91 protein-coding genes, 6 tRNA genes, 1 other RNA gene and 2 pseudogenes (2 of these 100 running past the window's edge) are annotated in these 115,343 nt (G+C 44.2%); 64 read left to right on the top strand and 36 right to left on the bottom strand.

The genetic code is table 11. From position 1 onward, the window contains the following. A protein-coding gene (gene ppiD / locus J4N44_RS04550; protein WP_252044886.1) for a peptidylprolyl isomerase crosses the window boundary here: on the top strand, nucleotides 1–135 show its 3' end. Its footprint begins 1,725 nt before the window's first position; only the last 135 of its 1,860 coding nucleotides appear in the window; the start codon falls outside the window, past its left edge; its stop codon occupies nucleotides 133–135. Nucleotides 136–280: 145 nt separating this feature from the next. Beyond that, nucleotides 281–580 carry a ComEA family DNA-binding protein gene (locus J4N44_RS04555; protein ID WP_005446580.1) on the top strand — a complete coding sequence of 100 codons (300 nt, stop codon included), beginning with the start codon at nucleotides 281–283 and terminating at the stop codon, nucleotides 578–580. A 152-nt stretch (nucleotides 581–732) separates the two neighbouring features. Here J4N44_RS04555 and rrtA read toward each other — a convergent pair whose 3' ends face one another. Beyond that, entirely contained in the window at nucleotides 733–1,284 is a 552-nt protein-coding gene (gene rrtA, locus J4N44_RS04560) for a rhombosortase (RefSeq protein ID WP_017818999.1), read from the bottom strand. Nucleotides 1,285–1,287: 3 nt separating this feature from the next. On the opposite strand from rrtA, the gene J4N44_RS04565 reads away from it, so the two are divergent. After that, nucleotides 1,288–1,905 (top strand): tRNA-uridine aminocarboxypropyltransferase, encoded by a 618-nt coding sequence (locus tag J4N44_RS04565; RefSeq protein ID WP_005446584.1) that lies wholly within the window; start codon nucleotides 1,288–1,290, stop codon nucleotides 1,903–1,905. Nucleotides 1,906–1,955: 50 nt separating this feature from the next. On the opposite strand, the gene J4N44_RS04570 is transcribed toward J4N44_RS04565, so the two are convergent. The 3 genes from J4N44_RS04570 to J4N44_RS04580 form a co-directional block, all read right to left on the bottom strand. Next, nucleotides 1,956–3,290, bottom strand: a complete 1,335-nt coding sequence (locus tag J4N44_RS04570; protein WP_252045079.1) for an anti-phage deoxyguanosine triphosphatase — start codon at nucleotides 3,288–3,290, stop codon at nucleotides 1,956–1,958. Nucleotides 3,291–3,293: 3 nt separating this feature from the next. Further along, nucleotides 3,294–3,878 (bottom strand): 5'-deoxynucleotidase, encoded by a 585-nt coding sequence (yfbR, locus tag J4N44_RS04575; RefSeq protein WP_005425568.1) that lies wholly within the window; start codon nucleotides 3,876–3,878, stop codon nucleotides 3,294–3,296. An 83-nt stretch (nucleotides 3,879–3,961) separates the two neighbouring features. Continuing rightward, complete coding sequence (locus J4N44_RS04580; RefSeq protein ID WP_252044887.1) at nucleotides 3,962–5,176, bottom strand: pyridoxal phosphate-dependent aminotransferase; 1,215 nt, start codon at nucleotides 5,174–5,176, stop codon at nucleotides 3,962–3,964. A gap of 217 nt (nucleotides 5,177–5,393) precedes the next feature. On the opposite strand from J4N44_RS04580, the gene J4N44_RS04585 reads away from it, so the two are divergent. The 6 genes from J4N44_RS04585 (at nucleotide 5,394) to menE (ending at nucleotide 12,626) form a co-directional block, all read left to right on the top strand. Further along, entirely contained in the window at nucleotides 5,394–6,701 is a 1,308-nt protein-coding gene (locus J4N44_RS04585; protein WP_017188355.1) for an isochorismate synthase, read from the top strand. Beyond that, entirely contained in the window at nucleotides 6,698–8,416 is a 1,719-nt protein-coding gene (gene menD / locus J4N44_RS04590; RefSeq protein ID WP_252044888.1) for a 2-succinyl-5-enolpyruvyl-6-hydroxy-3-cyclohexene-1-carboxylic-acid synthase, read from the top strand. The genes J4N44_RS04585 and menD overlap by 4 nt, the downstream gene beginning before the upstream one ends. Continuing rightward, nucleotides 8,403–9,197 carry a 2-succinyl-6-hydroxy-2,4-cyclohexadiene-1-carboxylate synthase gene (menH, locus tag J4N44_RS04595; protein WP_252044889.1) on the top strand — a complete coding sequence of 265 codons (795 nt, stop codon included), beginning with the start codon at nucleotides 8,403–8,405 and terminating at the stop codon, nucleotides 9,195–9,197. Before menD ends, menH begins: the two co-directional genes overlap by 14 nt. A gap of 26 nt (nucleotides 9,198–9,223) precedes the next feature. Then, entirely contained in the window at nucleotides 9,224–10,090 is an 867-nt protein-coding gene (menB, locus tag J4N44_RS04600; protein WP_005446595.1) for a 1,4-dihydroxy-2-naphthoyl-CoA synthase, read from the top strand. Nucleotides 10,091–10,218: 128 nt separating this feature from the next. Beyond that, complete coding sequence (gene menC, locus J4N44_RS04605; RefSeq protein WP_005446597.1) at nucleotides 10,219–11,208, top strand: o-succinylbenzoate synthase; 990 nt, start codon at nucleotides 10,219–10,221, stop codon at nucleotides 11,206–11,208. Further along, nucleotides 11,193–12,626 (top strand): o-succinylbenzoate--CoA ligase, encoded by a 1,434-nt coding sequence (gene menE, locus J4N44_RS04610; protein WP_252044890.1) that lies wholly within the window; start codon nucleotides 11,193–11,195, stop codon nucleotides 12,624–12,626. Before menC ends, menE begins: the two co-directional genes overlap by 16 nt. Before the next feature lie 50 nt (nucleotides 12,627–12,676). Here the strand turns inward: menE and nagE are convergent, their stop codons facing one another. Next, a complete protein-coding gene (gene nagE / locus J4N44_RS04615; protein ID WP_009700394.1) occupies nucleotides 12,677–14,131 on the bottom strand; it encodes an N-acetylglucosamine-specific PTS transporter subunit IIBC in 1,455 nt (484 codons plus the stop codon). Nucleotides 14,132–14,287: 156 nt separating this feature from the next. Here nagE and J4N44_RS04620 point away from each other — a divergent pair, with 156 nt between their 5' ends. Both J4N44_RS04620 and J4N44_RS04625 read left to right on the top strand, forming a co-directional pair. Next, nucleotides 14,288–15,172, top strand: a complete 885-nt coding sequence (locus J4N44_RS04620) for a LysR substrate-binding domain-containing protein (RefSeq protein WP_005446602.1) — start codon at nucleotides 14,288–14,290, stop codon at nucleotides 15,170–15,172. Between the two features lie 355 nt (nucleotides 15,173–15,527). Beyond that, nucleotides 15,528–15,728: a hypothetical protein gene (locus J4N44_RS04625; protein ID WP_005446604.1), complete on the top strand. Its 201-nt coding sequence runs from the start codon at nucleotides 15,528–15,530 to the stop codon at nucleotides 15,726–15,728. Here the strand turns inward: J4N44_RS04625 and J4N44_RS04630 are convergent. The 3 genes from J4N44_RS04630 to J4N44_RS04640 all read right to left on the bottom strand — a co-directional run bounded on the left by J4N44_RS04630 (nucleotide 15,714) and on the right by J4N44_RS04640 (nucleotide 19,258). Continuing rightward, nucleotides 15,714–16,646 (bottom strand): YeiH family protein, encoded by a 933-nt coding sequence (locus tag J4N44_RS04630; protein ID WP_503064193.1) that lies wholly within the window; start codon nucleotides 16,644–16,646, stop codon nucleotides 15,714–15,716. The genes J4N44_RS04625 and J4N44_RS04630 overlap by 15 nt on opposite strands. 133 nt (nucleotides 16,647–16,779) lie before the next feature. Next, nucleotides 16,780–18,654, bottom strand: a complete 1,875-nt coding sequence (locus tag J4N44_RS04635; RefSeq protein ID WP_252044891.1) for an MFS transporter — start codon at nucleotides 18,652–18,654, stop codon at nucleotides 16,780–16,782. 13 nt (nucleotides 18,655–18,667) lie between these two features. Next, nucleotides 18,668–19,258, bottom strand: a complete 591-nt coding sequence (locus J4N44_RS04640; protein ID WP_005446609.1) for a TetR/AcrR family transcriptional regulator — start codon at nucleotides 19,256–19,258, stop codon at nucleotides 18,668–18,670. 256 nt (nucleotides 19,259–19,514) lie between these two features. Between J4N44_RS04640 and J4N44_RS04645 the strand changes: the two genes are divergently transcribed. Beyond that, nucleotides 19,515–20,387: a Tim44 domain-containing protein gene (locus tag J4N44_RS04645; protein WP_005446611.1), complete on the top strand. Its 873-nt coding sequence runs from the start codon at nucleotides 19,515–19,517 to the stop codon at nucleotides 20,385–20,387. 408 nt (nucleotides 20,388–20,795) lie between these two features. Here J4N44_RS04645 and J4N44_RS04650 read toward each other — a convergent pair. The 6 genes from J4N44_RS04650 to J4N44_RS04675 form a co-directional block, all read right to left on the bottom strand. After that, a tRNA-Tyr gene (locus J4N44_RS04650) sits at nucleotides 20,796–20,880 on the bottom strand. 100 nt (nucleotides 20,881–20,980) lie between these two features. Continuing rightward, a tRNA-Tyr gene (locus J4N44_RS04655) sits at nucleotides 20,981–21,065 on the bottom strand. 99 nt (nucleotides 21,066–21,164) lie between these two features. Further along, nucleotides 21,165–21,249 (bottom strand) — tRNA-Tyr (locus J4N44_RS04660). 99 nt (nucleotides 21,250–21,348) lie between these two features. Beyond that, a tRNA-Tyr gene (locus J4N44_RS04665) sits at nucleotides 21,349–21,433 on the bottom strand. Nucleotides 21,434–21,533: 100 nt separating this feature from the next. Next, nucleotides 21,534–21,618 (bottom strand) — tRNA-Tyr (locus J4N44_RS04670). Nucleotides 21,619–21,717: 99 nt separating this feature from the next. Then, nucleotides 21,718–21,802 (bottom strand) — tRNA-Tyr (locus J4N44_RS04675). A 282-nt stretch (nucleotides 21,803–22,084) separates the two neighbouring features. Here J4N44_RS04675 and J4N44_RS04680 point away from each other — a divergent pair. The 3 genes from J4N44_RS04680 (at nucleotide 22,085) to J4N44_RS04690 (ending at nucleotide 26,720) form a co-directional block, all read left to right on the top strand. Beyond that, nucleotides 22,085–23,182, top strand: coding sequence for an efflux RND transporter periplasmic adaptor subunit (locus J4N44_RS04680; RefSeq protein ID WP_252044892.1), 1,098 nt, complete (start codon nucleotides 22,085–22,087; stop codon nucleotides 23,180–23,182). Next, on the top strand, nucleotides 23,182–26,295 hold the full coding sequence (gene vmeF / locus J4N44_RS04685) for a multidrug efflux RND transporter permease subunit VmeF (RefSeq protein ID WP_029789978.1): 3,114 nt from the start codon (nucleotides 23,182–23,184) through the stop codon (nucleotides 26,293–26,295). The genes J4N44_RS04680 and vmeF overlap by 1 nt, the downstream gene beginning before the upstream one ends. Before the next feature lie 227 nt (nucleotides 26,296–26,522). Then, nucleotides 26,523–26,720 carry a type II secretion system protein gene (locus tag J4N44_RS04690; RefSeq protein ID WP_009698330.1) on the top strand — a complete coding sequence of 66 codons (198 nt, stop codon included), beginning with the start codon at nucleotides 26,523–26,525 and terminating at the stop codon, nucleotides 26,718–26,720. 102 nt (nucleotides 26,721–26,822) lie between these two features. On the opposite strand, the gene J4N44_RS04695 is transcribed toward J4N44_RS04690, so the two are convergent. Then, the gene (locus J4N44_RS04695) at nucleotides 26,823–27,398 is read right to left on the bottom strand and encodes a porin family protein (protein ID WP_029789979.1); all 576 of its coding nucleotides are present in this window, start codon (nucleotides 27,396–27,398) and stop codon (nucleotides 26,823–26,825) included. Between the two features lie 202 nt (nucleotides 27,399–27,600). Between J4N44_RS04695 and J4N44_RS04700 the strand changes: the two genes are divergently transcribed. Next, entirely contained in the window at nucleotides 27,601–27,918 is a 318-nt protein-coding gene (locus J4N44_RS04700) for a DUF1244 domain-containing protein (protein ID WP_005446621.1), read from the top strand. Between the two features lie 73 nt (nucleotides 27,919–27,991). Here the strand turns inward: J4N44_RS04700 and J4N44_RS04705 are convergent, their stop codons facing one another. After that, complete coding sequence (locus J4N44_RS04705) at nucleotides 27,992–29,086, bottom strand: PLP-dependent cysteine synthase family protein (RefSeq protein ID WP_029789980.1); 1,095 nt, start codon at nucleotides 29,084–29,086, stop codon at nucleotides 27,992–27,994. Between the two features lie 145 nt (nucleotides 29,087–29,231). Here J4N44_RS04705 and J4N44_RS04710 point away from each other — a divergent pair, with 145 nt between their 5' ends. Further along, complete coding sequence (locus J4N44_RS04710) at nucleotides 29,232–29,699, top strand: Lrp/AsnC family transcriptional regulator (protein WP_252044893.1); 468 nt, start codon at nucleotides 29,232–29,234, stop codon at nucleotides 29,697–29,699. Between the two features lie 330 nt (nucleotides 29,700–30,029). Next, entirely contained in the window at nucleotides 30,030–33,080 is a 3,051-nt protein-coding gene (locus J4N44_RS04715; protein ID WP_252044894.1) for a cadherin repeat domain-containing protein, read from the top strand. A 56-nt stretch (nucleotides 33,081–33,136) separates the two neighbouring features. Here the strand turns inward: J4N44_RS04715 and tesB are convergent, their stop codons facing one another. Then, on the bottom strand, nucleotides 33,137–33,997 hold the full coding sequence (tesB, locus tag J4N44_RS04720) for an acyl-CoA thioesterase II (protein ID WP_005446627.1): 861 nt from the start codon (nucleotides 33,995–33,997) through the stop codon (nucleotides 33,137–33,139). 167 nt (nucleotides 33,998–34,164) lie between these two features. Between tesB and J4N44_RS04725 the strand changes: the two genes are divergently transcribed. Next, nucleotides 34,165–34,599 carry a YbaY family lipoprotein gene (locus tag J4N44_RS04725; RefSeq protein WP_005446628.1) on the top strand — a complete coding sequence of 145 codons (435 nt, stop codon included), beginning with the start codon at nucleotides 34,165–34,167 and terminating at the stop codon, nucleotides 34,597–34,599. 34 nt (nucleotides 34,600–34,633) lie between these two features. Here the strand turns inward: J4N44_RS04725 and J4N44_RS04730 are convergent, their stop codons facing one another. Then, nucleotides 34,634–34,936, bottom strand: a complete 303-nt coding sequence (locus tag J4N44_RS04730) for a DNA base-flipping protein (RefSeq protein ID WP_005446629.1) — start codon at nucleotides 34,934–34,936, stop codon at nucleotides 34,634–34,636. 273 nt (nucleotides 34,937–35,209) lie between these two features. On the opposite strand from J4N44_RS04730, the gene J4N44_RS04735 reads away from it, so the two are divergent. The 6 genes from J4N44_RS04735 to J4N44_RS04760 all read left to right on the top strand — a co-directional run bounded on the left by J4N44_RS04735 (nucleotide 35,210) and on the right by J4N44_RS04760 (nucleotide 42,018). Beyond that, nucleotides 35,210–35,953: a VP0952 family biofilm-associated protein gene (locus tag J4N44_RS04735; protein WP_050925875.1), complete on the top strand. Its 744-nt coding sequence runs from the start codon at nucleotides 35,210–35,212 to the stop codon at nucleotides 35,951–35,953. Between the two features lie 174 nt (nucleotides 35,954–36,127). Continuing rightward, on the top strand, nucleotides 36,128–38,125 hold the full coding sequence (locus tag J4N44_RS04740) for a GGDEF domain-containing protein (protein WP_009698326.1): 1,998 nt from the start codon (nucleotides 36,128–36,130) through the stop codon (nucleotides 38,123–38,125). 143 nt (nucleotides 38,126–38,268) lie between these two features. Next, an RNA gene (gene ffs, locus J4N44_RS04745) (signal recognition particle sRNA small type) lies at nucleotides 38,269–38,365 on the top strand. Between the two features lie 122 nt (nucleotides 38,366–38,487). After that, nucleotides 38,488–39,114: a TnsA endonuclease N-terminal domain-containing protein gene (locus tag J4N44_RS04750; protein ID WP_228174930.1), complete on the top strand. Its 627-nt coding sequence runs from the start codon at nucleotides 38,488–38,490 to the stop codon at nucleotides 39,112–39,114. A 1-nt stretch (nucleotide 39,115) separates the two neighbouring features. After that, on the top strand, nucleotides 39,116–41,032 hold the full coding sequence (locus tag J4N44_RS04755) for an integrase catalytic domain-containing protein (protein WP_252044895.1): 1,917 nt from the start codon (nucleotides 39,116–39,118) through the stop codon (nucleotides 41,030–41,032). 2 nt (nucleotides 41,033–41,034) lie between these two features. Beyond that, complete coding sequence (locus tag J4N44_RS04760; RefSeq protein WP_038875871.1) at nucleotides 41,035–42,018, top strand: TniB family NTP-binding protein; 984 nt, start codon at nucleotides 41,035–41,037, stop codon at nucleotides 42,016–42,018. A 19-nt stretch (nucleotides 42,019–42,037) separates the two neighbouring features. Here the strand turns inward: J4N44_RS04760 and J4N44_RS04765 are convergent, their stop codons facing one another. After that, complete coding sequence (locus J4N44_RS04765) at nucleotides 42,038–42,346, bottom strand: helix-turn-helix domain-containing protein (protein ID WP_045419487.1); 309 nt, start codon at nucleotides 42,344–42,346, stop codon at nucleotides 42,038–42,040. Between the two features lie 101 nt (nucleotides 42,347–42,447). Between J4N44_RS04765 and J4N44_RS04770 the strand changes: the two genes are divergently transcribed. From J4N44_RS04770 to J4N44_RS04860, 19 genes and pseudogenes are all read left to right on the top strand, one after another. Beyond that, nucleotides 42,448–42,993, top strand: coding sequence for a VspR family transcription factor (locus J4N44_RS04770; RefSeq protein ID WP_049535808.1), 546 nt, complete (start codon nucleotides 42,448–42,450; stop codon nucleotides 42,991–42,993). Then, nucleotides 42,987–44,372, top strand: coding sequence for a DEAD/DEAH box helicase (locus tag J4N44_RS04775; protein ID WP_252044896.1), 1,386 nt, complete (start codon nucleotides 42,987–42,989; stop codon nucleotides 44,370–44,372). Before J4N44_RS04770 ends, J4N44_RS04775 begins: the two co-directional genes overlap by 7 nt. A 123-nt stretch (nucleotides 44,373–44,495) precedes the next feature. Continuing rightward, nucleotides 44,496–46,943 carry an EcoAI/FtnUII family type I restriction enzme subunit R gene (gene hsdR, locus J4N44_RS04780; protein ID WP_252044897.1) on the top strand — a complete coding sequence of 816 codons (2,448 nt, stop codon included), beginning with the start codon at nucleotides 44,496–44,498 and terminating at the stop codon, nucleotides 46,941–46,943. A 124-nt stretch (nucleotides 46,944–47,067) separates the two neighbouring features. Beyond that, nucleotides 47,068–48,546: an N-6 DNA methylase gene (locus J4N44_RS04785; RefSeq protein WP_252044898.1), complete on the top strand. Its 1,479-nt coding sequence runs from the start codon at nucleotides 47,068–47,070 to the stop codon at nucleotides 48,544–48,546. Then, a complete protein-coding gene (locus J4N44_RS04790) occupies nucleotides 48,546–50,336 on the top strand; it encodes a restriction endonuclease subunit S (RefSeq protein ID WP_252045082.1) in 1,791 nt (596 codons plus the stop codon). Before J4N44_RS04785 ends, J4N44_RS04790 begins: the two co-directional genes overlap by 1 nt. A 15-nt stretch (nucleotides 50,337–50,351) precedes the next feature. After that, nucleotides 50,352–51,629 (top strand): DUF3696 domain-containing protein, encoded by a 1,278-nt coding sequence (locus J4N44_RS04795; RefSeq protein ID WP_252044899.1) that lies wholly within the window; start codon nucleotides 50,352–50,354, stop codon nucleotides 51,627–51,629. Beyond that, on the top strand, nucleotides 51,626–52,168 hold the full coding sequence (locus J4N44_RS04800; protein ID WP_252044900.1) for a hypothetical protein: 543 nt from the start codon (nucleotides 51,626–51,628) through the stop codon (nucleotides 52,166–52,168). Before J4N44_RS04795 ends, J4N44_RS04800 begins: the two co-directional genes overlap by 4 nt. Then, the gene (locus tag J4N44_RS04805) at nucleotides 52,129–52,845 is read left to right on the top strand and encodes an RNA ligase family protein (protein WP_252044901.1); all 717 of its coding nucleotides are present in this window, start codon (nucleotides 52,129–52,131) and stop codon (nucleotides 52,843–52,845) included. The genes J4N44_RS04800 and J4N44_RS04805 overlap by 40 nt, the downstream gene beginning before the upstream one ends. 23 nt (nucleotides 52,846–52,868) lie before the next feature. Next, complete coding sequence (locus tag J4N44_RS04810) at nucleotides 52,869–53,825, top strand: toll/interleukin-1 receptor domain-containing protein (protein WP_252044902.1); 957 nt, start codon at nucleotides 52,869–52,871, stop codon at nucleotides 53,823–53,825. Between the two features lie 91 nt (nucleotides 53,826–53,916). Next, nucleotides 53,917–55,128, top strand: a pseudogene (locus tag J4N44_RS04815) (TniQ family protein). Nucleotides 55,129–55,130: 2 nt separating this feature from the next. Continuing rightward, nucleotides 55,131–57,216 (top strand): annotated as a pseudogene (locus tag J4N44_RS04820) (type I-F CRISPR-associated protein Csy2). 6 nt (nucleotides 57,217–57,222) lie between these two features. Continuing rightward, nucleotides 57,223–58,254, top strand: a complete 1,032-nt coding sequence (gene csy3 / locus J4N44_RS04825) for a type I-F CRISPR-associated protein Csy3 (protein WP_208443904.1) — start codon at nucleotides 57,223–57,225, stop codon at nucleotides 58,252–58,254. 8 nt (nucleotides 58,255–58,262) lie between these two features. Continuing rightward, the gene (gene cas6f / locus J4N44_RS04830; protein ID WP_252044903.1) at nucleotides 58,263–58,868 is read left to right on the top strand and encodes a type I-F CRISPR-associated endoribonuclease Cas6/Csy4; all 606 of its coding nucleotides are present in this window, start codon (nucleotides 58,263–58,265) and stop codon (nucleotides 58,866–58,868) included. A 943-nt stretch (nucleotides 58,869–59,811) separates the two neighbouring features. Then, nucleotides 59,812–60,276 carry a hypothetical protein gene (locus J4N44_RS04835; protein ID WP_199483324.1) on the top strand — a complete coding sequence of 155 codons (465 nt, stop codon included), beginning with the start codon at nucleotides 59,812–59,814 and terminating at the stop codon, nucleotides 60,274–60,276. Nucleotides 60,277–60,303: 27 nt separating this feature from the next. Then, a complete protein-coding gene (locus J4N44_RS04840; protein ID WP_252044904.1) occupies nucleotides 60,304–63,132 on the top strand; it encodes a DUF4150 domain-containing protein in 2,829 nt (942 codons plus the stop codon). Between the two features lies 1 nt (nucleotide 63,133). Further along, a complete protein-coding gene (locus tag J4N44_RS04845; protein ID WP_208443907.1) occupies nucleotides 63,134–63,868 on the top strand; it encodes an AHH domain-containing protein in 735 nt (244 codons plus the stop codon). Then, nucleotides 63,865–64,473: an imm11 family protein gene (locus J4N44_RS04850; protein WP_104040164.1), complete on the top strand. Its 609-nt coding sequence runs from the start codon at nucleotides 63,865–63,867 to the stop codon at nucleotides 64,471–64,473. Before J4N44_RS04845 ends, J4N44_RS04850 begins: the two co-directional genes overlap by 4 nt. Nucleotides 64,474–65,685: 1,212 nt before the next feature. Next, nucleotides 65,686–68,439, top strand: a complete 2,754-nt coding sequence (locus J4N44_RS04855; protein WP_047513164.1) for a cation-translocating P-type ATPase — start codon at nucleotides 65,686–65,688, stop codon at nucleotides 68,437–68,439. 183 nt (nucleotides 68,440–68,622) lie between these two features. After that, nucleotides 68,623–69,357, top strand: a complete 735-nt coding sequence (locus J4N44_RS04860; protein WP_005446638.1) for an RNA methyltransferase — start codon at nucleotides 68,623–68,625, stop codon at nucleotides 69,355–69,357. Nucleotides 69,358–69,447: 90 nt separating this feature from the next. On the opposite strand, the gene fdxA is transcribed toward J4N44_RS04860, so the two are convergent. After that, the gene (gene fdxA, locus J4N44_RS04865) at nucleotides 69,448–69,771 is read right to left on the bottom strand and encodes a ferredoxin FdxA (protein WP_252044905.1); all 324 of its coding nucleotides are present in this window, start codon (nucleotides 69,769–69,771) and stop codon (nucleotides 69,448–69,450) included. Nucleotides 69,772–70,003: 232 nt separating this feature from the next. Here fdxA and J4N44_RS04870 point away from each other — a divergent pair, with 232 nt between their 5' ends. The 5 genes from J4N44_RS04870 to udp all read left to right on the top strand — a co-directional run bounded on the left by J4N44_RS04870 (nucleotide 70,004) and on the right by udp (nucleotide 77,372). Beyond that, a complete protein-coding gene (locus tag J4N44_RS04870; protein WP_252044906.1) occupies nucleotides 70,004–71,623 on the top strand; it encodes an NAD(P)/FAD-dependent oxidoreductase in 1,620 nt (539 codons plus the stop codon). A 344-nt stretch (nucleotides 71,624–71,967) separates the two neighbouring features. Then, on the top strand, nucleotides 71,968–72,387 hold the full coding sequence (locus tag J4N44_RS04875) for a CBS domain-containing protein (RefSeq protein WP_005446643.1): 420 nt from the start codon (nucleotides 71,968–71,970) through the stop codon (nucleotides 72,385–72,387). Nucleotides 72,388–72,450: 63 nt separating this feature from the next. Beyond that, nucleotides 72,451–73,902: an MATE family efflux transporter gene (locus tag J4N44_RS04880; RefSeq protein WP_005446645.1), complete on the top strand. Its 1,452-nt coding sequence runs from the start codon at nucleotides 72,451–72,453 to the stop codon at nucleotides 73,900–73,902. 99 nt (nucleotides 73,903–74,001) lie between these two features. Then, nucleotides 74,002–76,308 carry a zinc/cadmium/mercury/lead-transporting ATPase gene (locus tag J4N44_RS04885; protein WP_252044907.1) on the top strand — a complete coding sequence of 769 codons (2,307 nt, stop codon included), beginning with the start codon at nucleotides 74,002–74,004 and terminating at the stop codon, nucleotides 76,306–76,308. A 305-nt stretch (nucleotides 76,309–76,613) separates the two neighbouring features. Then, on the top strand, nucleotides 76,614–77,372 hold the full coding sequence (gene udp / locus J4N44_RS04890; RefSeq protein ID WP_005437517.1) for a uridine phosphorylase: 759 nt from the start codon (nucleotides 76,614–76,616) through the stop codon (nucleotides 77,370–77,372). A gap of 163 nt (nucleotides 77,373–77,535) precedes the next feature. On the opposite strand, the gene J4N44_RS04895 is transcribed toward udp, so the two are convergent. Both J4N44_RS04895 and J4N44_RS04900 read right to left on the bottom strand, forming a co-directional pair. Next, on the bottom strand, nucleotides 77,536–78,696 hold the full coding sequence (locus tag J4N44_RS04895; RefSeq protein WP_005437515.1) for a DUF1887 family protein: 1,161 nt from the start codon (nucleotides 78,694–78,696) through the stop codon (nucleotides 77,536–77,538). A 165-nt stretch (nucleotides 78,697–78,861) separates the two neighbouring features. Further along, complete coding sequence (locus tag J4N44_RS04900) at nucleotides 78,862–80,853, bottom strand: methyl-accepting chemotaxis protein (protein WP_005446660.1); 1,992 nt, start codon at nucleotides 80,851–80,853, stop codon at nucleotides 78,862–78,864. A 235-nt stretch (nucleotides 80,854–81,088) separates the two neighbouring features. On the opposite strand from J4N44_RS04900, the gene hinT reads away from it, so the two are divergent. The 7 genes from hinT (at nucleotide 81,089) to J4N44_RS04935 (ending at nucleotide 87,391) form a co-directional block, all read left to right on the top strand. Then, nucleotides 81,089–81,439, top strand: coding sequence for a purine nucleoside phosphoramidase (gene hinT / locus J4N44_RS04905; protein ID WP_005446662.1), 351 nt, complete (start codon nucleotides 81,089–81,091; stop codon nucleotides 81,437–81,439). A gap of 128 nt (nucleotides 81,440–81,567) precedes the next feature. Continuing rightward, complete coding sequence (locus J4N44_RS04910; protein ID WP_009698321.1) at nucleotides 81,568–82,965, top strand: COG3014 family protein; 1,398 nt, start codon at nucleotides 81,568–81,570, stop codon at nucleotides 82,963–82,965. Then, complete coding sequence (locus tag J4N44_RS04915; protein WP_005446667.1) at nucleotides 82,965–83,357, top strand: YcfL family putative periplasmic lipoprotein; 393 nt, start codon at nucleotides 82,965–82,967, stop codon at nucleotides 83,355–83,357. The genes J4N44_RS04910 and J4N44_RS04915 overlap by 1 nt, the downstream gene beginning before the upstream one ends. Before the next feature lie 87 nt (nucleotides 83,358–83,444). Then, the gene (gene lpoB, locus J4N44_RS04920) at nucleotides 83,445–84,035 is read left to right on the top strand and encodes a penicillin-binding protein activator LpoB (RefSeq protein ID WP_005431666.1); all 591 of its coding nucleotides are present in this window, start codon (nucleotides 83,445–83,447) and stop codon (nucleotides 84,033–84,035) included. Between the two features lie 43 nt (nucleotides 84,036–84,078). Beyond that, on the top strand, nucleotides 84,079–84,960 hold the full coding sequence (gene thiK / locus J4N44_RS04925; protein ID WP_252044908.1) for a thiamine kinase: 882 nt from the start codon (nucleotides 84,079–84,081) through the stop codon (nucleotides 84,958–84,960). Between the two features lie 75 nt (nucleotides 84,961–85,035). After that, nucleotides 85,036–85,575, top strand: coding sequence for an alpha/beta hydrolase YcfP (ycfP, locus tag J4N44_RS04930; protein ID WP_005446677.1), 540 nt, complete (start codon nucleotides 85,036–85,038; stop codon nucleotides 85,573–85,575). A gap of 526 nt (nucleotides 85,576–86,101) precedes the next feature. Continuing rightward, nucleotides 86,102–87,391: an NAD(P)/FAD-dependent oxidoreductase gene (locus tag J4N44_RS04935; RefSeq protein WP_005446679.1), complete on the top strand. Its 1,290-nt coding sequence runs from the start codon at nucleotides 86,102–86,104 to the stop codon at nucleotides 87,389–87,391. An 86-nt stretch (nucleotides 87,392–87,477) separates the two neighbouring features. Here J4N44_RS04935 and J4N44_RS04940 read toward each other — a convergent pair whose 3' ends face one another. From J4N44_RS04940 to J4N44_RS04955, 4 genes are all read right to left on the bottom strand, one after another. Next, the gene (locus J4N44_RS04940) at nucleotides 87,478–88,026 is read right to left on the bottom strand and encodes a GNAT family N-acetyltransferase (RefSeq protein WP_101960919.1); all 549 of its coding nucleotides are present in this window, start codon (nucleotides 88,024–88,026) and stop codon (nucleotides 87,478–87,480) included. A 71-nt stretch (nucleotides 88,027–88,097) separates the two neighbouring features. Further along, nucleotides 88,098–88,868, bottom strand: a complete 771-nt coding sequence (locus J4N44_RS04945; RefSeq protein WP_252044909.1) for a peptidoglycan binding protein CsiV — start codon at nucleotides 88,866–88,868, stop codon at nucleotides 88,098–88,100. Nucleotides 88,869–88,875: 7 nt separating this feature from the next. Next, entirely contained in the window at nucleotides 88,876–92,337 is a 3,462-nt protein-coding gene (gene mfd, locus J4N44_RS04950) for a transcription-repair coupling factor (RefSeq protein WP_005446683.1), read from the bottom strand. 5 nt (nucleotides 92,338–92,342) lie between these two features. After that, nucleotides 92,343–92,912 (bottom strand): PilZ domain-containing protein, encoded by a 570-nt coding sequence (locus J4N44_RS04955; protein ID WP_252044910.1) that lies wholly within the window; start codon nucleotides 92,910–92,912, stop codon nucleotides 92,343–92,345. Nucleotides 92,913–93,176: 264 nt separating this feature from the next. Between J4N44_RS04955 and lolC the strand changes: the two genes are divergently transcribed. From lolC to lolE, 3 genes are read left to right on the top strand one after another with little or no spacing between them, the layout of a single operon-like run. Next, nucleotides 93,177–94,385, top strand: a complete 1,209-nt coding sequence (lolC, locus tag J4N44_RS04960) for a lipoprotein-releasing ABC transporter permease subunit LolC (protein ID WP_026000130.1) — start codon at nucleotides 93,177–93,179, stop codon at nucleotides 94,383–94,385. After that, nucleotides 94,378–95,085 carry a lipoprotein-releasing ABC transporter ATP-binding protein LolD gene (gene lolD, locus J4N44_RS04965; RefSeq protein ID WP_005446689.1) on the top strand — a complete coding sequence of 236 codons (708 nt, stop codon included), beginning with the start codon at nucleotides 94,378–94,380 and terminating at the stop codon, nucleotides 95,083–95,085. Before lolC ends, lolD begins: the two co-directional genes overlap by 8 nt. Before the next feature lie 2 nt (nucleotides 95,086–95,087). Continuing rightward, nucleotides 95,088–96,332 (top strand): lipoprotein-releasing ABC transporter permease subunit LolE, encoded by a 1,245-nt coding sequence (gene lolE, locus J4N44_RS04970; protein WP_252044911.1) that lies wholly within the window; start codon nucleotides 95,088–95,090, stop codon nucleotides 96,330–96,332. A gap of 197 nt (nucleotides 96,333–96,529) precedes the next feature. Here lolE and J4N44_RS04975 read toward each other — a convergent pair whose 3' ends face one another. Next, nucleotides 96,530–97,039 carry a DUF2062 domain-containing protein gene (locus J4N44_RS04975; protein ID WP_005446692.1) on the bottom strand — a complete coding sequence of 170 codons (510 nt, stop codon included), beginning with the start codon at nucleotides 97,037–97,039 and terminating at the stop codon, nucleotides 96,530–96,532. Nucleotides 97,040–97,047: 8 nt separating this feature from the next. Here J4N44_RS04975 and J4N44_RS04980 point away from each other — a divergent pair, with 8 nt between their 5' ends. From J4N44_RS04980 to kdsB, 5 genes are read left to right on the top strand one after another with little or no spacing between them, the layout of a single operon-like run. Next, nucleotides 97,048–99,306 carry a DNA internalization-related competence protein ComEC/Rec2 gene (locus J4N44_RS04980; RefSeq protein ID WP_252044912.1) on the top strand — a complete coding sequence of 753 codons (2,259 nt, stop codon included), beginning with the start codon at nucleotides 97,048–97,050 and terminating at the stop codon, nucleotides 99,304–99,306. Nucleotides 99,307–99,337: 31 nt separating this feature from the next. After that, entirely contained in the window at nucleotides 99,338–101,086 is a 1,749-nt protein-coding gene (gene msbA, locus J4N44_RS04985) for a lipid A ABC transporter ATP-binding protein/permease MsbA (RefSeq protein WP_029790264.1), read from the top strand. Nucleotides 101,087–101,091: 5 nt separating this feature from the next. Further along, nucleotides 101,092–102,099 (top strand): tetraacyldisaccharide 4'-kinase, encoded by a 1,008-nt coding sequence (gene lpxK / locus J4N44_RS04990; RefSeq protein ID WP_047513176.1) that lies wholly within the window; start codon nucleotides 101,092–101,094, stop codon nucleotides 102,097–102,099. Continuing rightward, complete coding sequence (locus J4N44_RS04995) at nucleotides 102,080–102,259, top strand: Trm112 family protein (protein ID WP_005378451.1); 180 nt, start codon at nucleotides 102,080–102,082, stop codon at nucleotides 102,257–102,259. The genes lpxK and J4N44_RS04995 overlap by 20 nt, the downstream gene beginning before the upstream one ends. Then, complete coding sequence (kdsB, locus tag J4N44_RS05000) at nucleotides 102,259–103,017, top strand: 3-deoxy-manno-octulosonate cytidylyltransferase (RefSeq protein WP_005446698.1); 759 nt, start codon at nucleotides 102,259–102,261, stop codon at nucleotides 103,015–103,017. Before J4N44_RS04995 ends, kdsB begins: the two co-directional genes overlap by 1 nt. Nucleotides 103,018–103,099: 82 nt before the next feature. Here kdsB and J4N44_RS05005 read toward each other — a convergent pair whose 3' ends face one another. The 9 genes from J4N44_RS05005 to J4N44_RS05045 form a co-directional block, all read right to left on the bottom strand. Then, on the bottom strand, nucleotides 103,100–104,659 hold the full coding sequence (locus J4N44_RS05005; protein WP_053049158.1) for a SpoVR family protein: 1,560 nt from the start codon (nucleotides 104,657–104,659) through the stop codon (nucleotides 103,100–103,102). 11 nt (nucleotides 104,660–104,670) lie between these two features. Continuing rightward, a complete protein-coding gene (locus tag J4N44_RS05010; protein ID WP_005446701.1) occupies nucleotides 104,671–105,942 on the bottom strand; it encodes a YeaH/YhbH family protein in 1,272 nt (423 codons plus the stop codon). Between the two features lie 45 nt (nucleotides 105,943–105,987). Then, the gene (locus J4N44_RS05015) at nucleotides 105,988–107,922 is read right to left on the bottom strand and encodes a PrkA family serine protein kinase (RefSeq protein ID WP_005431706.1); all 1,935 of its coding nucleotides are present in this window, start codon (nucleotides 107,920–107,922) and stop codon (nucleotides 105,988–105,990) included. Nucleotides 107,923–108,411: 489 nt separating this feature from the next. After that, nucleotides 108,412–108,912, bottom strand: coding sequence for a YfbU family protein (locus J4N44_RS05020; RefSeq protein ID WP_005431701.1), 501 nt, complete (start codon nucleotides 108,910–108,912; stop codon nucleotides 108,412–108,414). 158 nt (nucleotides 108,913–109,070) lie between these two features. Further along, nucleotides 109,071–109,736 carry an energy-coupling factor ABC transporter permease gene (locus J4N44_RS05025; protein WP_053049160.1) on the bottom strand — a complete coding sequence of 222 codons (666 nt, stop codon included), beginning with the start codon at nucleotides 109,734–109,736 and terminating at the stop codon, nucleotides 109,071–109,073. A 179-nt stretch (nucleotides 109,737–109,915) separates the two neighbouring features. Beyond that, a complete protein-coding gene (gene pflA / locus J4N44_RS05030) occupies nucleotides 109,916–110,656 on the bottom strand; it encodes a pyruvate formate lyase 1-activating protein (RefSeq protein WP_053049161.1) in 741 nt (246 codons plus the stop codon). A gap of 144 nt (nucleotides 110,657–110,800) precedes the next feature. Beyond that, nucleotides 110,801–111,778, bottom strand: coding sequence for a lipid A deacylase LpxR family protein (locus J4N44_RS05035; protein WP_009698308.1), 978 nt, complete (start codon nucleotides 111,776–111,778; stop codon nucleotides 110,801–110,803). Nucleotides 111,779–111,930: 152 nt separating this feature from the next. Beyond that, a complete protein-coding gene (pflB, locus tag J4N44_RS05040; RefSeq protein ID WP_005446705.1) occupies nucleotides 111,931–114,207 on the bottom strand; it encodes a formate C-acetyltransferase in 2,277 nt (758 codons plus the stop codon). Between the two features lie 306 nt (nucleotides 114,208–114,513). Beyond that, on the bottom strand, nucleotides 114,514–115,343 hold the 3' portion of the coding sequence (locus J4N44_RS05045) for a DUF3360 family protein (RefSeq protein ID WP_005446706.1). 718 nt of this gene lie beyond the right edge of the window; 830 of the gene's 1,548 nt are visible here — the last part of the coding sequence; its start codon lies beyond the right edge, outside the window; it ends in the stop codon at nucleotides 114,514–114,516.

Consider the following 115,343-nt stretch of genomic DNA (forward strand, 5'->3'; position numbering starts at 1 on the left):
GCTGAGCTAGACAGCGCATTGGAAGAGCAAGTTGCGATGCAAATGCAACGTGCTTCTGCTCAACAAGATCTTACTTCGGTAATCTCTGTACTACGCGCAAACACTGACATTGAGTACTTTGTTGTGAGCAACTAAGCATTACTGATGTAATTTGCATGTTAACTAAAACGGGTCGCATTCGCGGCCCGTTTTATTTTTGTTTGAATAAACTTCAACATAAACAGCGCGTTGCATAGAGTAGTTTTCGTTTTAATACAAAAACTCAAGGGAGGGTGCTCAAATGAAATGGATGTTAACACTGTGCTTATTACTCTTAGCACCGATGAGCTGGGCAGAAGAGAGTAAGTCGGCTAACACAAAAGCAGCTAAGTACGAAGGTATCGAGATTACGGTAAACGTAAATACAGCTTCAGCGCAAGAGATTGCCACCATGCTAAAGGGTATTGGTGAAAAGAAAGCGAAAGATATCGTCGAATATCGTAATGAACACGGTCCTTTTAAAACCGTTGCGGATCTGACCAAAGTGAAGGGCATTGGCGATGCCACGGTGAAAAAGAATGAAGAGCGTATTTTGTTGTAATCAACGTTCTTGCCATTAAAAAGCGAAGTTTCTGTTTCCTATTACTGCTTTCCCGAACCAATCTTCTTTAATGGTTCGGGATTTTTTTGTTTGGTTAGCTTAAATGCGAAAATGGAGTGTGAAGAGCTCTTTTTAGCGTTTTGCCAAGGGAGCTAACCAAAGAGACGACGGTGTAGCAATTTTTCTAACCCAGCCATACCTAGACCACCAATTGCGCCAAATAAATGCGCATCAACAGCAACACGAGCCCCAATCATTGCAGCTGTACTAGTCGAAGGACCGTAGAACTGTTCCCAGGCGATTTTCGCAATTAGACCACCAACGAGCAGCATGCTGCTTCTTCTGCCATCAAAAACTTCACTCAGAGCCCAGAAACCGAACAATCCGTGCAGTACCCCTGATAAACCAACGTAAACCGACATATTAGTGAACAAGTTCATTGCACCAACAAAGGCGCACAAGATAATGAACACAATGAGAAAGTTGCGCACGGTAGGGCGGAAAATAAAACCAATAATCCATAGACCAGCTAAGTTCATACCAAGATGAGCAAAGTTGGTATGCGTCAAATTTCCTGTTACGATTCGCCACCATTCGCCATGGCGTATATTGTATGCATGCCATTCAGTTAGACTTGCCATTGGCTCGAATTGAAGTATTAAACAGATGACGCTGATGATGCTCAGCAATGTATAAAGGTTCACTCTATGTCTCGTTATTGTTCTCAGTGTGGAAAATCGCGCAAAGCTTGTATCTGCCAATGGATTGTATCGCTAGCAAACGAGGTTGAACTTATCATCCTTCAGCATACGAGTGAAGAGCATCGTCCTCTCGGTACGGCACGGATTCTCAATTTAAGCTTAAATCATTGTACTTGCTTGATTGGTGAAGATTTTTCTGACGATTCAGTTTTAAATGCCTTGCTTGAGGATGCAACGTACCAGCACTTTATTCTGTATCCTTCAGAGCAGTCGTTGTGTCTTTCTCAGTTGGCAGATGAACGATCTGATTCTACTAAGAAAACTCGTTTGATTTTACTTGATGGGACATGGAAGAAAGCTTACAAGATGTGGCAGCTTTCGACCAATTTACAGTCTATCCCCACGGTGAAGTTGCCGGAAAATCTACAAGGTCACTACACCATTCGTAAAGCACCGTCTGAAAACAGCTTATCGACGGTAGAAGCTGGGTATCATGCGTTAAGCTTGTTAGAGCCAAACCAAGATTTCACACCTTTATTGGCGGCGTTTGAGAAGATGATTGAGTTCCAAATCGCCCAGATGCCTCCGGGCGTATTTGAAAAGAACTATCTGAAAGCTCGTTAAGCTGAAAGGGGATTAAGGTTCATAGTGGCCTTTAAAGCCGTCCTTTTTGGTTAGAGCACGATTGAAGAAAACAACTGACGGTGTAGCTTTTGTGCATGCCCGTCAGTCATCGCTGAGATGTAATCTGCTATCACACGCATTTTTGCGCTCTCGGTGGTGGCAGTTTGCCACAAGGTTTGGGTGTGTGTTGGAAGTAAGCGTTCAGGATCGGCACTTAATGCCTCAAACAAATCCATGATGATCTGTTGACCCTTATACTCAACAATCTGCACCTGATGTACTTGAATCACATACTTACTAACAAAGTGTTTGAGGACTTCAAGCGCTTTTGCCATCTGTGGTTCTAAGCAGGCGTTCCAAGCCAGTAGCGCATTGTTAAATGGTTCATCGACGACTTTAATTGAGATACTGGTAAGCAGCGCATTGACCATACCGCCGATCGCATCTTTGCGTTCATGATGTTTGCCACTAAACAACATCTGCCCGATTGATCCAATGTGTTCTTCAAACCACGGGTCACCACAATCTGCCAGTTGGCTTGCTGCTCCTTCTTGCCATTGTTGGCGAGTGACCATGCCCAGCACAATTGCATCTTCCAAATCATGTACGCCATAAGCAATGTCATCGGCGAGTTCCATGATGGAACAATCGAGTGACTTGAAGCGAGTTTTACAGTGTTCAAACTCTGATTCCGGACGACAGCGCATTTGGCTTAACAAGGTTTTGTCGTTGTCGGTTAATGGTGCAATGACCCAATCGAACAAATCCTTATCGCAGTCGTAGATCCCCTTTGCTGGGCACCAGTCTTTGGCTTTTAGCTTGCGTTGGTGTTCGACTGGGGCAGGTAAGCAGACTGCACGAGTTTGGCTAAGTAGCGCAGGGTATTTGATCAAACCAAGTAGCGCGCGTCGCGATAAGTTCATACCAAAGTGCTCAGTATATGGCTCTAGTTTGGTGACGATACGAAATGTTTGAGCATTCCCCTCAAAGCCGCCATGCTCACGCATCATGTAGTTGAGGGCTACTTCACCACCATGTCCATAGGGAGGATGACCAATGTCGTGTGCTAAACAGAGAGAATCGATCAAGCTGTCAGACGGCAGAAGATCTCGAAACTCTGGTTGCTTTTTCTTGAGCTGCGCTACGATACCCGTTCCCAATTGCGCGGCTTCGAGAGAGTGGGTTAAGCGAGTTCGGTGGAAGTCTTCTAAGCTGTTGCCGTGGACCTGAGTCTTCGCCTGTAAGCGGCGGAAAGCCGCAGAGTGCAAGATGCGCGCACGGTCACGCTGATATGGGCTGCGATGATCGTCACGGCGGATTTTATGTTCATCGTCATGGCGTTCTTGCCATGAAGTATCTAATTCAAACGACACGTTTCTCTCCATCAACTAACTGATTTCATCCAGCGATAATTCAAAACTTGGGGCAAAGGTATGAAGGAAGTATTCCATTTCCGGTGTTTTACGTTCTTGCAAAGTGATGTCGAGACGCTTCTTGGCGAGAGCAAACTCGTGATTACCTGCACTAAGTTCTTCAAGACATTTTAAATATGCACAGATGGAATCAGCTTGTTTCACGATCAATGCATCTTCTTCATGCGCAGAGTGCGACAACAGGTAGGGAGCAAAATCGTCTTGAAACTCCTCAGGCAACATGGACAGTAACTTTTGTTCCGCAGCTGCTTCGATCTTCTTATATTCTTTAGAGATTTCTGGGTTGTAGTATTTTACAGGAGTTGGCAAGTCCCCAGTTAACACCTCACTGGAGTCGTGGTACATGGCTAGAATTGCTATCCGTTCAGGATTGAGGTTGCCGCCAAACTTCTTGTTTTTGATTAAGGCGAGGGCATGAGCGACAAACGCGACTTGCAAGCTGTGTTCAGAAACGTTTTCCGGTGATACCGAGCGCATCAAGGGCCAGCGTTGGATGAGCTTCATTCGTGCCAAGTGGGCGAAAAAATGGCTTTCTTTCATTGCTGTCTCCAATTTTGATTCTGATACAAAAAAAGGAGCTCACTAGGAGCTCCTCTAAGCATATGAGAGTTCAGTAGTAATTACTACTGGCTATACGTTGTTAAGAACCGTTCAAAGCGACTAATCGCGGTTTCGAGATCTTCTACGTGGGGTAAAGTCACGATACGGAAGTGATCGGGTTTTGGCCAGTTGAAGCCAGAGCCTTGTACCAACAATACCTTCTCTTGTTTTAAGAAATCCAAGACCATTTGTTGGTCATTTTTGATGTTGTACATCTTGGTGTCGATTTTCGGGAACAAGTACATCGCGCCTTTTGGCTTCACACACGAAACCCCAGGGATCTGATTGATCAGTTCGTAAGCGCGGTTTCGTTGTTCAAGAAGACGACCACCTGGCAGGATTAACTCATTAATACTTTGGTAGCCGCCTAACGCGGTTTGGATTGCATGTTGCATTGGTACGTTGGCACACAAACGCATTGAAGACAGCAGTTCGATACCGTTGATGTAGCCTTGAGCCAAATGTTTAGGACCCGTTAGGAACATCCAACCACCGCGGAAACCACAAACACGGTATGCTTTTGACAGACCGTTGAAGGTCATTACCAATACATCGTCAGTAAGTGTTGCGACAGAAGTGTGTGTTGCACCGTCGTAAAGTACTTTGTCGTAGATTTCGTCGGCGAAGATCATCAACTTATGTTGACGCGCAATCTCAATCACTTCTAAAAGGAAATCACGGCTGTAAACCGCACCCGTTGGGTTGTTCGGGTTGATGAGAACAATACCGCGTGTTTTTGGCGTGATTTTCTTTTTGATGTCTTCTAGATCTGGATACCAGTCCGCACCTTCATCACATAAGTAATGAACAGGCTTACCACCTGATAGCGCAACAGATGCCGTCCACAATGGGTAATCCGGTGCTGGGATCAGCATTTCATCGCCATTATTTAATAGCGCTTGCATTGCCATTACGATGAGTTCGGAAACACCGTTGCCTACGTATACATCTTCCACATCCAGAGAACGGATGCCTTTACGTTGGTAGTGCTGCACGACGGCTTTACGTGCTGAGTAAATACCCTTGGAATCACAATAGCCTTGAGAAGTTGGTAGATTACGGATTACATCTACTAGAATCTCATCAGGGGCGTCAAAACCAAATGGGGCGGGGTTACCAATGTTTAGCTTTAGGATTTTATGCCCTTCTTCCTCCATGCGTTTAGCATGTTTGAGTACAGGACCCCTAATGTCGTAGCAGACATTGTCGAGTTTTGACGACATCCCGATATTTTGCATTGTTTAATTCCTAAAAAATCGTTAATTTCTTTATTAAAATACAATAATTTGTTTTTTATTAGAATATAAATCTGTAAATTATCCGTTTAGTGGCTAAGTTTTGTCCTGTCGCCATCACAGGATTTTGTAAAAGATCGCATACGACCTTGATTTGCTTTGGGTCTAAACTTAGAGTAGCCGTCAGTTACCACTAATCCTCACATATTTCGAGGTTGATTTGTCACAGTTCCATCAAGCCGTAAATAGAATTATCGAGCGAGTTCAGCAAACGGAAGGCAATCAAACACGTTTAGTCGAGCCACTCAACGAGAAACCAAATTTCGCGTTTATTGACTGGCTTGAAGCACAACCACTTTTTCCCAAGTTTTACTGGCAGTCCCGTGATACTCGTGAAGAGGTTGTTGCCCTAGGTCAGCTCCATTCTTTTGTTGAGCCGGGACCTGCATATACGATCCTTGGAGAAGGTCAACGTGTATGGGGTGGTCGTTCATTCGATGGTCAGCACGAGAAAAATCGTCGCTGCATGCCATCTTTCTTTTTTCTTCCTCAAATCGAGTTGATTCGCTTCGATCAACAATGGTCGCTCGCAGTCAATATCTCAGAAGATAAAACCCGTACATTAGCAGGCTTAAAAAAGCTGGTTTGTGATGTGCCTAGCCTTGCGCCTATTTCTTCTCATATTCGATCTATTGACCACGCGCCAACTGAGCCTGAGTGGAACACGCTAGTAGAAAAAGTGCTGACAGGTATTGAAAACGATGATTTCAAGAAAGTGGTTTTGGCTCGCAAAACAGTGGTTCAACTAGATTCGACACTTTCTGCTGCGCAGTTACTTAAAGCAAGCTACTTAAATAATCACCACAGCTTTCATTTTCTATTGAGTCTAGACAGTAAACACAGTTTTATGGGGTCAACGCCTGAGCGTCTTTATTCACGCGTTGGTCATGAGCTTCATACCGAAGCTTTAGCCGGCACTATTGGTCGTGGCGATAATGCAAAGCAAGATATGGAGCTAGCAAACTGGCTATCTCAAGATTCTAAAAATCTGAATGAAAACCAATATGTAGTGGATGACATTATCGATCGTTTGTCGCCGCATTCAGAAAGCGTTGAGGTCGAAAACGAGCCTCGCTTAGTACGTTTAAGAAAAGTTCAGCACTTGAAGCGTAATATTCACGCTGAACTGAAAGCTGGAATCAATGGGGTTCAGCTTCTTTCCGCTTTACAACCAACCGCTGCAGTAGCGGGTTTACCACGCAAGGAATCGATGCAGTTTATTCTGGATAACGAACCGTTTGCTCGTGGTTGGTATGCAGGTTCGATGGGTTATATTAGCCATGAACGTGCAGAATTTTGCGTTGCGATCAGAAGTGCTTTGATCTTAGGGGATCAAGTTCAACTGTTTGCTGGCGCGGGTATTGTTCCAGGCTCCATTGCAGAACATGAATGGGCCGAGTTAGATAAAAAAATGTCGACGTTACTTTCTCTTATTTCAGATCACCCACCGCTTGGGGTTGCATCATGAGTGCCGATCAAGCTGTTTTGAATCGCATCTGGTCTGAAACCATCCTGACAGAATTGAACCGCTTCGGTGTGAATCACGTTTGTATTGCGCCTGGTTCTCGCTCTACACCTTTAACAGTAGAAGCGGCAGATAACCCCAATTTTACTATTCATACTCATTTTGATGAGCGTGGATTAGGCTTCATGGCGCTCGGACTTGCTAAAGCAAGCAAAGAGCCGGTCGCATTGATTGTGACTTCTGGCACTGCCGTAGCGAACTTATTGCCTGCGATTGCTGAAGCAAAGTTGACTGGTGAAAAGCTGGTGGTACTGACCGCTGACCGCTCTGTTGAATTAGTAGGTTGCGGTGCAAACCAAGCCATCAACCAATTGGGTATTTTCGCTGAGCATGTATCGGACAGTTTAAACCTTCCGAGTCCGACATTATCAACGCCTCTTAATTGGTTGCTGACTTCTGTTGATGAAGTGATGTTTACGCAACGCCTAAGAGGCAGTGCGGTACACATTAACTGTGCCTTTCCCGAGCCTTTGTACTCGAACACTGAAAAGAGTACGTACCAAAGCTACTCGGACACGGTTGCAGGTTGGAGAGACAGCAAAGTCACGTATTGTCAGCGATTTAACCCTAAAACCAGCAGTGCGATCCCAAGTTGCGGCGATAACAAAGGCGTGGTAGTCATCGGAAGCTTGCCATTAGTTCAAGCGCAAGCGGCTCGTGTATTTGCGGAACAGATGGGGTGGCCGATACTTGCCGACCCACAAAGTGGAGTGAGTTCTGATTGGGCGCACTTTGATTTATGGCTACAAAACCCAAGGTTGGCAAGCCAGCTTGATGACTGCGATTTGATTGTTCAGTTCGGCAGCCGAATCATTTCTAAGCGTTTTAATCATTGGTTAGAGAGACATGTTTCTCGCAATCAGCATGGTGGGGATATTCAATATTGGTATGTCTCTCCACGATTGGATCGTGACAATCAAAGCCACTTGCCTCAATGGCATTGGGCAGAGCAGCCAAGCGCGTGGGTAGAGCGTACTACAGAGTTTGAATCGGAGTATTCCGGCTGGGCAGATGACCTTGCTGCTGACATCAAACAGGTGACTCAGCATGCGAAAGGTTTGTTTGTCTCCGATCCTAAGAGTGAATTGAGTGAAATTGCTTTGGCAATAGATGTTGCGGAGCGGTCTCAAGGGGTGGACTTGTTTGTTGGTAATAGCTTGTTTGTTCGCCTAATCGATATGTTTGGCAAACTGGACAATACCGAAGTCTTCACTAACCGTGGCGCTTCGGGTATTGATGGATTGTTTGCTACGGCAAGTGGTGTGCAACGAGCTCGTCAAAATCCAATGTTGATGTTCCTTGGCGATACTTCTGCTCTATATGGATTGAACTCACTAGCGCTGTTTACACACAGTGAATTACCTTCGGTTTTAGTGATCACGAATAACGATGGTGGTGCGATTTTTGATTTACTGCCAGTGCCACAAGAGCATAGGGAGTCTTTCTACCAAATGCCCCATGGCTATGAGTTTGAGCATGCCGCTAAGCAGTTTGGATTAGAATACAGTAAACCAAGCACGCTGGCAGAGTACCAAACGTTAGTAGCACAACATTTGGCGACAGGTCGTGGAGCATTGGTGGTCGAAGTGCAAACGCCGTCAAATCAAGCGGTAGAGCATCTTAAATCCTTCAATAAGAATCTACATGCTCTATTCTGAACACTTTCCTGCAACGGAAAAACACCAAGGTAGCGAATTACCTACGTTGGTGTTTTTGCATGGTTTGCTTGGCAGTGGTGAGGATTGGCAAACGTGTATGGCAGCTTTGCCACAGTATGACCGAGTAACGATTGACTTACCCGGGCATGGGCATAGCCAATCTATTTTTTGCCGTGACCTGAATGATTGCTGCAAACTGCTCCATTCCACACTATCTTTACTATTTCCCTCACTACAACCGTTTATTCTGATTGGTTATTCAATGGGTGGGCGCATTGCTATGCATGGTCTTGCGCACCAGTGTTTTCTGGATCTCAATATTTGCGGTGCGATTATCGAAGGGGGAAACTTCGGGCTGCAAAGCGAGTCAGAAAAACAAGCACGGTTTAGCAACGATGCGCATTGGGCGAGACGCTTCAAAACAGAGCCTCTTGCCTGTGTTTTGAACGATTGGTACCAACAGTTGGTCTTTTCTTCACTAAACCATGAGCAAAGACAAACATTGATTGAGAAACGAAGTGCTAATCTTGGTTCAGCAGTTGCGGACATGTTGCTTGCGACGTCTTTAGCAAAGCAATCTTACTTGCTGCCTGCGCTGCAACAACAAACCATTCCGCTGTATTACATTTGCGGTTCAAAAGACAAGAAATTTAGTCAACTGGCTGAGAGTAGCGGGTTGGCGTATCGACAAGTTGAGGGGGCTGGACACAATGTCCATCAAGAGCAACCACAACAATTTGCGATGCACATTAATCAAATATTTCATTCTCACTTTGGGTGAGAGCAACGAGAACAATGGGAATCACCATGGCTAAAACAGTAGGCATTTCTGAAGAAGAACTTTACGCTCCGGTTCAATGGAAAGATTGCGGCGAGAAATACGAGGACATTCATTACCACAAGTCTGAAGACGGTATCGCGAAAATTACTATTGCACGTCCACAAGTGCGTAATGCGTTCCGCCCTCAAACGGTGAAAGAGATGATTGATGCGTTGGCAGATGCACGCTACGACTCTGGTGTTGGCGTGATCATTCTAACGGGTCTAGGCGAAGACGCTTTCTGTTCTGGCGGTGACCAGAAGATCCGCGGCGATTACGGCGGCTATAAAGACGACCAAGGTACTCACCATCTAAACGTATTGGATTTCCAACGCGACATCCGTACTTGTCCAAAACCAGTGATCGCATCGGTTGCAGGTTGGGCTGTCGGTGGTGGTCATGTTCTTCATATGATGTGTGATCTAACGATTGCTGCTGACAATGCACAATTTGGTCAAACGGGTCCTAAAGTCGGTTCATTCGATGGTGGCTGGGGTGCATCTTACATGGCTCGCATTGTTGGCCAGAAGAAAGCTCGCGAAATCTGGTTCCTATGTCGCTTCTACAATGCACAAGAAGCAGTAGATATGGGACTAGTGAACACAGTTGTGCCACTAGAAGACCTAGAAAAAGAAACCGTTCGCTGGTGTCGTGAAGTTCTACAACATAGCCCTATGGCGCTACGTTGTTTGAAAGCGGCACTCAATGCAGACTGTGATGGTCAAGCGGGTCTGCAAGAGCTTGCTGGTAACGCGACAATGATGTTCTACATGACGGATGAAGGCCAAGAAGGTCGTAACGCATTCAACGAGAAACGTCGCCCAGACTTCGACAAATTCCCTCGTAACCCATAATCCGTATAAGAAGAGGAGCCATGCGCTCCTCTATTTCGTTTTCGTCCTGAGCGCCTCGCCCTCTGGGAGGCTAGCGGGTTGTCTCGCTAAAGAGCTCAGAATATACGGCATTACATAGGATTCGAATTATGCGTAAAGCGAAGATTTATCGTTACTGCTTGCCAATGGACAGTGGCGTGATACTGCGTGATAACAAGTTGACGGAACGTACAGGTTACATCGTTGAACTGTCCGAAGGCGATAAAATCGGTCGTGGTGAAGTCGCTCCACTGGTTGGTTTTAGCTTGGAAGGTGTGGAAGAAGCCGGTATTCAATTGCAAGCTCAGGTTGAACGCTGGGTTGCGAACTTACCTTTGGATTACAACCACATGTATCCATCGGTTGCGTTTGGTTTGTCGATGGCTCAACTGGAGCTTGAAGGTGGTTTACCTACGCAAGGTAAGCACCAAGTCGCGCCTTTGTGTAACGGTGACCCAGACGATCTGATCCCAAAACTGAACGAAATGGAAGGCGAAAAAGTCGCGAAAGTAAAAGTCGGTCTGTATGAACCGATTCGTGACGGTATGCTGGTGAACTTGTTTCTTGAGTCGATTCCACAGCTAACGCTTCGTCTTGATGCAAACCGTGCTTGGACGCCAGAAAAAGCGCAGCAGTTTGCAAAATACATTGCACCATCACTACGCCAGCGCATCACCTTCTTGGAGGAGCCATGTCGCTCTCCTGGCGACAGCCTGTCTTTTGCAATCAATACGGGGATCGCTATCGCGTGGGATGAGACGTTGCAAGATGCGGTTCGTCGTGAAGATTTCAGCTTGGAAGATCTTACTGGTGTGAAAACCATCATCATCAAGCCAACGTTAATCGGCTCGGTTGATTTCTGTATTAAGCTGATTGAAAAGGCGAAGACGCTGGGCATTAAAGCCGTGATCAGCTCAAGCATTGAATCGAGCTTAGGTCTCAACCAACTTGCGCGCTTAGCACAATGGCAACTACCAAATGAGATCCCAGGTTTGGATACCATTGGTTTGTTTAAAGCACAATTAGAGCAGGGCTGGCCGAAGTGCGATCTTCCAGTTATTCCGCTGTCAGAGCAGGAGTTAGTGTGGCATTCAGCGTAGATGATATTGCGATTGCACCTTGGAAATACTGGGCTCAAGTGAGCCCTTTTTCTATTGCGCTTGAAACAAACAAAGCGTCGCTCAATTGGCAGCAATTAGCGGCACGGATTCGCCATTATGTTCATTCCCTGCAACAGCAAGGTGTGATGAATGGAGATGTGGTGACGTTAGTCGGTAAGAATCAAGTTGAAACCCTGTGGTTTTATATTGCCGCTCAGCAGTTAGGAGCGACTGTTGCTTTAACCATGCCGCAGCCTTTTGAGGCTCTGTCTGGCAAACTAACGACATTATACAAACCGAACCAGCAACGCTTTGTTTGGTTTGCTGATGGTGCCGTTGGTTTGTACTCAGAAAATCAGTTATCACAACTTAGTGCTACCTTGTTGTCGATTCCAGACACTAACACCGATGATGTATCAGTGCTCTCTACTGACGGATACTCGCATGATGGATTCGCATCTATCGTATTTACCTCTGGTTCAACCGGTACGCCCAAAGCGGTTGTTCATACACATAGACAACACCTTTCTTCAGCTCAAGGTCTGTTGGCTGAGTTTCGGTTCGACCAACAAGGTACGTGGTTACTCTCTCTGCCGCTTTATCATGTTTCTGGTCTTGCCATTGTGTATCGCTGGCTGTTCGCTGGTGCAACCATTAAGGTTGGAAGTGGAAGCCTTACGGACGATATTGTTGGTGTCTCTCATGCTTCTTTAGTCTCGACCCAGCTTAAGCGTTTGCTGGACGAACAAGTTGAATTGTCTCTCACGCATGTATTACTGGGTGGTAGCCACGTCGCACATGAGCTCGCACTACGAGCGACACAACAAGGCATTGAGACTTGGCTAGGCTACGGCATGACGGAAGCCGCTTCAACGGTGACAGCAAAGCAAATAGACAGCATCAGCAATGCAGGTCACCTATTGCAAAATCGAGATATTAAGCTGGAGGAGCAACGCATTTATATTGGCGGGCTCACTCTCGCAACTGGCTACTTCAATCAAGGAAGTATTACTTCTCTGCTTAATGATGATGGTTGGTTCGACAGTAAAGACTTAGGTGAGTGGCAAGGCGATGAACTTAAGATCATTGGACGAGCAGACAACCAATTCATCTCTGGCGGTGAGAATGCTCACTGCGAAGAAATTGAAGCAGTACTGAACCAAATCGAGGGTATTTCGCAAAGCATTGTTGTGCCAGTAGTAGATGCGGAATTTGGACACCGACCAGTGGCAGTGATTCAAACTGAATCGTTATTGAGCAAAGTACAGTACGAGCAATACCTAAAAACTAAGCTAGAGAAATTCAAATGGCCAGTAGCGTATTACGCAATGCCTCAAACTCTGTTGGGTGGTGGTATTAAAGTGTCGCGCAAAGCAGTGAAAGACTGGTTAAAAAATGAAGTGCAAAACGGTGACTAAGCGTTATTGCACTTCAGGGGGATGTGGTGATGGTGAGTCACCACAATTCTTTAGTTAGCGAGCGCGACTTTCATCTGCTCAGCCACTTTATCTACTTTGCCCAATCCGATAATCACTTGTAAGCCGCCTTTACCAATCATAACTACGCCAGCAGCACCTAGTTGTTTTAGCTTAGCTTCATCGGCTAGAGAAGAGTCTTTTACGGTCAAGCGAAGGCGAGTAATACAGTTGTCCACCTCGAGAATGTTATCTGCACCACCGATCGCTGCGATGTAGTCTTTCGCCAATTCACCTATGTTCTCAGTGACTTCTTTTTCCATATCCTCGCCGCGACCGGGTGTACGTAAGTTGAACTTAATAATCGCAAAGCGGAATACGCTGTAGTAAATCGCGAAGAAAACTAAACCTTGTGGGATCAGCATGTACCATTTGGTCGCCAGCGGGTTTTGGCTTGATAGTACGAAGTCAACGAAGCCTGCAGAGAAGCCAAAACCTGCCATCCATTGCATGCTTGCCGCAATGTACATTGAGATCCCCGTTAATACTGCGTGAATCAGGTACAACACTGGCGCTAAGAACATGAAGCTGAACTCTAGAGGTTCTGTGATACCAGTGAAGAAAGACGCCATCGCAGCAGCCAGCATGATAGAAAACACTTTGGTTTTGTTTTGCTTATCAGCGCAGTGATAAATCGCAAGAGCGGCACCTGGTAGACCAAACATCATAATTGGGAAGAAGCCAGCTTGGTACATACCAGTTTTGCCGATCACAGCCGTACCATTGGCAATAGACTGTGCGCCGCCTAAGAAGTTTGGAATGTCGTTGATGCCAACCACATCAAACCAGAAGACTGGGTAGAGCGCGTGGTGCATGCCGATTGTCAGCATCAAACGGTTAAAGAAGCCAAAGAGACCTGCGCCTAACGCCCCCATGGATTCGAGCTTAGTCCCGAAAATAATTAATGCATCGTAAATCACAGGCCATACATAAAGCAGGACAAAAGCCAAAGCCATGCCAGCGATAGAGGTTAAGATTGGAACCAGACGCTTGCCACTGAAGAATGCCAACGCCTTTGGTAGCTCAACACCAGAGTAACGGTTATAGATTTCTGCTGAGATCACGCCAACTAGAATACCGATAAACTGGTTGTTGATTTTGTTGAACGCATCAGGCACTTCGTCAGCACTAATATCCATCAATTGAGTAACGGCACCCGGTGCTAGTAATGTGGTTAGCACCATAAAACAGATAAAACCAGATAAAGCGGCAGAGCCATTCTTATCCTTACTTAATCCGAAAGCGACACCAACGGCGAACAGTACCGCCATGTTATCAATGATGGCTCCACCGGATTTAATTAGGAATGCCGCTAAAACACTTTCAGAGCCCCAACCGACCGGATCAATCCAGTAGCCAATCCCCATTAATATTGCCGCAGCAGGTAGGGTCGCCACGGGTACCATTAATGCCTTACCGACTTTTTGCATATAGCCGAGTATATTCATATTTGCCCCTATAATTTTAATGCCACCTAAAACATGATCTATGTTTGAAAGTGGCGTTTTTATTTAGTTTCTAGAGACTATTTGAAACTTAATTATCGACGCAAACAAACGAAATCACTACTATCATGAATTAATATTTTTAATGCATGGTGCGTTATGGCTAACCAACAGTTACTGCTTAGAAACCTTCATACCTTCAGTATCGCAGCGAAGCACCTCAGCTTTACGCAGGCAGCGAAAGAGTTGCACCTCACTCAAGGCGCTGTGAGTCATCGCATCAAAGTGCTAGAGCAGGAGCTTGGTTTTTCTCTGTTTGTGCGAGGTACGCGGAAGTTAGATTTGACCGCAGAAGGGTACCGATTCCAAAAGACATTATCATCGTCACTGAGCACCATCTTTAATGAAATTGAAGAAATAAAATCAACGGATTTAGTTGGTGAACTGAATATCGCTGCATCTCCGGGATTCTTAAATGGATGGTTGATGCCACGTATTGCGGATTTTAAACGTCTTTATCCGGGATTTAACCTCAACCTGTTTGCACAGGAAAACCAATTAGATTTAGTGACTAATCACATTGATGCTGCGATTTTTTATGATACGGAGCATTTGGTTGATGTGTATCGCCAAAGACTGTTTGGTGAAAAGTACATCCCGGTCTGTACACCTGAGTACATGAAAGAACAGAATATTTTAGAGGATGGGATGGCATCACTTCATCGTATCAACTTTATCCATGCATTGGGTTCGGATGTATGGCAACGATGGATTGCCCATGTGGGACTTGATGTTGATATCTTTGAGCATTTTTATTGTGTTAGCCATCGAGATATGGCGGTGCTCGCGGCGAGAAATAGTGTTGGTGTGGCGATGGGGCGGTATCGATTCGTCAAAGATCTACTGGATAAAGGAGAATTGGTTAGCCCTTATCCGACAATGGATACGAACTTGGGGTACGATTTAATTTGTCCATCTGGCTATGAACATCGACCTAAAGTGAAAACCTTTATTTCATGGATAGAAAGTCATATACCCAAGTAACCTCAAAATGCTTGGTTCAGCGAGAATGACTTGGTTTGAAGGCGAGGCAACAGTTTGAAGATCTAGTGGTTCTAAATCAAAAGTTGTTAACGAAGCATGCGAACCAAGGCAACTCGCCCTTTGGGAGCGTGTCACTGAAACAATTTCATCGTCAAACAACTTGGAAAGAGCTTGCTATTACGCTTCGTTGTTTTCCTTGAACTTGAATCAGTGACAGCGCTCTGAATCCAGCACCTTGAAGTCACTTGGGTATAGTTGATTTCGCAATGAATTAGTCGAAAAGGTAATTTCGTATCCTTGTAACTCTGAATCATAATCATGCTCAAAGATAAAGGAATAAGGCATAAGGTTCAGGATGATCAAATTAGCGTTAGCAGCGGCGGTATTATTGCAAATCGGTGTAGCTGTCAGCAGTGAGGGGTTAATGCGTTCATTGGCTGAGTTAACTGCCTTTCTGGTTGCAATAGCTTTAGTGTTGGTACACAAAAGTCAAAGCACGCGAAAAGTCGAGCCAACCCAGCCTCAGAAAATCGATCAAGGTTTAGCTGAGAAGTAACCAGCCTAGAGACGTAGTAGAAATCAGTACCCACAACGTGACGCCAAACAGTAATGGCTTTGCGCCTGCTGATTTGAGTTTTGAGACTGAAATACTGCAACCAATCAAGAACAAACAAACCACAAGAGCTTGCTTAGCAATGGCAAAGATGCCTTGATATACCACTTCAAATTGTGGGAAAAAATCGCTGAATGCAATTGCAGCACAGTACCAGAAAATGAAGTAAGGAATCACTAACTTACTTTTGCCTTCCTCTCCATTACCTCGAGAAAAGATCACAGCACTGATCAGTGCGACAGGGATAATCCACAATGCTCGGGCGAGTTTCAATGTTGTTGCTGTCGTAAGTGCTTCTTCGCCGTAAGCAGACGCGGCACCCACAACTGAAGAAGTGTCGTGAATCGCAATCGCCGCCCATGTTCCGAACGTATGCTGATCCAAGCCTATTGCGTGACCAATCACTGGGAAGATAAATAGCGCTACTGAGTTCAGAACGAAAACCGTTGCAAGTGCAAGACCGATTTGTTCATCCTTCGCTTTAATCGCTGGAGCGACAGCGGCAATTGCACTGCCACCGCAAATTGCAGTGCCAGAAGCGATTAAGTAAGCGGTCGTTCGTTCTAACTTAATCATCTTCGCGATCGTCATACCGAGCACAAGCGTACCAAGAATGGTGGCGATGATAAGACCAATGCCGTCAGAAGTGACTGCTAGAGCCTGCTCAAAGTGAATACCGAAGCCTAAGCCAATGATTGAATAGGAAAGCAACTTCTTGGTAAAAGAGGCAATAGGAAGTTCTGTCGGTACTAGGCTAAAACTCGCCAATAGAAAACCGATCACAAGCGCAATAGGAGAGGACACGAAAGGGGTTAAACAAAACAGCAGTGCCAATCCAAAGGGGATATTCTTTGTATTCAAGGGTGTCGTTCGTTGTTATGAGTTAAAGCGTGGAGTATACAGTAACGCTTTTGGTCAGAAAGTCTTAATGAATTGAACATGCGTTCAGTTAAACTAAACGCATGTTCAAGAATATGAAAGTGCTGTTCTGAGTTTAACGCCAGTCGCCTCGAAGACCTCTTACTTTTTCAAACATAACTTGCGCGCTGGCTTGTTTTGGATCGACGGGTGTTCCTGCTTCGATTTCTAATTTAGACCAGAAACGGGTTGGTAACCCCTTACATGCGCGACCTTTTGCACGGCTGAAATAGCTGCCCCATAAACCTTTCAGTGCCATTGGTATAACAGGGACAGGGCTGCGGCGAAGGATGATATCGATACCACGCATAAACTCGTTCATCTCACCATCTGACGTTAAACGTCCCTCTGGGAAAATACACACAATATGACCCTCACTCAGTGCTTTCTCAACATCATTAAATGCGCGGCGAATCGATGTTCGATTGCTAGCCGAGATGGGGATCACGCCTGCTCGGCGAAGAAATCGTCGCAAAGGAGGAAGGTTCGCATAGTCTTCTTCCATCACAAATCGAATGAGACGAGGACAAACGGCACTTAATAGCAGTGAGTCCATATAGCTGACATGATTGCAGACGATCAATGCCCCGCCGTGTTCTGGTAGGTGGTGTAAGTTCTTGTGCTTCACTCGGTAAATGGTATGAGTGACCACCCACATTGCAAAGCGCACCACAAAGATAGGAATCTGCAAAAAAATGTACGTTGCAACGAGGAAATTAAGCACCGCCAGAAGAGCAAATAATTGAGGAATGCTCATTTCAAGTACGCTTAGACAAACAATGCCTAATACAGCGCTGCCTACCATGAATAGAGAGTTAAAGATGTTTAAGCCTGCAATGACCTGCGCTCGTTCCGTTTCTTTAGCTCGGTGTTGCATCAAGGCATAAAGGGGGACGATAAAGAGACCGCCGGATACACCTATCATTAATAAGTAGAAGAACAAGGACCAGAATGCATCGTAGCTAACAAACTCAGCGAAAGTATGGAAGCGAGGCAGATCGGTCGGAATTGATGTTGCCATCAAGAAACCGAAGATTGTGATACCCAGAGCACCAATCGGCACGATGCCGACTTCAATACGATGATTTGAGAGCCAATTACACGCCATGGAGCCAACAGCAATGCCAACAGAGAATAGCGCTAGAAGGAAAGAAACCGCGCTTTCGGTACCGTTCAAATACACCTTGGTGAAGTTTGGAAATTGAGTCAGATAAGCCGCACCTAGGAACCAAAACCAGCTGATTGCCATGATGCATTGGAAGACAATACGATCAGACTTAGCAATCGCGAGTGTGTGCTTGGTCTGTTTATATGGTTGCCATTTGAATTGAATGTCCGGCGCGCTGGCTGATGCAAACGGAATAAAGCGACTAGATAGGTAGCCCAAAACAGCAAAGATGACAACGCAGAAAGCAGCAAGATATTTGGCACTCTCTGCTGAGGCAATAATACCGGCACCGAGAGTACCGACCAGAATTGCGATAAACGTACCAGCTTCGACTAATGCGTTGCCAGGGACGAGTTCTTTTTCATTAAGTTGTTGAGGAAGTAGGGCATATTTGACTGGTCCAAAGAACGCCGATTGGGTGCCCATCAAAAACAGCAATAAGAGCAGGACGCCATAGCTTTCGGTGATAAAACCAATTGCGCCTAATAGCATGATGCCGATCTCGAACAACTTTACCTTTCGAATAAACCATGACTTCTCGTACTTATCCGCGAGCACCCCAGCTGATGCAGAGAATAAGAAGAATGGAAGAATAAACAAGCCTGCCGCTAAGTTAATGAAAAGGTTGCTAGAAATTGGTAACGCGCTTGACCCAGCAAAAGCCACAAACAGCAGCAGTACGTTCTTAAATATGTTGTCGTTGAAAGCACCAAAAAACTGGGTAATAAAGTAGGGGAGGAACTTTCGCTGCCTAAGCAAAGACGACTGGCTGTCTGATGACATGAACAATCCTTTATTACCAGCTGATCAGGTAGTTTGAAATCAGGTTATCGATAAGCTCTTTACCATCAATAGGTTCGCTTGAGAAAAATTTGTCATCGACACTCAGAAGTGTAATGCCGTGAACACCTGACCATAATACTCGACTCGCTTGTAATACTTCAGATTCAGTACGATGGGGAGCGATTTGTGCCAATAAGGATTCCAACATTCCTGTCATACCATCGATGCGCTTCGCGTGCCACTCTGGAAGCTCAGCACCATTCATGTTGTGCTCAAATACCAGTTGCCAGCGGTAAGGGTGTTTTTGCGCAAAGTCATGGTAGCAGTATGCCAGTTCAAAAAGTGCTTGATGAGCATCCTTACTGTTTTTGGTCGCGGTTACTGCTTCTTGTTGCAACTCATCCAATGTCTGTGCAACGGCATGTAAAAGCAGTAGGTTATAGTTGCCAAAGATATTAACGAGAGTACTTGGCACGTAACCTATCATATTAGCGATCTTGCGAAGGCTCAGGTCGTGGTAAGAGTTTTCGTCTAAAAAGTCTTTGACTGTGGTAAGAGTCAAATTGACTAACTCTTCTCTAGTGTGATCGTTTCTGCGCGCCATAATTTAAAACTACTTATTGAACAACGTTCAATATGATAGTCAGCTACTGATTGACCGTCAATAACGCAAACAAGTCAGAAACCTGTGGGTTGGCAATATTCTGATACATGTCTTCTATTACGGATTGTTTCATTGTTGAATCCGACGGAGTATGATGGACACATCTCATATTTAGCGTGCTACTGATATTAGATGCTCGTTCATTTCACTATCATGCAGCGCGATTAAGTACATATCGTCAATTTTAAGGATAACGATGAAACGTTTATTTTCGATTGTCGCCCTACTGATGTTTACGGTTGCTGTAACGCCTATCGCGGAAGCGAAAAAGTTCGGTGGTGGTAAGTCTTTCGGTAAGAGTTATAAAACAGCCCCTGCTCCTAAACAGCAGCAACAAAACACAAACACCATTGGTAAAGAACAAGGTGCTAAATCATCAAGCAAAAAAGGTTTGATGGGCGGCTTACTTGGTGGTCTTCTTGCTGGTGGTTTGTTAGCAGCATTCTTTGGTGGTGCATTCGAAGGTATCCAATTTATGGATATCCTAATCATCGGTTTGATTGCATTTGTTATCTTCAAATTGATGCGCGGCATGCTTGGCGCTAAACAGGGCAGTATGAATCAGCATCGTCAACAGCCAGCATTTGGCGGTAATGCTTCTAAGTTCGAGCAACCAAACATGCAGAATTTTGAGCAACAGCCAAATACAAACGCTGGTGGTTTTGGCGGTTTCGGTGCTCAAACTGACATCCCACATAACTACCCACCGGGTTTTGACCAAGCTGCATTCATCAATGGCTCTCGTGAGCACTACCGCATCTTGCAAGGCGCATGGAACCATAACCAACTTCACACGATTGAAGAGTATGTTTCACCAAGCCTATTTGAAGATTTGAAAGCAGAACGTGCGAAGCTAGATGGCGAGCAACACACCGATGTGATGTATGTAGATGCTGAAATCGTTCGCGCTGACTACGATGCAAGTAAAGCACAGCTTAGTCTGCAGTTCAGTGGTCGCTACCGTGATGCAGCAGAAGGCATTGAAGAAGATATCGAAGATATCTGGCACCTAGAGCGCGACCTAACGGTACCAAACGCACCTTGGTTGATTGTCGGTATTCAAGGTTAATCACCAGCAGCGTTCAATTTAGTCTTAGTAAAATCCCGCTTTCGAGCGGGTTTTTTTATGTCTGGAAATCAGAGAATCGAAACCTATCGATATAATTTCGAGTGGTTAAAGTCGAGCAAATAGGATCCTTACAAGGGAAACGATGAGTCACACATAGGGAATGGTGAAGATAGAGCTAATGAGATGATCTATGGCTTGATTCCATTGACCTAAAATAAACCAACTGACACTTTGATTCCCTCTCAAGCAGAGCTAGTTAAAAGTATCTAGGTGTCGTACTACTTAACGAAAGATCACTAAAAATCGCGCTGTGAGTGAGACTAGATTTAGCCAGATAGTGGGGTAGTCATTGAAAATTGATAGGTATAGAACGAAAAAAGCCAGCTCAATGAGCTGGCTTCTTCAATATGGTGGAGGGGGACGGATTCGAACCATCGAAGGCAGTGCCGGCAGATTTACAGTCTGCTCCCTTTGGCCACTCGGGAACCCCTCCAGGGTGTTTTTCATACTACAAAGAGTATGCTTGAAAATTAGTTTCCCAACCTAGCTTCCAAGTTGTTCTCATGTTTAAAGGAAAAACATAAGAAAGAATATGGTGGAGGGGGACGGATTCGAACCATCGAAGGCAGTGCCGGCAGATTTACAGTCTGCTCCCTTTGGCCACTCGGGAACCCCTCCAGGGTGTTTTCATACTACAAAGAGTATGCTTGAAAATTAGTTTCCCAACCTAGCTTCCAAGTTGTTCTCATGTTTAAAGGAAAAACATAAGAAAGAATATGGTGGAGGGGGACGGATTCGAACCATCGAAGGCAGTGCCGGCAGATTTACAGTCTGCTCCCTTTGGCCACTCGGGAACCCCTCCAGGGTGTTTTCATACTACAAAGAGCATGCTTGAAAATTAGTTTCCCAACCTAGCTTCCAAGTTGTTCTCATGTTCAAAGGAAAAACATAAGAAAGAATATGGTGGAGGGGGACGGATTCGAACCATCGAAGGCAGTGCCGGCAGATTTACAGTCTGCTCCCTTTGGCCACTCGGGAACCCCTCCAGGGTGTTTTTCATACTACAAAGAGCATGCTTGAAAATTAGTTTCCCAACCTAGCTTCCAAGTTGTTCTTATGTTCAAAGGAAAAACATAAGAAAGAATATGGTGGAGGGGGACGGATTCGAACCATCGAAGGCAGTGCCGGCAGATTTACAGTCTGCTCCCTTTGGCCACTCGGGAACCCCTCCAGGGTGTTTTCATACTACAAAGAGCATGCTTGAAAATTAGTTTCCCAACCTAACTTCCAAGTTGTTCTCATGTTCAAAGGAAAAACATAAGAAAGAATATGGTGGAGGGGGACGGATTCGAACCATCGAAGGCAGTGCCGGCAGATTTACAGTCTGCTCCCTTTGGCCACTCGGGAACCCCTCCAGGGTATTTTTATACTTAAGAATGTTTTCCCAACACATCTCTCAAGTGCGGAGCGCATCATAGCAAACTCGCTCAAGCTGTAAAGCGTTTTTCTTACGTTTTTAAGTTGAATGCTGCCTTTTTGGGCAAAGATGGTAGAAAGTCAGCGTTTTGTATGTCGTTTATACAAAAAAGAAACTGACTTTTTACTTGAATTTACACTACTTGACGTTAGGCGTCGTATCAACTGATAAACTGTAATCAGTTTAATGACATAAGTTTATCTGTTTAGTAGTCAAAATTATGAGTATGAGAGCCACTTTATCCGTTCTAACGCTTTCTATTTTAATGGCATCACCTGCGGCTTTTGCTGCAAAACGTGGTCCATCGACGGTTACGGTCGTAACTGAACAAGTAGAGACGCATCAAATCAACCAATCTCTATCATTGATTGGTAAGCTAGAAGCTGCCCAATCAGTGATTGTTGCTTCTGAAGTTGCTGGCAAGGTAAAAGATATCCCCGTAAAAGCCAATCAAAACGTTCAACAAGATCAGCTGCTCATTCTACTAAATGATGACAAAGCGCAAGCAGCATTAGTAGAAGCAAAAGCTTACCTAAAAGATGAACAGCGTAAGTTAAAAGAGTTTCAGCGTTTGGTGAAACGTAATGCCATTACTCAAACGGAAATTGATGCGCAAAAAGCAAGCGTAGAGATTGCGGAAGCGCGTCTAGATGCAGCAAAAGCTAACCTAGCGGATCTAAATATCAGTGCACCTTTTGCCGGTACGGTTGGTTTTATCGATTTTAGTCGAGGAAAAATGGTCAGTGCAGGCTCTGAGTTGCTGACGTTAGATGACTTGTCCGTAATGGAACTGGATCTGCAAGTACCTGAGCGTTACCTATCGATGTTATCTGTTGGTATGGAGGTTCACGCGACTACCAGCGCTTGGAGCGGTGTTGATTTTGTCGGTAAAGTCACAGGCATCGATACTCGTATCAGTGCAGAAACGTTGAACTTACGTATTCGTATTGAATTCGACAACCCAGAAAACCATCTGAAGCCGGGCATGCTTATGAATGCGTCTTTGGCATTCCCTGCGATTGAAGCACCAATTATCCCAGTTCAAGCGCTGGAATATTCCGGAACGAAGCGGTTTGTGTATGTTATTGATGAAGACAACAAAGCGCAGCGTCAAGAAGTGTTCTTGGGGGCGCGTGTCGATAATGAAGTGGTGATTGAATCTGGTGTAGAGATTGGCGACAAGATTGTCGTGCAAGGTATTGTGAACATGCGCGATGGCGTCGAAGTGAAAGAAATCATCGCACCAGGAAAAGCGAAAACTGCGAATGCAACCAGTGAGCAGGGCGCGCAAGACGAAGCGGCTAAGGAAGCAAATTAATGTTACTTTCTGACGTTTCCGTAAAACGCCCTGTTGCGGCGCTGGTATTAAGCATGCTGCTATGTGTATTCGGCTTTGTGTCGTTTACCAAACTTGCAGTGCGTGAAATGCCAGATATCGAAAGTCCAGTTGTATCGATCAGCACTCGTTATGAAGGCGCTTCTGCAACCATCATTGAAAGCCAAATTACTTCGGTACTGGAAGATCAACTTTCGGGCATCAGTGGAATTGATGAAATTAGCTCCACTACACGCAACAGCATGTCGCGTATCACCATCACTTTTGAATTGGGTTATGACCTTAATACCGGCGTAAGTGATGTTCGTGATGCGGTAGCTCGAGCACAGCGTTCGTTGCCAGATGAAGCTGATGATCCTGTTGTTTACAAAAACAATGGTTCTGGTGAAGCTTCTCTCTATATTAACCTCAGCTCATCAGAGATGGACCGCACACAATTGACGGATTATGCCGAACGTGTGCTTATGGACCGTTTCAGTTTGATCTCGGGTGTTAGTTCTATCGATCTGTCTGGTGGTTTGTACAAAGTGATGTACGTGAAACTCAAACCAGATCTGATGGCAGGACGTTCGGTTACTGCCTCTGATATTACAGCAGCGCTTCGTAGTGAAAACTTAGAAAGTCCGGGTGGTGAAGTTCGAAACGATTCGACAGTGATGTCAGTGCGAACTGCCCGTACATACAACACGCCAGAAGATTTCCAATACCTTGTGGTGAAACGTGCAAGTGACAACACGCCTATTTACCTAAAAGACGTGGCTGATGTGTTTATCGGTGCAGAAAACGAAAACTCGACCTTTAAGAGTGATGGTGTCGTGAACATCAGTTTGGGGGTGGTGCCTCAATCAGATGCGAACCCTTTAGAAGTTGCGCAGGCTGTACGTTCTGAAGTGGATAAAATCCAGAAGTTTTTGCCAGATGGGACTCGTCTAGCTATTGATTATGATGCCACTGTCTTTATCGAACGTTCGATCGATGAGGTCTACAGTACACTCTTTATTACGGGTGGTCTGGTAATTCTGGTTTTGTACATCTTTATCGGTCAAGCACGAGCAACGTTGATTCCTGCGGTGACGGTACCAGTGTCACTGATTTCATCATTCATCGCTGCCTACTATTTTGGTTTCTCTATTAACCTCATTACCTTGATGGCGTTGATCCTGTCTATTGGTCTGGTTGTGGACGATGCAATCGTAGTAGTAGAGAACATCTTCCACCATATTGAACGTGGTGAATCACCATTATTGGCGGCTTACAAAGGTACGCGTGAAGTAGGTTTTGCTGTTATCGCCACAACGTTAGTTCTTGTGATGGTATTCCTGCCGATCTCCTTTATGGATGGCATGGTCGGTTTGCTGTTTACTGAATTCTCAGTTTTGTTGGCAATGTCGGTGATCTTCTCGTCCTTAATTGCTTTGACGCTTACTCCTGTTTTAGGCAGTCAAATTCTAAAAGCGAACGTGAAACCAAACCGATTTAATCAAGCCGTTGATAAGCTGTTTGCGAAATTGGAAGCAGGTTATCGTACAGCGCTGCGCGGTGCGTTGAAAGTCCGCTGGGCTGCACCTTTGGTTATTATCGCGTGTATGGGTGGCAGTTACTTCTTGATGAATCAAGTGCCTGCACAGTTAACTCCGCAAGAGGACCGAGGCGTGATCTTTGCCTTTGTTCGTGGTGCTGATGCAACTTCCTATAATCGTATGTCAGCGAACATGGACATTGTAGAAGATCGCTTAATGCCGTTACTAGGGCAAGGATTCTTGAAATCGTTCAGTATCCAAACACCAGCATTCGGTGGTCAAGCGGGTGACCAAACGGGTTTCGTTATCATGATTCTGGAAGACTGGAACGAACGTGATGTCACAGCTCAAGATGCGTTGAATCAAGTTCGCAAATCACTGGCAGGTATTCCTGACGTTCGTGTCTTCCCATTCATGCCGGGTTTTCGTGGTGGATCGAGCGAACCAGTGCAGTTTGTCTTGGGCGGATCGGACTACGATGAGCTATTAGTCTGGGCAGAAATGCTCAAGAACAAAGCTGAAGAATCACCAATGATGGAAGGCGCTGAAATCGATTATTCAGAGAAAACGCCAGAGCTATTGGTGTCTGTCGACAAACGCCGCGCGGCTGAACTTGGCGTAAGTGTTCAAGACATTTCTGAAACTCTGGAAATCATGCTTGGTGGTAAAAGTGAAACGACTTATGTTGACCGTGGTGAAGAATATGATGTTTACCTTCGAGGTGATGAAAATAGCTTCAATAACGCGGCTGACTTAAGCCAGATTTACTTGCGCACTACCAGCGGTGAGCTAGTGACTTTAGATACGGTGACTAAGGTAGAAGAAGTGGCTGCATCGATTCGTTTGTCCCACTATAACAAACAGAAATCCATCACCATTACTGCCAATTTATCAGAAGGCTACACTTTAGGTGAGGCGCTTGACTTCTTAGACCAAGAAGCGATTGATAACCTGCCGGGTGATATTTCAGTGAGCTATTCTGGTGAGTCAAAGGATTTCAAAGAGAACCAAGCCAGTGTTGCAGTTGTATTTGCCTTGGCATTGTTAGTTGCATATCTCGTATTGGCGGCACAGTTCGAAAGCTTCGTCAACCCTCTAGTGGTAATGTTCACTGTGCCGATGGGGGTCTTTGGTGGCTTCCTTGGTTTGGTAGTGATGAGCCAAGGGATGAACATCTACAGTCAGATCGGCATGATCATGTTGATCGGTATGGTAACTAAGAACGGTATCTTGATCGTTGAGTTTGCTAATCAGTTACGTGACCGTGGCATTGAATTTGAAAAAGCGATTACTGATGCGGCAGCTCGTCGTCTACGTCCGATCATGATGACTGCATTCACAACACTTGCCGGTGCGATTCCTTTGATCATGTCGACAGGCGCGGGTTATGAAAGCCGTGTGGCTGTCGGTACGGTTATCTTCTTCGGTATGGGCTTTGCGACATTAGTGACACTGTTTGTTATCCCTGCGATGTACCGATTGATCTCTGCGAAGACACGTTCACCTGGTCATGTAGAGGCTGAGTTGAACAAAGCGCTAAGCCACGACACAAAAGGACGTATTGCTCATCCATAAGGTGTTACCGCTAAGACGTTGAATATAAAAGCCGAACAATTTTTGTTCGGTTTTTTTATATTTTCCGCTTGGCTATTTATAGATCTAATGATAATTATTGGTTATTATTTCGCCACTTCTTCGAGGGGCACAGGACTCGCTCATCGTGTTTGACCGAATGATGGGTCTTGGCAGGCAATGTATCTGAGGATTAATACTTTGGCTGGCGTTACTATTGAGGTGTTCCCTTGAAAAAATTCCGTGGCAGTTACATGGTTGAGATGGTTTTAGTTGCTGGTGCAATGGCGCTATTAGCGACAACTGCATTACCGCAGTTAACAGGCGCGATTCAAGATCGCCAAGAAAACATTTTGACCTCATTGGATGCGGGTCAAGGCAGTAGTCATGTGAAGCAAGACACCGCTGGTCAGTTTTCTGAACAATAAGTTGCTTAGTGACTCCGTGCAATAAATTCAAAAAAGCCGAGGTAATGACCTCGGTTTTTTTGTCTTCAATTCTGAACGTAATATAAGCTTGGGAAAGTCTGATTAAAAGCGTTTACCTAAGCTTACTTGGACACCTTCATAGCTGTCATAAAAGTTATCAAAGCCCATATCTGCCACATTGTAGATGTACTCAGCACGAAGCCAAATATCTTTACTCATGTCCCAGTGAATACCTGCACCAACGTTGAATAGCGCGCCAGAGTCATCGGTGACTTTTTGAACATCAGGAATGTACATTTCTGCTTGAGTACCCAATGCGGTCACGCGACCAAATAGTGACAATGGTGTATCACCCAAGTTATCGCTTGTTAGTACGGCTGACATACCTGCTTGGTAGTAATGAAGGTCTAAGTCTGTCTTAAGAGAATCATTCTTAAGTTCATTTTGTGAATAACGCAACACACCCTCAAACGCAAGGTATTGGTTTACGTTGTAGCCCCAGCCAATTGTAATATGAGGTGTTGACCAACCACTGTCTCGATCAGAACCAAAGTCCGGCGTGTCGAAGCCCACATTACCAGTTCCAAGGTACAAATAAGATTGGTGAGTTTGTTCTTGAGTAGCGAAAGTTGGCAGACTCATGGTCAATGCAGATAATAATAGGATGGCGTTTTTCATAACTTGGCGATAACCTTTGTGAAAGACCGTTTTTAGAATTAGTATTAATTTAATCAATAAGATAACTGGCAGTTATCATATCAGTCTTTTGGGTGAGTGCGTGGTTTTAGAGGGAAATTTGTTGTAATGACGCAAATTTTAGACTCATCACGCTCACTCATTTCTATGCTATGAACTGCGAGAGAAATAAAAGGAAAGTAAAGTGGCTGAATTCAAGTACAAAAATCTAACCCAAGAAGAGCAAGACAAGCTTGATGCAGCGACATTTCGTCGCCTATTGGCTCACTTGGATGAAAATAAAGACGTGCAAAACATTGATCTCATGATCCTTGCTGGTTTCTGCCGCAATTGCTTTAGCAAATGGTATAAAGCAGAAGCTGAAGAACTAGGTGCGGATATCGATATCGATGATGCTCGTGAGCGTGTCTATGGCATGACTTACGATGAATGGAAACAGAACCACCAACCTAAAGCAACGCCAGAGCAATTGGCTGCATTTGAAGCACGCCAGAAGAAGTGATTTTTCTGTATTAAGCAGATAAAAAACAGCCCGCTGATTGAGCGGGCTTGTTTCTTTATTTGGCGTCTGAGTTTTACTCAGTGATTGGACCGCAACATGCTGGTTCAACGCAACCTTTTGACTGAATAATTTCAAGCTGTGTTAGGTAAGGTTGAATGTCACCGATGTTTTCTTTTACCCAATCCGTGTTGTAGTAAGTATCTAGGTAACGTTCACCAGAGTCACACAGAAGCGTTACGATAGAGCCAGTCTCACCCCGTTGTTTCATCTCACATGCAAGCTGAAGAACACCATATAGGTTGGTGCCTGTCGACGCGCCAACTTTACGACCAATTAAGCCAGACAGCCAATGTGCTGTTGCTACGCTTGCTGCATCAGGAATTTTGCGCATTTCGTCTACCACACCTGCGATAAAGCTAGGCTCTACTCGTGGACGACCGATACCTTCAATCTTGCTGCCGTTTTCGCCTTTAATCTCTGCGTTGCCAGACTGGAAGTAGTCATAGAATACCGAGTTATCTGGATCAACCACACACAGTTTTGTGTCGTATTTTTGGTAACGAATAAAGCGACCAATGGTTGCCGACGTACCACCTGTACCTGGGCTCATTACAACCCAACTTGGAATTGGATGATCTTCCAACTCCATTTGGCTAAAAATAGAGTTCGCAATATTGTTATTACCACGCCAGTCAGTTGCGCGCTCAGCGTAAGTAAATTGGTCCATGTAGTGACCGTTTAGCTCTTTCGCTAGTCGACGAGACTCATCGTAAATTTGGTCTGAACGGTCAACAAGGTGCGCTTTGCCGCCGTAGAATTCGATTTGTTCAATTTTCTTGCGTGCCGTCGTTTTTGGCATCACCGCAATAAATGGTAAGCCAAGAAGACGAGCGAAGTACGCTTCAGAAACCGCTGTACTGCCTGATGATGCTTCGATCACCGTGGTTTCTGGACCAACCCAACCATTACAAATCGCGTAAAGGAACAGCGAGCGTGCCAAGCGGTGCTTTAGTGAGCCTGTCGGGTGGGTGCTTTCATCTTTTAAGTAGATATCGATGCCTTCCAAAGAAGGTAGATCTAACTTGAATAAGTGGGTATCTGCTGAGCGTTGAAAGTCTGCTTCGATTTTGCGTACAGCATTGTTGATCCAGTTGTGGTCAGTACACATAACATGACTCCTCGAAATTCTGTAGGGTAGTTGTTTTTGTCTATAGGGATAATCTACCTATAACTGCAGAGAAAAACTTTGCTATTATTGTTCTGTTATTTATCAAAAGTAGAAAAATTTTCTACATTAAAGGGTTTTTATAGTAATGGGCTTAGATAAAATCGATAAGCAGTTGCTTTCTTTACTCCAAAATGATGGAACCTTGTCATTAAATGACTTAGCTGAGCGAGTTAATCTGACGACCACGCCTTGCTGGAAGCGTTTAAAAAAGCTAGAAGATGAAGGCTATATTGAAAAGCGTGTCGCGCTACTGAGTGCGGAGAAGTTAGACTTATCCTTCATTGCGTTTGTGCAGCTCAAAACCAGTGATCACTCAGAAGGGTGGTATAACCATTTTGTGACGACCGTAAGTGATTTCCCTGAAGTGATGGAGTTCTATCGCATGGCAGGAGAATACGACTATATGATGAAAGTGGTCGTCAAAGACATGAAGTGTTTTGATGAGTTCTATAAACGATTGGTGAACAGTGTAAAAGGTTTATCCAACGTAACATCAACCTTTGCTATGGAACCGATAAAGTACACTACTGAGCTACCAATTTATGGCGTTTAATTTCTCTTTCACATCTCCGTGAGCGCCTTTTTAGGCCTCACTTCTTTTACCTCTCACAATTATTAGCACCTCAAAGTGTGATTTGGTGCTTATATTTTAACCTGTTGAAAATCCAATATTTATTATCGCTAATTTAATAACTTAACGTAAGGTAAACGTTTGCTTGCCTTTTCTTTTTGCAAGTTTTCGAAAATTGTCGGCAATTTATGGATTTTGTGAATGTATTTCGGGGTTGATGGGTATGAAATTAATCCAAAAGAGGGGTGGTGATTAATAAAACATCGTATTATTATCGCGCTAAATTCCTGATGTAAGAAATTATTACAAAAAATGAAAAGATATTATTTTCTCTTGTTTTTCGCTGCTGTTCTTGCAGGCTGCGGTGGGGGGGGCGGTGATTCCAAACCCGATAATTCAAACTCTTCAACTCAAACGACCAAGCAAAGCCGTGCTCAGTTGAAGGTGGAAGACACAACGTTTACTTTTGATCGTGTTGGAAACGTTGTTAAAACCAAGATGAGTAACGTAAAGGGTACGATCACATACAAAATCCTCTCTTCAACACCTTCGAATGTGGTCCAAGTCGATGATTCCGGGCAATTGCAAATTTTGCGTCCTGGTATTGCGAAAGTAAAAGTGATTGACAATAGCTCGACTTATGAGTCTTCTGAGGCAGAGTTCACTGTGACAGTGAACAAAGGCACTAACCCTGATTTAGTGGTCAACGAACTCAATTTGAACGCATTGAATAAAGATGGTGAGTTATTGGTTGTTCGTGGTCAGCGAGGGCAAATAAGCTTCGAAGTGGTCGATGGTGATGAGCACTTGGTTCGCGTAGACCAAAATGGTCGCGTGTATGCTATTGGAGCGCAAGGTCAGGCGCGAATCCGTATTCACGATACGGGAGATGATTATTACCAAGCGCGCGATATTTATGCCAATGTCCATGTTTTCCAAGTTGGTGCTGAACAATTACAGTTTGCGCCTCTAAGTCCTGTTTATAGGGAAGGTTTAACACTAGAACCAGTTCGACTGGATGACGTCGAAACTGAGAGTCTTACGTTTAAGCTTGCTGACAGTAGCGTCCAATCCGATGTTGTTGAAATTCTTGATAAGAACACCGGTTTACTGTTGATTCATAACGCAGGGCAGGTCGAAATAGAGGCGACGGCAACATACAGCCAAGGTTTTGTTCAACAACAACAAACAGCCCGTTTTGTGGTGAACGTTGCCAAAGGTAAGCGTCAGCCGCTCCACTCTGTCAATATCGCAGCAAACTACAGTGCTAACCAATCGCTGTATCCTCTCGTTAGCAATGCAAAGGGCGACTACTATTTTGATGTGGCTGAAGGACAAGATGTTGTTCGTGTATCCCAAAATGGAGACGCTCTGATCATACAAGGTGTCGGTCAAGCAAAAATCGACATTATTGAGCGAGAGATACGCAATTTTCCTAATACGCAAACTCAAATCACGGTTGATATTGCTCCAGCACCGCACCCAGGCATGGAAGATGTTGCAATTGCTCTCACCTATCAAGATGAGTTAACGGTTCCACTGCAGTTTGCTGGTCAGAAAGGCAAACTCAGATTAGTTGATTCTATTCCTGAAGGGCTGCAAATTGCTGCTGGTAAAATTTATGTAAATCGAGCTGGCAGTTACACGCTACGTTTTGAAGATGATGGTGGTGAGTATTATCAATCGACTCAGTTTGACGTCGTTCTTAGTGTCGCCAAGGCTCAAGGCTCAGCCATGCCGGTGAAAGACTATGAGGTTGTATACAGCAAAAATCATCAGTTCCGGTTATTACGTGATTTTGGGTTGCTCGCTTCTGGTGATGGAATTGAAGTTCTCGATAATACCCAGCCGAGTGTTGCTGATGCCATCGCGAATGGTCTGGTTCACGTGTATAAAGCGGGTGTGACAACCTTAACGTTACGTCGTAAAGAGAGTCAGAACTATACCGCGGGACCAGATCAAACGGTAACCTTCACCATATTGAGTGCACCGAGTCGAATCCAGATTAGCTCTGATGTCGAAGTTAATTGGAACGCGCTTAAACCATCGGTAGCCAAACCGACAATTTCTGGAGTGGTTGGTCAGGTCAGCTATGCGTTTGCTGAAGGTTCAGAAACCGATGTGGTTTCATTAGACCCTAACTCAGGTGAAATGCGAATTCTGAATGCTGGCAGCACAAGAATTGTCGTGTCTGATGTGGGCAATGAGCAATACTCCGCTGGACAAGCAAGCTTTGCTGTTACCGTTAAACCGATTGAGAGCCGTGCGACTATTACCTATCCACAAGCGACATATGGTCCTGGTGACAAGTTAAAACCTAATTTAAACGGTGATGGTGTCAAAGCTGAATATCGCTTGATCAACCAATCAGATCCGTCTGTAAAAATGGCTTCAAACAATGGCGAGTTAACGATACTGCATGCTGGAGATTACACGGTTGAAGCCACTCTGACAGGACGTAACTACCTAACTAAAAAGGTCAGCTATCAGGGGAAAATAGGCAAAGCCGATCACCCTGGTTTGTCTGTACTTCGTCAAGAGGTAGAGTTTGAACCCTTCAAAGAAGTGGTGCTAGATTTTGGTCGAGCAATTGGCGAACGCAGTTACGTACTACACAACACCAGACGCGAAAATATAGCGTCACTAGATCCTTCACGCGGTGTTATTACCTTAAAAGGTTATGATTCTAGTAGCGCTGTGCAAATTAATATTGCTGAGAAAGAAACTCGCGATTACAAAGAGATGCGTGACACTCCGGTAACAGTAGTACTCAACCTCTCTGCTTCTGGCGTAGCGGATAAGTACACACATTTAACAGGTGGTCAAACGGTCGTTGGTAGTGAATTGAATGCACAACAATTCGCTAATTTAAAAGAAAGTGAATTTGGTATTATGGGAGCGAGCTTCTTACGAGAGCCTACAGATACTGAATTGGTTGAGAATGGCGAAGGTAAAGTTGCCTTGTTGCAGATGAAACCTAAAGATAGTGATGACCTAATGGAGCGACGAGCTGTGTGGATGCATATTGCTCGTTTTGATGGCTGTCGTGCTGCATTATTGGATCCTAATGATCCTCGCCCATTTTTAGCGATCGACTATTCAGCGGAAGGTTATTGTAAAACCGGTGCAACCTTCCGTATGACTCGTTATTTGGTTATTGATGACAGCAAGCTTGAAAAAGGAACCAAATACGAGATGGTCAGCCCATTGATTCAGTACCGACGTGGACATCGCGAGTTTCTGGCCACTAAGAAAGGGGGGCAATACGCGGAACCAGGTGTGATTTATCATAAAGGTGAGTACGGTCCTCCAGACAGCTTGTACGAGTGGTCTGTTGTTACTTTTGAATATCAAAAAAACTAACTGACATAAAAAGGAGTGCATAAGCACTCCTTTTTAGTCCCAATTTGTGAGAAGAGCTATTTGGTAAAGCGCATCACACCTTCTTGAACGGCCGTTGCAACAAGATGACCTTGTTGGTTGTAGATTTCCCCACGAACTAGACCGCGAGTGTTACTGGCGGTTGGACTTTCAATTACATACAGCAACCACTCATCCATCTTAAACGGGCGGTGGAACCAGATAGAGTGATCGATGGTTGCCACTTGGAAGTTCGGAGTCATCAATGACACTTCGTGTGGATGAAGTGCCGTTGTTAGGAAGCCCCAATCCGACGCGTAAGCTAGGAGATATTGGTGAATCAGTTGGTTCTCTGGCATTTCTCCATTGGCGCGAATCCATAGGTACTGTTTCGCTTCAGTTTTCTTAGGTTTCAATGGGTTTACGATGTTGACTGGGCGAGTCTCGATAGGTTTTTCGCCACAGAATGTTTTGCGTAAACGCTCGGGTAAGAACTCTGCAATATGGCTGGCAAGCTCAGTTTCCGAAGGGAAATTCTCCGGTCCAGGAATATCTGGCATGGTGTTTTGATGATCAAAACCAGGAGCATCGCCATGATAAGACGCCGTTAGATAGAAAATAGGACGACCATTTTGAATCGCTTTGACTCGACGAGTACTAAAGCTGCGCCCGTCACGTAGGTTCTCTACGTCATAGATGATTGGTTTCTCTGGATCGCCAGGATAGAGGAAATAACTGTGAAACGAGTGCACTGTGCGTGCGTCCTCTACAGTGTAACGTGCAGCAGATAATGCCTGTCCAATAACCTGGCCACCGTAAACTTGAGGTAAACCTAGGTTCTCGCTTTGACCACGGAACAAGCCTTCTTCTAGTTTTTCGAGTTGTAGTAGGCTGAGCAATTCTCTTAGTGGTTTACTCATGATGTCTCCTCACCTTGTTTTTATTGCTGCTTCAATTATGAAACAAAATCAACTGTTTGATAATTTCTAACTTAGTCAAACTATTGTCAAATAGATAAGCGTACAGCAGACAGTTTAATAATCTCCCTCTATACTTAGCGCGAATTGATACACCCGTTGAGGAAACTATGAAAAAAACACTACTACTTGTTACTTCTTTACTATTCGGTGCTGCACTAGTGGGTTGCCAAACTTCTCAAACAACAGAAATGGAATCAGCTGAGGCGTCTATGAAGACAATTACAGGTACAGTGGCTTACCGTGAGCGTATTGCACTGCCTCCGCACGCAGTCGTTACGGTTGCGCTAGAAGATGTTTCTCTTGCGGATGCCCCAGCTAAAGTACTAGCGAAACAAACATTCGAGACAGAAGGTAAACAAGTACCTTTGGCATTTGAACTGAGTTACAACAGCAACGATATCAAACCAAACCACCGTTACAGCCTACGTGCTCGTATCGAAGTGGATGGTAAATTGCGTTTTATCAATGACACTAGCATTCCTGTCATTACAGATGCAGAACAAACGCACCAAGCAAACATTCGTCTTGTTGGTACTCGTTAATCGTTAGCCCAACTGATTGTTAAAATGGCAGCTATTAAGGCTGCCATTTGTATTTTCTGAGCGAGACTTTTCCAATCTCAGACACTTCAATTCCCTCAGCTTCAAGCTTTTGCTTTTGTCTTTCCAGATCGCGACCTTTCAACGAAATCTTCCCCTGACTATTTATGACACGAAACCATGGCAGTTTACTGCCTTCGGGTAGATTACCTAACGCTTTACCAACATGCCTTGCATAGCCCGGATAGCCAGCCATTTTGGCAATTTCACCATAAGTAGAAACACGTCCGGTGGGAATTTGGTGAATTACAGCAAAGATTTGCATTAAAAATTGGTCCATACTGAAAGTGTCCATTGTTGTTTACCAAGGAATGGTAATACACAAGACTTGTACTTCGCTATCAGTTCTTGCTCCTTAACATCATTTGTCGCTCATCTCTCTTCACCGCCTTTTATTGTTTCTTTTGTGAGCTTCAAGTGATCTCTCAGAGTAAGTTGGAAATACAAAAACAAGCTTATGCTTAGTTTACATATAGACCCGCTCAACGACTTTTAATGCCCAGTTTGACATGCCGTTGAGTTACCAAGTTGGTTGGGGAAGCCAGGAGGCGCTATGATTTTTTCGACACTTCAATTTCTTATTACGACTCTTCTTGCCGTGGTGTGTGCTCGTGCCATCAGTTTGAGCGAAGGAGAGATCCCCGTTCTCGCCTTAATGATTCCCGCACTGTGGATATTGCCACAAGGAGGAATTGCCGGTTTGATTCTGCTCGGTGCCATGACCGTTTATGGTGTCACTCTGTCGATGCAGCCGATTGCATTGTCAGTGGGCGTTTTGATCCTATTCCCACTATTAATGGTCGTGTTCTCACGTCGTAGTTCACTAGGCGTATTGCTTACCGCTGGTCTGATTGTATTGACCTTACAAGTAGGCATTATGGTGACACAACAAGCCGGGAAGCTTGATGGCTCTGCGTGGCTGACAGTGGTACAAACCTTATCAGTGATAGTCATGTGGTGGGCAGCAAATCATTGGAAACCTTCAGAAAAACACAGTTGGTGGTCATTGCTGTTGTTGCTGCCACTGTGGTTAGCTGATTTGCCTTATGCTGTGCTTGTCGCACTAAGTATTACGGGAATTCTGGCTTCTATGGAGGCGTTAACTAAGATTCGAAATCCGATGCGTTGGGGTAAGTTGCTCTGCTGGACTTTGCCGACCGTAGGGTTCGCTGCATTAGTCGTTAGCCCAAACATTGAAGTACCAAACCCTGTCTTTGTTGTTTGGATTTGTTTGCTCGGAACGGCTTGGATGACGGACTACATCTTACGTAGTAGCGATGAGCAGGCAGAGTTATGAAATAGTTGTAGTCGCTCTGGGTAAATAGTGACCCGTGCGGCAGACTCTTGATTTGTTTATGAAATAATAGGCCGAATGTTATATGTTCGGCCTTTCATATTTATTGTGCATTTAATAATAAAAATTCAATCCTACCTTCAATATGTATGAAGGGTCCTTTTAGAAACGTTTGTCATGGTTAAAGTAGTTCAAAGGCTGTTGGTTTTTGCTTGCTTTCTATTGAGTTTGAGCCTCAAAGCAGAACCGGAACAAGCCCCTAATTATAAGGTAGCGACGGAGGCGGATGATGTCGTTACTCGCGTGTTATTTGACGCAGTAGCAGAACATTTTGGTGTTTCGATCCAGTACGTGAATTACTCGAGTTTCGACGCTATTTTGGATTCTGTTGCGAACGGTGAGAGCGACTTTGCTGCGAATATCACCTACACCTCAGAACGTGCACTGAAGTTCAGTTATTCACGTCCAACTAACATTGAATATACTTACCTGTATGGTTTGAATGACGCGACCTTAGGTGAAGCGAGTGTTGTTGGGGTACCAAAAGACACCATCTATGCAGAGCTTATTCAACAAAACTACCCTGAGTTGCTTCAAGTTCCTTATCAAGGGCATGAAGAAGCGGTGGCACTGCTACGTTCTGGTCAAGTTGATGGGGTAGTAGATGCTATCAATCAACTCAAACCTATGTTGCTAGAAGGCTTTGATGCCAAACTTCTTAATGACCAAATCTCCATCAAGCCTGTTTCTATTGTTAGCCAGAAAGGATCACATCTTGATGAGTTGTCGACGTTTGCCAATTTTATTCACGATGAATCGGTACAAAAGCATTTACGCGAACAAGTTGCGCTATATCAGTTTGAACTTCGACAGACAGCATTGCGTGAATCTATCAAACGACTGCCAATCGATTTAGAGCAGCCTCTTACTATCAAGTTTGAATCTATCTTTCCTTACGTGGTTTATAAAGAGGACGGCTCTATCGAAGGGATGACAGCAGACGTCGTAATGAAAAGCTGTAAAATTTTGGCTTTGAATTGTGTGGTTATCAGCAAGCCTGATGAAAGTTGGGAGTCCATGTACGCCCAATTTATCCAAGGTGAATTCGATTTATTAGCGCCACTGACCATCAGTCGAGAACGACGTGCTTTCAGTTACTTCCCTCAGCCTCATTACCAACCAACGTCGGTTATGGTGAAACGCTTGGGCTACAAGCCCAACGTATATTCCCATGTTTCTCAGCTTATTTCTGAACGTATTGGTGTGGTAAAAGATGACTTTTTTGATCAAATGCTTACCCAAATGCTGCCATTAAAAGAACTCAAGCGATTTGATTCTCAGCAAGCAACATTAGATGCCTTGTTAGCCAGAGAGATTGATTACATTGCGATGGACACCGCTATGCTGAATCATTTCTTACGTTTGAGTGAGTTAATTCCAATTGAACAAGACGATGCGATTGGTGAGTTTTACGAATCGGAATTGTCGATAGGGTTAACAACCAATCAGCGTGGTGAAATTCTCGCCCCATACTTTAGTCGAGCAATCTCCATGCTAGATTTGGAGAAAATTGTTGCTCAGTATGACTTAAGACCAGATTGGCGAACCGCCTTAGAATATGAAGTTCGTTTGGCGACGCAGACTCAAGCTGTGTTTGTTTTTGTGCTGGTGTTTGCGGTTGGTGTCAGCTTGTACCTATACCGTCAATCAAACACTGACAACTTGACTGGATTGAGAAATCGACGCTCGTTACAACTTAAGTACCGACAGGGTGTACCAAAGGATCTTGCGGTCTTATATCTCGATATTAACCACTTCAAGCAAATCAACGATACGTTTGGACATCGAGCAGGGGATAAAGTGTTGCAATTGCTGTCGCTCAAAATACATCGTGTGTGGGCGGGTAGAAGTTATCGGATTGGTGGTGATGAGTTTATTTTGCTTGGCTATCCTACTGAGGTTCAGTTAAGTCGAGCGGTTGAAGAACTGAGTTCACTGGATGTCAAAGACGAACAATCTGATGGTTTGAATGTGGTAACCATTTCTGTGGGTGTTTCCGCCAAGCGAGAGCGAAGCGTTAGTCTTGAGCAAGCGCTGCATTTAGCAGATGAAGATATGTACTCGAGCAAACAAGCTTCCCGGAATTGTAATGAAGCAAACCCTTGTATGGTTTAGCTTTAATAGACTGAATTGACCGAGTTTTGTCCAAACGGAAGTGAAAAGGACAAATTCGTCGCTTTAGCCCTTGCAATCCGAGAGGCGATGCTGAATAATCCTCACATCATTTGAGACAAGCTCTCAAAGCAAGAATTATGGGGCTCTGGTCCTCTCGCAACAATAGCTCGTGAACTCGGTCAGGTCCGGAAGGAAGCAGCCGCAGCGTGTGACTTGTGTGCCGGGATGTGGCTGGGGTCCCACCCTTTAAAAGTGTCGTTAAAACGATAACCTGTCCCAATAAAACCATAATCTGTCCTTTTAAAATCCATAAAGTGTCCTAAGCTTACTTTGGTTGTTTTTTTACAACAAAAGGGACGCATATGTATATCCGTAATCTTCGCAAACCGTCACCTAATAAGAACATCTTTAAGTTCTCGAGTCTAAAAAACCGAGACGCTGTTATGTGTGAGGGTAGTTTGGAGAAAGACTGTTGCTATCATTTCGAGTATGATCCAGATGTAGTTCGGTACGAATCTCAGCCAGAGGGTTTCTACTATGACTTCAATGGAAAGAAGCGCCCTTACACACCCGATTTTCTAGTTACCTACCACGACGGCACCTTCGAATATGTCGAAGTTAAGCCACACAAGAAGACATTATCAAAAACATTTAAACAAGAATTTTCTGCTCGTAAAGAGGCCGCCAACCGAAGAGGGGTTAGTCTTGTTTTAGTGACTGACAAGCAAATTAGAGATGGGTACTTTCTCAAGAATACTGAGCTTGTGCACCGCTATAGTGGGTGTATCGCAGGCGATGAGCTTGCAATAAAAGTATATTCCTATCTGATCGCACAGAACACAATGAAAATTAGTGATCTAGCAGACTCAATCGGAGAGTCTGTTGGTCGGGTGTTCGCTTCTGTTTTAAGACTTATTGCAGTAGGAAAAGCTGATGTTGATTTAGACATCGCTCAGTTGAGTGAAAGTACAACTGTTTCGGTGAGATGAAATGGTAGGCCGATTCCATGACGAGTTTGAGCCTGAGTACGACGAAGATTCTGATCTAAAGCATGAGTTTTTGCCCGCAGCTCAGACAGAACGTCTAAAGTACTCGAGATTACAGTCAACACAAATCATTGAGCGAGACCTCTCTTCTTATCCAGAGGAACAGAAGAACAAAGCTCTAGAAAGGTACAAATTGTTGTGCTTAGTTGCGAATGAACTTAATGGAGGTTGGACCTCTAAAAACCTTACTCCTCTAATTGAAAAACACTTCGACAAAACACGCCTTACCAAAAAACCAAGCTATAAATCACTGCAACGTTGGCATAATTCGTTTGTCGACTCGGATGGAAGTTTTACTAGCTTAGTCGATAAAAACCACCTCAAAGGTAACAGAGATGCCAGAGTTGTTGGTGATGAAAAATATTATGATGAAGCCCTGAAGATGTTTTTAGACGCAAGGCGACAGTCGATTCGCGCAGCACACGCCTTCTACTGCGATAGGATAACCGTAGCTAATGAGGCCATTGTCGCCGGAAGAATCCCGAAAGTCTCATATGAAGCATTTAAGAAGCGTATTCGTAAAGAAGAACCATACAGCGTCGCGCTAGCTCGCCATGGTAAATACTACGCAGATAAGCTCTTTAACTATTACCAATCTGTAGAAATGCCGACTCGAATTTTGGAGCGAGTCGAAATGGATCACACCCCGTTGGATTTAATTTTATTGCATGATGCTCTAATGGTCCCATTAGGTAGAGCGCATTTGACACTACTCGTGGATGTTTTTAGTGGGTGCATAATAGGCTTTCATCTTGGCTTTAAGGCTCCTAGTTATGTGTCGGCATCGAGAGCCGTTATTCATGCGACAAAAAGTAAGAGCTACATTTCTGAAATGCCTATTTCATTCAACAATGAGTGGCTTTGCGAAGGGAAAATCGAGAACTTGGTGGTCGATAACGGCGCGGAGTTTTGGTCAAAAAGCTGGGAGGATGCATGTTTGGAGGTCGGGATAAATGTCGTTTATAACAAGGTTCGGAAACCATGGTTAAAGCCATTTGTTGAACGTAAGTTTGGTGAAATTGTTCAAGGGATTGTCGGTTGGGTGCCGGGTAAAACATTCTCCAACGTGCTGGAAAAAGAAGACTATAAGCCAGAAAAAGATGCAGTTATGCGCTTTAGTACCTTTGTAGAGGAGTTTCACCGTTGGATAGTAGATGTGCACAATGCTAATGCTGATAGTCGTTATAAAAGAATACCAAACCTTTATTGGAAACAAAGCTATGACGCTTTATCACCACTAAAACTCTTACCTGAGCACGAGCAAGCATTTAGGGTAGTTATGGGGATTCTTCAGTATAGAAAACTGACAGATAAAGGCATTAAGTTCATGCACTTAGAATATGACTGTGTGGCGCTGTCTGATTATCGAAAAACATACCCCCAAACAAACGAGTCTTCAAAAAAGAAAATAAAAGTAGATCCAGATGATTTATCCGCTATTTATGTTTACCTCGATGAACTTCAAGGGTACGTGAAGGTTCCGAGTAAGGACCCAATGGGTTACACAGTCAGATTGAGCGTTTGCGAACATGAAAAGATTTTGGCGGCTCATAGAACCTATATAAAGGGGGAAATGGATGTGCTGTCATTAGCAAAAGCTCGACTTGCACTGCATGACCGAATCGAATCAGAACAAGCAGACTTAATGCAGTTAACTCACACTGAGCGAAAACGAAAGGCGAAATCTACCAAGAAAGTTGCAGAAATATCGAGTGTTAATAGCGACACCCCTCATTCCAAACTAAGTGACAGAACACCTAAACCAAACAAAAAGGTCGCAGAGTCAGAAAAAAGCTCGGATACAACACCGCTAGAGAGCTTCAGAGCTAAATGGGACGAGCGCAGAAATCTAAGGAAATAGTTGTGACAGCAGCGAGAAGGAATTTAAATAGAGACGAAGTTTTAGCAAACTATCATGACTCATTTTCAATTTACCCAGAGGTTGAAAAAGTTCTCTCTGGACTCGAATGGATAATTAAACGCAGGAAGTTTGGCACTTTTGCGCCATCGATGCTTCTGACAGCAGGCACCGGTGCAGGTAAAACCGCCACTATTAATCACTTTATCGAGAAAAACTTATCAAGGAATGAAGTCCTTATTACTCGTGTAAGACCCTCGTTACTTGAGACTTTACTATGGATGGCCAAAGAGCTTGGCGCTTACAGAAATAGCAGAGCCAAGCCTTCAGAGATTGGATTAACGGATTGTGTGATTGAGACATCGAAAAGAGTTGGGCTTAAGTTATTAGTGATTGAGGAGTGTCAAGAGTTGTTTGAACGAACCAGTCATAACCAGAGGCAGGATATTAGAGATCGCCTCAAAATGATTAGTGATGAGTGTCATTTGCCGATAGTGTTTGTAGGACTTCATAGTGCCGGGCTAATCTTAGAGGACTCTCAGTGGAACAGGCGAATTATGGTTCGACGCACACTCCCTTACATTAAGATCACAGATGAGTCCGCAATTGATAACTATTTAGATGTTTTACAAGCTCTGGAAAAGACGGTGCCTTTACCATTCAAGGTGCCGTTGACCGACGTCGATTTCGCAATGAGACTGTTATCAGCAAGCAAAGGTATACTTGGTGAAATTAAAGAGTTAATTGCAGCCGCACTAGACGTCGCTTTGGCGAAAAATAAGGACTATATTGGTGAGGAAGACTTTGCTGCTGTTTACGAGAAAATTAACGATCCGAATGATATAAATCCTTTCACTGTGCAGATAGATGCTCTAACCATAGAGCAAATAGCTTCTTATGAAAATTATGTAACTGATGCCGAGACTGGTGAACTTCGTTTTGTAAAGCAGGTTTTTAGCAAACTATCGATACAGCAACTTATTGGTTAGTGAAGCACCTTACTCAGAGTTAACTAGATGGCGTCAGTTTTTCTAATAACACCGCCTTCTCTTCATCACTCATCTTATCAATGGCACACGCTAGTTCAGCACTCAATTCGTTCCTACAGAAAAAATAGTTCAAGGGAACATCTAATTCTTCAGCCATTCGTTCGAGTGTACCAATATCTGGTACGTGTCTACCTTTCTCATAATGGTTCATTCGCCCACTAGCAGAACTTGGTTCCATGCCGATTTTCACCCCTAAATCTTTTTGGGTGATTTTGGCTTTTTTACGCGCAGCTTTGAGCCTCGCTGGGATTGGGTTGTCTTTCTGCACTTACACATTTCTTTTCAACCTTTAGATAACTTAGATTGTCTAAGTTTTACTGATTTTTGTATACTTAGCAATCCTAAGTTTTTATTGCATGCAAGAGTCACATGAAGAAAGTAACCAGAATTAACCCTGATATGTTTAACCTATTGATTGAAAAAGGGATGGATGATTTCTCTGTTATAGAAGCTAGGGATGCTTTGTTAAATAGTACTTCAACCTTTACGAGCAGTGACGAAGCTCGAAAGTATGTTTATAAGCAACTTCTATCACTTGAGGAGAAAGGCTGGCTTTCTGTCATTGGGACTCGCAGAGGCAAGCGTTACCATCAAACTAATGAATTTAAAGCGCTTACAATTGAGCCTCGAGCAGCTAGAAATAAGAAAGCTAAAGTTGATTCAATAACTGTTCAAACTCCGGAGTTCTCTCTAAATGCACTAGAACAAGAGAAAAAACAACATGAAGGTGAGTTAGCGATTACTCTGGGCGAGATTGAGGAATACCAATCTTTGTTAACGCGTTTTCCAAACAACAAGCATGATATGGAGCCGTTATTCAATGCAGCGAGAGAGCGATCAGCTAAGCTATTGGGCAAAATCAATGCACTAACCAACTGGATGCAAGTAGCCCAAAGCAAGGCTTCCCAATGTTAAGAACATGGCAAGCTGAGTGCGTAGAGCTGGCTATCAATAAGTTCTCATCAAATCGACGCCCACATTTTTTCTGTCAAGCCACTCCTGGTGCTGGTAAAACCGTTATGGCATCAGAGGTTGCTAAGCGTCTTTTTCAAGAAGGTATGATTGACTTAGTTCTCTGTTTCTCACCATCACTTTCGGTCGCTGAAGGGATGAAAAAGACCTTTTCATGGAAACTGGAATGTTCCTTTAATGGAGGCTTGGGCTCTTTAGGTGGGTCTTATACCTATCAATCCATCCGTTTTTTAGATGAAAACTTCTGGAACACCGTCAGTAAATATCGGGTACTAGTCGTATTTGATGAGATCCACCATTGCTCGTTTGATGATGAGGGTAGGTCAAATTCATGGGGGTTAGAAATTGTCAGTAAGATCCAAGGTTTTGCCCGTTACACATTAGCGCTGTCGGGTACTCCTTGGCGCTCTGATCGGTTACCGATAGTTATGGCCGAGTATTCCGACCCTGATGGTATGCTCATTTGTGATTATCAATATGGCTTGCAACAGGCAGTTGTTGATAAGGTATGCCGCCAACCTAAAATTGCCCTGATAGACAATGAGCATTTGAGTATCCAGAAAGGCAGTAGTAATCAGCACTTTTCCTCCATTCTGGACTGCCTTAAACAATCTGATGTCTCTTATCACAGTGTCATTCACAATGAAGATGCTATGAACTATATATTGAATAGTGGTTGCCAAAAGCTAGCCCAAATAAGACAAGAGTCCCCAAATGCAGGTGGTTTAGTTGTCGCTGCCTCTATCAAGCACGCTAAACATATTCAAAAGCGACTGATTGAGCACTTTAAGCAATCAGCATGCATCGTGACTTATCATCATGATAATCCGTTGAATGAAATTGAGTCCTTTCGTCATTCGAATGTTCAGTGGATAGTCAGTGTTGGAATGATAAGCGAAGGAACGGATATCCCTCGGCTGCAGGTTTGTTGCCATATGAGTTCGGTCAAAACAGAGCTTTACTTTAGACAAGTCCTTGGAAGGATATTGAGAGTTAATGATTCACCCAACCAAGAAGCATGGTTGTATACCTTCGCTGAGGAAAGTTTGGTCAAGTTCGCAGAGCGTGTAGAAGAAGATATTCCAGAATCTTGTACGTTTCTTGAAATTGAAAGGTCAGAAATTCCAACTTGTGTAAACTCCTCTTTTGAAGAGAAGTGCATTACCTCTGAACCACGAACAAATGATTTTCTACAAATTGAGTGGGCTACAGATACTTTTATAGAAAAAGCGAATAGAGATTTTTTAGCGATTGAAGAATCAGAACGCATAAGGCTTGGGGCTTTTCGAGAGCGGGTGATAGCAGCCTTTGATTATGTTTAACCTCCCAAGTCTGCAATTTGTGATCGAATTACTTGTTAACCACACTATTGTTGCGTTCTTATTCTTCAATCATATGAACTTTGTTATATAATCCGTCGCAATTCAGTATGGAATCAAAGTCGTATGGTCGAAAAGTTCTCCAAGTCTAAGCTTTCTGAAACAGACATCATCACCAAGTTCATCTTACCTGCCATTAAAGGTTCTGGTTGGGATGATATGACCCAAATTCGCCAAGAAGTGAAATTGCGAGACGGTAAGGTGATTGTTCGTGGTCAAGCTGCTGCTCGTCAGAAAGTAAAATCAGCCGATATTGTTCTTTATCATAAACCTAGTATGCCGCTTGCAGTGATTGAGGCAAAAGCCAATAAGCACGAAGTTGGTAAAGGCATGCAACAAGGTATGGTCTACGCAGGGTTGTTAGAGGTGCCATTTGTTTTTGCTTCGAATGGTGATGGCTTCATCTTCAGAGATTTAACTAATCCCGCTCAACTAGAATCTGAAATTCGTCTAGAGGATTTCCCGTCTCCTGAAGAGCTTTGGCATAAATACTGTGTTTGGAAAGGTTATAAAGAAGAGCACTTACCAATTATTACACAAGACTATTACGATGATGGTAGTGGTAAGTCACCTCGGTATTACCAACTTCAAGCGATTAACAAAACGGTTGAAGCGGTAGCATCAGGTCAAGACCGAATCTTGTTAGTTATGGCGACAGGTACGGGTAAAACCTACACCGCATTCCAGATCATTTGGCGCCTCTGGAAAGCTAAGGCTAAGAAACGAATTCTGTTCTTAGCTGACCGAAATATTCTTGTTGATCAAACCAAAACGAATGATTTTCAGCCTTTTGGTACGGCAATGACCAAGATTACAGGCCGTAAAGTCGATCCTGCTTTTGAAGTTCATCTAGCTCTTTATCAAGCACTTACTGGGCCAGAAGAAGAACAGAAAGCCTACAAGCAAGTAGACCCTAACTTCTTTGACTTAATCATTATTGATGAGTGCCACCGTGGTAGTGCTTCAGAAGATAGCGCTTGGCGTGAAATTCTTGAATACTTTAGCAGTGCGACTCAAGTCGGTTTAACGGCTACACCAAAAGAGACAGATGAAGTTTCTAACATCGAGTACTTTGGCGATCCGGTTTATACCTATTCTCTTAAAGAAGGTATTGAGGATGGATTCTTAGCTCCATATAAGGTCGTTCGTGTCGATATTGATGTGGATGTTCAAGGTTGGCGACCTACCAAAGGGCAAACCGATAAAAATGGCGAAGTAATTGAAGACCGAATCTACAACCAAAAAGATTTTGATCGCACTATGGTCATTGATGAGCGAACCGAACTTGTCGCACAAACCATTACCAACTATCTAACACGCACTGACCCAATGGCCAAAACCATCGTGTTCTGTAACGATATCGATCATGCAGAGCGTATGCGTCGTGCGTTAGTAAATCTGAATCCTGAACAGGTTAAGAAGAACGATAAATACGTAATGAAGATTACGGGTGATGATGAGTTCGGTAAAGCTCAGCTAGATAACTTCATTAACCCCAAAAAGAAGTACCCTGTGATAGCGACTACATCGGAGCTAATGACGACGGGTGTTGATGCAAAAACCTGTAAGCTAGTGGTACTTGATCAAGGTATTCAATCAATGACCAAGTTTAAGCAGATCATTGGTCGCGGTACTCGTATTGATGATCGCTATGGCAAGCTTTGGTTCACTATCTTAGATTTTAAAAAAGCGACCGAATTGTTCGCTGACGAACGCTTCGACGGGACACCAGAACGTGTGAAGGTCACGACTCCTGAGCAGTTTGAAGATCAAGACGACTTAGATGACATCATCGACGGCGTTGATGATATCGATGCTGACAACCCATTCGGTGATGAAGACATTGACCCCGATTCAATTCAAGAACCAGAGACCACCTATGGTGATGGTTTTGGAAACTCCCCTGAAAGTACAGGCGGTGCAGACGATTGGGGTGATGAGAATCGAGTTCGCAAATTCCATGTGAATGGCGTTCCAGTAAAAGCCCTTGCTGAACGTGTTCAATATTATGATTCAGACGGTAAGCTTGTAACCGAGTCATTTAAAGACTACACCCGTAAAACTATGGTGAAGCAGTTCTCTTCATTAGATGACTTCACCAAACGTTGGAACGAATCTGACCGCAAGCAAGCCATTATCGATGAGCTAGCAGAAGCCGGTATTCTATGGGAAGCGCTAGAAGACGAAGTGGGCAAAGACATGGACCCATTTGATATGATTTGTCACGTTGTATATGACCAACCGCCATTGACTCGAAAAGAGCGAGCGGAGAACGTGAAAAAGCGTAACTACTTCACTAAGTACGGTGAAACCGCGCAACAAGTGTTAGATAGACTTTTAGATAAATACGCTGATAGCGGTGTTAGCGAAGTTGAAAATATTACAGTGTTGAAAGTAGCACCCTTCAACGAATTAGGCAGCATGAGTGACATCGTTAAAAAAGGTTTTGGTGGAAAACCTAAGTACCTTGCTGCTGTGAAAGAGCTAGAAGACGCAATCTACAAATCTGCTTAGCAATTAACCAAATAATAATAAAGGTCGCGAAATGCTGGCCTTTATTACTTTTTACGGCACTAATCAGGTCCTTATACCTGATATAATACCGCCTTAATTTTAGAATACGAAAAGTAAGAAAAATATGTCTATCAGTTCAGTAATTAAATCTATTCAAGACATCATGCGTAAAGATGCGGGGGTCGACGGCGATGCGCAGCGTCTAGGTCAAATGTCTTGGCTATTGTTCCTTAAAGTATTTGACGCTCAAGAAGAAGAGTTAGAGCTCGAACTGGACGACTACAAATCACCAATCCCAGAACAATATCTATGGCGTAATTGGGCTCAAGATGCCGAAGGCATTACCGGTGAAGCGCTGCTTGAGTTCGTAAACGACGACTTGTTCTACAAACTGAAAAACTTAACTGCACCTGTTGATCTAAACCCGCGAGGCTTTGTGGTGAAAGAAGCCTTTAGCGATGCGTTTAACTACATGAAAAACGGTACGTTGCTGCGCCAAGTGATCAACAAGCTGAATGAAATTGATTTTACTGACTCTTCAGAGCGCCACCTGTTTGGTGATATCTATGAGCAAATCCTGAAAGACCTGCAAAGCGCGGGTAACGCGGGTGAATTCTACACCCCTCGTGCCGTGACTCGTTTTATCGTTGACCGCCTAGATCCTAAGCTTGGCGAATCTATTATGGACCCAGCAACGGGTACGGGTGGCTTCCTTGCTTGTTCATTCGATCACGTTAAAAACAACTACGTGAAAACGGCGGCTGACCATCAAACGCTGCAAAAGCAAATCCACGGTGTAGAGAAGAAACAGCTTCCGCATCTACTGTGTATCACCAACATGATGCTGCACGGTATTGAAGTTCCAGTGCAAATCAAACACGGTAATACGCTGAACAAGCCGCTTTCAAGTTGGGACAGTAACATCAATGTGATTGCGACCAACCCTCCGTTTGGTGGTACAGAAGAAGACGGCATTGAAAAGAACTTCCCAGCCGAAATGCAGACGCGTGAAACTGCCGATCTGTTCTTACAACTTATTATTGAAGTGCTTGATGAAAACAACGGTCGAGCAGGCGTAGTACTGCCAGATGGCACATTGTTTGGTGAAGGCGTTAAAACCAAAATCAAAAAAATGCTGACTGAAGAGTGTAACCTGCACACTATCGTTCGCTTACCGAATGGTGTGTTTAACCCATACACAGGTATCAAAACCAACATTCTGTTCTTCACCAAAGGTAAGCCAACTAAAGACGTATGGTTCTACGAACACCCATACCCAGAGGGCGTGAAGAACTACAGCAAAACTAAGCCAATGAAGTTTGAAGAGTTCAAACAAGAGCAAGAGTGGTGGGGCAGTGAAGACGACGGTTTTGCTTTTCGTGTTGAGAATAACCACGCTTGGAAAGTCTCGATTGAAGAGATCATCGAGCGTAACTTCAATCTCGATATTAAAAACCCATATCAAGAAGAAGTTGTCAGCCATGATCCACAAGAGTTATTGGCAAGTTATGAACAGCAGCAACAAGATATCACAGATCTGCGTAACAAGCTGAAAGGCATTCTTGGTGATGCTCTGAAATCATCTGTAGGTGAGGGTGAATGATGAGCTTTGACCAAACACCTATCAATCAGTTGATTACAGACAATATCGATACTTGGACTTCAACGGTAAAAACTAAAGCAACCACAGGGCGTGGCAGTAGTAAAAAGCTAGAGTTGTATGGCGTTAAGAAACTGCGTGAGCTGATCTTAGAGTTAGCGGTGCGAGGTAAGTTAGTACCTCAAGATCCAAGTGATGAACCAGCTTCTGTTCTGCTTGAGCGAATTGCTGCGGAAAAAGCTCAGTTGGTGAAAGATAAGAGGATTAAGAAACCTAAAAAGCTATCTGAAATTAAAGAGGAAGATGAACTTTTTACACTGCCTAAAGGCTGGGCTTGGGCACGTTTAGGTACGGTAGGTAATGTGTTTAATGGAAACAGTATTAGTACAAGATTAAAATCAGAAAAATACTCAGATGGTGTTGGATTACCATACCTTTCAACTAAAGACATTGGTTATGGGTTTGATAAACTATCTTATACTGTTGACACACATGTACCTGAAAACGAACCAAAATTTAAACTTGCACCCAAAAACACAGTGTTGATTTGTGCTGAAGGTGGTAGTGCAGGTAAAAAGTGCGGATTAGTTGATAGAGATATATTTTTCGGGAACAAGCTGTTTGCAAATGTTCCATATAGCGGGATTAAGTCTAGCTTTCTTCTGTCACTTTACCTAACGCCATTATTTTTTGAACAGTTCTCAGAGAAAATGACTGGTATTATTGGTGGTATATCGGTTTCAAATTTTGTTGAATTACTTGTTCCTGTGCCTCCTCAAGAAGAACAACACCGCATTGTCGCCAAAGTCGATGAACTAATGACACTCTGTGACCAACTAGAGCAACAAACCGAAGCCAGCATTGCGGCACATCAGGTATTGGTAACAACGCTGTTAGACACGCTAACCAACTCTGCAAATGCTGAAGAGCTAATGCAAAACTGGCAAATGGCTGCGGAGCATTTCGATACCCTGTTCACCACAGAAGAGAGCATCGACCAGCTAAAACAAACCATCCTACAACTGGCGGTAATGGGTAAGCTTGTCCCACAAGATCCAAATGATGAACCTGCTGCAAAGCTGCTTGAGCGTATTGCGGAAGAAAAAGCGCAGTTAATCAAAGAGAAGAAAATCAAAAAGCAGAAAGCACTGCCGCCGATTTCTGATGATGAAATGCCGTTTGAACTACCAAATGGTTGGGAGTGGTGTCGAACAGGGGAGGCAGGCAACATACAGTTGGGTAGGCAGCGTTCTCCGAAAGATCACTCTGGACCTCACATGATCCCTTATCTTCGGGTAGCAAACGTTCACGACAATAGAATTGATACATCAGATGTAAAAGAGATGAATTTTACACCTGAAGAACAAAAAGTATATCGATTAGAGTATGGTGATATATTACTGAATGAAGGCCAAAGTAAAGAGCTTGTAGGTCGACCAGCCATGTTTAAAAATGACGTGGCGAACGCTTGTTTTCAAAACACGTTACTCAGATTCAAAGCTCACAATAATATTAGCTCTGAATACTCTTTACTTTATTTTAGGCACTGCTTGTATTCTGGGCGCTTTCAGAAGGCAGTAAAACAAACGACTAATATGGCTCACCTAAGTGCTGCACGTTTGATTCCAATTGAATTCCCTTTGCCTCCTGCTGAAGAACAAATCAAAATTGTTAAGAGAGTAAACCAGCTATCAGGTATGTGCGATGAGCTAAAACAACGTCTTCGCGATAGCCAACAAAGACAATTTCAGCTTACTGACGCGATTGTTGAGCTGGCGATAGTTAGGGTCTAGAAAACAGGATAATTTATGTTTAAGAGAATAAAACTTACCAATTTTAAAGCGTGGCGTGAGTCAGGAGATGTCGATCTTGCACCTGTGACTCTTTTGCTTGGTGAAAACTCAACAGGGAAATCTAGCCTCTTACAAAGCCTGTTATTAATGAAACAGACGGCAACATCCCCAGATAGAACGATTCATTTAAATCTGGGTGGAGACGAGGCAAATGACTATGTGGACATGGGATCATTTGACGATCTATTAACGAAAGATCCTGAAAACAGAAAAATTTCTATTGAAATGGATGTTGTCGGAAGACAAGGCAGCAGCTTTCTAAAAATTGATTATGTTCAGGATTCCAAAAAAAGCCCCGTTATCGATCAACTCCAACTCAGTAAAGATGGTGAAAATTGGTTCAGAGCTCAGCGTTCTGACAAAGGGGCTTTTAATATTTATTTGCCAAATGAGACTCGAACTAGCTTGAAAAGTAGAGAGTATTCGCCTGAGCGTGGTGTGTCATTTTCTAAAGATGCAATTTACAATTTGGGACCAAGTGGAAGTGACGTAGAAGACATCAGCCTATCGGTATTAAGGGATCTTGAGGTTGTCTCTTACTTAGGCCCTCTCAGAAGCAAGCCTAGAAGAACGTATATTTGGAATAGAACTCGGCCAGGAATCATCGGAGTTGATGGTAGCGAGGCCGTTTTTGCATTGTTAGCTAGTAATAATACATCAGGCAAAAAGAGCGATGGCCTAGTTGAAGCGGTATCAAAGTGGCTCAAAAAAATGCGCATCGCCGATAAGCTTGAGGTCAAACATATTGGTGCAGGTAACTACAACATACTTGTTCATCGAGATGGTGTAGCGGCAAATCTAATTGATGTTGGCACAGGTGTGTCGCAAGTGCTTCCTGTGCTTGTATTAGCATATTTCGCACCAGAAAAGTCAACGATTATCTTAGAAGAACCTGAAATCCATTTGCATCCTCTGGCTCAGTCATTACTTGCTGAGTTATTCTTGGAAGTTAGCTTAGAACGTGATGTTCAATTTATCGTTGAGACACATTCCGAGCACTTATTCAGACGTATGCAAACTTTGGTTGCAACCCAAAAGGCGAAGCCAGATCAGTGTGCACTGTATTTTGTTGAACGAAAAAATTCAGATGCGGTGTTGAAAACATTGAGTATGGATAAATATGGAAGACTAGAAGAATGGCCGAAAAACTTTTTCGGTGATGCTACTGGTGAATTGAGAAAGCAAGCTCAAGAAACGATGCAACGAATGAAAGCAGAGCGAGCGAAACAATGAGGAGACATGTAGTTGATACTAACGTACTTATTGTAGCCAGTGGAGAGCACCCTGAATCCCCCTTTCGCTCTGAAAATCACCCAGTTGAAGACGCTAAAGAGGCAAGTAAAGTCCTTGATTGGCTGGTAGATTTTGATAAGAGCTGCCGTCATATGGTCGTAGATTATGACTATGAAATAATGGGTGAATACGATAATAAGCTCACCGATCAAGATTATGGTAGACGTGTTCTATTCGATAAGATGGATAGAAAACAGGTTGACTTCGTAGATATCGAGTGGGATAGCAACCCCGCTCACACTACCAAAGTTGCCGTTTTAAACGAGCCTTTAAAAACAGTTGTTCATGACCTCGCGGATACAAAAATGGTCGCTGCTTGTATTAAAGCAAATGAAGAACAACCAGAATGTACGATTGTTAATGCTTGTGATACCGATTGGTATGATTGGGAAACCGAATTAGTGGCTGCAGGCGTCAATGTTCATCAGCTTATTGATGATTGGAACAAAAAGAGCTGGGGAAAAAAGAAAGCAAAATGATACCTGAATTTTTCCGATTTCCTCATACTCCCCATATCGCTTGGTTAGGTGGTCGAGAACCTAGGGGTGATAAACTACTGTCACCATTAGAAGTGGAATCTTTTTTATCTTCAGAGCTAGTTGTTGAGGAGAAAGTTGATGGGGCTAATGTGGGCCTCTCAGTTGATCAGCATGGGGAATTAAGAGCACAAAATCGAGGGGCTTGGATAGATAAAGGTGTAGGTGGTCAGTTTAAGCATTTGTGGAAATGGATAAAACAATATGAGTATCAACTTAAACTAGCTCTTGATAAGGATCTAATACTTTTTGGTGAATGGTGTTATGCCGAGCACTCAATTGGTTATGAAAAGCTACCAAATTGGTTTATTGGTTTTGATCTCTATAGTCGATCAGCAGGCAAATTTTATTCTGTTAAAAGAAGGAATGAGGTTCTAGTGAATGTGGGTATCCCCATTGTTTCACCGTTGAATCAAGGTAGATTTAGTCTCAAAGACTTGAAATTGATGTTAGACCAACCGTCATATTACGGTGCTAATAAAATTGAAGGTATTTATTTGAGGAAGGATAAAGGGAACTGGCTTGAGAAACGAGCCAAATTAGTCAGGGCTGATTTTACTCAAACTATTGATGAACACTGGTCTCGTAAGCCTCTAATTCCAAACAAAATTCAGTATTGATTTAAAGTAGAGAGGGAGAGGTAATGGCAAATTTATTTTTTTCGTACTGTCATGTTGATGAAGAGCTACGAAATGAATTAGAAGTCCACCTTGCTATGCTTAAAAGACAAGGACTGATTACTACGTGGCATGATCGCCGAATTGTGGTTGGTTCTGAAATTGATCAAGATATTAGTCAAAATTTAGAAGATTCAGATGTAATTCTTCTTTTGGTAAGTGCTCATTTCTTGGCTTCAAATTATTGCTATGAAAAAGAAATGGTTAGAGCACTAGAAAAGCATGAACTCGGGGAAGCGAAAGTGATCCCTGTCATTCTACATCCGTGTGATTGGCATCATGCACCCTTTGGAAAGCTGTTGGCAACACCTACAGATGGAAAGCCGGTAAGCATGTTTGCGAATCAACAAGAAGCATTCACAATTATCGCAAAACAGATCAGAGTGGCAATTGAAGAACTTCCAAGTAGTCCCATCCCCAAAAGTGTTACTAGCTTCATTAGTCCTCAACCTCCTATCAAGTCAGAAAGCGTCGCTTTACCACGTTCGAGTAATATGCGACTAAAACAAGAGTTTAGTGATCATGATAGAGATTGCTTTTTGGAGACAAGTTTTGACTACATAGCTCGTTATTTTGAAGGCTCTTTAGAAGAACTAGGTAATCGGAACCAGCAGATACAAGTTCGTTTTAAGCAAATTACCTCGACACGTTTTTGTGCTTATATTTATGAAAACGGCAGTCAGAAGAGCGTGTGTAATATTTGGTATGGTAGTGGGCACTTTGAGCGCAATACTATTTGTTATTCAAGCTCTGAGAATGATAACAGTATGAATGATTGGCTAAGTGTTGAAAATGATGGTTTTTCATTGTATTTAAAAGCTAGCGGGATGAATTTTTATCGAACAAGTGACACGGAAGAACAACTTACGCAACAAGGTGCAGCAGAATACTTTTGGTCGTCTTTTATTCATTCTCTACAGTGATCTGCTTTCATACTTATCACAGTTAAAATTTGCATTAATGGGAATATCAGCGAAACTAAAACTTAGATATTCTAAGTTTTAGTGGTGACATGTGAAAACGGACATTCAACTTTACCCTGACGAATCGCTCGAAAGCTTCTTGTTGCGCTTGTCGCAAGAGCAAGGTTACGAGCGATTTTCTCATTTTGCCGAAGATATCTGGTTTGACACGATGGATCAGCATGAAGCGATTGCTGGTGCCTTTCCCTTAGAACTCAACCGAGTCAATATCTACCACGCTCAAACCACAAGCCAAATGCGAGTGCGGGTTCTTATCCACCTTGAGACCCAATTAAGGCTCAACAACTTCGGTGTATTGCGCCTAGCGCTATCACATTCTAAAGCTCAATTCTCTCCGCAATACAAAGCTGTTCATAGGTTTGGTGTTGACTACCCTTATGCTTTTGTTCGCAAACGCTTCACGCCTATTTGCCCTCTGTGTATTGACGAAGCACCCTACATTCGCCAGCAGTGGCAACTTATCTCTCACCAAGCTTGTGAACATCATGGCTGTAAACTGGTTCATCACTGTCCTGAGTGTAAGTCGAGACTTGAATATCAAAGTACCGAGAGTATTAGCCAATGTGAATGTGGTTTTGAGCTCTGAAACTCGCCTGTAGAGGATGCGCCAGAGGCTGAGGTGTTGGTCGCTCGATGGTTGTCAAGAAATGATTCAAAACCCTTGGGATTGTTAACGGGGGAAATGACATTATCTGAGCGCTATGGTTTTTTTCTTTGGTATGTAAATCGCTATGGTGATATCGATGACCTCAGTTTTGAGTCATTAGTTGAATACTGTAGCGCTTGGCCAACGGCGCTATGGCAAGACCTCGATACCTTGAAAGAGAAGGCAGAACTTGTTCGAGTAAAAGATTGGAAGAAGGTGTTTTTCAATGAAGCCTTTGGCGATCTGCTTAAAGATTGTCGTCAGTTACCCAGTCGGCAGTTGAGTCACAATATCGTGCTTGCACAGGTGTTAGCTTACTTTACAAAGCTAATGGCAACAGTGCCCTCAAGCGCCAAAGGAAATATCGGTGATGTACTGCTCAGCCCCATAGAAGCTTCTACATTGCTTTCTTGCACCACCGATGAAGTGTATCGGTTGTATGAGTTTGGTGAGATTAAAGCCGCTATCAGGCCGCGAATGCATACAAAGATAGCGAGTCATGAATCGGCGTTTACTTTAAGAAGTGCCATCGAAACAAAGCTGACTCGAATGAGCTCTGAAAGTGATGGTTTAAGTGTATATCTGCCTGAGTGGTAATTATGACGAAATTAAGTGACTTATTAGCAATTGAAGACGAAGCAGTAAAGCAGGTTACGCTAAAGAAGATGTTCATGCCTTATACAGAAGATGTCTGTGTTGAAGGGTTTGAAAAAGAAGCGTTAACGATTTTGCTTAATCTCAGTTCAAGCCATCAATCAGATAGGTGCTCGGATTGGTTGGATGTTGCCCGAGCTAAAAGGCATTTAAAAGCGACTGAGAACTTAGAAGCGTCCCTTGATGAAATTAAATGGTTCCACACTCATAATCTCAAGTTTCCAGACTGCCGAGTTAAAGATCAGCGGATAGTCGCGCAGCCTCTTACGACAACCGAGGTATTCATTTCAAGCGGAGTATTAGAGCAGCGCTTGGGGTGGGCGCATAACTCTGCGGTATATCGTCACACATTGTGGTTATTGAATCCTTTTAGTTGGCAATCACAGCCCGTATGCATCCTTTCACTTATCAAGCAAGAAAGCTCCATTTGGATTGAGTTGCTCAACGAATTCGGTCTAAGTGCTAAGTCACTTGCTCGCTTAAAACATACAATTGAAGAGCAACTCCCTGATAATCATTTTCCCGATAGCGTCAGTTCTTACAGTAAGCAGCTACGGTTTCCATGGGGGGATAATTATATTTCGTTGACCCCAGTGGTCAGCCATGCCATTCAGAGCGAGTTAGAAGTGAGATCGAGAAATCGAGAAAGTAAGCTTAGCTTTGTGTCTTCGTCACTGCCAAATTCTGCAAGTATTGGGAACTTGTGTGGCAGTTTAGGTGGGAATATGAAAGCCCTAAACTACCCGCTAGACGTCAAACCAGCGAGAGGTGGAGTTACCTGAAAGTCGAAAAAAGAGTGGTCACTACTTTGATGATTATCAGGTAACTAACGCCAAAATTTGTCAGGTGTTAAACCACTTAATTGGATCAGAACCATCAAAAACACAGAAGCAAAGAGAGAGTGCTCGCAAGGTTAGAAGTAAGATATTGCGAAAGCAGATAGCCCTTTGGATGCTTCCTTTAATTGAGTTAAGAGATATCGTTGATGCTGATCCTAATCAACAGCAATTGGAACATGATGACACTTTAGCTCAAGCCTTTCTGGCGCTACCAGAATCGGACCTAGGCTCCTTAGCCAGTGAGTTTAATCGCCGTTTACATCTTACGTTTCAGAATAATAAGTATGCTGCCAAGTTTGCCTATCACCCTAAGCTTATGCAGCTCGTTAAAGCCCAAATTGTATGGATTCTCGAACAGCTCAGTAAACCTACTGGTAATGCAGATAAGGTAACGGGCGAGCAGTATATCTATTTGTCATCAATGAAAGTGCAAGATGCTGTCGCAATGAGCAGCCCTTATTTGTGTGGTGCTCCTTCTTTGACGGCTATTTGGGGGGTCATGCACCGTTATCAAAGGGAGTTCAATAAGCTAGTTAATTGTGATTCCCTGTTTGAATTTTCGAGTTTCTCTTTTTATGTCCGAAGCGAGAACATTCAATCGACCGCGAAGCTTACCGAGCCTAACTCGGTTGCTAAAGCTAGAACGGTTTCGAACGCGAAACGACCTACCATTCGTAGTGAACGATTGGCGGACCTAGAAATAGACTTAGTTATTAGAGTTCATAGTGAAAGCCGAATTTCAGATTTTAAGGCTGCGCTTAAAACGGCACTTCCCGTTGCTTTCGCCGGAGGGGCGTTATACCAACCACAGCTCTCGACGCAGATTGAGTGGCTAAGGACGTTTACCAGTAGGAGCGAGCTTTTCCATGTCATAAAAGGTTTGCCAGCCTACGGGCGCTGGTTATATCCAAGTGACAACCAGCCGAGTGACTTTGATGACCTAGAGCATTTAATAACGAAAGACGCTAATAATTTGCCAGTTTCTATTGGCTACCATTTGTTAGAACGTCCAACTAAACGGTGCAACTCGATCACCGATTGTCACGCCTATGCAGAGAATGCGATAGGGTTAGCTAAGAAAGTGAATCCGATAGAAGTACGTTTTAGTGGAAGAGATCACTTTTTCAACCATGCCTTTTGGTCGATAGAATGCAGTAGCGAAACTATTCTTATAAAAAACTATAGGGATTAATCGTTTATGGAACTTTGCACTCAGCTGAACTACGTTCGATCACTCTCTGCTGGCAAAGCATATTTCTACTATCTATCTAAAAGTGGTGAGATGTGCCCCCTTGAAATTGATAGAACTAGGTTGCGCGCACCAAAAGGTGGTTATGCAGAAGCATACAAAGGGGGCAAGTTTGTAGAAAAGAATGTTGCTCCACAAGATTTAGCTTACTCCAATCCTCAGTTCATCGAAGAGTGTTATGTCAAACCTGGTGTTGATGATATCTACTGTGCATTCCCCCTTCGAATTCGAGCCAACTCTCTAACTCCAGATACCTGTATTGATGATGAAGTGCGTTCTAAACTTTCGTTACTTGCTAAAACATATCAAGAGCTCAATGGGTATCAGGAACTTGCTCTACGATACGCGAAGAACATTCTGCTTGGTAGTTGGCTTTGGAGAAACAGAGAGTGTCGAAAATTGTCGATAGAAGTGACCACCAGTGATTCACAAACCTTGATTGTAGAAAACGCAACAAAGCTTTCTTGGTATGGTCATTGGGATGAGGCGTCAGCAGAATGCCTAGAAAAGCTCACAGCCTATTTGATGCGAGCCCTGTCTGACCCAACCGAATATTTCTATATGGATGTCAAAGCTAAAATTGGAGTTGGTTGGGGGGATGAGGTTTACCCAAGCCAAGAGTTTTTAGATAGCCGAGAAGATGGTGTTCCTACTAGGCAGTTAGCTACTGTCGAATTATTGAACGGAGAGGAGACTGTTGCATTTCATGGTCAAAAAATTGGTGCAGCGTTGCAATCGATTGACGATTGGTGGCATGAAAACGCAGATAAACCATTAAGAGTGAACGAATATGGGGCAGATCGAGAATACGTTATAGCAAGGCGACACGTGTCCCATGGAAATGACTTCTATCAACTGCTCAGAAATACAGAGAACTGGATCGAAAGTATGACAGCTTCTCAGACCATCCCAAATGACGTGCACTTTATTATGTCGGTCTTGATCAAGGGTGGTCTCTTCAATTGTTCCAAAGCGAAGTAAGGATGATTATGACGAAGCGTTACTACTTCTGTATACGTTATACCCCTGTTCAAGCCGACTATGAGCTGTTAGCAGGGCGTTGTATCTCTCAAATGCACTTGTTTATGGTCAATAACCGTCAAGTCATGAATAAAATAGGTGTGAGCTTTCCCGACTGGAGTGACGTTACAGTTGGTCAAACCATCGCCTTTGTTGCTGACGATAAGGAGGTGATGGTTGGACTCTCTTTTCAGCCCTATTTTTCTTTGATGGTAAATGAAGGTCTGTTTGAGATTTCTAGTGTTTGTGAAGTGCCAGACTCTGCGATTGAGGTGAGGTTTGTCCGTAACCAAACGATTGGGAAAAGCTTCTTAGGTTCTAAGAAACGCAGAATCAAACGTAGCATGGCGAGAGCCGAACTATCTGGTTTTGAACCATCGTTGCCAGTAACGAACGAAGAGCGTGTCATCGATAGCTTCCATCGAATACCAATCTGCAGCGGTTCATCTGGGGAAGATTATATGTTGTTTGTACAAAAGGAGCTTGTTAGTGAGCGCGGTGCAGCGAACTTTAATAGCTACGGTTTAGCCACCAATCAAGAAAGAAAAGGCACGGTACCTGAGTTACGTTTTTAACCCTTTTTCTAAAGCTGTTTTTTAGAGATTCAAAAACAATGACTTACAGATGCAAGAAGAAAAAGGGTATTTTGGTGAATTGTGACGTTAAGCATGCAGAATCAGATGTTTAGAGACTATATTCTACAGTGTCCTGCCGTGTAGGCAGCTAAGAATGAGGGCGTTTATTCAGTTCACCGAAAACCTTGGTGTTCTGCCGCATAGGCAGCTAGGAATTCATTAGGGGTAAATGCTAACCTTAACTTCTTGTGTCCTGCCGCATAGGCAGCTAAGAATAGGTCAGGAAGAAAGCAACCGACCTGCTGAACAAGCAGTTAATAAAAACCATCGAGTTTAGGCTTGATGGTTTTTTGTTTATTAGTGTCATGTCAGTTAGGGGAATCAAAAGTTTGTCATACAAACAAGGTCTGACAATTAAAGCTTTTCTAAGCTGTCGTTATTCATTCAGTGTGTTTTCGCTAGACGATTTCGATGGGCAATTCCAGAATCGAAATATCATAATCTGACTTTTTCTTACCCATTCAAACTTTGTGGCTCATTAGAGAACTGGATTATTTGATAGCCTTTGTTAACGCTTTTACTCTGGTATATTGGTTGGGAAGGTAGTGATGAGTGAGGGTTTTGAGTTATGTTTGCACAGACTGAAGTGTGAGAACGAGGAAAGGCGTAAAGGTTGACAAGTTACTCTTTACGCTCAAGTTATAGTGATGACATCGCAACCTCGCTTGTGTGATTTGATTCACAACTATGAGTGCGAGATAAATCTATAGAAAAGTGAAAAACACACGCGATTAAACCAATTTACTGGCTAATTTAGTTATATTGTCTGGGTCTAATGTCTTTTAAGTCCGTACTTCAATCGTAGTAACTATTCATTTCCACATTACCTATTCAAACCGCTCAGGGATAAAATAGTTAGATCTAAAAAAGTACTAGGTCGACTATGAATCAAGAACTACCCCTAGACAACCTTAACATCACTTCAAAACCCTGCTCTCGAATTGGTTGGATAGTGGAAGTTCATCCAGAGAAGAATAGAGTAAAAGTAGATTTTGAGAATAACCCATTTTCTCAACCAATTTGGGCATCATTAGGCCGTGCTTTTACTCGGTCAGAAATTTTTATGGCCATCGATAATAAACTCGATTGCCGTATCTCTTTTCTATCCGAAGACCTCACCATTCCAACATTAGTTGATATCTACATATCTTTGCTGGAAGAACAAGAGCTTGTTGTTAAAGCAAAGAAAATAACACTTCATGCAGAGGAAGAAGTGCTTATTGGTTCCAGCGAGGCACAAACTAAATTTAGTGGGACGGATGGGCGTATTACTACAACGGCTAAGCATGTAAGTAGTAGTGCTGAAAAAATTCAGAAGATTCAGGGCTCCAAAGTAAAGCTCAACTAATCCACTTAATCCTGAGTAGATCATATTATGGCAGTAACAATAAGTGCAAATGGACTCAGTGTTGTCCATAAAGGTTCGGGCGGCGAAGCAAATGCAACACTGCCAGATGTCTGTCTAACAAAAGTGGGGAAGCCCATCGTACCTATCCCTTACGGTAATAATGCTAAATCGTCTGATTTAGCTGGCGGTTCAACAACGGTGACCGCTGACGGTGGGAATAGCATTGCATTAAAAGGCAGCACATTTGCAAAAAGTACTGGCGATGCAGCAGGTGATAAAAAAGGTGTCGCCTCGGGTACTATCGAGGCGGAAGCAAAATTCATTTCAGCTTCTCCCGATGTCCTGATTGAAGGAAAAGGCGTCGCTCGCCTCTCTGATCAGATGACAATGAACAAAGCTAACACAATGTGTTTGGGTGGCGTTCAAAACCCTGCTGTCAGCGTGACAGAAGATGAAGAAGGGACATACACGGTTTACGTGAAAGCTCGCTATCCTGACGGCATTCTGCTCAAAGATGCTGACTTTGATATTACCGACCCATCAGGAAGTGTGTTAACGAGCGGGCACTTTGATGACTCTGGAAAAAGCACAGTCTCTGGTTTAAAACCGGGACAAATTAAGATTTTGGCTAAAGAAAGTACGAATGCGTTTGTTCCTAAAGTTGTGCGAATTGATAATCCACATTATTTGATGACGCTAACTGATGAAGACTTTTTCGATAGAGCATCTCAAGGTCAGCAAACATTTTGGCACCCCTACCGTATAGCTCCTCCCTCTGAAGGATGGGGAGCAATGGGGACAAGTCTAACTGCCGATCGTTATTTTTTAGACATTGTCGATTTAGAGGTCAAAACACATTTTCTCCAGCGTCATCCAGACTTTTCATTCAGCATTTTTGCTGAAGCCTTAGTAGCAGGGATTGAAAGCATGTCTGAAGAGAGTATGGATCGTGTTCTTTCTCTTGGTTTACCCTTGGTTCTAGAGGAAGGTGAATTACTTTCGGTTCTGTTCCGTTTACCAAAACATGAAACAGCAGATCGAATGCTGGCATACATGCGAGCAAGAGGGAAAGGGAACCCACAAACGTTCTTACAAGAATACGACTGGCAAAGTGCAAAGCAAGCGCTTAGTAGTCAGCTTGAAGCGGTGCTTTCAAAAGTAAAAGGGCGTCTCGAATCACTTAGCTCTGAGGCTAGCCGATTAAACTACCTGTATCTCTCGTCAGATATCTATGACGCACATGTAAGTACGATAAATACCTACTCGAAAAAACTGTCCGATAACCTTTCAAGCGCGTTTGAGCGTCTTCAAACCAAAGCGGAAAGCTTGATGAATGATACCTCTGAAGTTTCAGTCATTCAGGCACCGGATAACGTGTATTCAGCAGAGGCAGGGAATATTGAAGTTGTCATAAATGCGATTTTAAAAATCGACTTAGAAGAGCAGAAGTGGGTTAAAGTCCAGCTCTTTTATGATGACCTATGGCAGACCCCTTTCCTTGCTGACAATATACGCATACAGACGAATTCAGTCGTACATGCTGAACAGGTAGCACTCAACAAGCTGCCAAATAAGAGTACCGTCTCTGATAGCGCTATTCATGCTATAGAGAGTAGTGAGAAGCAAGGTGGGGTAGCTGCTTTTGATGATCTGAAGCCGAATACTGACCTCGTTACTGTTGAGATAATTGGTGAGCCCGGAATAGAGCGTCAGATTAAGGACACACGAGAGCTCATCGAACGCCGTCTAGACAGCGTTTATGTCCAAGTCTGCAAAGCAATGCAACCCTTCGCTTTACAGTGGCAAACGCGTGGTGTTGCAAGTTTGGCAGACGGTATTGATGATGGCATTGTTGACTGGGGCAAAGATTTCACAGACATGTTTAGTCAAGATTTCTGGAGTAGCTTTGGTAATACTGTTTGGGATGCTGGCGCATCAGTGTTAGATACAGGTGTTGTCTATGCTGCTGAAGCCCACAATTTCATAAAGCAGTCCCTTGAAGATCAAGTAAGAGCAGGGGCAGGATGGTATTTGTCGAATACAACAAAACCTGTAAATGAATTGTCATTCGACGATGTGACTGACTTGCTCGGAAAGGCACTTGAAGATGGTGTGGAATCCCTGAGTGACCTGATGTTAGATAATGGTGAGCGGTTAAAAGAGAAACTAATAGAGTTTTATGATGGCGCGGAGGATGCTGTTGAACGTGCTCGGTTGATTGCCAAATATCATGAAGAGATTATTGCGCTTCCGAAGTATATTGCCGAAAACGATGCGAGAGCACTTCAAACATTTATTGACACAGCCTTAAGAGAGATAGCTCCTGAGTGGGCGAAAGAAATTGATGATACGGGCGCTTTACCGAAGGCCATGGCAGTAATGCGAGATCCTTCATCAGCAATAACTTACAGTGCTTACGTTGTCCTGATATTGGATGCGATCCCACCAAACTTTTATACCTATTACGGCGGTAAGCTAGGTATCTACGTATTGCTAGAAGTCGTTCTGAACCTCGTGTTAGGGTTATTTACTCTAGGTGCAGGTGTCGCAGCTCGAGCTACTTCCACTGCCGCGAGGCTCGTAGTTAAGGGGAAACGTGCTAAACAAATCGCCGGAGCTCAAAAAGCACTCGATACTTTTGGTGAGACCTTGGATGAAATGAGCAAAATCATGGGAGATCTGGAAGGCTTAGCGGACAAATTGGCTAAACGTAAAGGGGACACCATCAAAGGCCGAGCAAACATGACGCTGTCAAAAGAAGTTGAGAGTAAAAAGCGAAAAGGCAAGTGTACAGTGTGTAAAAGCAGCAAACACCGTACTCCAAAGCTTTATCGTGGTGAGCTAGAAAGGAAATAAAATGAGTGAAGAAATAAGAGGAAACTTAGAAAAAAATCCTAAAGAAAAAGTTAATGGTAAGAAGGTACCTGACTACCGAGAAGAATGGATTAAAAGTGCGAATAAGTATAATAAGAAAAAAGCACATCCATTTTGTAATGGCATTCAGATGGATACTCACCACCTCATATCAGGGAAGGCACTAAGTGAAATTGACAAAGATATGCAAGAAGCTCTTATAGATAAGGGTTATAATATAAATAGCTTATCAAACCTTGTTGGTTTACCATCCAGCTACAAAGGGGCTTGCCACCTTGGTATCCAAGTTCACAGGACAGGGCATACGTTTAAAAGTAATCAATTTTCAGAGATAAAAGCATCCAATTACCATAGTGAAGTGATCGACTATTTAGTCGATATAGCTCAAGATATTTATCTTTGTTATGGCACCACCGAAGTCGTAGAGCCGAAAAGAGAGATCCATAAAAAACACATGGATCCGATCAGTGAGAAACTATTAAAAAGGATTTTGAACTTTAGCTTGCCACTGACAAAGGTTAGTGAGCATTTTAATAAGAAAAACAAAATCTATATTGGGTGCGCAAACAGTGGGAAAGTAGGCGAGCTATCAAAATCTATAACTCCTTGTGAGAATGGAAAGAATGGTCACAGGGGGGAGTGGGATGAATTCAAAGGTTATACTCCAGAAGTTCAAATATCTTTTGGAACAAGTTGGTCACCAAAGAGGGGAATATGAATAGTTACGAAGAACAATACTACAAGGTATTTGAAATCCCATTTAGAGATACTTATCTTCATTTAAAAGCATCATTGGATACAGGACGTCGCCGTTACAGCTTCACTAAACTAGATTTTGGTGATGGCCCTATATTCTTTACTAATGCAGAAAAAGGTGATATGCCTTTCATTGTAAGTGACTTTAATCTCCACAGTTTTTTTCCTGTAGTATCTAAGGAGATTGCAGATAAATTACTGCCGCTCAATATAAATGGCTTCCAATTGTTCCCTGCTGTTTTGATTGGTGATGATGAAGAGTGGCATGAAGATTTTTTCTTCTTTAATGCGTATGAAAACCTTGACTGTATTGATTTCGAGCGTAGTGAGATACTCGACTACTCCCCTGACGACAGTAGGCATGAGGTCATAAAGTATAAGTTCAAGAATGAAGTGTTAGATGCTATCCCACAAGAAAATCGTCTAATTATACGACCTCATAAAGTAGCAGGAGGCGGGTTGTTAATTCATGAAAGCATAGTTAATAAAATCAACAAGTACGTCAAAGACTCTGAGTTTAAATTCTTTAAATTGAGTGATTATAAGTTAGGTGATAAGTATAAATAACGCGCTCTTTTTATAAGATTGGCAACTACATATAATCAGATAATATGAGAAATTAAAGCATATTAGTGATAAAGGGGGATGTTTTTATTTCCCCCTAAATTCTTCTGCACTCATCACCGGTTTGATAGAGAACGCATCCAATAGTGTAACGAGATGAACACTTACTGCCACTGTTTTAGAAACCACATTTTGACTGCTTCTAGTATTGTGTAACTTTCTTACACCTAACCTCTGTGTTTTTGTTGAAGCTGACCAAAAGGACATGTTATGGTTTTAAATCTTGACAAATTATGGTTTCAATCGATATGTAACTTGTTGAGTTTAAACTATGTGGTTGGACGCATTATGGTTTTAGCGACAAAAAGCCTCGCTTATACAGCGAGGCTTTTTCGTTTTTATCTTCTGCACTTTAGAGCCATTCAATACCCTGATTTCTGTACCTATACCCAAGTTGCTTCAGTGACACGCTCCCGAAGGGCGAGTTGCCTTGGTTCGCATGCTTCGTTAACAATTTTCGATTTAGAACCACTAGATCTTCAAATTGTTGCCTCGCCTTCAAACCAAGTCATTCTCGCTGAACCAAGCATCTCGAGGTTACTTGGGTACACATGGACGAGCTTCATTCTATGGTAAGGAATCTAAAGTCGCGCTTTTCCCCGCGTTATTCATTTTTCCCAGAATATGATCAGAAAATAAATATTCATTACCGATGAATGCAAGGCTTTATATTCTTACAGTGCTCGCATCATTATTTTCTGTTAGCAATTCTTTTATCTTCTCGTTCCTGTTTATTCGAATGGTTTGTCTGCTTGTTAGATTTGTTAGCAATCTTTAAGAAAATTAATCTGTAGAAAAATTACACTTTTCGGGAAATATGAAGTGTATTTTCCGTCTATTCGGGGTCTTATTCATGATCTTTTACACTTGTTTTATTTTTTGTATGACAAAATAAAATTGAGATTGATTGGGGTCAAAGATTCGTCCGCATTCGCCTTTTTCGGGGCTGAAAGTTAATTACAAGTATTCATTGGTTCGGGTAGGTTATTTTTACTCGCTGACATAACACTGAATAGATTCTTGATAAATATTCAAAATGAAAATAAACGGTGCAAAGGTGACGAGCGAGGTGATTTAACTCAATTCTATTCAGCGAATGCTTTTTATCAGTTTGAAATTGTACTGATGTCGCTTGAATGCTTTTTGGAGACCCCCATGACTAAAAAGTGGTTTACTGAGTCGGTTGAAGAAACACTGACTCAATTTAATGTATCAACTGAGCAAGGTCTGACTTCGGAAGAAGTAGAACAGCGTCAGGCTGAACACGGCAAAAATGAGCTACAAGAGCAAGAAGGCAAATCTGCGCTTGAGCTATTTCTACACCAATTTAAGAACCCATTGATCTTCATTCTGGGTATTGGTGCGATTGTTTCCTTCTTCACTGGCCACCTAGTTGATGCGATTGCCATCACTGTGATCATATTCATCAATGCCATCATTGCATTTTGGCAAGAGTTTAAAGCTCAGAAGGGCATGGAAGCACTGCGAGAAATGGCAGCCCCAACCGCACAAGTTCGTCGCAATGGAGAATGGGTTGATGTCTTGGCGCGTGACATTGTGCCAGGCGATATCCTAAAGATTAATACGGGTGACATCCTCGCAGCGGACGTGCGTATCATCGAAGCGAACCGTCTCGCAGTAGATGAGGCTGCGCTTACTGGTGAGTCTGAGCCGGTTGATAAAATCGTCAAGGTGATTGAAGACGAAACCGTTGGTCTTGGTGATCAGCGTAATATGGGCTTTATGACCACGATTGTGACGACAGGTACAGGCTTAGGTGTAGTAGTCAGCACAGGCATGAAGACGGAAGTCGGTCATATTGCGGATATGATGGCAAACACCGAAGAAACCAAAACACCAATGCAAGAACGTATGGATACCATCGCGAAGACCTTGATGGTTGCGGCTTTGGGTGTGGTTGCTGTGGTTTGTGGTATCGGTCTTTACCATGGTATGCCTTGGCTCGAAATCCTCAACACGGGTATTTCTCTATCGGTAGCAGCAATTCCAGAAGGTCTACCAACGGTTATTTCAATTGTGTTGACCATGGGCTCAACACGTATGGTGAAGAACAACGCATTGGCGAAGCAGCTTTCTGCGATTGAAACGCTCGGTTCAACCACGGTTATCTGTTCGGATAAAACCGGTACGCTGACACAAAACCAAATGCAGGTAATGAAAGCGTACGATGCAAGTGGTCGTTACTGGGAAGTGTCGGGCAAAGGCTTTAGCCCTGAGGGGGAATTCAAACCTCTAGGTCATACGGTTGATGCAAAGCAAAGCCCAGAAATGATGAAAGGCTTGGTAGTTGCGACCCTGTGTAATGATGCGGAATACATCAAAGATGGTGATAATTCGTCAGTGCGTGGTAACCCAACCGAGGGTGCGCTGATTGTTGCCGCGGCAAAAGCGGGTCTGGAACAATCAGACATGCTATCAACAGGCGGTTACTCTATCGTCGAGAAGTTCCCATTCGACTCTGCACGTAAGATGGCGTCAGTGATTGTTAAAGGACCTGATGGTAAGCACTTCCTTGCTATCAAAGGTGCGCCAGATGTGGTGTTGCGTAATGCCTCTGGTTTTATGGTTGATGGTGGTGAGCTACCAACAGCTCCAACCATGTCGACAGGTAGCCTTGCGTTAGCGGCAAGTCCAGCAGAAGAGGTCATCGCGAATTATGAAGCGGCAATTCAGGACTTCGCAGAGCAAGCGCTTCGTACTTTGGCGGTGGGTTACAAAGAGCTGACAGAGGATGACCTAAAGCGTGATCCTGCTGAGCTAGAGAAAGATGTGACCGTGCTTGGTTTGTATGGAATCATGGACCCACCGCGTCCAGAGGTTCGAGATGCAGTAGAGAGTTGTTACAACGCTGGCGTTCGCACGGTAATGATCACGGGTGACCATGCACTCACTGCAGCGGCAATTGCACGCGAAATCGGCATTATCCGCAGTGAAAAAGACTTGGTTATAACGGGAGCACAACTGGATGAAATGGACGATGAGGCATTGCGTAAGATTTGCCCGGAAGTGGCAGTCTTTGCCCGCGTGACGCCAGAACACAAGCTGCGTATTGTTCAAGCTCAGCAACACAATAATGAAGTGGCAGCGATGACGGGTGATGGCGTTAATGACGCACCTGCCCTTCGTCGAGCTGACATTGGTGTTGCGATGGGTATTACCGGTACTTCGGTGGCCAAAGATTCAGGTGATTTGATCCTTCTGGATGACAACTTCAGTACGATCGTGAAAGCCGTGCGCCAAGGACGTCAGATCTTCGATAACTTGCGTAAGTTCATTCGCCAAGCACTGACAGCGAACGTGGGTGAAGTGTCGGTTATCTTATTTGCTTTCTTGATGATGGGACCTGAGGCGATTCTACCACTCACGCCATTGATGATTCTTTGGATTAACCTAGTCTCTGACGGCTTGCCTGCTTTGGCGTTGGGTGTTGAGCCAGAAGAGAAAGACTTGATGGAACGTAAGCCGCGCAAGCGTAACGAAAGTTTCTTCAGCGACCATCTCGGTACACGTATTGTGACGCGTGGTTTAGCATTAGGCGGAATGAGTTATTTGGCGTTCAACTGGGCATTGAGTAGCGGTCAAAGCGCTCAATATGCACAGACAATGGCATTCGCAATGTTGATTTTTGCCCAGTTATGGCACTTGTTTGATTCGCGTACGTTTAACTCGCTATATCGTAAGAACCCATTCACCAACAAATACCTACTGGGGGCAGTCGCAGTATCAGCAATGCTGTCTCTTGGCGTTATTTACACGAGTCTTGGTCAGCTTATCTTTAATACCGAGGCGCTGAGTGCTGGTCACCTATTTGGTGTGATATTAGTGTCTTCACTGCCAACGTTCATTTTGTCTGGTATCAAAGAGATGACGAAAACCAAAGTCGTTTAAGTATGGTGATGTCGATTCTTGCAGTATAGGGAAGTGACAGAGACCTAAAGCCCGCCGAGAGTGATAGCTTGGCGGGCTTTTCTTTTCTCTCAAGCAAGGCATCTCTTTAGCTGTGCGAAGGTTTACTCTATAATCCCCCCGTTTTCATCTGGTACTTCACCAACTTTCATCTGGGATATTTTCATGATTTCAAAAAACCAACTAAAACTGCTGCGTGCTTTAGGTCAAAAGAAGCAGCGTAAAGCGCACGGCTTATTTCTGGTTCAAGGTGAAAAGAACGTACTGGAGTTAGCGAACAGCTCGCTCACGGTAAAGCAGATTTTTGCGACTGCTGAGTTTCTAGAGCAGCACAGCCAAGAACTAAACGGTTTCGAATGTATTGAAGCGTCACTTGATGACTTAACCAAGGCAAGTACCCTGGTCAGCAATAACGCAGCCATTGCTGTGGTTGAAATTCCAAACGTAACCGTACCTCAGGCAAAAGGCTTGATGATTGCGTTGGATGGCGTATCTGATCCGGGGAACCTAGGTACGATCATTCGCGTAGCAGACTGGTATGGTATCGAGCACATCATCGCGAGTACGGATTGTGCCGACCCATACAACCCAAAAACCATCAGCGCAACCATGGGTAGCTTTGGTCGTGTGCAAGTTAGCCTAGTGGATTTACCAAGCTACTTAGAAGAGGCAAACTTGCCTGTGTATGGTGCTTTTCTTGAAGGCGAGAGCGTGCACAAAACGGAATTCTCAGCAGACGGTATTTTGTTGATGGGCAGCGAATCTCATGGTGTGCGTGAAGCGGCGTCTAAATTTGTGACTGACAAGATTACTATTCCAGCATTTGGTGGTGCAGAGTCTCTAAACGTAGCAATGGCGACAGGTATTATTCTCGACAACATGCGTCGTCAACACAGCTAATCGCAGCAACGAATCATAGATACAAAAAAAGCGTAACGAGCCAGACTTTTTCAAGTTGAGGTTCATTACGCTTTTTTCGTTTTAATGCGCTTATTTTTCTAGTATGTCCAATTTATTTGGCACGCCGTTCCACTTTTCTGCTTCATCCATTGCTGGCTTCACTTCAGTTTGTACCGGCCAGATTTCTGCAAGTTCTGCGTTGAGCTCTTTGTAGATTACTTGATCTTCTGGTAGCTCGTCTTCTTGGAAGATGGCGGCTGCGGCACATTCATCCACGCACAAGCCACAATCGATGCATTCAATCGGGTTGATTACCATAAAGTTTGGACCTTCGTGGAAGGCATCAGCAGGGCATACCGCGACACAGTCAGTGTATTTACATTGGATACAGTTATCGGTTACGACAAACGCCATGATAATCAGCTCTTAAGTTAGTCAAAATTGAAGAATGGGGATAATACTCATCCCAAGGCAAAATTCAACATTCGCTACGTTAATTCCGCCGCGCAACTTGGATTTAGTATGACAGACAATTCAATTTCTCGTAAAATGCGCGCCATTGTGAGCTGACTGCTTTTTCACCCTTGATATTAACGAGGAGAAAATAGCAGTTCTGGCTAAGACACCTACCATAACGAGACATCACATGATTCGTATTAATGAAATTAAACTTCCTCTTGATCACGAGGAAGGCGCGCTATTGGACGCGATTACTAAAAAGCTTGGCATTGCTGCTGAGAAAGTTATCTCTTTTAATGTCTTTAGACGCGGCTACGATGCTCGTAAGAAAACCAATATTCATCTTATCTACACGCTAGACATCATCGTTGAAGGTGATGAAGAAGCGTTGCTAGCGAAATTTGAAAAAGACCCACATGTTCGCCAAACACCTGACATGGAATACAAGTTCGTGGCGAAAGCACCTGAGAACCTAACTGAGCGCCCAGTGGTGATCGGTTTCGGTCCTTGTGGTCTTTTTGCGGGTTTGGTTTTGGCTCAAATGGGCTTTAACCCAATCATCGTTGAGCGTGGTAAAGAAGTACGTGAGCGCACTAAAGACACGTTTGGCTTCTGGCGCAAGCGTACACTTAACCCAGAATCGAACGTACAGTTTGGTGAGGGCGGTGCAGGTACTTTCTCTGATGGTAAACTTTACAGCCAAGTGAAAGATCCAAACTTCTACGGTCGCAAAGTGATCACTGAGTTTGTTGAAGCTGGAGCCCCAGAAGAAATTCTATACGTAAGTAAGCCGCACATCGGTACCTTTAAACTGGTTACCATGATCGAGAAGATGCGCGCGAAAATCATCGAGCTAGGTGGTGAGATCCGCTTTAGCACTCGTGTTGACGATCTGCATATGGAAGATGGTCAAATCACAGGCGTAACGCTATCAAACGGTGAAGAGATCAAATCTCGTCACGTAGTACTAGCGGTAGGTCATAGTGCTCGTGATACCTTTGAAATGCTGCACGACCGTGGCGTTTACATGGAAGCGAAACCATTCTCTGTTGGTTTCCGTATCGAGCATAAACAGTCGATGATCGACGAAGCGCGTTTTGGTCCAAACGCAGGTCACCCAATTCTTGGTGCTGCAGACTACAAACTGGTTCACCACTGTAAGAATGGTCGTACGGTTTACAGCTTCTGTATGTGCCCTGGTGGTACGGTAGTTGCGGCAACTTCTGAAGAAGGTCGTGTAGTAACGAACGGCATGAGCCAGTACTCTCGTGCGGAGCGTAACGCGAACAGCGCAATCGTCGTCGGTATCTCACCAGAGGTAGATTACCCAGGCGATCCACTAGCAGGTATCCGTTTCCAACGTGAACTGGAATCGGGCGCTTACACACTCGGTGGTGAGAACTACGACGCACCAGCGCAGAAAATTGGTGACTTCCTGAAAGGTCGCGATCCAAGCGCACTGGGTGATGTTGAGCCATCGTTCACTCCGGGCATCAAATTGACTGACCTGTCAAAAGCGCTACCTGCATTTGCTATTGAAGCGATTCGTGAAGCGATTCCAGCATTCGATCGTAAGATCAAAGGTTTTGCATTAGAAGATGGTTTGCTTACAGGTGTTGAAACACGTACGTCTTCTCCAGTTTGCATCAAGCGTGGTAAAGACTTCCAGAGCATTAACTTAAAAGGTTTCTTCCCTGCGGGTGAAGGTGCCGGTTATGCTGGTGGTATTCTTTCTGCGGGTATTGATGGCATCAAAGTGGCGGAAGCCGTAGCGCGTGACATCGTAGCTTCACTGGAAAATGCATAATTTAGTCGCGTGATATAACGTCGAAAGCCAGCCCGATCATAGGCTGGCTTTTTTGTCTTTGCTGCATAGCTAGTTATTTCTCATTTAAATTTCTGAACGACTGGTTACTTATCCAACCTCTTCTCATGCTTTATATTCTCATGGTTATTCATCGATCTGAGGGCGGTGTTGATGGTATATAAATATGCAACTGAGCATCTATTGTTTTGTCTTATGTATTGATTCGATTAGAGATCGATAGACTAAATCTATGGATAAAATTGCTAATTTCCATTTAGTAAAATCAAGAAATTAGACGACACTTATCTTAAAGGCAGCAAAAATGTGCCGCTAAGGAGATAAGAATGCACTCACTAAAAGTTAAAGATTACATGACGTTACAGGCAGTGACTTTCACCAAGAACATGTCGTTGACGGCGGCTTTGGACAAGGTGATGCAAAGTGTTACTCTAGGTGGACCTGTTATCGACGAAAACGAGAAAGTCATTGGATTCCTTTCTGAACAAGACCTTTTGGACAAACTCGTTAAAGCCAGTTACCACTGTCAGGACACGCACACAGTAGAAGAGTGTATGCATGATGATGTTTTGTCTGTATCGCCGGATATGTCGATCATTGAGTTGGCGGACATGATGAAGATAGGCAAGCCAAAAATGTACCCTGTGGTAGATGATAAAGAGAAACTCGTCGGTGTGATTACAAGACGCGATGTGCTGAGAGCGATAGGAAAAACGCTGAACGAATGTTTCAAACACCCCGTTTAATTACAAAACAATAAGTATGAAGACGAAAGACGCTACGGCGTCTTTTTGTCGTTGAGGAAGAATATGTCTACGCAAGACGCAAAGTTTGTCCAAGGTTCAACCATGCGCCACATTCTGGTGATGTCCGGAGCGGGTTCCGTGGGTTTAATGGCGCTGTTTGTCGTCGATTTGCTTGATATGTTGTTCATCAGTATGTTGGGGCAGGTCGAGTTGGCTGCGGCGGTTGGTTTCGCGGGAACATTAATTTTCTTCTCAACTTCAGCATCGATAGGTACCTCGATAGCGATGGGCGCTTTAGTTTCCAAAGCGATCGGTGCAAAGGATTTCGAACGAGCGAAGTTGACCAGTGGTAGCATCATGCTGGTGGCTTTTATGATCAGCTTGGTCATTACCATTGGTATGTTCATCCACATTCCCGAATTACTCGCAGCCATTGGTGCGGAAGGAGTTGCAGCGGAGCGTGCTGAAGCGTATCTCAACATTCTTCTACCAAGTGCGCCAATTTTGGCATTAGGTATGTCAGCCGGTGCAGGTTTGCGTGCTGCTGGTGATGCTAAACGCTCGATGTGGGCCACGTTGGCTGGTGGTATCGTTAATGCGATTCTTGATCCTCTCTTTATCTTTGTCTTCAAATGGAACGTGGAAGGTGCGGCGGCGGCTTCGGTGATTGCTCGTTTTACGGTATTGGCATTCTCCCTTTATCCACTGGTGAAAGTGCATCAGTTGGTGTCCTTTCCAACATTCGATATCTTCAAAAATAACCTTAAGCCGATTTTGGCGATTGCCATTCCAGCAATCATCACTAATACCGCAACGCCAATTGGCAACGCGATTGTAACGACACATATTGCTCAATTCGGTGAGGACTTTGTCGCAGGCTTTGCGGTGATAGGGCGTTTAACACCAGTGTGTTTTGCTGTGATTTTTGCATTGTCTGGTGCGGTTGGTCCTATCATTGGGCAGAACTTTGGCGCGGAGCGAATGGACCGCGTGAAGCGAACACTGACAGACTCTTTGTTGGTTACCACTATTTACACGCTGGGTGTTTGTGCCTTGCTTTATGTTTTGCAAGATTACATCGTCGCTATGTTTAGTTTGACGGGGGATGCCGCGATTATTGTGGTCGCGTTCTGCACTTACGTTGCTATCACATTTGTATTCAATGGCACTTTATTTGTTGCGAATACCTCGTTTAACAACCTTGGTAAACCGCTTTATTCAACGGCATTGAATTTGGGTAAAGCGACAATTGGTACATTACCATTTGTGTACTTTGGGGCTCAATGGTATGGCGCACTTGGTGTGCTATATGGACAAGCGGTGGGTACGATTGTATTTGGTTTACTTGCACTGGTAGTACTGAACAAGCACATCAAAGATCTGATGCAGAACTTTGGGGAAGACATTATTGAAGATGACCCTGCGATTACTTGTGTTAACACTCAGCCTTTCTGTTCGCATGACGCGGTATTGATCGACGAAGTCGCAACGGCTTTGGAAGAAGAAAAAGCGTAATTTTGCTTAATTCATCATATTGTTCTTGACCTTGGAGCTAGCTCCAAGGTTTATCCTTAGTGGCAGAAAGAGACTCATCACCAATAAGGAAAGTGAATTATGTGTACAAAACATCAAGGTTGCCAATCTGGCAAAATCAAATCTGCGGTGGCGGTAGGTGCAAACGACTCTTGCTGCGCACCGGCAAAACCAACTCTCAATATCACGCAAGCGAGCGTGGTCGGCTCAGAAGGCTCTTGCTGCAGTAGCGGCGGTTGTAGCTCAGAGTCTGCCGAAGACGAAGGTCCTGCCGAACCCCTCGAATCCTCCATTCGTCATAGCTGGTTAGTGTCTGGTATGGACTGTCCTTCTTGTGCCCAAAAGCTAGAGAAGGCGATTACCTCTGTAGAAGGGGTTACCAACGCTAAAGTACTATTCGCAACCGAAAAATTGGTCGTCGATTTTGATAACCGTGCCGTCGCGGCTGTAATTGAGCAGGTCTCTCAACAAACTGGTTTTCCATTAACTTCTACCGATGCACCAAAGCCAAAAGCAGAAAAGAAAGGTTGGTTAGGCATTGTTAAAGACAATGTACAAATCCTATCGATCGCAGGTGCAATGGCGTTTGCTGGCATCATTTCTGATTTCAACCCAACGTTAAGTACTTGGCTGTTTACCTTAACCTGTTTGCTTGGTTTGTATCCGGTCGCAATGAAAGCGGTGAAATTGGCTCGTAGTGGCACTCCGTTTGCGATTGAAACATTAATGAGTGTCGCAGCATTAGGTGCACTTTACCTTGGCGAAACTGCTGAAGCAGCGATGGTGCTATTGCTTTTCCTTATTGGTGAAAAGTTAGAAGCATACGCATCATCTCGTGCTCGCAGTGGTGTTCAGGCATTGATGGACTTAGTGCCTGAAAATACGACACTAATTGTGGACGGCGAACGTCAAGAAGTGCCAGCGTCACAGCTTCAGCCAGGTGACATTATTGAAGTCGCTCCTGGTGGTCGTATGCCTGCTGACGGTCTACTTATGACCCAAGCAGCAAGCTTTGATGAGAGCGCACTAACCGGTGAATCCGTTCCAGTTGAACATGCTGAAGGTGGAAAAATCATGGCGGGTGCCGTGGTTGTCGGCAAAGTCGTGCAAGTGAAAGTGACGTCTCGCCAAGGTGAAAACGCGATCGACCGTATTCTGCATTTGATTGAAGAAGCAGAGTCACGCAAAGCACCGCTTGAACGCTTCCTAGATAAATTCAGTCGTTGGTACACACCGCTGATGATGCTTGTCTCTCTATTAGTCATCATCACACCGCCATTGCTGTTTGCACAACCTTGGGAGACTTGGGTATACCGCGGTTTAGCATTGTTATTGATCGCATGTCCATGTGCTTTGGTTATCTCTACTCCTGCAGCGATTACCTCAGGTTTAGCCGCGGCAGCAAAACGAGGTGCCTTGATCAAAGGCGGTGCAGCGTTGGAACTGTTGGGACGTGTTGAATCTGTCGCGTTCGACAAAACAGGTACTTTGACACAAGGTAAACCGCAAGTGACTGACGTGGTTCCATTCGATGTAACAGAAGAGCAGCTATTAAGCTTAACGGCGTCGATTGAGATTGGCTCAAGTCACCCACTAGCGTTATCGCTGGTAAGTAAAGCGCAAGAGCAAGGCATCAATATTCCTGAAGCGGCAGATAAAACTGCGCAGGTTGGTTCTGGTGTGACAGGTGTGGTTGAAGGGAAGTTGGTTCAAGTCATCGCACCATCGAAAGCAGACTTCCCAATCTCGCAACAGGTTGAGCAACAAGTGGTTGAGTTAGAAGGGCAGGGTAAAACGGTCGTTATTGCTCGTCATGATCATGAAGTCATTGGTTTGATCGCATGGCAAGACACGCTTCGCCAAGACGCCCAGCAAGCGGTTGCTGCACTGAAGAAACTTGGTATTTCATCAGTCATGTTAACCGGTGATAACCCACGTAGTGCAGAAGCTATTGCTAACCAGATTGGTCTTGATTACAAAGCCAGTCTGTTACCAGCGGATAAAGTGCACTATGTGGAAGAGATATCAGCGCAACACACTGTCGCGATGGTCGGAGATGGTATTAACGATGCACCGGCGATGAAAGCATCCAGCATCGGTATCGCCATGGGTGGTGGTACGGATGTTGCGCTAGAAACCGCAGATGCGGCCCTGACTCACAACCGCTTGGTTGAATTGCCTGCGATGATTGAGCTATCACGTGCGACGCTCAATAATATTCGTCAGAACGTAGCGTTGGCTTTAGGCTTGAAAGGCGTGTTCTTGGTGACAAGCTTACTCGGTATTACCGGGTTATGGGTTGCGGTATTAGCCGACAGCGGGGCTACTGCCTTGGTGACTTTGAACGCTCTAAGACTATTACGCTTTGAAACTAAGCAAGTAAAATAATCATAAACGTGTATTAAGAATTAGCCTGAGGCGGAGACGTCTCAGGCTTTTTTATATCTGTTAATCGAGATGGTCTTAGTGATGGTTTCGTTTGGTGAATCACTGATTACTATGCAATGAAATGATCTTTTGGTCTGCAAAGTGTGATCCAAACCGTTTTTATTTGAAAGTGTAGATTTATTACATTGTTTCATTGTGATTGTGATCACTCAATGTTGGTGAAAGGTTCGCTACAGTGCATCTGTACCCAACAACTTATTAATGAGCTTATTGTTTACAAAATAAGCCACAACAAGGAGCGACTTATGTCTCAAGCTGTATTCCATTTAGGTGTTACTGAAGCTGATCTTAATGGTGCTACTCTAGCAATCATTCCAGGCGATCCAGCACGCGTACAAAAAATCGCAGAAGAAATGGAAAACCCAGTATTTCTAGCAAGTCACCGTGAATACACGCTATACCGTGCAGAGCTAGACGGTAAACCTGTTGTGGTTTGTTCTACAGGTATCGGTGGTCCATCTACTTCTATTGCAGTAGAAGAGCTAGCGCAACTTGGTGTTCGTACCTTCCTACGTGTTGGTACTACTGGCGCAATCCAACCACACGTAAACGTAGGTGACATGATCGTTACGACAGGTTCTGTTCGTTTAGATGGCGCGAGCCTACACTTTGCTCCAATGGAGTTCCCTGCAGTAGCAGATTTCGAAATCGCAACAGCAATGAAAGCAGCAGTTGAAGAGTCTGGTGCAACAGTTCATATGGGTGTGACTGCTTCAAGTGACACTTTCTACCCAGGTCAAGAGCGTTACGATACTTTCTCTGGTCGTGTTGTTAAGCGTTTCCAAGGTTCTATGCAAGAGTGGCAAGACATGGGCGTTCTGAACTTCGAAATGGAGTCAGCAACATTGCTAACCATGTGTGCAAGCTCTGGCCTGAAAGCAGGTTGTGTGGCGGGTGTAATCATCAACCGTACACAAAAAGAGATTCCAGATCATTCAACTCTGAAAGAAACGGAAGCTCGCTCAATTAAAGTTGTAGTAGAAGCCGCTCGTAAGATGCTTTAAGTACAACATTAGTTGGCATTTAAACAAACGGGAAAAACCAGAGGTTCGCCTCTGGTTTTTTCTATCTGTTCGTTTTGTTTGGGTGCAACAACTTTAAACCTGACGCAATAAAAAAAAGCAGCCGAGAGGGCTGCTTTTCTGTTTTTTGCTTGGAGGTTAAAAACTAGATTTCGTCAGAACCGCCAGCGGCTTCAAACCATGCAGAAAGGTGAGTTTTGAGATCTTTGAGCTCATCAGGACCGATCAGTGCCAAACCTAAATCTTCTGCACGAGTGATGTCATTATGGCGCAGTGGGCGGAAGCTCACCAACATCGCTCTTGCTTGCAGGCCGCCAAGAAGATCGCGTAGCGATTCAAGTTTGTAGAGCGTGTCATCGCCATCGTCACGCATGCCTTTGGTTTTACATTCGATGATGTGAAGCTTGTTGTTCACCACCGTTGCCACGTCAAGCTCATTGCGAACTTCACTTTCACCGAGTTTGCGATAAACCTGCACGTTCAATGAACGGTCTTGAATGGTCGGCATGGTGTCTTGAATTTGTTTAACGGTGCTGTGAACCAGAGTTTCTAACCACTCACCATTTGAGAAGCGGCGTGCATCTTCGTCAGCAAACGTCAGTACGCCGTTTTCGTAAGTGGCGATTTGCGCTTCGACCAAGTCGGTCAACAACATGTTCAGTTCACGGTAGCCTTGTTGTTTCTCAGAAAGCTCAACATCTAGCTTTTGCTCTTTACGACACGTTGTTGCAAGGTAGTTTAGTGTAGCAAGACCAGGACCGAGCTCTAACGCGTTAGACGCCCAGCGCTCACCAAGTTCATACAACTTTTGGTCAAGTTGAGGAGGAAGGTCTACGTGGTGGAATTCACCGCGCGCACCGAAAATTGTAAGGTAGTCAGAAATCGTAATGTGGTCTTCTACTTGCGTGTCTTCTTTGCCATCTGGGTAAAGCCAGCATAATTTGTCACTGTTTGGCTCTACAACGAAGATTGGCCAGCGATAAGTACGAAAGACTTCGTACACGGAAAGCAGACGGTGACGAAGACCACAGCTTGCATTGAGTTTAACTTCTTCGCCTCGGTCGTGGAGGTCTTTTGCCAATTTGTGGACAGATTGTTTGATCAGAGAAGTGTTTACTGCAGAAGGAATTTCAAAGAATTCGGAAGTAATTTCTCGCTGCTCTAATACTGCGCTCAGTCGCTCGTACATATCGGATTGGCTTTTGTCGCCGATGAAGACGATATGTGTACTTACAGTGCGATTATCCAAAAGAGGAGTGACTAATCTCACTGGATCTTGGTCGATAATACCAACATGAACAGCCATAGGTTTTCCTTCTTATTTGGCTTGCTCGAAAAGAGAAAAGAAAAGGGATGAGCAAGCCATAATAACCATATGTAGACAAGGCTCATAAAAAACAAGGGTGACTTTAATAAAAAGTCACCCTTATACAGTTGGTTGCAATAAATCCGCTACTTGTCGCGTTCGATGTTATAGCTTAAATCGATGAACCAGTTCATTTTGCTGATGCGCAAGTTGCGTCATTGATTCGCTGGTTTGCGCAATGCTAGACATCGCGTGATAGCTTTGGTCTGCAATGCTATTGATGTCTTCAATGCTGCGTGCAATATCGGCAGAAGTCTCGCTCTGCTCAGCTGCCGCCTGAGATATATGCGTGCTCATTTGGCTGATTTCGATGATCAGTGCTTGGATTTCTTCCATTGAACTGTTTGCTTTTGATGCTTGTTCCACCGACATTTCCATATCACTCATACAACTTTGAATCACCTGACTCGCGGTTTGTGAACTGGTTTGTAGGTTACTGATCATTGACTCAATCTCAGTTGTCGATTGTGTCGTCTTGGAAGCTAACACTCGAACTTCATCGGCAACAACTGCAAAACCACGACCTTGCTCGCCAGCACGTGCTGCCTCAATGGCGGCATTCAGTGCGAGTAGGTTGGTTTGTTCAGCAATGTTACGAATTACATCCAGAATAGAGCCAATTTGCCCACTCATTTTCTGCAATTCAGAAACCGCAGACACTGATTCGTTTAAACGTGTCTCAAGTTGGTTGATGGTCGAGATATTGCTGTTCATCACGTTGCGTCCTTGGTCAGACGCTGTCTCAACACGTTGTACCATCTCTAGCGAGCCTTGTGCACTCTGCGCGACTTCTTGTACTGAGTGAGACATCTCAGTCATTGCTGTCGCCACATTAGCGGTTTGCTCACGTTGAGAATTCAATTGTGTTTGTGCTTGTGAAGAAGTTTGCTCGTTGGTTGATGCGGTTGTTGCTAAGTTGTCTGATGCATCGTTTAGTTTCACAAGGATGTTGTGCAAGCTATCCGCGAGCGTATTGATGTGACCGCTCACACGGCTGAATTCGTTGTTGTAACGGTTGTCGATACGTTGCGTCATATCGCCTTCTGTAAGGCCTTCCAACGCTTTTAAGATGCGAGTTAGTGGTTCACGAACACTTTGCGCGATGTGGTAGCCGATCGCTGTTGCAAAGAGAACCACAATAACAGCAATGACAATCGCTTTAGTCACGCCCGCTGAGTAGATGTCCCCAGCGTCAGCGAGAGATTCGTTCAGCTTGTCGGTTGCGGTTGTGGTGAATTGTTCAAGAATTGCCATGCTAGAGTCTACTTTTGTCGCTAGGTTAGCAATGTTGTTGTACAACGCCGATCGAGCCGATAAGTAACTGTTGTGTTGATCCAATACTCCGCCACGCATACCTACGTCGCGAGTAAACTGCTCAACGGATTCGCCGAAGGCTTTTTGCAGCTCAGGCAGTTGTGTCACAAGTCCACGGAACGCGTAGTTTAGGTGCGTGACTGCTTTACGGTTTTTTGCTACCGCTTGAGTTACGAATTCTGGGTTGGTACTTGCCAGCGCATCCGAGGTAATAACTTCAGCATCTTTTAACTTAATGAAGTAGCTTTTTGCCATCACTTTCACTGAGATGCTGGATTGATCTGCAACGTATTCTTTAAGACCAACAGAAAGCTCTGTGTTGAGCTTTTGGAAACGACGCGATGATTTTTGCACTTCTTCTTGTGCAGAGAACATTGCCTCATAGTTGTCCATGGCTTCTTTTGCTTCGGTAAAATAGCTCTGCTCAAGTTCTTTAAGTTGAGAAAATGGTTCGGCAAGAGAAGGGTAGATTTGACTCGCGATTTCAAGTTGACTCAATGTCCCTTCAAAGCGCTGTTGAGATTTAGCAAATTCCTGACGCATTTCATCCATGCGTTGTTTATTCTCTGTGGTCAGGAAATCCTTAAAAGATTTATCTGCGGAAAGCAGTTCCACACTGGTCTGGTTAGATAGTGAAACAAGTGGTAGTGAAGACTTGGATACTGTCTCAAACTTACCGTGAATATCATTCATGCCCCCCATCATAATGGCAATCGTGACCGCAAACAGGACGATGATTAGCGCGAAGCCTGCATACATCCGTTTAATAACTGAACCTCGCATAAGTGAGCTTCCTCTCCCAAAAATAGACAAGATAAATAAGAAATGTCTTAAAAAAGTAACAAAATTCATTGGATTGTATTGAGTTTGAGACGCACGTTTTATGACGGACACGACAAAAAAAGCTTCAACGTAACGGCTTATATTGATAATGTTAAGTGAACACTGTTTTTTATTGAGCTCGCTTTTGGCTTAGCGCATACTAAATAGGTTACACACCTTATAAAATGGAGTACCCATGGCGGAAGAAACCATCTTTAGCAAAATTATTCGCAAAGAAATCCCAGCAGATGTCCTTTACCAAGATGATTTAGTAACGGCGTTTCGTGATATTAATCCGCGTGCACCAAGCCACATTCTTATCATTCCAAATAAGCTGATCCCGACAACTAATGACGTGGAAGCCGAAGATGAAGCGATGATGGGGCGCATGTTCACGGTTGCGAAAAAGCTGGCTAAAGAAGAAGGCATTGCAGAAGACGGTTACCGTTTGATTGTAAACTGTAACTCACATGGCGGTCAGGAAGTCTATCATATTCATATGCATCTAGTGGGCGGTCGTCCTTTAGGTCCAATGGTATTGAGCTAATCTATTAGAAGTGGATGAAGCAGTTCATCCACTTCTTTATACCCAAGCACTTCGGGATGTTTGGCTCAGCCAATGTTTTGAAATTACTTGGGTATATTTCTGTGAACGACACATTTGTGGAGATAAATGTGAAACATGGTGTGAAGCTATTTGGATTGATGAGCTGGGTCCTGCTTGCTACGGGATGTGCGAACTTATCCGCTGGCAATCTGTTCAGTCATTACAGCGACCAAAATAAAGAAGTCTACCAAGCGGTGGTTGCTGGTGAATACGCCAAAGCTGAACAACTGCAATCAAGTGATGTAGGTGGCGAAATCCTTGGAAACTTTGAACAAGGAAGAATTTCGTTTCTTGCTGAGGATTACCCTACCAGCTTGAACTCATTAGAAGAAAGCGATCGTGCAGTTCGTAAACAACAAGATCGTGCAACCATTTCTGTTACGGAAACAGCAACCAGCGTTGGTTCTCTTGCCGTTAACGACAATCTAAATGAATATCAGCCTGCCGATTATGAGCTCGGCTTTTTGCATTTGTACTTAGGTTTAAACTATTTGCAAAAGAATGATCTCGAAGGTGCGCTGGTAGAAATGCGCCGTGCTAACCAAGTGCAAGAAGCAGCGAAGAAAGCACGTGAAAAGGAACTAAAACGCGCAGAGAAGGATCTTAAGAGTCAAGGCATGTCGGCGAACCTAGGTAGCGTGCTTGCAAACTACCCAGATGCGGGTAAAAAGCTAAGTTCAGTACAAAATGGCTACTTGTTCTATCTGTCGGGTCTTTTATATGAAGCGTCACGAGATTTGAATAGTGCGTATGTAGACTACCGTCGTGCCCTTGCGGTGATGCCAAACAATAAGCAAGTGATTGAAAGCACCATGTATGCCGCAAAAAAGCTCGGCATGCGTGAAGACTTACGTTTACTTGAAAAACGTTATGGTAAAGCACCTTCAGGGTTGAGTAAGTCGCAAGGTCGCGTGATCGTGATCGACGAACAAGGTGTTGTAGAAGCATTACAAGGTTGGCGTATAGATTTGCCTATATATGACAGCCGAGGTGATGGTGCAATTTATTCGCTCGCATTACCTTATTACCCAAAAAGCGGAACGCAGCGTTTCGGCGATGTGGCATTGAATGGCAGCAAATTACCATCGAGCACTTTAGTCGATGTTAACTCGATGGCTCAAAACGATTTGAACGAACGTTTAACGACGATTGTTATTCGTCAGGCAATTCGTGTTTGGGCAAAAGACCGAATTCGAAAAGAAGCAGCGAAGAAAGGCGATGACGTCGGCAACATTCTTTTCAATGTTTGGAATACATTAACTGAACAACCTGATACTAGAAGTTGGCAGACGCTCCCGGGGACGGTGAAAACGGCTTCGAAAGTGGTGAAGCCGGGCAAGCAGAGTCTTAACTTAGGTGATCAGGTGTATCAATTTGACGTGCCAGCACAACAAACCACGTTGGTTTGGGTGTCCCGTCAGGGATCGCACTCAACAGTGTGGCATAAACAACTAGGGAGGTTGTAATGAGAGCATGGCTTATAGGCTTAGCGGTGATCATTGGTTTAGCCGGGTGTGCTGACAACACCGCAGGTATCCGAATTGATGGTCAAACTCAAAAGGTGTTTTTTAATGACAATGTTTTGGGTAGCCGTTTGTTAGTTGACAACATCACAACGACTTACGTGGATGATCGCCCACGAGGTGTCGTGCAGTTAAGTAGTAACTACAAAGGTGACCAGCACATTCTTTATCGCTTTTATTGGTATGACAATACAGGTCTGGAAGTGAACACCAAACCTGGTCCGTGGCGCAAAATGATTGTGCGTGGATTCGAACAGGTGACTCTGTCTGAAGTGACGGTGAACCCAAACGGAACACAATTTCGCGTACAAATTCGCGAAGCAGATGATAACTAACTCAACTCGAGTAACACAATTTCGGCGGCTATGCTGCTTTGCCAAGGTGGAGGCACCTTGGTATGAAACACAAACTAAGGAACTCTCATGAAAAAAAGTATTATTGCTCTTTTAGGTCTTGCCGTCATTCTGGGTGGTTGTTCAAACAAGGTCTCTTACGGTGATGCGCAAGCGACAGAAACAACAACGATTGATTTCGGCTCGACGGATCTACAAAAAATTGCTGGCGAAATGGTCGACAGCATGATGATGTCAGGTTCAGTGGCAGCAATTACTCGTGACCAACGTCCTATCGTGTTTGTTGAGCGCATCAAGAACAAAACAAGTGAGCACATCGATACTGAATCTATTACTGACACTATCTCTACTAAGATGCTGAACTCTGGTAAGTTCCGTTTTGTAGACATGGATCGTGTGGAATCTGTTCGTGAGCAACTTAACTTCCAAAACACTGACGAGCTAGTGAACCAAAGCACAGCTATCCAATTCGGTAAAATGGTCGGTGCGCAATACATGCTTTACGGCAACCTTTCTAGCATCGTGAAAAATGCAGGCAGTGACAAAGACGTTTACTACAAAATGACGATGCGTCTAATGGATCTAGAAACAGGTCTGATTGAATGGGCGGATGAAACAGAAATCCGTAAAGAGCAATCTAAGAGCCTATTTGGTCTTTAATTGATTCTTTTTGGTCATATGACCTTGAGTGGAGAAGTCATTCATGGCGTGGTTTTCTTGGCAACAAGCGAAACAGTTAGATCCGAGTTTAAATACTCTTGATGGCTTCTTTACTTCACCACCAGTGAAGGTTCAAACCGTCACTGGTGGACTTACCAATCGTTGTTGGCGGTTGGAATCTTCAGAGGGTCTTGCGTATGTCTGGCGACCAACCAGTAACGTATGCAAGACCTTTGCTATATCTCGCCATAACGAATATCAAGTGCTCAACGCAATCGCCCCGCTTAACCTCGGACCTAAACCTGTCTTTGTTCATGAGCAAGGTTTGCTAGTGGAGTGGGTTCCGGGTGAGACATTGACTAAGCCTGGTATCGATATTGATGAATTATTGCCAATCGCTGCTGCTATTCATGAATATCCGTCGACGGCGATTCCTTTGGTTCCTTTCTCTTACTTGTCACGAATTGATCACTACTGGTTAGAGCTAGGTGGTAAGTACATTGGTACAGAGTTTGAAACCTTGTATCGAAAATGGCGGTCGGAACCAAGTGTTGAACAAGTTCCCGTTGCACTGTGCCACTTCGATCTTGGTTGTTATAACTTGGTTCGTGGTGAAGAGGGGGTGAAGGTCATAGACTGGGAATACGCCGCTTTATCTGATCCAAGATTAGACCTCACTTTGATTTTGCAGCTTGCCGATGTGCCAATTGAGCAGGGTGTTGATCAGTATTGCCAGATTCGTCAAATTGATGATGTGTCTCTGTGGCTGGAAGGCGTACGTGCGTGGATGCCAAGGACCATTATGATGGCGATGTTATGGTATTTGATCGCCTACAAATTGTGGGATGATGAACAATACTTAGACAGTGCGAATGAGTTTAAAGACTTATTATGTATGGAAGATCACTGTTTTGATAACTCATGACTTTTTCCTCTTTAACCATAAGGAAATAGTGGTAGTTTAAAGTGAAGTACCAGCAAGTCACAGGGAGAGGTACACATGATTATTTACTTGCACGGCTTTGATAGTACAAGCCCAGGTAACCACGAAAAAGTTCTTCAATTGCAATTCATCGATGATGACGTTCGTTTCATCAATTACAGCACACTTCATCCTAAGCACGATATGCAGCACTTGTTGAAGGAAGTGTCTAAGGTCATCGACCAAGCGAATGACCCAGCCCCACTTATCTGTGGTGTTGGTCTTGGCGCATATTGGTCAGAGCGTATCGGTTTTCTTTGCGGCATTAAGCAGGTGATGTTCAACCCAAACCTGCATCCAGAGAAAACGATGGCAGGTCGCATTGATCGCCCTGAAGAATATGAAGATATCGCGACCAAATGTGTCGAGCAATTCCGAACCAAAAACCAAGATCGTTGTTTAGTGATTTTATCCAAAGAAGATGAAATACATGACAATTCGAAAACTGCGGCAGAGTTGGACAAGCATTATCAGATTATTTGGGATGAGAACCAAACGCACAAGTTCAAGAAAATCTCTCATCATCTGCAAGCGATGAAGGCATTCAAGAACGCATAAATTGCCCAATAGATAAAAATTTAACTACCTTTAAACAGCACTTCAAGAAGTGCTGTTTTTGTATCTATTGGTTTTGACTCTATCGCACTGATTCTGCCAAATTTTACATTTTGTATCGATTTATCGGCTTGATTTATCGATTTAACCTTTTGTGGCACGAAAACGTTACCGTCAAGCAGATGAAAAGTAGTCAATCCGTATCCAGAGTAAGGATTTTTGTTGCCATCAAAGGATTGCTCTATATAATGAACTTGGTAAAAATAATTTGATAAATATCAAAAAAAATTGAGAGCGAGTAAGAAACTTGCCCATTTTTTGTCTGAGATCGTGTGTTTCAGGCGAATAATCCGATGGACCATAAGCCGAAAACAAGAGTAGGCAATAACATGATGGCATCGGGATTTATCCAAAAAGTGAGCTCACCTCTAGAGACCAAAGAATTCATCGGTTGGATGTATGACCGCAGCGTAACTGTGAGTCTACGTCGAGCTGAACCCATATATTCATTTTTGTAGAGGATAACATTGTGACACGCATTATCGTTGTAGGCGGCGGTGCTGGTGGCCTTGAGTTGGCTACCAAACTGGGCCGCACTCTGGGTCGTAAGAACCGTGCGCAAATTACACTGGTAGACCGTAAAGCGAGCCACTTGTGGAAACCACTGTTGCACGAAGTGGCAACAGGCTCATTAGACGAAGGTGTGGATGCATTGAGCTACCGTGCTCATGCCAAAAACCATTGCTTCGATTTCCAAATGGGTAGCCTTCAAGACATTGACCGTGAACGTAAAGTGATCATTCTAAGTGAACTAAAAGACGAACATGGTGAACTTCTGATGCCAAGCCGTGAACTTGAATACGATATTCTGGTTATGGCAATTGGCTCTACGTCAAACGACTTCAATACGCCTGGGGTTCGTGAAAACTGTATCTTCCTCGACAGCCCTGAACAGGCGCACCGTTTCCGTAGTGAAATGAATAATGAATTCTTAAAACTGCATGCAAAAAACGGTAACGGTACGGTAGATATCGCGATCGTTGGTGCGGGTGCAACTGGTGTTGAATTATCGGCAGAGCTTCACAACGCAGTAAAAGAATTACGTACGTATGGCTTCGGCGATCTTGACTCTAGCAAACTAAATGTAAACCTAGTTGAAGCAGGTGAGCGCATTCTGCCTGCGCTTCCACCACGTATCTCTTCTGCAGCGCATCAAGAGTTGGTTAAGCTAGGTGTAAACGTGCGTACTGCGACCATGGTGACACAAGCGGACAAAGACGGTTTGACTACCAAAGATGGTGAGAAAATCCCTGCACAAATCATGGTATGGGCTGCGGGTATCAAAGCGCCTGATTTCATCAAAGATATTGCCGGTCTAGAAACGAACCGTATTAACCAATTAGTCGTGAAAAACACGTTGCAAACCACTCGTGATGACGACATCTTCGTTATCGGCGACTTGGCTCAATGTACCCAGCCAGATGGCTCATTTGTGCCGCCACGAGCTCAGGCTGCGCACCAAATGGCAAGTCAAGCGTTCACTAACATTGTGGCTAAGCTTAATGGTCGCGAGCTTAAAGCATACGAATACAAAGACCACGGCTCTCTAGTGTCTCTAAGCCGCTTCTCAACCGTTGGTAGCTTGATGGGTAACTTAACCAAAGGCTCTATGATGGTTGAAGGTCGCATCGCACGCGTAGTTTACATTTCACTGTACCGTATGCACCAAATGGCGCTACACGGTGTGATTAAAACGGGTTTGATGATGCTGGTTGGTCGTATCAACCGCGTATTGCGTCCAAACTTGAAACTGCACTAATTTGAATTTTTGGTTCTTTGTTGAAGATTTGGCGAGAGAATCAAATAACAAATAGAAGAAAAGCCACCGCATGTCGGTGGCTTTTTTCATTCCAAGTCATTGGGTAACAGTGAATAAACGACCCCATCTTTTGGCTTCCCATGAAAGATAAATCGGTTTCTGGCAATCGCTTCTTTCTGTGCACCAACAGACTCAATTAAAGCCTGACTGGCTGTGTTATCTAAATCACAGACGATTTCTACGCGAGTCAAATTGAGTTTAGCGAAGCAGAACTCGGCAAGCGCGCGGATTGCCTCTTGAGCGTAACCTTTGCGTTGATAACGGTCCGCAACCCAATAGCCAATGCTTGCCATATTGAAGGTATGATAAAGCTCATTGACAGCAACCATACCAACAAGGTTATCGCTACTTCGTTCATAAATGCCAAAACCAAACGCTTCTGTTTTTACCCAGTTCAGTCGCGTAGCGAGCAAGAAATCTTGCGCATCTCTTAGTGAGACATTTTCATCACACCAATCTAACCATTGGTGTAGGGAAGGGGATTCTGCCAGTATGCGTTGTAGAATATGGGCTTCCTCAGATGGGATTAATCTGAGAGCCAAACGAGGGGTTATGATTTCAAAATCTGGACTCATACAACTTCCATGTTAGATTTCAAATAAAACAAAGCGCAGCAAGTGCTGCGCTTTGTTGTTGGTACTGTGTTTTATTGTACTCGACGAACTTGAATGATCATCCCCATTAATGGGTTATCTAAGTAGTGGGTTTCGCCACTGCGCATACGACGCTTCTGATCCATTCGGAAGCTCTTCAAGAATGTCTCTTCAGTCACAGTCGGAGAGACTTCTGCTAAGTTACCGACTTGCACGTTACCATCGACTTCGCCAAATTCTTCAGACAATTGTTCTGAAGGTTGCGATTCAATGTGAACCTCCCGAACACTCGGTTCACGTAAGTCCATCGTTGTCTCGGCAAACAAATAGTGCTGAACGTAGATTTGTAATTTGCCATCCAACTCATAAAGCGGACCTTTAACGCTTTCTTCGTTATAGCCATTGGTCGCTAAGGAATGTGCATTGCCAGTGATTGAGCTGCCATCCGGATTATATGATCCTGAAAAATCACGCCCGCCAACAATGCGGAAAACTGGTGCACTTGCTTTACCACGGTCACCTTGACGCCACGCTACGTGCTTCAATACTTTAAAGCCTGCATGGTTGTTAAGTGCTGCTTCTTGAGCGTTCAATCTGTAAGAAGAACGAGGAAGCAGGGTGACGCCTTTTGATTGACGGTAAGAACCGCTTTGTAAGCTGCCGACGTTACTCATTTCGATAGTTGGCAGTTTGTTTGGCCATGATTCACTGGTACTTTCAGCGTCGACTGCTCGCTTGAAAATAATTACTTCAATATCAAATTGACGCGCAGCCCATGATGGCATTGAGACACAAAGAAGTAATAATGGGATCAGTATTCTCATTCGACTATTAGCTCGTTGGTAATAAATTCTGTTTAAAATCATTCAGTAAGTCTTGAACAAACTGAATGCGTTTACGTCGGTCCGTCAATGGTACGCTAAACTTGAACTTAGTTGGACCTTCCATTGCAAATTTTTGCGGCTGTGATTGCAGGAGTTTAACTAAATATGCTGGGTTTATGTCAGCATCAGGGTAAAACTCGATGAAACCACCTTTGTCATGAGCTTCAATTTTCTTAGCTTTGAGACATGCAGCAGCAATTTTTAGCTCAGAGACAGACAGTAAGTTCTTCGTTGCATCAGGTAGCAAGCCGAAACGATCAATCAGTTCAACTTTTAATTCTGATAGCCCTTCTTTATCTGTCACGCTCGCGATTCGTTTGTACATAGATAGGCGAGTGTTGACGTCTGGTATGTAGTCATCTGGCAAAAGAGCTGGAATGCGCATTTCGATTTCAGTTTGTTCTCGAAGTAGATCATCCAGTGAAGGCTCTTTGCCCTCTTTTAAGGCTTCAACGGCTTGTTCAAGCATTTCCATATATAGTGTAAAACCAACCGATTGAATTTGACCACTTTGTTCGTCACCCAGTAACTCACCAGCCCCGCGGATTTCAAGATCGTGGGTAGCAAGAGTGAAGCCAGCACCAAGGTCTTCCAGTGACGCAATTGCATCAAGACGCTTAATTGCATCTTTCGTTATTGCTTTTGGATGTGGCGTCAACAGGTAAGCGTACGCTTGGTGGTGCGAACGACCAACACGACCACGAAGCTGGTGCAACTGCGCGAGACCTAGGTTATCTGCTCGGTCCATTATGATGGTGTTGGCGGTTGGTACGTCAATACCTGTTTCTATGATCGTAGTACATACGAGTAAGTTGAAGCGCTGATGATAGAAATCATTCATGATACGCTCGAGCTCGCGTTCACGCATCTGACCATGTGCAACGGTAACTCGCGCTTCCGGAATCAGCTTTTGCAAATCTTCGGCGGTTTTTTCAATCGTTTCGACTTGGTTATGTAGGAAGTAAACCTGACCACCACGCATGATTTCACGGAGTACTGCTTCGCGTACTACGGAGTCTTCGCGTTGACGCACGAAGGTCTTAATCGCCAAGCGGCGTGCTGGTGGCGTTGCGATGATCGACAAATCGCGCATGCCACTCATTGCCATGTTTAATGTGCGCGGAATTGGTGTTGCGGTAAGCGTTAAGATGTCGACATCGGCACGCATTGCTTTCACTTTTTCTTTTTGACGCACACCAAATCGGTGTTCTTCATCAACAATCAACAAGCCAAGATCTTTGAACTTAATATCGCTTGATAGCAACTTGTGAGTACCAACGACAATATCAACTTTGCCATCAGCGACATCTTGGAGAATCACTTTTTGCTCTTTTGCCGATTTAAAGCGTGATAGGACTTCTACGCGAATTGGCAAGTTAGCAAAGCGGTCGCGGAAGTTTTCAAAGTGTTGCTGTGCAAGCAGAGTGGTTGGTACTAAGACTGCCACTTGCTTACTGTTGTCTGTGGCAACAAATGCAGCGCGCATTGCGACTTCTGTTTTACCAAAACCAACGTCACCACAAACTAGGCGGTCCATGGCTTTTGCTTGGCACATGTCAGACAAGACCGCATTAATTGCCATTGACTGATCGTCGGTCTCCTCAAACGGGAAAGTTGCTTTGAAAGTTGCGTATTGACCGCGGTCGAGCTCAAATTTATAGCCCGGTTTTAGCTCTCGCTTGGCATAAACATCCAGAAGCTCTGCTGCAACGTCACGAACTTTCTCTGCAGCTTTACGGCGAGCTTTTGCCCATGCTTCACCGCCTAGTTTATGCAGCGGTGCACTTTCTTCAGCTCCGCCAGAGTAGCGGCTAATCAAGTTCAGTGAAGATACGGGTACGTAAAGCTTGGCATCATTTTGATACTCAAGTGTTACGTATTCCGTTTTCATACCGCCAGCTTCAAGAGTTTGTAGGCCTATGTAGCGGCCGATACCGTGATCGATGTGCACAACAGGCTGACCCGGCTTAAGTTCAGCTAGGTGGCGTATGACGGTGTCACTGTTGACCGCTTTTTTGTCTTTACGGCGACGTTGGATAACGCGATCGCCAAGCAGATCGCTTTCGCAGATCAGCGCGAAATTTAGCTCTTCATGAATAAAACCATGTTCCGCAGCACCTAGAATTAGGCTGAAACGATCGTCAGAATCCAGCGCTTGATATAGTGAACCATGGACTACTGGGCGCACTTTAATGCCTTGCAGTAGCTCTGTTAATGCTTCACGGCGACCTTCTGACTCGACAGAGAAAACGATTTTACCCGCAAACTGTTCACTGAATTGGCGTAAACGCGCTAACGGCTCTTTGTTCTGCTGTTGAACACCAAGCTCTGCCAGAGATTGAACGGCGAGATTCTGGCGACCTGCACGTTTAACGATTTTCTCTAGGCTCAGCTGAGCTTGTGGTAGTTGTTTGAAGTGAGTGAATAGCTCATCTTTCTTCAGCCACAATTCATGTGGTGCTAACAACGGACGCAGTGGATCGATTTTCTTTTGATCGTAGCGGTAGTCAACGTCATTCAAGAAGGTATCGACTGCGGCTTCAATATCGCCGTAGGTGATCAGTTGAGAGTCATCGGGTAAATAATCGAAAAGCGTTTCTGTATGATCGAAAAACAGTGGCTGCCAATATTCAATGCCCGCTGGCCAAGTGCCTTTGGTGACTTGCATGTAAATTGATTCAGGCTCGCGGCGAGCTTCAAACTGAGAGCGCCAACGAGTACGGAAATCTTCAATAGCCGCTTTCGTCGTCGGAAATTCATGCGCAGGCAAAAGCTGGATTTGCTGAATGTCTTCGATCGAACGTTGGTTTTCTGGATCAAATGTGCGAATGGTGTCGATCTCGTCATCAAAGAAATCAATGCGATATGGATCTGAACTGCCCATTGGGAACAAATCTAGGATCGAACCTCGGCTTGCATATTCACCCGGACCAAACACTTGATCAACGTGACGGTAGCCAGAGTTCTCTAGTTGCACACGCAGTTTTTCCAGCGAGAATTGGTCGCCCGTTTTCACCATCAAGGTGTGCTGAAGTAAGAAATCACGCGGGGACTGGCGTTGTAATACCGTGCTCACTGGCACAATGGTCACACCACGATTTTGGTTTGGCAATTGATATAAGCGGGCAATACGATCTGAGATGATCTCTTGGTGTGGAGAAAAGTTGTCGTATGGCAGCGTCTCCCAATCAGGGAATAGGCTTACCGGTTGGTCGGTAAATTGCTCAATTTCTGCTTGCAGTTTGAGTGCGATTTGCGGGTCTGGTACCACTAGCAGAGAGTGGCTTGAGTGTTGTTTTGCTAGCTCGGCAATCGCCATCGGCAATGCCGCTCCCGGTAAGTTGCCAAGCTGTTTTTTATCGCCACGCTCAGACGGATTGGTGACGGACAGAATCGTTGCTTTTGTCATGGTAATTATTTGTTATCTCGCTCTAATGAGCGCTGACGGAGTAGTTTTTGTTGTTGGTATAGTGCGGCTTTAATCAATAAATCTTGGTCAGCTTCTCGAAGTAACTTGTACTTTAGTGTGACTGCATAGCCTTGCTCGGCAGATTCGCACTCTACTACCTGAGCGTAGCAGTAAATTGCTGCAGCAGGATGACCTAAGAAGAGCTTCACACGAACCAGTTGGTCTTTTTCTACGGCAGAATCGCTACGGTAGCTCAGTTGGCTTGCGCCGAATTGCGTAGTCTGGAAACGGAGTGCAATGTCATCTTGTTGCGAGAGCATAAAGCTGAGCAGTAAGTTGAGTTTAGAGTTTTGAGTATCCAGCAAATGGATGACGTGTTTTAACTCTTTGTTTTGCAGCTCCAATCTCGCGTTATCAGCTAACATATCTAAATGGCTAAATTCACTTGCGACAATAAAAGGCGCTGGAATTTCGGATTGGAAAGTCTCTTCATCTGGCAGAGCAAAGTCCGTCCCTAGCGTTTCGACGTTGATAGTCAGATTGTGGTGTACGGTAAAATATTCTTGCTCTGTCATAATTCGGTCCTTTTCTGCCATCGAGCGCTCTCATTTCATTTAGGAATGAGTAGGATAGGGGGTTGATTATCGCTAATCAGGTTAAGTTATCAAGTTTCCCCGTTTCTCTGGCTGAACTTTTTGCTGTAAATGGGGACTTATTGCATGTCGTTGACAAATTTAGCGATTATCTTGTCTTCTTCATTGTAAGAGTAAGGTAAGATAACCCGTATTAACTAGCTAAGTAATGGCTTCATAACTAGATAACCAGTTGGTTTGTCCTATATGTATCATCCTATTTCTTTGTTTATTGGCTTGCGGTACCTTCGGGGACGCTCCGGAGACCGATTTAGCCGATTTGTTTCTTATATGTCGACAGCCGGTATCACAATTGGCGTGATGGCGTTAGTGACGGTGCTTTCCGTAATGAACGGTTTTGAAGCCCAGTTGAAAGAGCGCATTTTAGGAGTGCTTCCTCATGCTGTGATTTCGCAACACGATAGTAAAACGCCTCTCAGTGAAGCTGCTCCTAAGTTCATTCAAGATATGTCGACCATAGCAAAACCAGAACCTATTGTTCGTGGTGAGGCTGTTATTCAAAGCTCAGCACAACTGACAGCTGGTTATTTAATTGGTATAGAGCCCAAACTTGGCGACCCGATTTCTAACCACCTTATCGCAGGACGTTTATCTTCTCTTCAAGCAGGTGAGTACAAAGTATTCCTTGGTCACAGCTTGGCGCGCTCATTGAAAGTGTCGATGGGCGATAAAGTCCGTTTGATGGTCACCAATGCCACCCAATTTACCCCACTGGGTCGAATTCCGAGCCAACGTAATTTCACGGTAGCTGGCATCTTCAATACGGGCTCAGATGTCGATGGTCAGCTTATGATTGTTAATATGACTGATGCGGCAAAGCTGATGCGTTTACCGAAAGATACAGTCTCTGGCTGGCGTGTGTTCTTCTCAGACCCTTTTATGGTGACTGATTTTGCTGATCAGCCAATGCCTGATGGTTGGCAATGGAGTGATTGGCGAGAACAACGTGGTGAGCTTTTCCAAGCCGTCAAAATGGAAAAGAATATGATGGGCTTGATGCTTGGGCTGATCGTTGGTGTTGCGGCGTTTAACATTATTTCCGCTTTGATCATGGTGGTGATGGAGAAGCAATCTGAAGTCGCGATTCTTAAAACACAAGGTATGACTCAATCTCAAGTGATGGCGATTTTCATGGTTCAAGGCGCAAGCAGTGGTGTGATTGGTGCCATTGTTGGTGGTGCAATGGGCGTTGCTTTATCACTTAACCTCAATGCAATTCTTGAAGCGGCGGGAGTGGCACTATTTAGCTTCGGTGGTCACTTACCTATCGTGATTGATTCATTCCAAATTTTACTAGTGGTAGTGCTGGCGATTGCTCTGAGTCTAGCTGCAACTGTTTACCCGTCTTTCCGAGCATCTTCTGTTAAACCTGCTGAGGCACTTCGCTATGAATAAGCTATTAGAATGTCGTGATATTCGTAAAGTCTACCGAGAGGGTTCGTTAGATACTGAAGTGCTCAAAGGTGTAAGTTTTGATATTGATAAAGGCGAGTTAGTGTCTATTGTCGGTTCATCAGGCTCGGGTAAGAGTACGTTGCTCCACATTCTTGGAGCATTAGACGATGCATCTCAAGGAGAAGTGGATTTTCTGGGACAGAACCTGTCTGCTTTGAGCTCCAACAAACAAGCTGCATTGCGCAATAAGCATCTTGGCTTTGTGTATCAATTCCATCATCTGCTGGCTGATTTCACAGCGGTTGAAAATGTTGCAATGCCACTGTTGATTGGTGGGGCGAAAGTTGCAGATGCGAAAACGGAAGCAAAAGCCCTTCTGGAGAAGGTGGGGTTGGGACATCGAATGGATCATCGTCCGTCAGAACTTTCTGGTGGTGAGCGCCAACGTGTGGCTATCGCACGAGCTTTGGTCAATAAGCCTGACTTGGTTTTAGCAGATGAGCCGACTGGTAACTTAGATCACAATACGGCGCTAGCGATTTACGACTTAATGCGTGAGTTAAATCAGGAGTCGAATATTGCTTTCTTAGTTGTCACTCATGATAACGAGCTGGCCGCGAAAATGGATCGCCAAATGCATATGCAAGATGGTTTGCTGGTGGATCGTTTTACCACAGACACAGCAACCGTGGAGGGCTAATTTTGTTTTCATCTTTAGCATTGATGATTGGTGGACGTTTCAGTCGCGCTAAAAAGCGTAACAAGATGGTATCGTTCATTTCTCTTTCCTCCACCATAGGTATTGCGGTTGGCGTAGCAGTCATCATCATTGGCTTATCTGCGATGAATGGCTTTGAACGAGAGTTACAGTCTCGTGTGCTTTCTGTGATTCCACATGGTGAGTTAGAGGGGGTGAATGGTCCACTGCACAACTATACCAAAACCATGAAGCAAGCCCTAAGTCATGAGCATGTGGTTGCTGCCGCACCTTATGTTCGGTTTACAGGGTTAGCAGAGAAGGGCAGTAAGCTAAAAGCAATAGAAGTTCGCGGTGTGGATCCAGCTTTTGAGCAAGCTGTTTCTAGTATGTCTGACTTTATTGACCCACAGGCGTGGCAAAATTTTTACTCAGGTCAACAGCAAGTGATTCTTGGGCGTGGTGTCGCCAATGAGTTAAAGGTCGATGTTGGTGACTATATTACTTTAATGATCCCGCAATCAGGCAGTACGAATAAGGTACAAGCCCCAAAGCGAGTCCGAGTCAAAGTCGCTGGTTTTTTAACGCTTAACGGTCAAATCGATCATTCATTAGCGCTAGTACCACTCAAGGATGCTCAAGCCTATGCCCGCTTAGGTGATGGCGTTACGGGTATTTCGCTGAAGACGGATGATGTGTTGAATGCACCATCAATTGTACGTGAAGTCGGTAGCCGAATTGATGTTTATGTTTACCTAAAAAGCTGGCAACAACAATTTGGCTTTTTGTACCGTGATATCCAACTTGTTCGTACCATTATGTACCTGGTAATGGTGCTAGTGATTGGTGTCGCGTGTTTCAATATTGTCTCGACATTGATGATGGCGGTTAAAGATCGCGCGGCTGAGATTGCGATTCTTCGTACTATGGGTGCAAAAGACAGTTTGATTAAGCGTATCTTCGTTTGGCAAGGCGTATTCTCGGGCGTATTTGGTAGTCTTGCGGGTAGTGTCGTTGGCGTTCTTGTCGCTCTCAACCTCACACCGATTATTAAGGGGTTAGAAGCCTTAATTGGTCACCAATTTCTTTCGGGGGATATCTACTTTGTCGACTTCTTACCATCGCAATTGCATTGGGCAGATGTTGCTTTGGTTTCAATTACGGCGATTATCTTGAGTTTGTTGGCAACATGGTACCCAGCCTCCCGTGCAGCGAAACTTAATCCAGCGGCGGTATTGAGTTCCAAGTAATCTACAAAGCTCAGCGAGCCGTTCGCAAATAACAGACAACAAAAAAAGGACCGATTATTATCGGTCCTTTTTATCTATATCGTTGCTATCTCTAATTGGCTCGATGCGTTTCATACTTGAGTTACATCACCTTTCATTTCTAACGTTAACTGTTTTCCATTCAACGCGCCATAACCTGCCAACTGGTGAATAAGCGCTTATCGTACTTTACGCTTTTGCCAGCTTCTCACGACTGAATAACGCCAAAGACCACGAATACCGAAATAACCAATGATTGCTGACACTACGCCACAGATCGCGCAGCCAAGTAAGAACGGAGGTCCTATGGTGTTCATTTGCTGCATGATGAATTCCCACGACAATTCAAAGTGGAATGGTTGTGGTGGTACATGCATGACCAAGGCACCAAGCTTGTAAGCAAAGTAGAACAGCACTGGCATGGTAATTGGGTTACTGATCCAAACAAGTGCGACTGATAGAGGCAAGTTAACACCAAGCATGATGGCAAGACCTGCCGCCATGATCATCTGACTCGGAAGCGGGACAAACGCCATAAACAGACCAACAGCAAAAGCACCAGATGCAGAGCGACGATTTAAACACCACAAGTTTGGGTTATATAAAACGTTGCCGAAGACCTTTAGTGCTTTTTGGCGTTTGATCATTTCATGATCTGGCATGAAGCGTTTTATCAGCTTTCTAGGCATAGGACGACATGACTCTCTTAGAAAAAAGTTTGACCTTGGCTTTATTTGTAGCGAGCGTTATTTCGTCTGCATGGTGGCCGACGATACCAGATTGGCGTTGGTTGCTGCTGGGAATAATTGCCACTGGCTCAATAATAAAATTACGACGTGGCTTATTGAGCATAGGCGTAATTTCGGGCTTTATGGTTGTCATTATCCACGGCAATGTTATGGAGCATCAAAGACAAGCCCTGTTTCAAGCAGGGGTGAATATTACCATAAATGGCAAAGTTGACAGCCCTTTTACGCAAATAAGTCACGGATATGAAGGAATTGCGCGTGTCCATCAGGTGAATTCTCAAAACTTGTTACCTTTTTTTAAACCGAAAATCCGGTTGATAACGCCTTTCCCACTCGCCGTTAACAGTGAGTTCACTACCGAAGTGACAATTAAACCCATCTTTGGGCTTTTAAACGAAGCAGGTCATGACGCCGAAAAGCAGGCAGTAGGAAAGGGCATTGTCGCAAGGGCGACGGTTTCAAAGGATTCTGCGTGGCTTATTCGTGAGCGATCATCATTAAGAACGCAAATTATCGCCGTCGTTCATAAGCACATTGTTCAGCTTGAACATTTCGCTCTTATTCGTGCTTTGGCGTTTAGTGACCGTACGCTTCTGTCTCGATATGACTGGCAACTCCTACGTGATAGTGGCTTACTGCATTTGGTTTCGATTTCGGGTTTACATATAGGAATGGCGTTTGCTTTTGGTATGAGCTTTGGGGTTGTTGTTAGGTACGCTTTGCCAAAATTTGTCTTTTTACCTTCCTTGTTTGGGCTTGCTACTGCTTTTTTGTATTCATGGTTAGCAGACTTCTCTTTGCCTACGACTCGAGCTTTTTCAGTATGTTTGATTTACTTGTTATTAAAGTCTGCTTTGATTTATTGGAGCGCTTGGCGCGTGCTGCTCCTTGCTGTAGCAATACAGTTGTGCATCGAGCCGTTTTCTGCACTCACTATGAGCTTTTGGCTGTCTTATCTCTCTGTTATCGCCGTTTTATTTGCAGTGAATTGTGTACAACATAGCCGTGGCAATTGGGTTAGGAAACTGGGTACCTTATTCAAAATTCAGTTAGTACTCACTGTGTTGATCATTCCGATTAGTGGGTTGTTTTTTGCCGGGACGAGCCTCTCCTCTATTTTATATAACCTCATTTTTATCCCTTGGTTCGGTTTTGTTGTCGTTCCACTGATGTTTGTTGCACTTATCATTACCCCGTTTTCAGTGCACTTGGCGAACATGCTGTGGCAGTGGTTAGATTGGATGCTTGTACCCCTTACTTGGTCTTTGCCATTTGCTTTGGGGAGTTGGCAATCTCTTAGCTCACAGGCAACGTTGTGGGTGCTGGTATTGGGCGTTTGTGTGCTTTCGATACGATTTTTAAATCGAGAAGCTTCAGGTGTTTTGTTCTTGGTCATCACAAGTCTGGCGTTGTGGTATGAACGAAAATCCGATGGTTGGCGTATTGATGTGTTAGATGTTGGGCATGGACTTGCAGTGCTCCTAGAAAAAGACGGTGAAGTGCTTTTATATGACACGGGTAAAACATGGGCTTATGGAAGTATTGCTGAACAAGTTATTGCTCCTATCTTGTATCGCAGAGGGTTCGGTTCTATCGACATGTTTGTCGTCAGTCACGCCGACTCAGATCATGCTGGAGGACGTGCATATATCGAAAGGCACTTCGCCCCAGTTCGTAAGTTTAGTAGCCAAAACTACGCTAACTACCAACCTTGTATTGCGGGGGAGCGATGGAAATGGCAAGCGCTAGAATTTGAAGTTCTTTGGCCGCCGAAGTTGGTTAAACGTGCATATAACCCACATTCATGCGTGATTCGTGTCGTCGATACCAAAACGGATTTTAAGTTGCTATTAACGGGCGATATTGAAGCAGTTAGTGAATGGATCTTGGTGAGAAACCCCGATCAGTTAAAAAGTGATGTTGTGATTGTCCCGCATCACGGAAGTAAGAGCTCTTCTAATCCCAAGTTTGTTGAAGCGATTGCCCCAAAACTGGCGATCGCATCTCTGGCAAAAGGGAATCAGTGGGGAATGCCTGCAAATAACGTGGTTCTAGCGTACGAGAACGCCAATGCGAAATGGCTGGATACGGGGAATGGCGGTCAAATAAGCGTCCTTATTGAGCAAGAGAATTGGTATTTTGAAACGAAACGAAGTGAGACATTTGACCCTTGGTATAGGCAGATGCTGCGTAACGGAGTAGAATAAGAGTCTTAATGTAAGAAAATAAAGCACTTCTATGTCAACAAATACTGATGAAACGACTTGGCAGACGTTTAAGCGTCTTTGGCAATTTATCCGTCTTTATAAATCTGGTCTGATCGTTGCTGTTATAGCATTGGTTGTTAATGCTATCTCTGATACTTATATGATCTCTCTATTGAAGCCGTTGCTCGACGAGGGGTTTGGTAACGCAGAGTCAGATTTTTTACGAACACTCCCGCTTATTGTCTTTGCCATGATGTTTATTCGTGGCGTAAGTGGATTTGTTTCCACTTATTGTTTGAGCTGGGTATCCGGTAACGTGGTAATGCAAATTCGCCGCATGGTGTTTAACCACTTTATGCATATGCCAGTTTCTTACTTTGATAAAGAAAAAACAGGTAGCTTGCTATCACGAATTACTTACGATTCGGAACAGGTTTCTGCAGCTACTAGCTCCGCGCTAGTGAGCATTGTGCGTGAAGGAGCGAGCATTATCGGTTTGCTGGTTCTGATGTTCTATAACAGCTGGCAACTGTCTTTGGTTTTGTTTGCTGTAGCTCCTGTTGTTGCTTTTGGTATTAGTATTGTTTCTAAACGATTCAGAAAGATCTCAAGAAACATGCAGACGATGATGGGTAATGTGACTGCTTCTGCAGAGCAAATGCTGAAAGGTCACAAAGTCGTTCTGAGCTATGGTGGTCAAGATATCGAAGGTAAACGCTTTGAGAAAGTGAGCAACCAAATGCGCCAACAAAGCATGAAATTGGTGAGTGCTCAAGCGGCGGCTAACCCTATCATTCAGATGATCGCGTCTGTTGCAATTGTTGTGGTGCTTTATCTGGCAAGTATTGACTCAATTAAAGACCAGTTAACGCCGGGTACATTTACTGTCGTATTTTCTGCGATGTTTGGTTTGATGCGTCCATTAAAAGCATTGACTAGCGTAACATCGCAGTTTCAACGCGGTATGGCGGCGAGCCAAACTTTATTTGCACTTGTTGATCTTGGAACAGAGAAAAACGAAGGTAGATTCATCGTTGAGCGCGCACAAGGTGATGTTGCGGTTAAGAATGTGAGCTTTACCTATGAAGGTACAGAAAAGCCTGCACTAGAAAATGTCAGTTTTGATATTCCACGAGGCAAAACAGTTGCCTTAGTGGGACGTTCAGGCTCAGGTAAGAGTACTATCGCGAGTCTGTTTAATCGTTTCTACGATGTAAACAGTGGTTGTATTACGCTTGATGGTCACGATATTCGCGACTATGAACTGAAAAACTTACGTGAGCAGTTTGCTCTAGTGTCGCAAAACGTGCATCTGTTTAACGATACGATTGCGAACAATATTGCTTACGCAACAGAAGATAAGTATTCACGTGAAGACATTGAACGCGCAGCCAGCCTAGCTCACGCGATGGAGTTCATCAGTAAGATGGATGGTGGACTCGACGCGATGATAGGTGAGAACGGTGCAAGCCTTTCTGGTGGGCAGCGTCAACGTGTAGCAATTGCTCGAGCTTTATTACGTGATGCGCCAGTTCTTATTCTTGATGAGGCAACATCTGCTCTAGATACCGAATCTGAACGTGCAATCCAATCTGCTCTGGATGAGCTACAGAAAGACAAAACCGTATTGGTGATTGCCCACCGCCTATCTACGATTGAGAATGCAGATGAAATTTTGGTTGTGGACGAAGGTACAATTGTTGAGCGCGGTAGCCATGCCGATTTAATCGCGAAAGATGGCGCTTATGCCCAACTTCACCGAATCCAATTTGGTGCTTAAGCGCTGTGATTGAAAAAATCTGGTTCGAAAACCATCCTCTCAAGTACTTACTGTGGCCGCTGCTGTGGCCACTTAGTCTGCTATTCGGTGCAATTAGTAAGTCTAAGCGACAACAATACCAATCTGGAAAAAAACAAGCGTATAAAGCGCCTGTACCTGTTGTCGTTGTTGGTAACATTACTGCTGGTGGGAACGGCAAAACCCCAGTTGTGGTGTGGCTGGTAGAGCAATTGCAGCAGCTTGGTTTTAAGCCTGGAGTGGTGTCTAGAGGCTATGGCGCGAAAGCACCGCAATATCCGTTATTGCTTGATGATAGTACGCCTGCTAAACATTGTGGTGATGAACCTAAGCTTATCTATCGCAGAACTGGCGCACCAGTGGCAGTGGATCCAGTCCGTGTTAATGCAGTGAAAGCATTACTAGAAGTGGGCGTTGATATCATTGTTACGGATGATGGGCTTCAACATTACGCGCTTGAGAGAGATATCGAGTTTGTTATTGTTGATGGTAATCGTCGCTTTGGTAATGAAAGCCTTATACCGCTTGGTCCGCTTCGCGAAGGGGTAGAGCGTCTTTCTAACGTCGATTTTATTATCACTAACGGTGGTCAAGCTCAGCAAAACGAAATGCCAATGTCTTTAGCGCCATCGAAAGCCGTTAATTTAAAGACAAAACAGCAAGTCGAGGTGAGCGAACTGCAAGACCTCGTTGCATTTGCTGGGATCGGACATCCGCCACGATTTTTTAATACACTTAATGCGATGAACGCTGACGTTAAAGTAACGAAGGGTTTTGCCGACCATCAAGACTTTGACCAGCAAGAATTGCACGCATTGGCTCAACAAGGGGCGAATGTGATTATGACAGAAAAAGATGCCGTCAAATGTGACAGCTATGCGCAAGATAATTGGTGGTATCTGCCTGTTTCTGCTCAGTTTGAATCAAACGATGCAGAGCGAATTTTAAATCGAATAAAAGAGGTTAAAGCGACTTATGGATCACCGTCTGCTTGAGATTGTAGCTTGCCCTGTGTGCAAAGGTAAGCTGACGTACGATAAAGATAATCAAGAGTTGATCTGCAAATTGGATCGCCTTGCTTACCCAATAAAAGAGGGTATTCCTGTTCTGCTTGAGCCAGAAGCTCGAACCATGAGCATGGACGAGGGACGCTAATGTCTTTTACGGTTGTCATTCCTGCACGCTATGCGTCAAGCCGCTTACCAGGTAAGCCATTGGCAGATATTGGTGGTAAACCTATGATCCAATGGGTTTACGAGCAAGCGTTACAAGCGGGTGCAGAAGATGTGATTATTGCAACTGACGATGAGCGAGTGTCAGTGGCAGCAGAGCAGTTTGGTGGCAAGGTTTGTATGACCTCGCCAAACCACGAATCTGGCACTGAGCGACTAGCCGAAGTAGTAGAGAAAATGGCGATTCCTGCAGACCACATTGTGGTGAATGTTCAGGGTGATGAACCATTGATTCCGCCGTCTATCATTCGCCAAGTGGCTGATAACTTAGCAGGTTGCGATGCGCCCATGGCAACGCTTGCGGTGGAGATCGAATCGGAAGAGGAAGTCTTCAACCCGAATGCAGTAAAAGTGGTCGCGGATGAGCGTGGCTATGCCATGTATTTTAGCCGAGCAACGATTCCATGGGATCGTGACAACTTTGCTAAACAAGACAAAACGATCGCGAACCCATTGATGCGTCACATCGGCATCTACGCTTACCGTGCTGGTTTTATCAATACCTATGTGAATTGGCAGCCAAGTGCACTTGAACAAATCGAGTGCCTAGAGCAGCTTCGCGTACTTTGGTACGGCGAAAAGATTCATGTGGAAGTTGCAAAAGAAGCGCCAGCAGCTGGTGTGGATACGCCAGAAGATTTAGAAGCAGTACGTGCGATTGTCGCTAAGCAAGCACAATAAGCTTGGTATTGATTTCAAAATTAGAAAAGGCTCCTCGTTGAGGAGCCTTTTTGTATCTACGATAGATTGGAAGCTGTATCGGTTAGATATTGGTGTCGTACTGATTGCGTTTCGGACATGTTGAGAGGATCTCTCTGTGTCCGGTGTCTTTGACTTCTTCCAAAATCACGTCGAAGCCCCACAAGCGATATACATGCTTAAGTACTTCTTCATAACTGTTATCCAAAGGAATACGGTTATGGGGGACATATTGCAGCGTTAATGAGCGGTCACCGCGGACATCTACGTTAAAAACCTGAATATTTGGCTCTAAATTCGCCAAGTTATATTGCGCAGCTAGCGTTTCACGAATGCGTCGATAACCGATCTCATCGTGAATGGCGGCAACTTCGATGAAGTTTTTACGATCATCGTCATTGATGGCAAACAACTTGAAATCACGCATGAGCTTCGGTGATAAGTATTGGCTAATAAAGCTTTCATCTTTGAAGTTATGCATGGCAAAGTGAACCGCGTCTAACCAGTCTGTTCCTGCTAGTTCAGGGAACCACTCTTTGTCCTCGTCTGTTGGTTCTTCACAGATACGTTTGATATCGCGGAACATCGCAAAACCAAGCGCATAAGGGTTGATACCACTAAAGTAAGGGCTGTTATATGGTGGCTGTGCAACCACACTAGTGTGGCTGTGTAGAAATTCGAGAATGAACTTCTCAGACACCAAACCCTCATCATAAAGGTGATTAAGAATGGTGTAGTGCCAGAATGTTGCCCAGCCTTCGTTCATGACCTGAGTTTGTTTTTGAGGATAGAAGTATTGGCTTACCTTACGCACGATACGCACAATCTCACGTTGCCATGGTTCAAGCAGAGGAGCATGTTTTTCAAAGAAGTAGAGCAGGTTCTCTTGTGGCTCGCTAGGGAAACGAACTTTAATGTCTTCTTCTTTGGTTTTCGATTGTGGAACGGTGCGCCATAACTCGTTCACTTGCGATTGCAGGTAAGCTTCACGCTCTTCCTGACGCGCTTTCTCCTCGTTAATTGAAATCTTTTCAGGACGTTTATAACGGTCAACGCCGAAGTTCATAAGTGCATGGCAAGAGTCTAGAAGTTGCTCGACTTCGTGCACACCATAACGCTCTTCACATTCCCCAATGTAGTTCTTCGCAAACAATAGATAATCGATGATAGAGCTGGCATCGGTCCAAGTTTGGAACAGGTAATTGCCTTTAAAGAATGAGTTGTGCCCATAGCATGCGTGAGCAATAACCAGTGCCTGCATAGTGATGGTGTTCTCTTCCATCAGGTAAGCGATGCATGGGTTTGAGTTAATGACAATCTCGTAAGCTAGACCCATTTGACCGTGCTTATAGTTCTGCTCTGTTTGGATGAACTTTTTACCAAACGACCAGTGGTTGTAGTTGATAGGCATACCGATGCTTGAGTATGCGTCCATCATTTGCTCTGAGGTGATGACTTCGATTTGGTTAGGGTAGGTGTCGAGGCGATAAAGCTCCGCGACACGCTTGATTTCCTTGTGGTAACGCTCCAGCAGTTCAAAGGTCCAGTCTGGACCATCTGGCAGCATATTATCTCTGCGTTTCTTCGAGGTTTCCCCCGAAAGGTTTGTCGTTGCGGTATTCATCGCTAGCCTCCTTACGCATTTTCTTTTTGGAATAGTTCACGGAAGACTGGGAAGATATCCTCCACAGAGCGGATGTTTTTCATGGCGAAGTTTGGAAAGGCTTCGGAAAGCTTTTCATACTCATGCCACAGCGTTTGATGGGAACGTCTAGTGATCTCGATGTATGAATAGTACTGACAATTTGGCAGTAACTTATTTACGAGTAGGTCACGACAACGGGGTGAGTCGTCTGCCCAGTTATCGCCATCGGATGCCTGAGCCGCGTAGATGTTCCATTGACCCACAGGGTAGCGGTCTTGAACGATCTCATTCATCAGCTTGAGCGCGCTCGATACGATAGTGCCCCCCGTTTCTTGCGAATAGAAAAACTCGTGCTCGTCGACTTCTTTCGCTTGGGTGTGGTGGCGAATGAAGACCACTTCAACATTCTCATACGTGCGAGTTAAGAAAAGATACAAAAGCACATAGAAGCGTTTTGCAATGTCTTTGGTGGCTTGATCCATAGAACCGGATACGTCCATTAGACAGAACATGACCGCTTGGCTCGATGGCACAGGGCGCTTCTCATAGTTCTTGAAACGTAAGTCGAAGGTATCAATGAAGGGTACGCTTTCGATTTTCTTACGTAACTCTTCGATTTCCTTCTTCAAGCGATTTTCTTCGAGCTGTTGTGCAGGCTCAATGTTCTTGATGCGAGTTAGTTCATCCTCTAGCTCGTTAAGAAGACGTTTTTTACCTGCTGTCATTGCGGTGCGTCGCGCCAGAGATTGTTGTAACGAGCGAACGACGGCAATGTTGGATGGAATACCCGCGGTTTGATAACCCGCGCGATGGGTCTTCCACTCTGTGATTTTGGCAATTTGGTTTTTCTCGAGATTTGGTAGCTCTAAATCTTCAAATAAGATGTCGAGATATTCGTCTTTTGAGATTTGGAAAACGAACTCGTCTTGACCTTCGCCGTCGGGGCTAGCATTGCCTTCACCAGCACCGCCGCCTTGACCTCCACCTTTCGGACGTTCAATTTTATCACCCGTGATAAATTGGTCGTTACCAGGGTGCACACGGTCACGTACGCCCCCTTTACCCTGATGAAACATAGGTTCGTTAATGTCTTTGTGCGGTATTGCGACGTCTTCGCCCGTTTCCGTGTTCGTGATCGAGCGTCGATTCACTGCGTCAGCTACCGACTCTTTAATCTGCTCTTTATGGCGCTTCAAGAAGCGCTGTCGATTAACAGCGCTCTTGTTCTTGCCATTGAGCCTTCGGTCTATAAATTGCGCCATGAAATAGCCCTCTTCATGTTTCACAAGCGACCTAACTCAAACTGGTTAGGATGACTTACGTACTCGTAGGTACCACTCAGAAAGTAGGCGAACCTGTTTCTCGGTGTAGCCTTTTTCCATCATGCGAGCGACAAAGTCGTCATGTTTCTTCTGATCTTCAGAAGACGTTTTCGCATTGAATGAGATAACCGGAAGCAGCTCTTCGGTATTGGAGAACATTTTTTTCTCGATTACCGTGCGCAGTTTTTCGTAGCTGGTCCAAACTGGGTTTTGACCATTGTTATTGGCTTTCGCACGAAGCACAAAGTTTACGATTTCGTTTCGGAAATCTTTCGGGTTAGAGATGCCCGCTGTTTTCTCGATCTTCTCTAATTCAGCATTTAGAGAAGCACGGTCGAACAGTTGACCTGTTTCTGGATCGCGATATTCTTGGTCTTGGATCCAGAAGTCTGCATAGGTGACGTAACGGTCGAAGATATTCTGACCGTACTCAGAGTAAGACTCTAGGTATGCAGTTTGAACTTCTTTACCAATGAACTCGACATAACGAGGCACTAGATAGCCTTTCAAGAATTCAAGGTACTTCTCTGCCATTTCTGAAGGGAACTGCTCACGTTCTACTTGCTGTTCAATAACATAGAACAGGTGAACAGGGTTGGCCGCTACTTCCGTTTGGTCGAAGTTGAACACGCGAGATAAGATTTTGAAGGCGAAACGAGTTGATAGACCGTTCATACCTTCGTCAACGCCTGCGTAGTCACGGTACTCTTGGTAGCTCTTCGCTTTCGGATCGGTGTCTTTCAGTGTTTCACCATCGTACACTCGCATCTTAGAGAAGATGGACGAGTTCTCAGGTTCTTTAAGTCGCGAAAGAATACTAAATTGTGCCAGAGTTTCGAGCGTACTTGGTGAGCAAGGTGCTTTAGAAAGCTCACTGTTTTCAAGCAGTTTCTGGTAGATCTTCACTTCTTCCGACACACGTAAGCAGTAAGGTACTTTCACTATGTACACACGGTCTAAGAACGCCTCATTGTTCTTATTGTTGCGGAAGGTTTGCCACTCAGATTCGTTCGAGTGAGCCAGAATCATACCGTCGAATGGAATCGCAGACAGTCCCTCGGTACCATTAAAGTTGCCTTCTTGAGTTGCGGTTAATAGAGGGTGTAGCACCTTGATTGGTGCTTTGAACATCTCTACGAATTCCATCAAACCTTGGTTCGCTTTACACAGCGCGCCAGAATAACTGTAGGCATCTGGGTCGTCTTGTGAGTAATGCTCTAACTGACGAATATCGACTTTACCAACGAGGGACGAAATGTCTTGGTTGTTTTCATCGCCTGGCTCGGTTTTAGCAATAGCCACTTGGTCGAGGATGGAAGGGCGTACTTTCAGCACTTTGAACTTGGTGATATCACCACCAAATTCATGCAGACGTTTTGCTGCCCACGGTGACATGATAGATCGTAGGTAACGATGTTCGATGCCGTATTCTTTCTTCAAGATCTCGCCATCTTCTGTCGGATTGAACAGACAGAAAGGGTGATCGTTAACTGGGCTTCGTTCTCCGTTCGCACTAAGCACATAAACGGGCATTTTTTCCATTAGGGCTTTTAGCTTTTCGGCAAGTGATGACTTACCACCACCAACAGGACCGAGTAAGTACAGAATTTGTTTACGCTCTTCCAAGCCTTGTGCGGCATGTTTGAGATAAGAAACAATCTGCTCAATCGCATCTTCCATGCCATAGAAGTCTTTGAAGGTTTCATAACGTGAGATGACTCGGTTCGAGAATATACGGCTCAGTCTTGGATCTTGAGCAGTATCAATGACTTCTGGCTCTCCGATAGCCATCAGTAGGCGTTCTGCAGCATTAGCGTAAGCGCTTTTGTCGTCTTTACACAGGGCTAAGAAATCCTGTAACGACATCTCTTCATCTTTTGCAGCTTCATATCTTGATTGATAGTGGTCGAAAATACTCATGTCGCTTTCCCCTTTAACTAGTCAGTCTACCGACGAACGTTGACGCAGGCTTATCCACCTTTGATATGCCCTTCGTTGTATGAAGTTATACGTCCTGTTATCACGTTTGGTTTGTACTGGAAGTAAGCTAGACAACACCAAAGACTTTGCTTTATGGACACTTTTTCACTGCAACGGAGAACGATGGATAGGTACCTTTCAATCACTCCCTTTCTCATTTTAAGCCTAGTCGGGGATTTCCAATTTTGCTTAACAATTATGAATTTATTGCAAAAGTGACATTTGAATCACTGTTTGGAGATTGAAAAATTTATGTTGTGAATAGGAGTGATAGAAATCAGATATTTGGCTTTGAATCACTGATATTAGTGATTCGTATACAAGTCTAGAGAATGAAAGATAAAACTGTGCTGATAGAATGAGCTTGACTTGTGACAGGGGAAAAGAAAAAAGGAGAGCCTTTGCCCTCCTTTTCAAATACTTGCTGAATTATGCACTAAAGATTTGTGCTAGCTCGTTTGCACATAGGTGGTATTGACGAGGACAGTTGCGCCAGGTTTTTAGCATGCGGCGGTATTTGTCTAACATTGGCATTTGGCTATTGAAGTGGTGATCAGCTTTATCAAATTGAGGGTAAAGACCTTCTGAATCCACTAGGAAGCGCACATAGTGTACTTGTTGTGCTTCTGTCGCAATATCAAAGCCAAGGAACTGAAGGCGACGCTGGTCGACTTTACCGCGCTCTTCGTCATCCAGCATTTTGTTTGATTCTTGCATTGCGTGGTACATCTCCATGATGTCGATGATTTCACGACACTCGGTTTCTGTAATGCAGCCAAAATCTTTGTTCAACTCGCGCATTTGTAGCTCGTAACCACGCTCTACAATAGTCTGTAGACGCTTGTATTTTGCCGCGTTGTTAGGATCAAGTTGAGACATTAGGTTGTACTGGTTTGATAGGATCAAACGTTGAGCGTTTGACATTTCCATGGTGACCTCACTAAATAATCTAATACATTTTTAATGTGCTTAGGTTAACGTTTCGGATGAAGGTGAAACATGATCTCAACACATATTTAATATGAAAAATGGCAAGAATTATCGAATTTAACCAGTTTACAAATGCAGTATGAATGGGGCGTTACAACTTATTTGTGATAATGGTTGTATATGTAGTCACGGTCCGAAAAAACTCTCAGCCACTCAGGCTTAAAAACGGTCAGTACCGCTAAAGCCATTCCATTAAGAAGACCTTCAGGGAAAGCGAGTAACGGCACAAACACAAAGTAATTGTGCTGGATGGTTTGCCAGTCATAATGACCCACAGATAGGTGGTAAAAAGAATTGATCAGCAAGTGGAGGCTGCCGGTAAGTGCACCATTGAAGAATCCTGCCACAAAAATGAAAACGAAGATGTTACGTGGTAAGTACTGGTAGCTCAGAAGAAAGATGCTGTAACTGATAAGTATTGGAATCAGTGCAGAGAGCACCAGCGCACTTGGCAACATCAACAACGATATGTCATGAATCAAGTGGTTGACGACCATCGCAGGGAGGCAAAATAGAAAAGCCATGCGCCAACCATACATCATAGTTAGCGTGGTTAAAGCAAGGAAATGAATTTGTAACCCTTCTTTTACCCCTGCTTGGGCAGACCACAAAACGCTAATCAAGAAAAGTGTCGCGAAGACTAAATGTTGGAATGGCTTTTCTTGTTCCATTTTTGGCCAAACGACTCTTCGCCAATCGGGGAGACAATAAACGACGACGACCCAGAAAATAATGATGATCGAAACAAAATTAAACCAATCCATGTGTTATCCCAACGCTTTTCCTGTGAGCTTTACTTACGGTTTTGTATTCCTAATACGTCTAATATGAGTTGGATAGGGCACAAGACCTGCTGGTCCGTTAGACACATATACCTACGTATAGGTAAAAAAATACCAGCAAGTTGCTGGTATTTTTAATCTATTCAATAACCTAATGCTACTTAGTATTTCACATTTGAGTGGTATTGGGAAAGAATTGACTGGATTTCGTCCATAGTTTCTTTAGATGGAGGATTTACACCATCAAGAGGATATTCAACACCAAGCGCCTCCCATTTGTGTGCGCCGAGTTTGTGGTATGGCAGAAGCTCTACTTTTTCAATGTTATCCATATCTTTAATGAATTCACCAAGCATATGAGCGGCTTCTGGTTCGTCCGTGTAGCCAGGAACAACCACATAACGAATCCAAGTCTTTTGACCAATTTTATGTAGATAACGAGCAAAGTCTAAAACACGACGGTTAGACACACCAATGAAGTCTTGGTGAATCTCATCTTTCATGTGTTTTAGGTCAAGCATGACTAGGTCAGTCGCATCCAACACTTCATCGATCACGTCGGTGTGTTTACGGATGTAGCCGTTAGTATCCAAACAAGTGTGAATGCCTTCTGCTTGAGCTGCGCGGAAGAAGTCACGAACGAACTCAGGCTGAAGCATCGCTTCACCGCCGGAACAAGTAATGCCACCACCTGATGCTTTCATGAAGTGACGGTAAGTTTTTGCTTCAGCAATAATCTCTTCAACCGTAACTTCCTTGCCATCATGCGTGTCCCATGTATCGCGGTTATGGCAATACTTACAACGCATTAGGCAACCCTGCAAGAAGACGATAAAACGGATACCAGGTCCGTCTACGGTACCACATGACTCAAACGAGTGAATACGACCAGTTGTTGACATCTTTTGCTCTCATTTTTAATAAATTCTGACCGTTATTTTATTACAAATTGCAGGGTTAAAACAGTCTAAGTGGGCTTTCGTTGGCGAGATATTGAGCAAAGACAACGGCGAATGAAAACTCACACGCCGTATGGGGAGATTTCTTTAGAAGAAGGCGAACAAAGACAAAGAGCCTGTACCGTAAACGTCAGTTTGGGCTTCCTCATAGTCTGGCGTTTTCACTGTAAATGTTAAGCTTGCGCCATAGTTTTGGTTGTACCAAGCCGCACCTGCAACGGCACTCGCTTGCCAGTTCTGTAGTGTGACATCATATTGGTCTGATGGCTCTGGTAGACCTGAACGGTCGCCTTCAATAGTGATATCGTTAAAGCGGTAACGACCTTCAAAGCCCGTGAATAAGAACCAACTTGATGTGCTCTTAGCTAACATGCTGGCATGGAATGGACTTTCAACGCTGATGTTTGCGGCACCTATGCTGTTGGCTAAGTTAGTACCCCAACGAAACATGACACCTTGTGAAACGTCACTTCGGAAATTACCTGCGTTAATATCGTTAACGTTGGTAATTTCCCACTGTGTCGTTTTGCCTTCGCTACGCATCAATTTGTTGAACGCTCGGTAGCCGACGCTAAATGCCAACTCGTCATCAATTTGGTAATCCCAACCTTGTGGATCGGTTGAACCAGTAATGCTATGAACCAGCTCTTGCGCCTTTTCAGACAGTGAGCTCTCACCTGTTGCGCCGATAGTGAAATTGTAGCGAACAGCTTTATCAGCGGTGAGTGAGATATAGTTGATTTCAGTATGTAAGTAGCCCGCGTAAGGACGATCGTTGACAAGTGGGTAGTCGGCTTCGATGTCACTTGGCGTGTACATTTTATGCCCAAGCACTAATTCAATCTTATCGACGTTGCTTTGGCTAGAATCATTTAATGTAAACCATTTCCATTCTGCGTCTTCACGCAATTGTTCAGTCGCGTAAGAGAGAAAAATACCATTGGTATAATCTTGGTCAACGCCAAAAATGCCATCGTTATCGAGAGTGAAAGATACTGTGGATTTGGTGGATGCGATTGCTGCCGGTGATAGCAGCGCAAGGATGAATAATTTACTGAGTTTCATAGTGTATGTTTGCAAGCTTTTTACGCATCATACGGAAGATCCCAGACAAAATCTTTTGTAATGTCACAACTTTAGTTCAAGAAACAAAAAAAGGTCGATACTTTTCAGCATCGACCTTTGTTCTATCACTTAAAGTGCTAATTCAATCAGTCTTATAGAGACTCAGTGAATGTACGTGCGATTACGTCAGCTTGTTGCTCTGCAGTTAGAGAGTTGAAGCGTACAGCGTAACCAGATACACGGATTGTTAGCTGAGGGTATTTCTCTGGGTGCTTAACAGCGTCTTCTAGAGTTTCGCGGTTAAGAACGTTCACGTTTAGGTGTTGACCACCTTCGATACCAGATTCATGGTGGAAGTAACCATCCATTAGACCAGCAAGGTTAGCACGTTGTGAACCTTCATCTTTACCTAGAGCGTTAGGTACGATAGAGAACGTGTAAGAGATACCATCTTTAGCGTGAGCAAACGGTAGTTTACCTACAGACGTTAGAGACGCTACAGCACCTTTTTCGTCACGACCGTGCATTGGGTTAGCACCTGGTGCGAAAGGAGCACCTGCGCGACGACCGTCAGGCGTGTTACCAGTCTTCTTACCGTATACCACGTTTGAAGTGATAGTTAGGATAGACTGAGTAGGGATTGCGTCACGGTAAGTCTTAAGCTGACGAATCTTGTTCATGAACACTTCAACAAGTTCACAAGCGATGTCATCTACGCGAGCATCGTTGTTACCGAATTTAGGGTAGTCGCCTTCGATTTCGAAGTCGATTGCTACGCCATCTTCGTCACGAACTGGTTTAACTTTCGCGAATTTGATTGCAGATAGTGAGTCAGCTGCAACAGATAGACCTGCGATACCACAAGCCATAGTACGGCGAACGTCACGGTCATGTAGAGCCATTAGCGCAGCTTCGTAGCTGTACTTGTCGTGCATGAAGTGGATGCTGTTTAGTGCAGTCACGTACTGCTTAGCTAGCCAATCCATGAAGTGGTCTAGTTTGCCCCATACATCGTCGAAGTCTAGAACTTCGTCAGTGATCTTAGGCATCTCTGGACCAACTTGGATCTTCAGTTTCTCATCCACACCGCCGTTGATAACGTATAGAAGAGTCTTAGCTAGGTTAGCGCGAGCGCCGAAGAATTGCATGTGCTTACCAATGATCATTGGAGATACACAACATGCGATTGCGTAATCATCAGACTCGAAGTCTGGACGCATTAGATCGTCGTTCTCGTACTGGATTGATGAAGTATCGATAGATACTTTTGCACAGAACTTCTTGAAGCCTTCAGGTAGTTGCTCAGACCAAAGAACAGTGATGTTTGGCTCTGGAGAAGGACCCATTGTGTATAGAGAGTTTAGGAAACGGAAGTTTGAACGTGTAACTAGCGTACGACCGTCAAGACCCATACCACCCATAGACTCTGTTGCCCAGATTGGGTCGCCAGAGAATAGATCATCGTACTCAGGAGTACGTAGGAAACGAACCATACGTAGTTTCATTACGAAGTGGTCGATCATTTCTTGTGCGTCAACTTCAGTGATCTTACCTTCAGCGATATCACGTTCGATGTAGATATCTAGGAAAGTAGAAGTACGACCTAGAGACATTGCTGCGCCGTTTTGAGATTTAACAGCTGCTAGGTAACCGAAGTAAGTCCACTGGATAGCTTCTTGTGCAGTTTCAGCTGGACGAGAGATGTCACAGCCGTATTTAGCAGCCATAACTTTCATTTGACCAAGTGCACGGTGCTGCTCAGCGATCTCTTCGCGAAGCTGCATAGTCATCTGTAGATCTTCACCGTTCTCAAAACGCTCTTGTAGAGATTTGAATTGAGCTAGCTTGTCTTGCATTAGACGGTCGATACCGTATAGAGCAACACGACGGTAGTCACCGATAATACGACCACGACCGTAGGCATCTGGAAGACCAGTTAGAACGCCTGATTTACGACATGCTAGGATATCTGGAGTGTAGATATCGAATACGCCAGCGTTGTGCGTTTTACGGTATTCTGTGAAGATTTTCTTAACTTGTGGGTCAAGCTCGCGATCGTAAGCTTTGCAAGAACCTTCAACCATACGGATACCACCGTTAGGGATGATTGCACGCTTAAGAGGAGCTTCAGTTTGTAGACCTACGATAGTTTCTAGGTCTTTTTCGATGTAGCCTGCATCGTGAGCAGTGATGGTAGAGATAACTGAAGTATCGAAATCAACAGGAGCGTGAGTCGCGTTCTCTTGTTTGATACCTTCCATTACCTTAGCCCAAAGCTTGTTAGTCGCTTCAGTACCTTCAGAAACTAGGAAAGATTCGTCGCCTTCGTACGGAGTGTAGTTCTTCTGAATGAAATCACGAACGTTTACTTCGTTTTGCCAGTCGCCTGCAGCAAAACCTTCCCAAGCTTTAGCAAATTGCTCTGCCATGACATACCTACCTTTGTAGTAGAAAAAAATACGTACTGGTTCGCCGTTGAGCCAGCTATCTCCACTGTTAAACGGAGAACAGTACACTCTTAATGAATAACAATATTTATAGTCTTAAATAAGAAAGAGTGGGTCATAAAACTATAAATATTGTCACTGCTAACAATGTGGGTTCTTCCCAACCACAATTCAAGGCTACACTAAAAAAAATTTGCAAACCTTAAACTAAATCAATAAATCCTAAAAAATCTCGATAAAAATTGGGTAGCGACGAGCGCTACCCACACAATTTTTGAACGAATGGCATTATAGCCAAGCTTTAATGCCATATTGTCCTTCTAGCATACCTACTGCAAGCATAGCGACTAAACAGATAACAAGTACACCTACAGGGATCACAATCTTATCGACAAAGGATAGACGAGAAGCGCGCTCCTTATCACCAATCAGACCATTGTTGTCTAGCAGCATAGTCAGTGCCCAAGCAAGAACTGGGTTAACGACTGCAGAACCAAAGATACAGATACCTGCTGCTTGAGAATCTTTCGAGTCTTTCACCATCTGCATACCTGCTTCAAGTAGAGGTAGAGATACACCTACAAGAAGAGCAACACGCATTACTGGTGGCCATACTGCGATATCCATTGGGAAACCAAGGATTGCAATGATCATTACCAGAAGACCAAGAAGGATTGCACCGCCAGGGATAGGGCGTTTTGCGATCGCTGCTGGGATCATGTAAGTACCCCAAGATGAAGTGATGTTACCACCACCTACTGCTGTACCTACCATCTGACGGATAGAACACATTGTCATTGTGTCATCTACGTCCATCAATACTTTTTCTGTCTTTTTAGGGTAGTTCAATTCTTGGAAGATACGGTGACCTAGGAAGTCAGGAGACCACATTGCCACGGCAAGGATTGCAAATGGTAGAGATGCGATGAAGTGTTCCATGTTAGGAAGACCTAGCATCCAACCTTCTTCAGTACTGCCCCACCAGTAAACAGGGTTTAGGTTAGGAAGACCTGTTTCAGTGACGAATTTAATATCGAAACCTGCACCTAGTACTAAAGCGATTGCAAGACCAGTGAAAGCACACACCGGAATAGCAAGCCAACGCTTGTTCACTTTTG

Origin of the sequence: Vibrio sp. SCSIO 43155 (genome assembly GCF_023716605.1) — a bacterium.
GTDB lineage: Bacteria > Pseudomonadota > Gammaproteobacteria > Enterobacterales > Vibrionaceae > Vibrio > Vibrio harveyi.

Bases quoted from the DNA above. Each gene is read 5' to 3' on its own strand.
- kdsB (WP_005446698.1), top strand. From the start codon at position 102,259: ATGTCTTTTACGGTTGTCATTCCTGCACGCTATGCGTCAAGCCGCTTA.
- J4N44_RS04680 (WP_252044892.1), top strand. From the start codon at position 22,085: ATGAGTATGAGAGCCACTTTATCCGTTCTAACGCTTTCTATTTTAATG.
- J4N44_RS04790 (WP_252045082.1), top strand. From the start codon at position 48,546: ATGAGCTTTGACCAAACACCTATCAATCAGTTGATTACAGACAATATC.
- J4N44_RS04740 (WP_009698326.1), top strand. From the start codon at position 36,128: ATGGTTAAAGTAGTTCAAAGGCTGTTGGTTTTTGCTTGCTTTCTATTG.
- J4N44_RS04620 (WP_005446602.1), top strand. From the start codon at position 14,288: ATGGCTAACCAACAGTTACTGCTTAGAAACCTTCATACCTTCAGTATC.
- J4N44_RS04570 (WP_252045079.1), bottom strand. From the start codon at position 3,290: ATGGAGAGAAACGTGTCGTTTGAATTAGATACTTCATGGCAAGAACGC.
- yfbR (WP_005425568.1), bottom strand. From the start codon at position 3,878: ATGAAAGAAAGCCATTTTTTCGCCCACTTGGCACGAATGAAGCTCATC.
- tesB (WP_005446627.1), bottom strand. From the start codon at position 33,997: ATGAGTAAACCACTAAGAGAATTGCTCAGCCTACTACAACTCGAAAAA.
- J4N44_RS04915 (WP_005446667.1), top strand. From the start codon at position 82,965: ATGAGAGCATGGCTTATAGGCTTAGCGGTGATCATTGGTTTAGCCGGG.
- J4N44_RS04975 (WP_005446692.1), bottom strand. From the start codon at position 97,039: ATGCCTAGAAAGCTGATAAAACGCTTCATGCCAGATCATGAAATGATC.
- msbA (WP_029790264.1), top strand. From the start codon at position 99,338: ATGTCAACAAATACTGATGAAACGACTTGGCAGACGTTTAAGCGTCTT.
- J4N44_RS04565 (WP_005446584.1), top strand. From the start codon at position 1,288: ATGTCTCGTTATTGTTCTCAGTGTGGAAAATCGCGCAAAGCTTGTATC.
- J4N44_RS04880 (WP_005446645.1), top strand. From the start codon at position 72,451: ATGTCTACGCAAGACGCAAAGTTTGTCCAAGGTTCAACCATGCGCCAC.
- J4N44_RS04940 (WP_101960919.1), bottom strand. From the start codon at position 88,026: ATGAGTCCAGATTTTGAAATCATAACCCCTCGTTTGGCTCTCAGATTA.
- pflB (WP_005446705.1), bottom strand. From the start codon at position 114,207: ATGGCAGAGCAATTTGCTAAAGCTTGGGAAGGTTTTGCTGCAGGCGAC.
- J4N44_RS04800 (WP_252044900.1), top strand. From the start codon at position 51,626: ATGAGGAGACATGTAGTTGATACTAACGTACTTATTGTAGCCAGTGGA.
- lolD (WP_005446689.1), top strand. From the start codon at position 94,378: ATGAATAAGCTATTAGAATGTCGTGATATTCGTAAAGTCTACCGAGAG.
- J4N44_RS05010 (WP_005446701.1), bottom strand. From the start codon at position 105,942: ATGGCGCAATTTATAGACCGAAGGCTCAATGGCAAGAACAAGAGCGCT.
- fdxA (WP_252044905.1), bottom strand. From the start codon at position 69,771: ATGGCGTTTGTCGTAACCGATAACTGTATCCAATGTAAATACACTGAC.
- hsdR (WP_252044897.1), top strand. From the start codon at position 44,496: ATGGTCGAAAAGTTCTCCAAGTCTAAGCTTTCTGAAACAGACATCATC.
- J4N44_RS04625 (WP_005446604.1), top strand. From the start codon at position 15,528: ATGATCAAATTAGCGTTAGCAGCGGCGGTATTATTGCAAATCGGTGTA.
- thiK (WP_252044908.1), top strand. From the start codon at position 84,079: ATGGCGTGGTTTTCTTGGCAACAAGCGAAACAGTTAGATCCGAGTTTA.
- J4N44_RS04695 (WP_029789979.1), bottom strand. From the start codon at position 27,398: ATGAAAAACGCCATCCTATTATTATCTGCATTGACCATGAGTCTGCCA.
- J4N44_RS04855 (WP_047513164.1), top strand. From the start codon at position 65,686: ATGACTAAAAAGTGGTTTACTGAGTCGGTTGAAGAAACACTGACTCAA.
- J4N44_RS04710 (WP_252044893.1), top strand. From the start codon at position 29,232: ATGGGCTTAGATAAAATCGATAAGCAGTTGCTTTCTTTACTCCAAAAT.
- J4N44_RS04870 (WP_252044906.1), top strand. From the start codon at position 70,004: ATGATTCGTATTAATGAAATTAAACTTCCTCTTGATCACGAGGAAGGC.
- nagE (WP_009700394.1), bottom strand. From the start codon at position 14,131: ATGAATATACTCGGCTATATGCAAAAAGTCGGTAAGGCATTAATGGTA.
- pflA (WP_053049161.1), bottom strand. From the start codon at position 110,656: ATGTCAACAACTGGTCGTATTCACTCGTTTGAGTCATGTGGTACCGTA.
- J4N44_RS05025 (WP_053049160.1), bottom strand. From the start codon at position 109,736: ATGGATTGGTTTAATTTTGTTTCGATCATCATTATTTTCTGGGTCGTC.
- J4N44_RS05035 (WP_009698308.1), bottom strand. From the start codon at position 111,778: ATGAAACTCAGTAAATTATTCATCCTTGCGCTGCTATCACCGGCAGCA.
- J4N44_RS05005 (WP_053049158.1), bottom strand. From the start codon at position 104,659: ATGAATACCGCAACGACAAACCTTTCGGGGGAAACCTCGAAGAAACGC.
- J4N44_RS04875 (WP_005446643.1), top strand. From the start codon at position 71,968: ATGCACTCACTAAAAGTTAAAGATTACATGACGTTACAGGCAGTGACT.
- J4N44_RS04995 (WP_005378451.1), top strand. From the start codon at position 102,080: ATGGATCACCGTCTGCTTGAGATTGTAGCTTGCCCTGTGTGCAAAGGT.
- J4N44_RS04980 (WP_252044912.1), top strand. From the start codon at position 97,048: ATGACTCTCTTAGAAAAAAGTTTGACCTTGGCTTTATTTGTAGCGAGC.
- menC (WP_005446597.1), top strand. From the start codon at position 10,219: ATGCGTAAAGCGAAGATTTATCGTTACTGCTTGCCAATGGACAGTGGC.
- J4N44_RS04645 (WP_005446611.1), top strand. From the start codon at position 19,515: ATGAAACGTTTATTTTCGATTGTCGCCCTACTGATGTTTACGGTTGCT.
- J4N44_RS04955 (WP_252044910.1), bottom strand. From the start codon at position 92,912: ATGACAGAGCAAGAATATTTTACCGTACACCACAATCTGACTATCAAC.
- J4N44_RS05020 (WP_005431701.1), bottom strand. From the start codon at position 108,912: ATGGAAATGTCAAACGCTCAACGTTTGATCCTATCAAACCAGTACAAC.
- J4N44_RS05015 (WP_005431706.1), bottom strand. From the start codon at position 107,922: ATGAGTATTTTCGACCACTATCAATCAAGATATGAAGCTGCAAAAGAT.
- J4N44_RS04785 (WP_252044898.1), top strand. From the start codon at position 47,068: ATGTCTATCAGTTCAGTAATTAAATCTATTCAAGACATCATGCGTAAA.
- J4N44_RS04845 (WP_208443907.1), top strand. From the start codon at position 63,134: ATGAGTGAAGAAATAAGAGGAAACTTAGAAAAAAATCCTAAAGAAAAA.
- J4N44_RS04795 (WP_252044899.1), top strand. From the start codon at position 50,352: ATGTTTAAGAGAATAAAACTTACCAATTTTAAAGCGTGGCGTGAGTCA.
- J4N44_RS04580 (WP_252044887.1), bottom strand. From the start codon at position 5,176: ATGCAAAATATCGGGATGTCGTCAAAACTCGACAATGTCTGCTACGAC.
- J4N44_RS04945 (WP_252044909.1), bottom strand. From the start codon at position 88,868: ATGAGAATACTGATCCCATTATTACTTCTTTGTGTCTCAATGCCATCA.
- menD (WP_252044888.1), top strand. From the start codon at position 6,698: ATGAGTGCCGATCAAGCTGTTTTGAATCGCATCTGGTCTGAAACCATC.
- J4N44_RS04850 (WP_104040164.1), top strand. From the start codon at position 63,865: ATGAATAGTTACGAAGAACAATACTACAAGGTATTTGAAATCCCATTT.
- J4N44_RS04860 (WP_005446638.1), top strand. From the start codon at position 68,623: ATGATTTCAAAAAACCAACTAAAACTGCTGCGTGCTTTAGGTCAAAAG.
- ycfP (WP_005446677.1), top strand. From the start codon at position 85,036: ATGATTATTTACTTGCACGGCTTTGATAGTACAAGCCCAGGTAACCAC.
- lpoB (WP_005431666.1), top strand. From the start codon at position 83,445: ATGAAAAAAAGTATTATTGCTCTTTTAGGTCTTGCCGTCATTCTGGGT.
- J4N44_RS04715 (WP_252044894.1), top strand. From the start codon at position 30,030: ATGAAAAGATATTATTTTCTCTTGTTTTTCGCTGCTGTTCTTGCAGGC.
- J4N44_RS04775 (WP_252044896.1), top strand. From the start codon at position 42,987: ATGTTAAGAACATGGCAAGCTGAGTGCGTAGAGCTGGCTATCAATAAG.
- J4N44_RS04755 (WP_252044895.1), top strand. From the start codon at position 39,116: ATGGTAGGCCGATTCCATGACGAGTTTGAGCCTGAGTACGACGAAGAT.
- J4N44_RS04730 (WP_005446629.1), bottom strand. From the start codon at position 34,936: ATGGACCAATTTTTAATGCAAATCTTTGCTGTAATTCACCAAATTCCC.
- J4N44_RS04835 (WP_199483324.1), top strand. From the start codon at position 59,812: ATGAATCAAGAACTACCCCTAGACAACCTTAACATCACTTCAAAACCC.
- vmeF (WP_029789978.1), top strand. From the start codon at position 23,182: ATGTTACTTTCTGACGTTTCCGTAAAACGCCCTGTTGCGGCGCTGGTA.
- menH (WP_252044889.1), top strand. From the start codon at position 8,403: ATGCTCTATTCTGAACACTTTCCTGCAACGGAAAAACACCAAGGTAGC.
- J4N44_RS04555 (WP_005446580.1), top strand. From the start codon at position 281: ATGAAATGGATGTTAACACTGTGCTTATTACTCTTAGCACCGATGAGC.
- J4N44_RS04640 (WP_005446609.1), bottom strand. From the start codon at position 19,258: ATGGCGCGCAGAAACGATCACACTAGAGAAGAGTTAGTCAATTTGACT.
- J4N44_RS04900 (WP_005446660.1), bottom strand. From the start codon at position 80,853: ATGCGAGGTTCAGTTATTAAACGGATGTATGCAGGCTTCGCGCTAATC.
- cas6f (WP_252044903.1), top strand. From the start codon at position 58,263: ATGACGAAGCGTTACTACTTCTGTATACGTTATACCCCTGTTCAAGCC.
- J4N44_RS04735 (WP_050925875.1), top strand. From the start codon at position 35,210: ATGATTTTTTCGACACTTCAATTTCTTATTACGACTCTTCTTGCCGTG.
- J4N44_RS04725 (WP_005446628.1), top strand. From the start codon at position 34,165: ATGAAAAAAACACTACTACTTGTTACTTCTTTACTATTCGGTGCTGCA.
- hinT (WP_005446662.1), top strand. From the start codon at position 81,089: ATGGCGGAAGAAACCATCTTTAGCAAAATTATTCGCAAAGAAATCCCA.
- lolC (WP_026000130.1), top strand. From the start codon at position 93,177: ATGTATCATCCTATTTCTTTGTTTATTGGCTTGCGGTACCTTCGGGGA.
- J4N44_RS04705 (WP_029789980.1), bottom strand. From the start codon at position 29,086: ATGTGTACTGACCACAACTGGATCAACAATGCTGTACGCAAAATCGAA.
- J4N44_RS04750 (WP_228174930.1), top strand. From the start codon at position 38,488: ATGTATATCCGTAATCTTCGCAAACCGTCACCTAATAAGAACATCTTT.
- J4N44_RS04770 (WP_049535808.1), top strand. From the start codon at position 42,448: ATGAAGAAAGTAACCAGAATTAACCCTGATATGTTTAACCTATTGATT.
- udp (WP_005437517.1), top strand. From the start codon at position 76,614: ATGTCTCAAGCTGTATTCCATTTAGGTGTTACTGAAGCTGATCTTAAT.
- J4N44_RS04635 (WP_252044891.1), bottom strand. From the start codon at position 18,654: ATGTCATCAGACAGCCAGTCGTCTTTGCTTAGGCAGCGAAAGTTCCTC.
- csy3 (WP_208443904.1), top strand. From the start codon at position 57,223: ATGGAACTTTGCACTCAGCTGAACTACGTTCGATCACTCTCTGCTGGC.
- J4N44_RS04895 (WP_005437515.1), bottom strand. From the start codon at position 78,696: ATGGCTGTTCATGTTGGTATTATCGACCAAGATCCAGTGAGATTAGTC.
- J4N44_RS04885 (WP_252044907.1), top strand. From the start codon at position 74,002: ATGTGTACAAAACATCAAGGTTGCCAATCTGGCAAAATCAAATCTGCG.
- J4N44_RS04810 (WP_252044902.1), top strand. From the start codon at position 52,869: ATGGCAAATTTATTTTTTTCGTACTGTCATGTTGATGAAGAGCTACGA.
- menB (WP_005446595.1), top strand. From the start codon at position 9,224: ATGGCTAAAACAGTAGGCATTTCTGAAGAAGAACTTTACGCTCCGGTT.
- mfd (WP_005446683.1), bottom strand. From the start codon at position 92,337: ATGACAAAAGCAACGATTCTGTCCGTCACCAATCCGTCTGAGCGTGGC.
- J4N44_RS04840 (WP_252044904.1), top strand. From the start codon at position 60,304: ATGGCAGTAACAATAAGTGCAAATGGACTCAGTGTTGTCCATAAAGGT.